The 112109-nt window shown below is 66.2% G+C and carries 103 protein-coding genes, 1 tRNA gene and 2 pseudogenes (2 of these 106 cut by a window edge); 54 read left to right on the top strand and 52 right to left on the bottom strand.

What is annotated here, in order from left to right; all coding sequences use genetic code 11:
- The 5 genes from D5041_RS03270 to D5041_RS03250 form a co-directional block, all read left to right on the top strand.
- A protein-coding gene (locus D5041_RS03270) for a tripartite tricarboxylate transporter substrate-binding protein (protein WP_029554620.1) crosses the window boundary here: on the top strand, positions 1–471 show its 3' portion. Its footprint begins 510 nt before the window's first position; the window shows 471 of its 981 coding nt (coding positions 511–981); its start codon lies off the left edge, out of view; it ends in the stop codon at positions 469–471.
- Positions 472–553: 82 nt separating this feature from the next.
- Positions 554–1267, top strand: a complete 714-nt coding sequence (locus D5041_RS03265; protein WP_265258310.1) for a CoA pyrophosphatase — start codon at positions 554–556, stop codon at positions 1265–1267.
- Between the two features lie 37 nt (positions 1268–1304).
- Positions 1305–2252 (top strand): dihydrodipicolinate synthase family protein, encoded by a 948-nt coding sequence (locus D5041_RS03260; RefSeq protein ID WP_265282262.1) that lies wholly within the window; start codon positions 1305–1307, stop codon positions 2250–2252.
- An 89-nt stretch (positions 2253–2341) separates the two neighbouring features.
- Positions 2342–2662 carry a hypothetical protein gene (locus D5041_RS03255; RefSeq protein ID WP_265282260.1) on the top strand — a complete coding sequence of 107 codons (321 nt, stop codon included), beginning with the start codon at positions 2342–2344 and terminating at the stop codon, positions 2660–2662.
- A gap of 89 nt (positions 2663–2751) precedes the next feature.
- Positions 2752–3072, top strand: a complete 321-nt coding sequence (locus tag D5041_RS03250) for a hypothetical protein (RefSeq protein WP_265282260.1) — start codon at positions 2752–2754, stop codon at positions 3070–3072.
- Here D5041_RS03250 and D5041_RS03245 read toward each other — a convergent pair.
- A complete protein-coding gene (locus D5041_RS03245) occupies positions 3027–4046 on the bottom strand; it encodes a LacI family DNA-binding transcriptional regulator (protein WP_265258313.1) in 1020 nt (339 codons plus the stop codon). The genes D5041_RS03250 and D5041_RS03245 overlap by 46 nt on opposite strands.
- A 151-nt stretch (positions 4047–4197) precedes the next feature.
- On the opposite strand from D5041_RS03245, the gene D5041_RS03240 reads away from it, so the two are divergent.
- The 15 genes from D5041_RS03240 to D5041_RS03170 all read left to right on the top strand — a co-directional run bounded on the left by D5041_RS03240 (position 4198) and on the right by D5041_RS03170 (position 21584).
- Complete coding sequence (locus D5041_RS03240) at positions 4198–5220, top strand: tripartite tricarboxylate transporter substrate binding protein (protein WP_265258314.1); 1023 nt, start codon at positions 4198–4200, stop codon at positions 5218–5220.
- The gene (locus D5041_RS03235; protein WP_265283873.1) at positions 5217–5567 is read left to right on the top strand and encodes a hypothetical protein; all 351 of its coding nucleotides are present in this window, start codon (positions 5217–5219) and stop codon (positions 5565–5567) included. Before D5041_RS03240 ends, D5041_RS03235 begins: the two co-directional genes overlap by 4 nt.
- The gene (locus tag D5041_RS03230; protein ID WP_265283871.1) at positions 5564–7156 is read left to right on the top strand and encodes an AMP-binding protein; all 1593 of its coding nucleotides are present in this window, start codon (positions 5564–5566) and stop codon (positions 7154–7156) included. The genes D5041_RS03235 and D5041_RS03230 overlap by 4 nt, the downstream gene beginning before the upstream one ends.
- Before the next feature lie 15 nt (positions 7157–7171).
- Positions 7172–7978 (top strand): SDR family NAD(P)-dependent oxidoreductase, encoded by an 807-nt coding sequence (locus D5041_RS03225; protein ID WP_010110441.1) that lies wholly within the window; start codon positions 7172–7174, stop codon positions 7976–7978.
- A 22-nt stretch (positions 7979–8000) separates the two neighbouring features.
- Complete coding sequence (locus D5041_RS03220) at positions 8001–8981, top strand: Bug family tripartite tricarboxylate transporter substrate binding protein (protein ID WP_265283870.1); 981 nt, start codon at positions 8001–8003, stop codon at positions 8979–8981.
- A gap of 52 nt (positions 8982–9033) precedes the next feature.
- Complete coding sequence (locus D5041_RS03215) at positions 9034–9807, top strand: citryl-CoA lyase (protein ID WP_010110444.1); 774 nt, start codon at positions 9034–9036, stop codon at positions 9805–9807.
- A 265-nt stretch (positions 9808–10072) separates the two neighbouring features.
- Positions 10073–10987, top strand: a complete 915-nt coding sequence (locus tag D5041_RS03210) for a TadE/TadG family type IV pilus assembly protein (protein WP_321162198.1) — start codon at positions 10073–10075, stop codon at positions 10985–10987.
- Positions 10984–16377, top strand: coding sequence for an RHS repeat-associated core domain-containing protein (locus tag D5041_RS03205; protein ID WP_265283868.1), 5394 nt, complete (start codon positions 10984–10986; stop codon positions 16375–16377). Before D5041_RS03210 ends, D5041_RS03205 begins: the two co-directional genes overlap by 4 nt.
- Positions 16378–16461: 84 nt before the next feature.
- Positions 16462–17199: a hypothetical protein gene (locus D5041_RS03200; protein ID WP_265258318.1), complete on the top strand. Its 738-nt coding sequence runs from the start codon at positions 16462–16464 to the stop codon at positions 17197–17199.
- A complete protein-coding gene (locus D5041_RS03195; protein WP_138928001.1) occupies positions 17200–17940 on the top strand; it encodes a hypothetical protein in 741 nt (246 codons plus the stop codon).
- Positions 17941–18711, top strand: coding sequence for a hypothetical protein (locus D5041_RS03190; RefSeq protein ID WP_265283867.1), 771 nt, complete (start codon positions 17941–17943; stop codon positions 18709–18711).
- Positions 18712–18740: 29 nt separating this feature from the next.
- A protein-coding gene (locus D5041_RS03185) for an IS5 family transposase (protein WP_407702210.1) occupies positions 18741–19510 on the top strand; the annotation gives its coding sequence in 2 pieces (ribosomal slippage) (positions 18741–19091 and positions 19094–19510; 768 coding nt in all).
- Positions 19511–19758: 248 nt separating this feature from the next.
- A complete protein-coding gene (locus D5041_RS03180; protein WP_265283866.1) occupies positions 19759–20127 on the top strand; it encodes a hypothetical protein in 369 nt (122 codons plus the stop codon).
- Positions 20124–20612: a hypothetical protein gene (locus D5041_RS03175; protein WP_265283865.1), complete on the top strand. Its 489-nt coding sequence runs from the start codon at positions 20124–20126 to the stop codon at positions 20610–20612. Before D5041_RS03180 ends, D5041_RS03175 begins: the two co-directional genes overlap by 4 nt.
- A 69-nt stretch (positions 20613–20681) precedes the next feature.
- Positions 20682–21584, top strand: coding sequence for a hypothetical protein (locus D5041_RS03170; protein ID WP_265258322.1), 903 nt, complete (start codon positions 20682–20684; stop codon positions 21582–21584).
- 74 nt (positions 21585–21658) lie between these two features.
- Here D5041_RS03170 and D5041_RS03165 read toward each other — a convergent pair whose 3' ends face one another.
- Positions 21659–22555: a LysR family transcriptional regulator gene (locus tag D5041_RS03165; protein WP_236610783.1), complete on the bottom strand. Its 897-nt coding sequence runs from the start codon at positions 22553–22555 to the stop codon at positions 21659–21661.
- A gap of 108 nt (positions 22556–22663) precedes the next feature.
- On the opposite strand from D5041_RS03165, the pseudogene D5041_RS03160 reads away from it, so the two are divergent.
- Both D5041_RS03160 and D5041_RS03155 read left to right on the top strand, forming a co-directional pair.
- Positions 22664–23992, top strand: a pseudogene (locus D5041_RS03160) (arylsulfatase); the annotation flags it as partial.
- Positions 23993–24022: 30 nt separating this feature from the next.
- Positions 24023–24988, top strand: a complete 966-nt coding sequence (locus tag D5041_RS03155) for a Bug family tripartite tricarboxylate transporter substrate binding protein (protein WP_010106730.1) — start codon at positions 24023–24025, stop codon at positions 24986–24988.
- Positions 24989–25187: 199 nt separating this feature from the next.
- On the opposite strand, the gene D5041_RS03150 is transcribed toward D5041_RS03155, so the two are convergent.
- Both D5041_RS03150 and D5041_RS03145 read right to left on the bottom strand, forming a co-directional pair.
- The gene (locus D5041_RS03150) at positions 25188–25820 is read right to left on the bottom strand and encodes a glutathione S-transferase family protein (RefSeq protein WP_265283864.1); all 633 of its coding nucleotides are present in this window, start codon (positions 25818–25820) and stop codon (positions 25188–25190) included.
- Positions 25821–25949: 129 nt separating this feature from the next.
- Entirely contained in the window at positions 25950–26867 is a 918-nt protein-coding gene (locus D5041_RS03145) for a dihydrodipicolinate synthase family protein (RefSeq protein ID WP_029554532.1), read from the bottom strand.
- Between the two features lie 112 nt (positions 26868–26979).
- Between D5041_RS03145 and D5041_RS03140 the strand changes: the two genes are divergently transcribed.
- The gene (locus D5041_RS03140; RefSeq protein ID WP_265258327.1) at positions 26980–27849 is read left to right on the top strand and encodes a LysR family transcriptional regulator; all 870 of its coding nucleotides are present in this window, start codon (positions 26980–26982) and stop codon (positions 27847–27849) included.
- Here the strand turns inward: D5041_RS03140 and D5041_RS03135 are convergent.
- From D5041_RS03135 to D5041_RS03125, 3 genes are all read right to left on the bottom strand, one after another.
- On the bottom strand, positions 27846–29600 hold the full coding sequence (locus D5041_RS03135; RefSeq protein WP_265283863.1) for an IlvD/Edd family dehydratase: 1755 nt from the start codon (positions 29598–29600) through the stop codon (positions 27846–27848). The two genes, D5041_RS03140 and D5041_RS03135, sit on opposite strands and share 4 nt — an antisense overlap.
- Positions 29601–29613: 13 nt before the next feature.
- Positions 29614–30621 carry a tripartite tricarboxylate transporter substrate binding protein gene (locus D5041_RS03130; RefSeq protein WP_265283862.1) on the bottom strand — a complete coding sequence of 336 codons (1008 nt, stop codon included), beginning with the start codon at positions 30619–30621 and terminating at the stop codon, positions 29614–29616.
- 388 nt (positions 30622–31009) lie between these two features.
- Positions 31010–31085 (bottom strand) — tRNA-Asn (locus D5041_RS03125).
- A 171-nt stretch (positions 31086–31256) separates the two neighbouring features.
- Here D5041_RS03125 and D5041_RS03120 point away from each other — a divergent pair.
- Positions 31257–32075, top strand: coding sequence for a FadR/GntR family transcriptional regulator (locus D5041_RS03120; protein WP_265283861.1), 819 nt, complete (start codon positions 31257–31259; stop codon positions 32073–32075).
- A gap of 16 nt (positions 32076–32091) precedes the next feature.
- Here D5041_RS03120 and D5041_RS03115 read toward each other — a convergent pair whose 3' ends face one another.
- From D5041_RS03115 to D5041_RS03085, 7 genes are all read right to left on the bottom strand, one after another.
- On the bottom strand, positions 32092–33321 hold the full coding sequence (locus tag D5041_RS03115; RefSeq protein WP_265258341.1) for a Zn-dependent hydrolase: 1230 nt from the start codon (positions 33319–33321) through the stop codon (positions 32092–32094).
- 65 nt (positions 33322–33386) lie between these two features.
- Positions 33387–34553, bottom strand: coding sequence for an enolase C-terminal domain-like protein (locus D5041_RS03110; RefSeq protein WP_010101147.1), 1167 nt, complete (start codon positions 34551–34553; stop codon positions 33387–33389).
- 24 nt (positions 34554–34577) lie between these two features.
- Positions 34578–35936, bottom strand: a complete 1359-nt coding sequence (locus D5041_RS03105) for an aminotransferase family protein (protein ID WP_265258342.1) — start codon at positions 35934–35936, stop codon at positions 34578–34580.
- A gap of 48 nt (positions 35937–35984) precedes the next feature.
- Positions 35985–37520, bottom strand: coding sequence for an aldehyde dehydrogenase (locus tag D5041_RS03100; protein WP_265282245.1), 1536 nt, complete (start codon positions 37518–37520; stop codon positions 35985–35987).
- Between the two features lie 25 nt (positions 37521–37545).
- Positions 37546–38865 (bottom strand): MFS transporter, encoded by a 1320-nt coding sequence (locus D5041_RS03095; RefSeq protein WP_265283860.1) that lies wholly within the window; start codon positions 38863–38865, stop codon positions 37546–37548.
- Positions 38866–39415: 550 nt separating this feature from the next.
- Positions 39416–39721: a c-type cytochrome gene (locus D5041_RS03090; RefSeq protein ID WP_010100812.1), complete on the bottom strand. Its 306-nt coding sequence runs from the start codon at positions 39719–39721 to the stop codon at positions 39416–39418.
- A 96-nt stretch (positions 39722–39817) separates the two neighbouring features.
- Positions 39818–40587 (bottom strand): IS5 family transposase gene (locus D5041_RS03085; RefSeq protein WP_407702210.1). Its coding sequence is split into 2 segments (ribosomal slippage): positions 39818–40234 and positions 40237–40587, totalling 768 coding nucleotides; the frame shifts between segments, so codons are not numbered across the junction.
- A 147-nt stretch (positions 40588–40734) separates the two neighbouring features.
- Between D5041_RS03085 and D5041_RS03080 the strand changes: the two genes are divergently transcribed.
- Positions 40735–40989 (top strand): TIGR04438 family Trp-rich protein, encoded by a 255-nt coding sequence (locus tag D5041_RS03080; RefSeq protein ID WP_265282244.1) that lies wholly within the window; start codon positions 40735–40737, stop codon positions 40987–40989.
- Between the two features lie 7 nt (positions 40990–40996).
- Here D5041_RS03080 and ilvD read toward each other — a convergent pair whose 3' ends face one another.
- From ilvD to D5041_RS03060, 4 genes are all read right to left on the bottom strand, one after another.
- Positions 40997–42703: a dihydroxy-acid dehydratase gene (gene ilvD, locus D5041_RS03075; RefSeq protein ID WP_010100810.1), complete on the bottom strand. Its 1707-nt coding sequence runs from the start codon at positions 42701–42703 to the stop codon at positions 40997–40999.
- A gap of 114 nt (positions 42704–42817) precedes the next feature.
- Positions 42818–43375 carry a sugar transferase gene (locus D5041_RS03070; protein WP_265282242.1) on the bottom strand — a complete coding sequence of 186 codons (558 nt, stop codon included), beginning with the start codon at positions 43373–43375 and terminating at the stop codon, positions 42818–42820.
- Positions 43372–44178 carry an aldolase/citrate lyase family protein gene (locus tag D5041_RS03065; RefSeq protein WP_010101890.1) on the bottom strand — a complete coding sequence of 269 codons (807 nt, stop codon included), beginning with the start codon at positions 44176–44178 and terminating at the stop codon, positions 43372–43374. The genes D5041_RS03070 and D5041_RS03065 overlap by 4 nt, the downstream gene beginning before the upstream one ends.
- A gap of 22 nt (positions 44179–44200) precedes the next feature.
- Positions 44201–45730 carry a lipid II flippase MurJ gene (locus tag D5041_RS03060; protein ID WP_265283859.1) on the bottom strand — a complete coding sequence of 510 codons (1530 nt, stop codon included), beginning with the start codon at positions 45728–45730 and terminating at the stop codon, positions 44201–44203.
- 137 nt (positions 45731–45867) lie between these two features.
- Between D5041_RS03060 and lysS the strand changes: the two genes are divergently transcribed.
- Together lysS and D5041_RS03050 are read left to right on the top strand one after the other, a co-directional pair.
- Positions 45868–47415, top strand: coding sequence for a lysine--tRNA ligase (gene lysS, locus D5041_RS03055; protein WP_265283858.1), 1548 nt, complete (start codon positions 45868–45870; stop codon positions 47413–47415).
- Positions 47416–47476: 61 nt separating this feature from the next.
- A complete protein-coding gene (locus D5041_RS03050) occupies positions 47477–48073 on the top strand; it encodes a mechanosensitive ion channel family protein (RefSeq protein ID WP_265258349.1) in 597 nt (198 codons plus the stop codon).
- A gap of 34 nt (positions 48074–48107) precedes the next feature.
- On the opposite strand, the gene D5041_RS03045 is transcribed toward D5041_RS03050, so the two are convergent.
- The 3 genes from D5041_RS03045 to folE are packed head-to-tail and all read right to left on the bottom strand — an operon-like array spanning position 48108 to position 50239.
- Complete coding sequence (locus D5041_RS03045; protein ID WP_265283857.1) at positions 48108–49076, bottom strand: phosphotransferase family protein; 969 nt, start codon at positions 49074–49076, stop codon at positions 48108–48110.
- Positions 49077–49112: 36 nt separating this feature from the next.
- On the bottom strand, positions 49113–49535 hold the full coding sequence (locus D5041_RS03040) for a BLUF domain-containing protein (protein ID WP_010101101.1): 423 nt from the start codon (positions 49533–49535) through the stop codon (positions 49113–49115).
- A 2-nt stretch (positions 49536–49537) separates the two neighbouring features.
- Positions 49538–50239, bottom strand: coding sequence for a GTP cyclohydrolase I (folE, locus tag D5041_RS03035; protein ID WP_265282238.1), 702 nt, complete (start codon positions 50237–50239; stop codon positions 49538–49540).
- 122 nt (positions 50240–50361) lie between these two features.
- On the opposite strand from folE, the gene D5041_RS03030 reads away from it, so the two are divergent.
- Both D5041_RS03030 and D5041_RS03025 read left to right on the top strand, forming a co-directional pair.
- The gene (locus D5041_RS03030) at positions 50362–50790 is read left to right on the top strand and encodes a CopD family protein (protein WP_265258352.1); all 429 of its coding nucleotides are present in this window, start codon (positions 50362–50364) and stop codon (positions 50788–50790) included.
- 42 nt (positions 50791–50832) lie between these two features.
- Positions 50833–51948 (top strand): VanZ family protein, encoded by a 1116-nt coding sequence (locus D5041_RS03025; protein WP_265258353.1) that lies wholly within the window; start codon positions 50833–50835, stop codon positions 51946–51948.
- Positions 51949–52031: 83 nt separating this feature from the next.
- Here D5041_RS03025 and D5041_RS03020 read toward each other — a convergent pair whose 3' ends face one another.
- The 8 genes from D5041_RS03020 to relB form a co-directional block, all read right to left on the bottom strand.
- The gene (locus tag D5041_RS03020) at positions 52032–52949 is read right to left on the bottom strand and encodes a ParB/RepB/Spo0J family partition protein (RefSeq protein ID WP_265258354.1); all 918 of its coding nucleotides are present in this window, start codon (positions 52947–52949) and stop codon (positions 52032–52034) included.
- A 59-nt stretch (positions 52950–53008) separates the two neighbouring features.
- Entirely contained in the window at positions 53009–53554 is a 546-nt protein-coding gene (locus tag D5041_RS03015) for an RBBP9/YdeN family alpha/beta hydrolase (RefSeq protein WP_010105620.1), read from the bottom strand.
- A complete protein-coding gene (locus D5041_RS03010) occupies positions 53551–54363 on the bottom strand; it encodes a ParA family protein (protein ID WP_265283856.1) in 813 nt (270 codons plus the stop codon). Before D5041_RS03010 ends, D5041_RS03015 begins: the two co-directional genes overlap by 4 nt.
- A gap of 205 nt (positions 54364–54568) precedes the next feature.
- Positions 54569–55267 carry a 16S rRNA (guanine(527)-N(7))-methyltransferase RsmG gene (gene rsmG, locus D5041_RS03005; RefSeq protein ID WP_265283855.1) on the bottom strand — a complete coding sequence of 233 codons (699 nt, stop codon included), beginning with the start codon at positions 55265–55267 and terminating at the stop codon, positions 54569–54571.
- A complete protein-coding gene (gene mnmG / locus D5041_RS03000; protein ID WP_265283854.1) occupies positions 55264–57228 on the bottom strand; it encodes a tRNA uridine-5-carboxymethylaminomethyl(34) synthesis enzyme MnmG in 1965 nt (654 codons plus the stop codon). Before mnmG ends, rsmG begins: the two co-directional genes overlap by 4 nt.
- A gap of 173 nt (positions 57229–57401) precedes the next feature.
- Positions 57402–58574, bottom strand: a complete 1173-nt coding sequence (gene tgt / locus D5041_RS02995; RefSeq protein WP_265283853.1) for a tRNA guanosine(34) transglycosylase Tgt — start codon at positions 58572–58574, stop codon at positions 57402–57404.
- Positions 58575–58653: 79 nt separating this feature from the next.
- Positions 58654–58923 carry a type II toxin-antitoxin system RelE family toxin gene (locus D5041_RS02990; RefSeq protein ID WP_010106007.1) on the bottom strand — a complete coding sequence of 90 codons (270 nt, stop codon included), beginning with the start codon at positions 58921–58923 and terminating at the stop codon, positions 58654–58656.
- Positions 58907–59134, bottom strand: a complete 228-nt coding sequence (relB, locus tag D5041_RS02985; protein ID WP_029554475.1) for a type II toxin-antitoxin system RelB family antitoxin — start codon at positions 59132–59134, stop codon at positions 58907–58909. The genes D5041_RS02990 and relB overlap by 17 nt, the downstream gene beginning before the upstream one ends.
- Positions 59135–59300: 166 nt before the next feature.
- Here relB and D5041_RS02980 point away from each other — a divergent pair, with 166 nt between their 5' ends.
- Both D5041_RS02980 and arfB read left to right on the top strand, forming a co-directional pair.
- On the top strand, positions 59301–59756 hold the full coding sequence (locus tag D5041_RS02980; RefSeq protein WP_010106004.1) for a type II 3-dehydroquinate dehydratase: 456 nt from the start codon (positions 59301–59303) through the stop codon (positions 59754–59756).
- Positions 59757–59792: 36 nt separating this feature from the next.
- Entirely contained in the window at positions 59793–60215 is a 423-nt protein-coding gene (arfB, locus tag D5041_RS02975) for an alternative ribosome rescue aminoacyl-tRNA hydrolase ArfB (RefSeq protein ID WP_010106002.1), read from the top strand.
- Here arfB and D5041_RS02970 read toward each other — a convergent pair whose 3' ends face one another.
- Positions 60216–61916 carry an electron transfer flavoprotein-ubiquinone oxidoreductase gene (locus tag D5041_RS02970; protein WP_010106000.1) on the bottom strand — a complete coding sequence of 567 codons (1701 nt, stop codon included), beginning with the start codon at positions 61914–61916 and terminating at the stop codon, positions 60216–60218.
- Positions 61917–62064: 148 nt separating this feature from the next.
- On the opposite strand from D5041_RS02970, the gene D5041_RS02965 reads away from it, so the two are divergent.
- Positions 62065–62847: an SDR family oxidoreductase gene (locus D5041_RS02965; protein ID WP_010105999.1), complete on the top strand. Its 783-nt coding sequence runs from the start codon at positions 62065–62067 to the stop codon at positions 62845–62847.
- A 156-nt stretch (positions 62848–63003) separates the two neighbouring features.
- Here the strand turns inward: D5041_RS02965 and D5041_RS02960 are convergent, their stop codons facing one another.
- The 5 genes from D5041_RS02960 to D5041_RS02940 all read right to left on the bottom strand — a co-directional run bounded on the left by D5041_RS02960 (position 63004) and on the right by D5041_RS02940 (position 69335).
- On the bottom strand, positions 63004–64569 hold the full coding sequence (locus D5041_RS02960) for a methyl-accepting chemotaxis protein (protein ID WP_265282233.1): 1566 nt from the start codon (positions 64567–64569) through the stop codon (positions 63004–63006).
- A gap of 147 nt (positions 64570–64716) precedes the next feature.
- Positions 64717–65670 (bottom strand): recombination-associated protein RdgC, encoded by a 954-nt coding sequence (locus D5041_RS02955; protein WP_010105995.1) that lies wholly within the window; start codon positions 65668–65670, stop codon positions 64717–64719.
- 474 nt (positions 65671–66144) lie between these two features.
- Positions 66145–66627 carry a C40 family peptidase gene (locus D5041_RS02950; RefSeq protein WP_265283852.1) on the bottom strand — a complete coding sequence of 161 codons (483 nt, stop codon included), beginning with the start codon at positions 66625–66627 and terminating at the stop codon, positions 66145–66147.
- 34 nt (positions 66628–66661) lie between these two features.
- The gene (locus D5041_RS02945; protein ID WP_265283851.1) at positions 66662–68329 is read right to left on the bottom strand and encodes a 2-isopropylmalate synthase; all 1668 of its coding nucleotides are present in this window, start codon (positions 68327–68329) and stop codon (positions 66662–66664) included.
- A gap of 334 nt (positions 68330–68663) precedes the next feature.
- Positions 68664–69335, bottom strand: coding sequence for a TetR family transcriptional regulator C-terminal domain-containing protein (locus D5041_RS02940; RefSeq protein WP_010101728.1), 672 nt, complete (start codon positions 69333–69335; stop codon positions 68664–68666).
- 279 nt (positions 69336–69614) lie between these two features.
- Here D5041_RS02940 and D5041_RS02935 point away from each other — a divergent pair, with 279 nt between their 5' ends.
- The 5 genes from D5041_RS02935 to D5041_RS02915 all read left to right on the top strand — a co-directional run bounded on the left by D5041_RS02935 (position 69615) and on the right by D5041_RS02915 (position 76777).
- On the top strand, positions 69615–70967 hold the full coding sequence (locus D5041_RS02935; protein ID WP_265283850.1) for an NAD(P)-dependent oxidoreductase: 1353 nt from the start codon (positions 69615–69617) through the stop codon (positions 70965–70967).
- 49 nt (positions 70968–71016) lie between these two features.
- Positions 71017–72342: an NAD-dependent dihydropyrimidine dehydrogenase subunit PreA gene (gene preA / locus D5041_RS02930; protein ID WP_265283849.1), complete on the top strand. Its 1326-nt coding sequence runs from the start codon at positions 71017–71019 to the stop codon at positions 72340–72342.
- A 186-nt stretch (positions 72343–72528) separates the two neighbouring features.
- Complete coding sequence (locus tag D5041_RS02925) at positions 72529–73989, top strand: NCS1 family nucleobase:cation symporter-1 (RefSeq protein ID WP_010099934.1); 1461 nt, start codon at positions 72529–72531, stop codon at positions 73987–73989.
- A gap of 40 nt (positions 73990–74029) precedes the next feature.
- Positions 74030–75481, top strand: a complete 1452-nt coding sequence (gene hydA / locus D5041_RS02920) for a dihydropyrimidinase (protein ID WP_265258364.1) — start codon at positions 74030–74032, stop codon at positions 75479–75481.
- Positions 75482–75514: 33 nt separating this feature from the next.
- Entirely contained in the window at positions 75515–76777 is a 1263-nt protein-coding gene (locus D5041_RS02915; protein ID WP_265283848.1) for a Zn-dependent hydrolase, read from the top strand.
- 37 nt (positions 76778–76814) lie between these two features.
- Here D5041_RS02915 and D5041_RS02910 read toward each other — a convergent pair whose 3' ends face one another.
- From D5041_RS02910 to putA, 3 genes are all read right to left on the bottom strand, one after another.
- Positions 76815–77108 (bottom strand): addiction module antidote protein, encoded by a 294-nt coding sequence (locus D5041_RS02910; RefSeq protein WP_265258366.1) that lies wholly within the window; start codon positions 77106–77108, stop codon positions 76815–76817.
- A gap of 2 nt (positions 77109–77110) precedes the next feature.
- On the bottom strand, positions 77111–77407 hold the full coding sequence (locus D5041_RS02905) for a type II toxin-antitoxin system RelE/ParE family toxin (RefSeq protein WP_265283847.1): 297 nt from the start codon (positions 77405–77407) through the stop codon (positions 77111–77113).
- A 255-nt stretch (positions 77408–77662) separates the two neighbouring features.
- On the bottom strand, positions 77663–81415 hold the full coding sequence (gene putA, locus D5041_RS02900; protein ID WP_265283846.1) for a trifunctional transcriptional regulator/proline dehydrogenase/L-glutamate gamma-semialdehyde dehydrogenase: 3753 nt from the start codon (positions 81413–81415) through the stop codon (positions 77663–77665).
- Between the two features lie 117 nt (positions 81416–81532).
- Between putA and D5041_RS02895 the strand changes: the two genes are divergently transcribed.
- Both D5041_RS02895 and D5041_RS02890 read left to right on the top strand, forming a co-directional pair.
- A complete protein-coding gene (locus D5041_RS02895; protein WP_010099979.1) occupies positions 81533–82006 on the top strand; it encodes an Lrp/AsnC ligand binding domain-containing protein in 474 nt (157 codons plus the stop codon).
- 44 nt (positions 82007–82050) lie between these two features.
- On the top strand, positions 82051–82932 hold the full coding sequence (locus tag D5041_RS02890) for a LysR family transcriptional regulator (RefSeq protein ID WP_169315358.1): 882 nt from the start codon (positions 82051–82053) through the stop codon (positions 82930–82932).
- Here the strand turns inward: D5041_RS02890 and D5041_RS02885 are convergent.
- On the bottom strand, positions 82919–84127 hold the full coding sequence (locus D5041_RS02885) for a multidrug effflux MFS transporter (RefSeq protein ID WP_265283845.1): 1209 nt from the start codon (positions 84125–84127) through the stop codon (positions 82919–82921). The two genes, D5041_RS02890 and D5041_RS02885, sit on opposite strands and share 14 nt — an antisense overlap.
- 420 nt (positions 84128–84547) lie before the next feature.
- Between D5041_RS02885 and D5041_RS02880 the strand changes: the two genes are divergently transcribed.
- A complete protein-coding gene (locus D5041_RS02880; protein ID WP_265282226.1) occupies positions 84548–84694 on the top strand; it encodes a hypothetical protein in 147 nt (48 codons plus the stop codon).
- A gap of 288 nt (positions 84695–84982) precedes the next feature.
- Here D5041_RS02880 and D5041_RS02875 read toward each other — a convergent pair whose 3' ends face one another.
- From D5041_RS02875 to D5041_RS02850, 6 genes are all read right to left on the bottom strand, one after another.
- Positions 84983–85432 carry an XRE family transcriptional regulator gene (locus D5041_RS02875; protein ID WP_265258369.1) on the bottom strand — a complete coding sequence of 150 codons (450 nt, stop codon included), beginning with the start codon at positions 85430–85432 and terminating at the stop codon, positions 84983–84985.
- A 169-nt stretch (positions 85433–85601) separates the two neighbouring features.
- Positions 85602–85748 carry a hypothetical protein gene (locus tag D5041_RS02870; RefSeq protein ID WP_265282225.1) on the bottom strand — a complete coding sequence of 49 codons (147 nt, stop codon included), beginning with the start codon at positions 85746–85748 and terminating at the stop codon, positions 85602–85604.
- 570 nt (positions 85749–86318) lie between these two features.
- Positions 86319–87476: a BMP family ABC transporter substrate-binding protein gene (locus D5041_RS02865; RefSeq protein ID WP_265283844.1), complete on the bottom strand. Its 1158-nt coding sequence runs from the start codon at positions 87474–87476 to the stop codon at positions 86319–86321.
- Positions 87477–87536: 60 nt separating this feature from the next.
- A complete protein-coding gene (locus D5041_RS02860; RefSeq protein ID WP_265258372.1) occupies positions 87537–88457 on the bottom strand; it encodes an ABC transporter permease in 921 nt (306 codons plus the stop codon).
- A 66-nt stretch (positions 88458–88523) separates the two neighbouring features.
- Entirely contained in the window at positions 88524–89603 is a 1080-nt protein-coding gene (locus D5041_RS02855) for an ABC transporter permease (protein ID WP_265282222.1), read from the bottom strand.
- Positions 89596–91188, bottom strand: a complete 1593-nt coding sequence (locus tag D5041_RS02850) for an ABC transporter ATP-binding protein (RefSeq protein WP_265283843.1) — start codon at positions 91186–91188, stop codon at positions 89596–89598. The genes D5041_RS02855 and D5041_RS02850 overlap by 8 nt, the downstream gene beginning before the upstream one ends.
- Before the next feature lie 257 nt (positions 91189–91445).
- Between D5041_RS02850 and D5041_RS02845 the strand changes: the two genes are divergently transcribed.
- Complete coding sequence (locus D5041_RS02845) at positions 91446–92648, top strand: ABC transporter substrate-binding protein (protein ID WP_265283842.1); 1203 nt, start codon at positions 91446–91448, stop codon at positions 92646–92648.
- A 34-nt stretch (positions 92649–92682) separates the two neighbouring features.
- Here D5041_RS02845 and D5041_RS02840 read toward each other — a convergent pair whose 3' ends face one another.
- Positions 92683–93327 carry a DUF4124 domain-containing protein gene (locus tag D5041_RS02840; RefSeq protein ID WP_010106502.1) on the bottom strand — a complete coding sequence of 215 codons (645 nt, stop codon included), beginning with the start codon at positions 93325–93327 and terminating at the stop codon, positions 92683–92685.
- Positions 93328–93356: 29 nt separating this feature from the next.
- Entirely contained in the window at positions 93357–94055 is a 699-nt protein-coding gene (gene pyrE / locus D5041_RS02835; RefSeq protein ID WP_265283841.1) for an orotate phosphoribosyltransferase, read from the bottom strand.
- Between the two features lie 11 nt (positions 94056–94066).
- Between pyrE and D5041_RS02830 the strand changes: the two genes are divergently transcribed.
- The 3 genes from D5041_RS02830 (at position 94067) to D5041_RS02820 (ending at position 96597) form a co-directional block, all read left to right on the top strand.
- Positions 94067–94870, top strand: a complete 804-nt coding sequence (locus D5041_RS02830) for an exodeoxyribonuclease III (protein ID WP_265283840.1) — start codon at positions 94067–94069, stop codon at positions 94868–94870.
- A gap of 315 nt (positions 94871–95185) precedes the next feature.
- On the top strand, positions 95186–95338 hold the full coding sequence (locus D5041_RS02825; protein ID WP_265283839.1) for a hypothetical protein: 153 nt from the start codon (positions 95186–95188) through the stop codon (positions 95336–95338).
- A complete protein-coding gene (locus D5041_RS02820; RefSeq protein ID WP_265283837.1) occupies positions 95335–96597 on the top strand; it encodes an FRG domain-containing protein in 1263 nt (420 codons plus the stop codon). The genes D5041_RS02825 and D5041_RS02820 overlap by 4 nt, the downstream gene beginning before the upstream one ends.
- A gap of 69 nt (positions 96598–96666) precedes the next feature.
- Here D5041_RS02820 and D5041_RS02815 read toward each other — a convergent pair.
- Positions 96667–96915: pseudogene (locus D5041_RS02815) on the bottom strand (IS5/IS1182 family transposase); the annotation flags it as partial.
- A gap of 140 nt (positions 96916–97055) precedes the next feature.
- Between D5041_RS02815 and hpnC the strand changes: the two are divergent.
- From hpnC to mutY, 4 genes are all read left to right on the top strand, one after another.
- Positions 97056–97880, top strand: coding sequence for a squalene synthase HpnC (hpnC, locus tag D5041_RS02810; RefSeq protein WP_265283836.1), 825 nt, complete (start codon positions 97056–97058; stop codon positions 97878–97880).
- Positions 97881–98000: 120 nt separating this feature from the next.
- Positions 98001–98483 (top strand): helix-turn-helix domain-containing protein, encoded by a 483-nt coding sequence (locus D5041_RS02805; protein ID WP_010100053.1) that lies wholly within the window; start codon positions 98001–98003, stop codon positions 98481–98483.
- Between the two features lie 140 nt (positions 98484–98623).
- Positions 98624–100585 carry a dynamin family protein gene (locus tag D5041_RS02800; RefSeq protein WP_265283835.1) on the top strand — a complete coding sequence of 654 codons (1962 nt, stop codon included), beginning with the start codon at positions 98624–98626 and terminating at the stop codon, positions 100583–100585.
- Positions 100582–101658, top strand: a complete 1077-nt coding sequence (gene mutY / locus D5041_RS02795) for an A/G-specific adenine glycosylase (RefSeq protein ID WP_265283834.1) — start codon at positions 100582–100584, stop codon at positions 101656–101658. The genes D5041_RS02800 and mutY overlap by 4 nt, the downstream gene beginning before the upstream one ends.
- A 33-nt stretch (positions 101659–101691) precedes the next feature.
- On the opposite strand, the gene rapZ is transcribed toward mutY, so the two are convergent.
- From rapZ to D5041_RS02780, 3 genes are read right to left on the bottom strand one after another with little or no spacing between them, the layout of a single operon-like run.
- On the bottom strand, positions 101692–102555 hold the full coding sequence (rapZ, locus tag D5041_RS02790) for an RNase adapter RapZ (RefSeq protein ID WP_265258386.1): 864 nt from the start codon (positions 102553–102555) through the stop codon (positions 101692–101694).
- A gap of 13 nt (positions 102556–102568) precedes the next feature.
- Entirely contained in the window at positions 102569–104233 is a 1665-nt protein-coding gene (recN, locus tag D5041_RS02785; RefSeq protein ID WP_265283833.1) for a DNA repair protein RecN, read from the bottom strand.
- 2 nt (positions 104234–104235) lie between these two features.
- A complete protein-coding gene (locus tag D5041_RS02780) occupies positions 104236–105132 on the bottom strand; it encodes an NAD kinase (protein WP_265258388.1) in 897 nt (298 codons plus the stop codon).
- A gap of 28 nt (positions 105133–105160) precedes the next feature.
- Here D5041_RS02780 and hrcA point away from each other — a divergent pair, with 28 nt between their 5' ends.
- Positions 105161–106165, top strand: coding sequence for a heat-inducible transcriptional repressor HrcA (hrcA, locus tag D5041_RS02775; protein WP_010109575.1), 1005 nt, complete (start codon positions 105161–105163; stop codon positions 106163–106165).
- 460 nt (positions 106166–106625) lie between these two features.
- On the opposite strand, the gene D5041_RS02770 is transcribed toward hrcA, so the two are convergent.
- Positions 106626–107603 carry a S49 family peptidase gene (locus tag D5041_RS02770; protein WP_265258389.1) on the bottom strand — a complete coding sequence of 326 codons (978 nt, stop codon included), beginning with the start codon at positions 107601–107603 and terminating at the stop codon, positions 106626–106628.
- Between the two features lie 305 nt (positions 107604–107908).
- Here D5041_RS02770 and D5041_RS02765 point away from each other — a divergent pair, with 305 nt between their 5' ends.
- From D5041_RS02765 to D5041_RS02745, 5 genes are all read left to right on the top strand, one after another.
- On the top strand, positions 107909–109513 hold the full coding sequence (locus tag D5041_RS02765) for a flavin monoamine oxidase family protein (protein WP_265258390.1): 1605 nt from the start codon (positions 107909–107911) through the stop codon (positions 109511–109513).
- A 10-nt stretch (positions 109514–109523) separates the two neighbouring features.
- Positions 109524–109943, top strand: coding sequence for a c-type cytochrome (locus D5041_RS02760; RefSeq protein WP_029554660.1), 420 nt, complete (start codon positions 109524–109526; stop codon positions 109941–109943).
- A 4-nt stretch (positions 109944–109947) separates the two neighbouring features.
- Entirely contained in the window at positions 109948–110454 is a 507-nt protein-coding gene (locus D5041_RS02755; RefSeq protein WP_407702207.1) for a RidA family protein, read from the top strand.
- Between the two features lie 341 nt (positions 110455–110795).
- On the top strand, positions 110796–111824 hold the full coding sequence (locus D5041_RS02750; RefSeq protein ID WP_265258391.1) for a glycosyltransferase: 1029 nt from the start codon (positions 110796–110798) through the stop codon (positions 111822–111824).
- A protein-coding gene (locus tag D5041_RS02745) for an FAD-dependent oxidoreductase (protein ID WP_265283832.1) crosses the window boundary here: on the top strand, positions 111821–112109 show its 5' portion. 857 nt of this gene lie beyond the right edge of the window; the window shows 289 of its 1146 coding nt (coding positions 1–289); the start codon lies at positions 111821–111823; its stop codon lies off the right edge, out of view. The genes D5041_RS02750 and D5041_RS02745 overlap by 4 nt, the downstream gene beginning before the upstream one ends.

Raw genomic sequence — 112109 nt, 5'->3', positions numbered from 1 at the left:
CTGCGCCAGGCCGTGGGGACGGAACTGACGACGGTGCCGTACCAGGGCACGGGCCCGGCGCTCAATGCCCTGCTTGCGGGGCAGGTCGATCTGCTGTGCGACCAGACGACGGCCACGATCCCGTACATCAAGGCCCAGTCGGTCAAGCTCTACGGCGTGACCTCGTCCACGCGCCTGAAAGCCCTGCCGGACACGCCGACGCTGTCCGAGCAGGGCCTTGCCGGCTTCAACGTCGTGGTCTGGCACGGCATCTACGCGCCCAAAGGCACGCCCCGAGAGGCGCTGGAAAAGTTTGGCGCAGCCCTGAAGCTTGCGCTCAAGGACCCCAGCGCCACGCAGCGCCTGACCGATCTCGGGGCGCTGATTCCCGATGACGACAAGCTCTCGCCGGCAGGGCTTCAGACGTGGCTGCAACAGGAAACGCAGCGCTACACCCCGGTCATCAAGACCGCGGGGCAGTTCGCGGACTGAGCGGCTGCGCAGCCGATGCGTTGCGGCAGGCGCGCGCCCCGATAATGGCGTCCCGCGCCGATTCCTCGGACCCGCCGCTCCCGTGAACCCCGCTCCCGCCGTCCCGCCGGCCATTGCCTCGCTGTCGAACCTGCCCGGTTTCGACCCCCGCCTCGCGCCGGTGCTGGGCGTGGACGCGCACCTGCCCGCCGTGCCGCGCGCGGCGCAGACGCCCCAGGCGCTGCGCGCGCGCTTCGCCCATCCGCCGCACTGGGTTCCCGAGGTGGTGCTGGAAAAGCCGTCCATGGGCCGCGCGCCCACGCAGGCCTCGGTGCTGCTCGCCATCGTGCTGCGCGAGCAGCCCATGGTCTTGCTCACCGAACGCACGGCGCATCTGTCCACGCACTCGGGGCAGGTGGCTTTTCCCGGCGGCCGCGCGGATCCGCAGGACGCTTCGGCGGCCGACACGGCATTGCGCGAGGCGCAGGAAGAGGTCGGGCTCGAGCGCGCGTTCGTGGAACTGCTGGGCACCCTGCCCGCGTACGTGACCGGAACCTCCTTTCGCATCACCCCGGTGGTCGCCTTGGTGCAGCCGGACTGCCGGCTCCTGCCCAACCCCTGCGAAGTTGCGGACCTGTTCGAGGTGCCCCTGGCCTTCCTGCTCGACCCCGCCAACCACCGGCGCCATGTCTACGCGCGTGACGGCCTGCACCGGGAGTGGTTCTCCATGCCCTACCAGGACGGGGACAAGAACCGCTACATCTGGGGCGCCACCGCCGGCATGCTGCGCAATTTCTATCGCTTCATGCAGGCCTGAAGCGGCCCGACAACGGCAATATCCCGCGAGGCCATCCATGCAAAGGTTTCCACCCGAAGACTTGCACGGCATCCATGCCGTCGTCTATGCCTTGTTCGGCGCCGACGAGCAGCTGGACCGTGCGGCCATGCGCCAGCAGGTGCAGGCCTGCCTGGCATGCGGGGTCCACGGCATGGTGGCGCTCGGGCTCGCGACCGAGGTCTCCAAGCTCAGCGAAGCGGAACGCCGGACGGTGATGGACTGGGTCGCCGAGGACACTGCGGGCAAGGTGCCGCTGGCCTGCACCATCTTCGGCGCCTCGGTCGCCGAGCAGCTGGCGCAGGTGCGGCACGCGCAGGCGCTCGGCGCGGACTGGGTGATCCTGCAACCGCCCGCCGTCGGCACGTTCGGCGCTGCGGAGTACATCCGCTTCTTCGGCCGTGTCGCGCAAGCCACGCACCTGCCCGTGGCGATACAGAACGCGCCGGCTTTCCTCGGCCGCGGCCTCTCGGCGGACGAGATCCGGGAACTGCTGCTGCAGCATCCGAACATTCGCTGCATCAAGGGCGAAGGACCGGTGGTGGAGGTCGCCGCACTGATCGAGCGCACCGGGGGGCAGGTGCCGGTGTTCAACGGCCGCGGCGGCCTGGAGCTGATCGACAACCTGCGCGCGGGTTGCCGCGGCATGATCCTGGCGCCCGATTGCATCGACTACGCCGTGCGCGCCTACGCGGCCTGGCGCCGCGGCGACGCAGCGCAGGCGGAATACGAATACGCCCGGATGCTGCCGGCCGCCGTCTTCGTGATGCAAGGCCTGGAAAACCTGCTGTGCTACGGCAAGCGCCTGTTCGCTGCGCGGGCGGGAATCGGCGTGCACGACCGGTCTCCCGCCCTGCACCCGACGCCCGTCGGACAGGCCATGCTCGCACGCTTTGCGCAAGCCCTGGGGCCGTTGCCCGCTCAGCGCGCAGGCGGTCCGCAGGACGCGCGCATCTCCAGCTCGTAGGGCATCAGAACCTTGCGCGGCGGCGCCGCGCGCGCGCCGTTCAGCCGCTCGAGCAGCATGCATCGGACCTGCGCGCGGGTTGCCGCGGCATGACCCTGGCGCCCGATTGCATCGACTACGCCGTGCGCGCCTACGCGGCCTGGCGCCGCGGCGACGCAGCGCAGGCGGAATACGAATACGCCCGGATGCTGCCGGCCACCGTCTTCGTGATGCAGGGCCTGGAAAACCTGCTGTGCTACGGCAAGCGCCTGTTCGCTGCGCGGGCGGGAATCGGCGTGCACGACCGGTCTCCCGCCCTGCGCCCGACGCCCGTCGGACAGGCCATGCTCGCACGCTTTGCGCAAGCCCTGGGGCCGTTGCCCGCTCAGCGCGCAGGCGGTCCGCAGGACGCGCGCATCTCCAGCTCGTAGGGCATCAGGACCTTGCGCGGCGGCGCCGCGCGCGCGCCGTTCAGCCGCTCGAGCAGCATGCATCGGACCTGCGCGCGGGTTGCCGCGGCATGACCCTGGCGCCCGATTGCATCGACTACGCCGTGCGCGCCTACGCGGCCTGGCGCCGCGGCGACGCAGCGCAGGCGGAATACGAATACGCCCGGATGCTGCCGGCCACCGTCTTCGTGATGCAGGGCCTGGAAAACCTGCTGTGCTACGGCAAGCGCCTGTTCGCTGCGCGGGCGGGAATCGGCGTGCACGACCGGTCTCCCGCCCTGCGCCCGACGCCGGTCGGACAGGCCATGCTCGCACGCTTTGCGCAAGCCCTGGGGCCGTTGCCCGCTCAGCGCGCGGGCGGTCCGCAGGACGCGCGCATCTCCAGCTCGTAGGGCATCAGGACCTTGCGCGGCGGCGCCGCACGCGCGCCGTTCAGCCGCTCGAGCAGCATGCATCGGACCTGCGCGGCAACGTGCCCGGCGTTCGTGCGCAGCACGCTGATCGCCGGCACATGCGTCTGGGCGAAGTCGCTGTCGCCGATGCTGATGACCGAGAAGTCCTGCGGGACGCGAAGCCCCGCGTGCGCCAGCGCACGCAGCGCGCTGACCAGGGTATGCGTGCCCTGGGCGATGAGCGCGCTCGGTGGGTCGGGCGCGTTCAGCAGCCGCAGCAGGTCGTCGAAGACCGAACTCGTCGCCGTCGGCTGGCGCAGGATCAGCGCAGGGGGCTCCATTCCTGCGGCGCGGTAGGCCGCGCGGTAGCCCTCGGTGCGGCGCCGCACCGGGCGGCTGTCGGCGTCCCAGAGCGCGAGCGCGATGCGGCGGTGGCCGAGCGCGAACAGCTGCGTGCAGGCGCTGCGAACCCCGCTGACGTGGTCGAACAGCACCGCGTCCGTGCGCGCGGTCGGCATCTCGCGGTCGTACAGCACGACCGGCATGGACATGGCGTCGATCAAGCCGATCAGCTCCGGGTCGCGCTCGTTGCCCGGCGCGCAGACGACGCCGTCCATGCCGCGCAGCGCAAAGGTGCGCAGGCTCTCCCTCTCGCGCTCCAGGTCGTTCAGGCCGTTGGCCAGCAGCAGCATGTAGCCGTCTGCGCGAAAGCTTTCCTCGAGCGCGCGGAACGCGCGCGCGTAGAGGGGATTGGTGACGTCGGAGAACAGGCAGCCAATGGTCCTGCTGCTGCGCGAGCGCAGCGCACGCGCGGCGTGGCTGGGCTGGTAGCGCAGCGCGGCCACCGCCCGTTCGACCTGCTCGCGCACTTCGGCGGAGACATTCGCGGCGCGGTTGAGCACGCGCGAGACGCTGCCCACGGACACGCCGGCGAGCGCGGCAACGTCATGGATGCGGATTTTTCTGTCTTGCATGGGACGGATTGGTCATGGCGGCGGTTTCCGGGATTTCAGCACATGCGCACGCCGCCCCTGCGCGCTACGGACAAACCCGGGTCAAACGGATCGATCGACGGTGCTACGCTGCATGAATCGATTCACTGAGCAAGCAATCCTGGAGGCATCAATGCATGCGCAACGGCCTGTCGGCAGCCGATCGCACCGGGGCACGCCGGCCCCCTCACGGCGCGGCCTGTTGCTGGGCACGGCCCTGGGACTTTTGGGCAGCGGCGCTGCGGCGCAACCGGCGAGCTACCCGCAGCGCCCGCTGCGTCTGGTGCTGGGCTTTCCGCCCGGCGGCGCGACCGACCATTCGGCCCGCATGGTGGCGCTGAAGATGGCCGAGCTCGTGGGGCAGCCGATCGTCGTCGAGAACCGCCCGGGCGCGTCCGGGAACATTGCGGCCGAGCACGTCGCGCGCAGCGCGCCCGACGGGTACACACTGCTCTACACGACGAGCACCGTGCATGCGATCAACCCCAACGTCCACACCAAGCTGCCCTACGACCCGGTGGCCGACTTTGCGCCCGTGCTCTACGTGAGCCGCACGCAGCTCGCGCTGCTGGTGCACAACGCACTGGGCGTGGCGTCGGTGGCGCAGCTGCTGGCGCTGGCGCGCTCCCGGCCGGGCCGGCTGGGCTACGCATCGGCCGGATCGGGCAGCACCCAGCATCTGGCGGGCGCGCTGTTTTGCCGCCAAGCCGGCATCGAGGCGCTGCACGTTCCGTACAAGGGCAGTTCGCCGGCGCTCACGGACCTGATTTCGGGGCAGGTGGATTTCATGATCGATACCCTGTCCGCGTCCCTGCCCTTCATGCGCGGGGGCCGACTGCGCGCGCTTGCGGTCAGCGGACGCACGCGCGCACCGGCGGCTGCGCAGCTGCCGACCATCGACGCCTCGGGCGTCAAGGGCTACGAGGTGATGGCCTGGGGCGGCATCGTGGTGCCCCGGGGGACGCCGGCGGACGTGGTGCGCACGCTGAATGCCGCGGGCAATGAGGCGCTGCGCTCGGCCGATATCGTCTCGCGGGCGGCCGACTCGGGCAGCGAGCTGCAGGGCGGGACGCCCGAGCGCTTTGGCGCCTGGATCGGCGAGGAGCTCGCGCGCTGGAAGCTTGCGGTGGCCGCCGCAGGGGTCGTGGCGCAATGAGCGGGCCGCCGCCGCACGACCCTTGCACGCTCGCGGTGCAGGCGCACGCGGGCGGCAGCATCGGCGAGATGATCATCCACGCCATCCAGCGCTTTCCGGAGCGGGTGGCCTTTGTTGACGCGGATCGTTCCATCGACCATGCGACGCTGGGCCACCGCATCGGGCAGGCGCTGGCCGCCCTGCGCAGCCTCGGACTGCGGCGCGGAGACTGCGTGATGCAGCTGTCCGGCAACCGCTCCGAGGGCGAGCTGCAAAGCGGGACGCCCGAGCGCTTTGACGCCTGGATCGGCGAGGAGCTCGCGCGCTGGAAGCTTGCGGTGGCCGCCGCAGGGGTCGTGGCGCAATGAACGGGCAGCAGCACGACCCTTGCGCGCTCGCGGTGCAGGCGCACGCGGGCGGCAGCATCGGCGAGATGATCATCCACGCCATCCAGCGCTTTCCGGAGCGGGTGGCCTTCGTCGAAGCGGATCGTTCCATCGACTATGCGACGCTGGGCCGCCGCATCGGGCAGGCGCTGGCCGCCCTGCGCAGCCTCGGACTGCGGCGCGGAGACTGCGTGATGCAGCTGTCCGGCAACCGCTCCGAGGTCTTCGCCGTGATGGCCGCGGCCTACCTCATGGGGCTGCGCTCGGTGACCCTGCACGCGCTCGGCGGACACGAGGACCACGCCTACATCGTGGGCGACGCCGAGCCCTCGGTGTTCCTCGCCGAAGCCGCGCACCGGGAGCGCGCGCTGGCCCTGCGCGCAGCCTGCCCCGGGGTAGCGCACTGGTTCGCGCACGACGCCTGCGCCGATCTGGCGGACTTCTGGGCGCTGGCGCTGTCCCTGGAGCCCGCGCCGCTGCGGTCCGAGGCGCGGCCCGAGGACATCATCCGGCTGGCCTATACCGGCGGGACGACCGGCCGACCCAAGGGCGTGATGCTGGCCAACCGCTCGGTCTGGATGCAGGCCGTGCTGCTCATGGCGGCGCGCGGCATGCGCGCCGGGATGCGGGTTCTGTGCCCGACGCCGATCTCGCACGGCGCCGGCGCCATGATCGTTCCCACCCTGGCGTCGGGGGGGCGCATCATCTTGCAGCGCGGCTTCGACCCCGACCGGTTCATCGACGCCTTGCAAGCGCAGCGCGCGCATGCGGCCTTTCTGGTGCCGACCATGATCTACCGGCTGCTCGACCATCCGCGCTGCGCCGGCGCGGACTTTTCGTCGCTCGAACTCCTGTCCTACGGCGCCGCGCCGATGGCGCCGGCGCGCATCCGCGAGGCGCTGGCGCGTTTCGGGCCGATTCTCGCGCAGAGCTACGGCCAGTCGGAATGTCCGAGCAACATCCTGCATCTGACGCCCGAAGACCATCGCCGCACCGACATCGACGTGCTGGCCTCCGCCGGAATGCCCTACCCCGGCGTCACGGTCGCGCTGTTCGACGCCGAGGACCGGCCGGTTGCCGACGGCGCGGTGGGCGAGCTGTGCGTGCGCAGCCCGCTGGTGATGGACGGCTACTGGAAGCAGCCGGAGCTCACGCGCCAGACGCTGCGCGGCGGCTGGCTGCATACCGGCGACCTGGCGCGCCGCGACGCCAACGGCTACTACCACCTCGTCGATCGGCGCAAGGACATGCTCATCTCCGGCGGCTTCAACGTCTACCCCCGGGAGGTCGAGGACGTGATCGCGCAGCATCCGGCGGTCGCCGCCGTCGCGGTGATCGGCGTGCCCGACGAACGCTGGGGCGAGGCCGTGAAGGCGGTGGTCGTGAGGCACCCGGGAGCACAGGTCGAAGGCGAAGCGCTGCGGGCCCTGGTGCGCCAGGCCAAGGGGGCGGTCTGCACCCCGAAAACCGTCGATTTCGTCGACGCCCTGCCGCTGACCCCGCTGGGCAAGCCGGACAAGAAGCAGCTGCGCGCGCATTACTGGCAAGGGCAGGCGCGCGCGATTCATTGATCCACAGGAACGCACATGGACCAGGAAGCCAGAACCTTCGACCGCTCGCTGCAGGGGCGCGTCGCGCTCGTCACCGGCGCCGGTTCGCGCGCCGACGGCGTCGGCAACGGGCGCGCGACGGCGCTCCTCCTGGCGCGCGACGGCGCGCGCGTGCTGCTGCTCGACAGCGTTGCCGAATGGGCGCAGGCGACGCAGGAAATGATCGCCCGCGAGGGGGGCCAGGCGCAGCTGCAGGTGTGCGACGTGAGCCGCGACGCGGACTGCCGCGAGGCCGTGGAGCAGGCCGTACGGACCTGGGGCCGCATCGACATTCTGGTGAACAACGTGGGCATCGCCGGTCCCGCGGGGACGGCGGTGGACCTGGACCTGCAGGACTGGGACATGGCGCTGCGCGTCAACGTCACCTCCATGATGCTCATGGCACGCCACTGCATCCCGCACATGGCGGCGCAGCGCAGGGGCGCGATCGTGAACATCGCATCCGTCGCCGGACTCATCGGCGGGCACCCCAGCCTGCTCTATCCGACGTCCAAGGGCGCCGTGGTGAACATGACGCGCGCGATGGCGGCGCACCACGGCGCGCAAGGCATCCGCGTCAATTGCGTGGCGCCGGGAATGGTGCATACGCCCATGGTCTACGCACGCGGAATGAGCGACGCAATCCGCGAGACCCGCCGCAAGCGCTCCTTCCTGCAAACCGAGGGCAGCGGCTGGGACGTAGGGCACGCGGTCCGCTACCTGGCAAGCGACGAGTCCGGCTGGGTCACCGGCGCCGTGCTCCCGGTGGACGCCGGCGCCACGGCGGGCCGGCATTCCTATTGAACCTGCGCAGCAGGAGGCGCCCATGATCCACGTGAAAACCCATTCAACCCATTTCGCCGGCCTGGCAGCGGGCCTGCTGCTCAGCGCTGGCGGCGCATTCGCGGGCGCCTGGCCGGAGCGCCCCATCACTCTGGTGGTCCCCTTTGCGGGCGGCAATATCGCCGACAACCAGGGGCGGCTGATCGCGCGCCAGCTGGCCCAGGCGCTGGGGCAGCCGGTCGTCGTCGAGAACCGGCCCGGCGCCAGCGGCATGATCGGCGCGGAGTACGTCGCGCGGGCGCCGGCCGACGGCTACACCCTGCTCTACGGCACGCATGGCACGCAGGCCGCGAATCTGGCCCTGCAACCGGCCGCGCGCACCGATCCGTCGCGCGATCTGCGCGCCGTGCATTCGCTGTTTCGCCAATCGACCGTGCTGGTGACCCACTCCATGACGCCCTGGCACAGCGTGGCGCAACTGGTCGAAGCGGCGCGCAAGGCGCCGGGGCGCGTCAGCTACGCATCCTCGGGAATGGGCACCCAGACGCACCTGGCCGCGGCGCGCTTTCAGGACGCGGCCCGGGTGGAGTTCATGCACGTGCCGTACAACAACCGCTCCTCCCTGAGCGACCTGCTCGGCGGCAGCGTCGACATCAGCTTCAACTATGCGGAAAGCGTGCTCCAGCACATCGCGTCTGGCCGGCTGCGCGCACTGGCGATCAACGGCGGCGCGCGGCTCGAAGCGCTGCCGGACGTGCCCACGGTCGGCGAGGCCGGTTTCCCCGACGCCGCGCTGGAGGGCTGGTCGGGAATTTTCGCGCCCAGGGGGACGCCCGACGCCGTCGTCGAGCGCCTTGCGCGCGCGATCGGGCGCGCCACGCAAGCGCCCGACGTGCGGGCGGCGCTGGCGCGGATCGGCAGCTTTGCAATGGACCTTTCGGACGCGGCGTTCCAGACGTTCGCCGAAACCGAGGTCGCGCGCTGGCGGGAAATCGTGCTCCGCGCAAACGCGCAGACACGGTGAGCGGCGGCGCCAGGCAAGCCATCGAAAGCCGCTTGAACAGGAAGGACCGGAAATGCGCAAGAGCCACATCGGCAGCGGCGACGCCGACCATATCTGCATCCGCGGCCATGATCTCGCGGACGACTTGCTCGACAAGCACGACTTCGTGGACGTCCTCTGCCTGGCCATCCTGGGCCATTTCCCGGACCCGCGCCTGCGGCGGATGATCAACAACGCGCTGGTCGCGTCCATAGACCATGGCCTGACGCCCAGCGCGCTGGCAACCCGGCTGACCCTGCACGGCGCGCCGGAATCGCTCCAGGGGGCCGTGGCGGCGGGGCTGTTGGGCGCGGGCACGCGTTTTCTGGGAAGCGCCGAAGCGAGCGCGCACTTTCTGCGCACGGCGCTCGACGGCGTCGAACGGCCCGAGGCGCTCTCCGACGCCGAACTCGGCGCGCACGCGCACGCCGTGGTCGCGCGCTGCCGCGCGCAAGGCCAGAAGATCCCGGGCCTGGGCCATCCGATCCACGTTCACGCCGACCCGCGCACCGAGCGCGCGCTGCGCATCGCGCGCGAGGATGGCTATTTCGGCGTGCACTGCCGGTTCGCGCTGCAGTTGGCCGCAGCCCTTGCGCACGCGCTCGGGCGCCCCATGCCCCTGAACGCCGCGGGCTGCAAGGGCGCCGTGCTGCTCGATCTGGGTTTGACGCCCGAGTTCGGCAAGGGACTCGCGCTCATCGGCCGCGTTGCCGGGCTGGTGGCGCACGCCATCGAGGAGCGCAGCCGGCCCCTGGGCCAGGATCTGTGGAACATGGCGTCCGCGGCCTCGCAGGCCGGTGAGGAATGAGCCGCGCGGGGTCGTTCACCCGCGTCCTGCTCCAGAATCAGTGCATCCCTCTGGGCGAGCGTGCCGACCACGGCAGGAAACCGAATGCTTATCATTCGTGATCCATGGAATACACTGACGTGACCAGTGCATGCTGGCCGGGACTCGGTGTAACCGCCCTTCCTTCCCTGTAGCCCCGGCCACTGCACAGAGGGAACTCCGTATCGGGTTCCCGCCCCATTTTGGGTCATTGCCAAGCCAGAAAACCTTGTCGATCCAATTCATCATGCGGCAACACAGCACGCCACGATCCGCTGCGCCACGCCAGCGCGGCAGCGCCATGATCGAGTTCACCGTGGTCGGCCCCATCATCACGCTGCTGGGGCTGGCCATGCTGCAGTACGGCCTGGTGTTCTTCTCCAAAAACCAGATTAACCACGCGAGCTTTATGGCCGCGCGTGCGGGCAGCATGGCCCACGCCAAACTCCCGGACATCCGCGAAAGCTATCTGCGCGCGCTGGTGCCGCTGTACGGCGGGGGCCGCGACAGCGCCGAACTGACGCAGGCCAAGGCCAAGGCGGCGGCCGACCTGCAGGGCAATCTGCGCATCGACCTGCTCAACCCCACACGCGCGAGCTTTGACGACTGGAGCGATCCCCGGCTGGAGCAAAAGTACAACGCGCGCGCAATACCCAACGCCGGCCTGGCATACCGCGACAGAAACGTCGGCAGCCAATCGGGCCAGAGCGTGCAGGACGCGAACCTGCTCAAGATCAAGGTGACGCACGGCTACGAGCTCAAGATTCCGTTGGTCAGCACCATCTACAAGCACTACCTGAAGTGGTTCGACAACGGCGGCGACAGCTTCCACAGCCAACTCATCGAACAGGGCCGGCTGCCGGTCGTCACGCACGTCACGCTGCATATGCAAAGCGACGCCGTCGAGGGCGAGAGCACGATTTCCAACAATCCGGGCGGCCCAGGCAGTCCGGGTGGCAAATCCCCGGCACCCGACTGCATCACCATGGGTTGCACGGTGCTCGATCCGGGTGGAGGCGACTCGGGTGCAGGCGGTGGTATCGGCGACGGTGCTGACCCGGGCCCAGGTGGCGGCACCGGTGGCGCTGACAACCCGGGTGCCGGCGGGGGAGACACGGACTGTGTCGGTACGCATTGCCCATCCTGTGGAGCCACCAAATGAACCCGAAGCAACTGCTGCACGCAGCCTGCCTTGTATGGGCGATCTTGCTCGGCCAAAGCGCATCGGCCGGTCCGCTCGACGGTCTGCCCGGAGGCAAGACGCCGGGGACCTGCGACCCGAAGCGCCAAAGCTGCATGCCCGGCACAGAAAAGCCCGATACCGCCGGACCGGGCGGCGGGGTCTGCAGCCCCACGCCAGGCGGTGCAACCTGCGGCAGCCCGGGCCCCGCGAGCCAGGGCAACACCAGCGGCACGAACCAGGGCGCGGGCAACCCGATCCACGTCATCAGCGGCAACAAATACCAGCGCGAGGAAGACATGCCCGCGCTGCCCGGCCTGCTCGGACTGGAAATCGTGCGCCACTACAACAGCCAGTACGGCCGCAGCAACGTGCCCCCGGGAATCCTGGGGCGCGGCTGGAAGCTCAGCTACGAAACCGATCTGTACGACATCGGGAACACCGTGCAAATCGTGCAGGCCGACGGCACACGCATCATCTTCAAAAAGACCGCGCAAGACCCCAGCCAGTGCGCGAGCGAGCAGCCGGACAACGGCGTGGTGAGCATCCGCAACGCGGGCAGAACGCCGCGGACCCAGCAATACCTGTGGCGCTGGACCGATGGGCGCGAACTGCTCTTCAACCACCGGGGCCGGCTCATGCGCATCAGCCTGCCCAGTGGCGAAAGCGTGCAACTGCAATACGGCGCCCAAGGCCGCTTGCAACAAGTCACCGACCCGCAAGGGCGCAAACTGCGGCTGAACTACCGGGAGGCCCGCCTGGAGCGCTACGAGGAATCGTCCCGGGCAATCGCCAAACCGCCGCGCTACGACGGCGTGCAAAGCATGGACAGCCCCGCAGGACGCTTCGAATACAGCTATGGCAGCGCCTTGCCGCAAGGCAGTGAACAGGCCAAGGTCCAGGAACCCCGAGAGCAGCAGGAACTCCAGGTGAGCGCGAACTTGGTGCAGGTGCGCCACCCCGCAGAACAGGGCAAGGGAATCACCCGGCACTACCACTACGAAGACGCGCGCTTCCCGACCCTGCTCACGGGCATTAGCGTCAGCGGCCAAGGCAGCGACGGCCGGCCGATGAACGAACGCATCGCCAGCTATGGCTACGACGCCAACGCGCTGGCGATCAGCAGCGTGCGCGGCGCACCCGACAGCGACACCGAGAAGGTCACGCTCGACACCCGCACACCCAGACAAACCGTGCTGACGAATAGCCAGGGACAAAAAACCACCTACCGGCACGGAATCATTGCCATGCAATGGCGCCTGCTGGAGGTGCGCGGTGCAGGCTGCGCCAGCTGCGGACCGAGCAACGAGCGCTACCAATACGACGCCATGGGCCGGATAACCGAAGTGACCCAGCTGGACCCGCAAGGCCAACCGGTCAGCGGCAAGCGCACCGAGCTCGACGTCTACGGCCGCCCGGTAAAAATCAGCACCGTGGCCTACGCGAAGGGGCGCGCGCAGCCCGCGCAATGGCAGCTGCGCTACGGCTACGCAAGCGCGCAATACGCGCCCGAACTGATCGCACGGCCCAGCGTGGTGCCCGGAAGGGAACAGCAAACGCGCATCCGCTACAACGCCGCAGGCCAGCCGACCGAGGTGACCGAAAGCGGATTCAGCCCGCTCGACACCCAGGGGCGACCCATTGCCAACGCGGAGCAGGCCACGCCGATCAACCGCACGACGCACTACCGCTACGCCATGGTCGGCGGCAAGAGCGTGCTGGTAGAAATAGACGGCCCCCCGAAAACCCCGCAGGACAGCGACGTCACGCGCCTGGAATGGGACCGGGGTGGCAGCTTCATCACCCGCATCGAGCAGCCCGGCGGACGGCGCAGCCAGATCGAACACGACCCGCGCACGGGCCTGATCACCCAGGTGAGCAACGAACAAAACCAGCAAACCCGATTCCGCTACAACAGCGCCACCCAACTCATCAGCACCCGCAGCACGGGCCCGGGCAGAAGCCGACCCCAGGAACAAAGCTACCGCTACGACGCACTGGGCCAGCTCAGCGAAACCGGGCAAGGCAGCCTGGACGCAGACAAGGACAGGGCCGAAGAAGCCTACCGCCCCCAGACCCGCCTGAGCGTGGACGCGCAGGGGCGTTTGCAATGGCAGGCCAACGCCCACGGCGTGATCGTGCACAACCGCTACGACAGCGAAAGCCGGCTGCTCGAAACCGGCCGCTACAGCGCGGGCATGGCGCAACAACAGCACTACCGCTACGACGCACAAGGCCAACTGCTGGCGACCTGGGACAACACCGGAGCAGTGCTGCACATTGGCTACGACGCCCGGGGGCAGATACAGGACCTGACCGACGGCGCAGGCCGCAACCGGCTGCTGCCCCAAGCCGGCACAGCGGATGCACAGCCCATGCGCGACGATTTTGGCCGCATCGTGCGCACCAGCAACCCCGACGCAGGAGCCAGCATTTGGGAATACGACGCAGCAGACCGCCTGATAGCCAACCGCGACGCCGCCGGCAACCAGGCGCACTACGCGTATGACATCAGCGGCCGCATCCTGCGCCAAGACATCAGCGACGCGGCCGACCCGAAGAAAACCACCACGACCACCTGGCACTACACAGGCAGCCAGCTCACTGCCCTCGAACACCCCACGCAAAGCGAGCACTACCAGCACGACGCGCAGGGCCTGCGAACCGAGCGGCGCACCATCCGGCACCAGGCCGACGGCAGCACCCGAAACAGCCTCACGCGCTACACCTACGACGAACAAGGCAACGTGCTCAGCACCAGCCTGCCCGACGGCAGCCGCCTGATCTATCAGCGCGACCCGCAGGGCCAAATCGTCGCCCTGCAGCGCAGCCGCATCCAGACCCGCTGGCTGCAATGGCTCAGCCCGCCGCAAACCATCGTGCAAGACCTCAAACGCGACTTGGTGGGATTGAGCCAGCTACGCACGGGCAACGGAATCGAGGCGCACTACCAGCGCAGCCAAGAAGGCGTACTGGCGCGCGTCGTGTACCGCCGGACGCAGCCAACGCGAACGGCGCGGCACGCGGCCGCAGCAGAACTGCTGGGCCAGACCAGCCAACTGCTGCTGGGAGTCCGCAGCGCACACGCCCAGTCCGCACCGACCAAGCCCACGGACCACGAGACCGACACCGAAGCCCTGCCCGGCGCGCTGGGATTGGCAGCGGACCCGCAGGCGCTAATGGACCAACGCTACCTGTGGGATACGCGCGGCAACCTGCTGCACCGCGAGGACCGCGCGGGAGAATCCGGGCGCAGCAGCTACGCCTACGACGCACGCAACCGCCTGGTCGCCGGAGTGCAGGCACAAGGAGAGAGGGCACAAGTCAACCGCTACCACTACGACCCCAACGAGCGGCGCGTGCTGAGCCAGCAGGGCGTAGAAACGCAGGACGAACTGGAAAAAGCCACGCAGCAAACCCGCTACCCCGCGCAAAGCCACCGCTGGAGCGAAGAACAAGCGCAAGGGGCGACCGCCGTGCTCGCGCGCTACGACGCCAACGGCCAGCCCACACAAATCGGGCAACGCGAATACCAATGGGACGCGCTGGGCAAACTGACAGAAGTGCGCGAAAAAGGCACAAGCCTGGCCCGCTACCACTACAACCACCGGGGCGAGCGCATCAGCAAAACCACGGCCAGCAGCAGCACAGCCTACCTGTACGAGGATCGCCAACTCAGCGCCGAACTCGACGCACAGGGCCGGATCACGCGCCAATACATCTACTTGGCCAACAGACCCATAGCCACCATCGACACCCCCGCAGGCCGCCCACTGGCCGACGCTCCCCGCAGCGTGCTGGCCGATCTGAAAATCATCGTGCAAAGCTGGTTTGACCAAGCAGAAAAAATCGTATGGCTGCACGCCAACCCCCTCGGGGCCATTGAAGCCGCAACCGACGCGCAAGGGCAACTGGCATGGCAGGCCAGCTACGCGCCCTTTGGGCAAGCAAGCATCCGCACAGTGCGGCTGGATGCACAAGCCGCGCAAACGGACTTCACACTAAACCTGCGCCTGCCAGGCCAATACGCCGACAGCGAAACCGGGCTGTACTACAACGGCCAACGCTACTACGACCCCGAACGCGGTCAGTACCTGACCCCCGACCCCCTGGGCACGCCCGATGGACCCAATCCCTATAGCTATGTGCGCTACAACCCGCTTAAATACATTGATCCAGATGGGTTGGTGCTGTTTGCGTTTGATGGGACGGGGAATAGTACAAATGCGTCTGATCTGAATTCAGGGAGTAACATGACAAATGTTATTTCCTTCCAAAGATACTACGACGAATCAAATGGAGCAAAACGCTATATCAGTGGTGTTGGAACGGTCGATGTGAGCGATCCCTCGCGCCCAATTAAACCAAGGAGATGTTTTTCGCCTGCCCTTCCTGATCCTTCTGATACTCCTCCTAAGCTTTCTGGTAATCTTCCTGATCCTTATCGTCCTTTTCTTGAGTATATTTCTTCCCTTATTTCTCCTGCCGATCAAGACAAAGGTTTGAATTGTACGGGGCCAGATCGTATTGAACGCATGATTGAGTATTTCAATGCGGAAGCCAGCAAGAAGAAAGAAGATGAGATCATGCAGGTAGATATCATTGGATTTAGTCGGGGCGCTGCGCAGGCACGTGATTTTGCCAACAGAGTTGCAGCAAAAACGGATTCGAAAGGCTGGTATAGCTATAAAGACCAGGAGACAAAAGAGCAAGTCTGCAGAAAGGTCAACTTCCGTTTTATGGGCTTGTGGGATACGGTGTTGAGCACCAATCATTCGTTGTACAAATATAAATTAGCCATACCCGCTCAGTTTTCCTATGTCGCCCATGCAGTGGCCCTGAATGAGCATCGTAGTAATATCTTGCCTGGAGATCGGCCAAAATCGACTGGGGAGAGCGCATTGGGCGCATTTCCATTGGAGTCCATCATGGGAACTGAAATCCCCAAGGATAAAACTCGGATGGAACGTGGATTTATTGGCTCACACGCGGATGTTGGTGGCGGTTATAAGGACGATTCCTTGTCCAACGTTGCATTGGCATGGATGGTTGAGCAAGCCCGAAGCGCCGGGGTCGAAATGACCAAAGAGCCGATCAAGGTGTCACCCAATCCCGTATTGCACGACAAGAGTGAAAATATAAACAATGGCGAAGCCACCGGCAACCTTGAAGATCGGGATGTTCGCTATGCCGATGGCAAAATAGTGAAACAGATTGAGATGAGCAATACAGGATTGACTCATGATAAAATCAAAAAACACGGCTTTATAAATTATACACCACGTGATCTGATGCCTCGTATCCCATATCATGTACCCGTCGGCCCGAATCCCGCCCTGGTGACGGAAGAAAAGTATATATACAAGCAATGAAACGGGCACGGTGAATATGAAAAAATACCAGGATTGGTTGTTGAAAAATGGTTATGATCTCGGAAATCTGAGGATTAAATAATCATGAAAAAACCCAGTTTTTTGAGCACGCTCGCCACGCTGGTATCCTCGAGTCACCAGCGCCAATTGCTGTCAATGATGTTGTCAGGGTTCTTTCTGATAGGTGGCGCTTACATCCTTTTGAAGCCCAAAGCTCTTCCAGAGAAAGTGATCAATTTGACCCCCGAAGACAAAATGCTGATCCATAAATATCGAGGAATTCATGGTGGGGCGCTGTACATCAGTGCGATAGGTGAGAAAAAAAATAAGATCACTATGCTTAATCAAAATGGCGCAGTGTGGGATTTTCAACTTTCTCTCGGTCAAAGAGGGCCCAGTTATTCAACCTTTACCGACGCCATGTCCATTCCCAGAACATTGCATGTGACATGGAGAACTGAGGATGCAGAGGCTCGAGAAAACAGTTATGGACTGCCTGATATTTCCCATGGCTTTGAAGGTGGAACCATTCTTGGAGACTATACCGTCCAGGTTGCCTCACGGATTCCCGATGAGGTCTTGGACTTTATTCGTAAAAATGGCAATTCGTTGTTGCGTCTCAAAATCCGCCTGGCGGATCATGCTGTGTTGGTTGGCTGGGATGTGGAAGAGTGGTACAACGCCATAGGTGGACGAACTTATCGTTATGTAATGCCAGGCGGGGATTTCAAGGAACCGAAGATAAAGTATGGAAAAGTCATTGAGCGTGGTTGGATGATCACCCCCGATGGGAAGAAGGTTGAGATGGATTGGACTGACTAGATGAAATATAAAAATACCTCCCAAAGCAAGCTCGCCACGCTGGTATCCACGAGTCACCAGCGCCAATTGCTGTCAATGATGTTGTCGGGGTTCTTTCTGATAGGTGGCGCTTACATCCTTTTGAAGCCTAAATCTCCTCCAGAGAAAGTGATCAATTTGACCCCCGAAGACAAAATGCTGATCCATAAATATCGAGGAATTCATGGGGGGGCGTTGTACATCAGTGTGGTAGGTGAAGATAAAAATCGCGTAACGATGCTTAATCAAAATGGTGTGGTGTGGTATTCTGCATCATCTCTTGGCGAAGGAGGTGATCGCCATTCCACCTTTACTGACGCCATGTACATTCCAAGAACATTACATGTGACATGGAGAACTGAGGATGCAGAGGCTCGAGAAAACAGTTATGGACTGCCTGATATTTCCCATGGCTTTGAAGGTGGAACCATTCTTGGAGACTACACCGTCCAGGTTGCCTCGCGGATCCCCGATGAGGTTTTCGACTTTATCCGTAAAAATGGCAGTTCGTTGTTGCGTCTCAAAATCCGCCTGGCGGATCATGCTGTGTTGGTTGGCTGGGATGTGGAAGAATGGTACAACGCCATAGGTGGACGAACTTTTCGCTATGTAATGCCCGGTGGAGATTTCAAGGAACCGAAGATAAAGTATGGAAAAGTCGTTGAGCGTGGTTGGATGATCACTCCCGATGGGAAGAAGGTTGAGATGGATTGGACTGACTAGATGAAGCATGAAAATACCTCCCGAAGCAAGCTCGCCACGCTGGTATCCTCGAATCACCAGCGCCAATTGCTGTCAATGATGTTGTCGGGGTTCTTTCTGATAGGTGGCGCTTACATCCTTTTGAAGACCAAAGTTCCTCCAGAGAAAGTGATCAATTTGACTCCCGAAGACAAAATGCTGATCCATAAATATAGAGGAATTCATGGAGGAGCATCGTATATTAGTGCAGTAGGTGAAGATAAAAAGAATGTCACGATGCTTGATCAAAATGGCAGGGTGTGGCACTCTGACTTTTCTATGGGTGGCGGACGTGGTATTCATTCAACCTATCCCGAGGCCATGTCCATTCCCAGAATATTGCACGTGACATGGAGAACTGCTGATGCAGAACAGCGAAAGAATCGTAATGGGGTGCGTAATGTTCTTGCTGGCTTTGAAGGTGGAACCATTCTTGGAGACTACACCGTCCAGGTTGCCTCGCGGATTCCCGATGAGGTTTTGGACTTTATCCGTAAAAATGGTAGTTCGTTGTTGCGTCTCAAAATCCGCTTGGCGGATCATGCTGTGTTGGTTGGCTGGGATGTGGAAGAATGGTACACCGCCAAAGGTGGACGAACTTTTCGCTATGTAATGCCCGGTGGGGATTTCAGGGAGCCGCAGATAAAGTATGGAGAAATCATTGAGCGTGGTTGGATGATCATGCCCGATGGAAAGAAGGTTGAGATGGATTGGACTAGGGCCTGTCATCAATTGAAGTCACTCCGGCGCTAAACTCGGAACACGATGACAAAGGAAGGCTGATGAACCACAGGTACGCGCTGAGGCAAGACCAATGGGAGCGCATCAAAGACATGCTGCCGGGGCGCGAGGGGCACGTTGGGGCGACGGCACGCGATAACCGCTTGTTCGTTGAGGCGGTGTTGTACCGATACCGTGCGGGCATCCCGTGGCGCGACCTGCCCGAGCGGTTCGGAGATTTTCGGGTAGTACATCTGCGCCATTCGCGATGGAGCAAAACGGATGTCTGGCAGCGCATCTTCAAGACTTTGTCGCAAGACCGGGACAACGAGTACGTGATGATCGATTCGACCATTGTTAGAGCCCATCAGCACAGCGCAGGGGCAAAAAAAAAAGAGGGAGGACGCCAGAAAACCAAGCCATAGGTCGCAGTCGTGGGGGAGCAAGTACCAAGATCCACGCCACGGTCGATGCGCTTGGCAATCCCACAGGCTTTCTCCTGACGCCTGGCCAGGCGCACGACCTCCAAGGAGCTGACGTTTTGCTCAAAGACATACAAGCAGATGCAATCTTGGCCGATAAGGCCTATGACGCCCAGGATCGGGTGATCGAGCCACTGCTCAAGGCAGGCAAGACCGTCGTGATCCCGCCACGCAGTAAGCGCAACGACCAACGTGACTACGACCGGCATTTGTACAAAGCACGCCATCTGATCGAGAACTTCTTTGCCAAGCTCAAGCAATACCGCTGCATCGCCACTCGCTATGACAAAACTGCACGCAATTTCCTCGGCGCTGTTCATCTCGCCGCTTCGGTCGTCTGGCTCAATTGATGACAGGCCCTAGATAAACCATGAAAAATATCCCTCAAATCCAGCCCGGCGTACTCCCCCCACCATTTGCCAGCGGCCAGCCTGCCTGGACACCCACACACCCAGACAAACCGTGCTGACAAATAGCCAGGGACAAAAAACCACCTACCGGCACGGAATCATTGCCATGCAATGGCGCCTGCTGGAGGTGCGCGGCGCAGGCTGCGCCAGCTACGGACCGAGCAACGAGCGCTACCCAATACGACGCCATGGGCCGGATGACCGAAGTGACCCAGTTGGACCCGCAAGGCCAGCCGGTCAGCGGCAAGCGCACCGAGCTCGACGTCTACGGCCGCCCGGTAAAAATCAGCACCGTGACCTACACGAAGGGGCGCGCGCAACCCGCGCAATGGCAGCTGCGCTACGGCTACGCAAGCGCGCGATACGCACCCGAACTGATCGCACGGCCCAGCGTGGTGCCCGGAAGGGAACAGCAAACGCGCATCCGCTACAACGCCGCAGGCCAGCCAACCGAGGTGACCGAAAGCGGATTCAGCCCGCTCGACACCCACGACCCATTGCCAACGCGGAGCAGGCCACCCCAATCAGCCGCACGACGCACTACCGCTACGCCATGATCGGCGGCAAGAGCGTGCTGGTAGAAATAGACGGCCCCCTGAAAACCCCGCAGGACAGCGACGTCACGCGCCTGGAATGGGACCGGGGCGGTGGCTTCATCACCCGCATCGAGCAGCCCGGCGGGCGGCGCAGCCAGATCGAACACAACCCGCGCACGGGCCTGATCACCCAGGTGAGCAACGAACAAAACGGGCAAACCCGGTTCCGCTACAACAGCGCCACCCAACTCATCAGCACCCGCAGCACCGGCCCAGGCAGAAGCCGGCCCCAGGAACAAAGCTACCACTACGACGCGCTGGGCCAGCCGCTCGAACACCCCACGCAAAGCGGGCACTACCAGCACGACCCGCAGGGCCTGCGAACCGACCGGCGCACCATCCGGCACCAAGCCGACAGCAGCACCCGAAACAGCCTGACGCGCTACACCTACGTGTGTTACCCGCTGCACACAGGGACTCTCGATTTATGCAACAACGTCAGTTGACTGACGACACGAAGCGATTCATCTCCGAGCTTTGGCTTCGCGCTTTTGCGAGATAGGGGAGTTCCAGCGATGAGCGATCTCTCTGGGCAAGAAACTATGCTGCTGGCGTTTGTTTCGTCGCTTGGCAGAGCAGGCATCAATATTGTCGATCGGTACCAGATTGGCCTGCGACGACTTTCGATACTAAATTTGAACCTTTGGAATAATGTTGTCCCGGCCGTTGCAATGTATTGCGCGATGGCGCTGTTCTTCAATGCCGGATCGGAGTTGATTCACATGGTGTTCGATTGGCGAACGGCGGCGTTCAGTGGTCTGGCTCAGTTGGTGGCGTACAGCTTTTCCTATGCCTTCCGGAACCTGAGTGTGAATCAGGTGACGGTCGCCGGGAAGTTCGCAGACGTATTTATTCCGCTTGGGATATTTTGGGCAACGAACCACTGGAGTTGGGGAACCTACGCGTTCGCGGTCGCAACGACGTTTGTCTGTTTGCCAATGCTTTGGCTGAGCGGACCGAATAGGAAAGGTGGGAAGCTGCTGGCGAGCGGCGGCGTCATTTGTGTGGCGCTGACACTGCAAGCGAGCCTCTCGCCTACCCTGTTCGGGGCTACCTCCACCTCCTCTGCCTCCGCGACGCTCGTTTTTGCCACAGCTGTCATGATGTGGCGCGCCCTCTGGTCTCTCGTTCCCATTCTAGTTACTCGACCGGCGAGCGGCGATGCTCCGTCAGTCAGGTTATTGCTCAATCCACTCTTTTTTGTTCGCGCGCTACTCACGGTAACGACACAGGTCACCTTTATTTTTGCCGTTGGCAGTCCCGCGTCTGCAATCGCGTGGCCCATACTGAACGCAACCGGGATAATCTCGATGGTGCTTTCCGCGCTCTTTCTGAGAGAGAGAGGTGCACGTTCGGAGTACGTTGTCGTGTGCGCGCTCGGAGCTATTACGCTGCTACGCTTTCTAACGTTATCCTGAATCCATGGCTCTGGCACCGTCGGCGGCCCCCGTGACGCCCCCTCAACTAAAAAAGGGAAGCGCAGCGTTTCCCCTCAAGTCGTGGCGCCATGCGCCCGCGCCAGCAGCCCGTCGCGCAGCGCCTGCATCAACGGCGACCAGTTCGAACCCGGGCGCGACAGCAGCACGACGGCGCGCGGAACGCACAGCGCGGCGATCGGCAGCACGCGGAATTGCCGGCTCTCGACGTGCTGCATGAAGGAGCGCGGAACCAGCGTGACGAGATCCGTCGCGGCCAGGACCGCGAGGTTGAAATCCGAAGCGAACGACACTTCCATGACGACCCGCGGAGGCGCCAGCCCGTGGCGCGCAAGGACCTTCGTGAGCGCCATGCAGACCGCTGAATTCGCGGCCCCGGTGATCCAGCCATACGCCGCGACGTCGGCCAGGCCCGGCTGCGCCTGTTGCACCAAGGGGTGGGCGGAGCGCACCACGGGCAGCATCGGGTCGTTGTCGATCTTGGTCCGCTCCGCGTCCAGCGGCTGGCCTTCGTAGGCGGGAACCAGCGCGAGGTCCAGAGCGCCCTCGTGCAGCAGCGCCGCCAGCGTATCCGAGCGGTCCACGCGCAGCCGCACGCGCAATCCCGGTCGCTGGGCGAGCAAGGAACCCAGCGCCGCGGCGATGCGGTTGCCCGCCGTGGTGTCCGTCACGCCCACGCGCAAGAGGCCCGACTGCCGCGCGCGCATCTCGTTGGCCAGCAGGACCGTGTCCGCGTACTCGGCCTGCAAGCGAAACGCCTGCTCGACCATGCGCTGACCCGCCGAAGTCAGCGCCATGCCCCGCGCGCTGCGCTCGAACAATGGCAGGCCGAACTCGGACTCCACCCGCCGCACGGCCTTCGTGAGCGCCGACTGGGTCACGCCCTGCTGGTCGGCCGCCACCGAGAGCAGCCCGGTCTTGGCAACGGCAAGAAAGTATTCGATATCGCGCATCGACAAGGGCATTCCCGCAGTTTATGGATTTCCCCGGGTCGGGGAATGGGGCAGCGCGGTTGCGGCGCTTAAGTTATGGGCACCTGCAACTCCCGCCACACCCACGCCATGCGCACATCCACTGCTTCCCCGAACATCGTTCTCATCGTGGCCGACAACCTCGGCTGGGGGGAACTCGGCTGCTACGGCGGCGGTGCGCTGCGCGGCGCGCCCACGCCGAACATCGACGCCCTTGCCGGACAGGGTCTGCTGCTGCAGAACTTCAACGTCGAAAGCGACTGCGTTCCGACGCGCTCGGCGCTGATGAGCGGCCGCCACCCGATCCGCACCGGCTGCATCCAATCGGTTCCCATGGGTCTGCCCCAGGGGCTGACGCGGCGCGAGATCACGCTCGCGCAAATTCTGTCGGCGCAGGGCTACGCCACCGCGCATTACGGCAAATGGCATCTGGGCGACATACCCGGGCGCTTCCCTTCGGACCGCGGCTTCGACGCGTGGTACGGGATTCCGCGCACCACCGACGAGAGCCAGTTCACCGCAGCCATCGGCTTTGACCCGGCCGTGCTCGACCTGCCCTGGATCATGCGCGGCCGCAGCGGCGAGCCCTCGGAAAACGTCAAGGTCTACGACCTGGACAGCCGCCGGCAGATCGACGCCGAGTTGGTGGATGAGTCCATCGCCTTCATGCAGCGCAATGCGCGCGCCGGCAGGCCGTTCTTTCTCTACCTGCCGCTGGTCCACCTGCATTTCCCCACGCTGCCGCACCCGGACTTTGCCGGACGGACTGGCGCGGGCGATTTCGCCGACTCGATGGTGGAGCTGGACCACCGTGTCGGGCAGGTGGTGCGGGCGCTCGACGAACTGGATGGCGCCGGGAACACCCTGCTGATTTTCTGCAGCGACAACGGGCCCGAGTTCCGCATTCCCTACCGCGGCACGGCCGGCCCCTGGAGCGGCACCTACCACACCGCGATGGAAGGCAGCCTGCGCGTGCCCTGCATCGCGCGCTGGCCAGGGCAGATACCCGGCGGGCGGGTGAGCAACGAGATCGTTCACGTCACCGACCTGTTCACCACGCTGGCCGGTGTGGCCGGCGCCAGCGTCCCGCAGGACCGTCCCATCGATGGCGTCGATCAACTGCCCTTGCTGTTGGGCCGGCAGCAGAAGTCGGCGCGCGAGGGCTTTCCGTTCTACATCCGCAATGAATTGCGCGCTGTCAAGTGGCGCGACTGGAAGCTGCATTTCCACTGGGAGCCGGAGGTCAACGAAAGCAAGGGCCGGCTGGAGTCGCCCTACCTGTTCAACATCACCCGCGACCCCAAGGAACAGATGGACGTGATGGCCAGCAACACCTGGGTGCGCGGGCCGGTGCTCAAGCTGGTCAAGGCTTTTCAGGACAGCTTCTTGCAGTACCCCAACACCCCCCCGGCCAGCCCGATTGAGCACCCCCCCCTGGAGCGCAACGCCATGAACACGACCCATCTCTCCCGTCGGTGCGCACTGGCCGCCCTCGGCGCTACGGCATTCCCCCGGCTCCGGGCCCAAGGCGCGCGCCAGCGCCGCCCCATCACCTGGCTGGTCGGGCAACCGGCCGGCGGAACCACCGACGTGCTGACCCGGCTGGTCGCGCGCGAATTGGCGCTCCAGCTCGAACAAAGCATGCTGATCGAAAACCGGCCCGGTGCCGCAGGCGCGATCGCGCTGCAGGCCACGGCCAAGGCGGCCCCGGACGGACTGACCCTGGTGACCGTCTCCGGCCCGTCCCTGGCGAGCATTCCCCGGCCGCAGATCGCCCGGGAGTTGACCGCGGTCGCCATCCTCGCCAGGGGCCCGATGGTGCTCGTGGGAACCATGGCCACGGCCTTGCCGCCGACGCTGGACGGTCTGCTGGCAGCGGCCAGGGAAAATCCCGGGGCCTTCAGCTACGCCACTTCCGGCACCGGGAGCAGCCAGCATCTGACCGGCGAGCTGCTGAACCAGATCGCCCGGACGCGGATCGTGCACGTGCCCTACAAGGGCGGCAGCCAGGCGGTCACGGATGTCGTCGGCGGCCAGGTGCCGCTGGGAATGCTCGGAATCACCCCGGTGCTGCCGCACATCAAGGCGGGCAAACTGCGCGCCTACGGCGTATCCACCGCCACGCGCTCGCCGCTGTTGCCCGAGGTGCCGAGCTTGCACGAAGCCGGCCTGTCGGACTTCGATGCCGACCAATGGTTCGTCGTGGCCATGCCCGCCGGTGCGCCCACGGATCGGGTCCAGGCGCTGAATGCCGCCATCAACAGGGCCCTGCACGCGCCCGAAGTCCAGGCCGGCTACACCAGCGCAGGGGTCGTTCTCACGCCGGCCACGGCGCAGCAGACGACGGCCTTCGTGGCCCGGGAAACACAGCGCTGGCAGACCCTGGCGAAGAACGCGAATCTGCAATTGGACTGAGGCGCGCGTCCGCACCGAAGCGGCTCACGCAAATTTCAAAGCAGCGTTTCCACCCATGAATCGGCCATAGCCCAGATGCTCGATCGCGCGGCGCACGCCGACCAGGCCCTGGCCGAAGACCCGGCTCGGCCCCAGCCCCTGGCGGGCCAACGCGAGGCGTCTCCAGCGCTGGAGCGTCAGGGTTTGCGTCCACTTCCCTTCAGGCGAGAAAGGGCCGGATGATGTCTTCGGCGAACGCCTTCCTCGCCGCGGGCCGCGAGAGGTTCTTCCGGACGCAGCGCTGAACCGCCGGGAACTGGTCCAGGGGCACGCCCGTGTGGACGAGGTTGGTGATGACTTCGGTGACGATCAGGTCGGCCACCGTGAAGCGCTCGGCCACGAGGTATCCGGTGGGCTCGAGCGCCCGGGCCAGGATCGTGAGGCAGCGCGCCACCCTGACCTGCCCGCTCGCGGCCTTGTCGGCGCTGCGCGCGGCCGGCGGCAACCAAGTGACGTGCAGCGATGCGGTCTCGATGTGCTTTTCCAGTTCGGTGATCGCCCACACCGACCATTGCAGCAACCGACCCTCGTCCGGCTCGCTCTGCACATGCAACTCGGTGGGCAAATACTTCTTCGCGACATAGAGGCTGATCGGCACCGACTCGAACAGCACCAGGCCGCCGTCGTCGATCACCGGCACATGACCGTTGGGATTGATCTCCAGAAAGCGCGCCGAACGCGTCCCGCCGGCCCCCAGGGCCACGGTCTCCTCCTCGTAGGCCGCGCCGGACTCCTCCAGCGCCCAGCGCACGCGATTGGCTCGGGAGTAGGGGTTGCCGTATAGCTTGATCATTGCCGTTGCTCCTGTTTTCCGTTTCCCCGGGGAGCCTACTCCAGGAAGCAGGAAGCGCGGCGGCGCAACACCACGCCCTTCCCTGAAGGCCGCACGAGCAGCCGCACCTCCTGGTTCTGATGCCCGTCGTCAGCGGGGATAGCCGGGCATGTCGAAGCCGGCTGCATCCAGTTGTGCCAGCACATCGCGGCCCGCGGCATCGTCGAGCGCAACCAGCGGCGGGCGAACCCTTCGCCACGGCGCATGGCAGGAGAAGTGCGACACCACATGCTTCATCGCTGGAATCATCGGTGTCGCCTGGAAGATCTTGCGGACCGTGTCGGCCCTTGCCTGCAGCGCTGGCCCTTCGGCGCTCTGCCAGCCCTCGAACACCCGCTGAATGCCCGCAGGGTTCATGTTCACCGTCGCGCTGATGCAGCCCGCGCCGCCGATCGGCAGCGCCTGCAACAGCAGCGATTCGCTGGCCGGGAAAACATCGAAGCCCGAGGCAGCGAAGTTGTCGATCATTGCTTTCGCGTTGTTCCAGTCGCCCGATGAGTCCTTGGCGCCCGCGATCGTGCGCGGATAACGCTTCAGCAATCGCTCGATCAACCCGAGCGTGATGGGCACCTGGCTCATCTGCGGGATGTGATACAGGTAGAGCGGCGCGCAGCCGCTGCCGACCCGTTCGATGATCTGCGCGTAGTACGCGAACACACCGTCGTCGGACACGCCCTTGAAATAGAAGGGCGGCAGCACCAGCACGCCCGCGGCACCGATCCGGCTCGCGTGGCGCGTGAGTTCCACCGCGTCGGGCAACGCGCAGGCGCCCGTGCCGGGCATCAGCTTCGCGGCCGGCACGCCGCCTTCCACCAGGGCCTCGGTCAGCGACAGGCGCTCGCCCACCGACAGCGATGCGGCCTCCGAATTGGTGCCGAAGATCGCGAGGCCCGCGTGGTTCTCCACCAGCCAGCGGCTGTGCGCGATGAAGCGGCCCACGTCGGGTTCGAGGCTGTCGTCGAAGGGTGTGAGCACCGGTGCGATCACGCCACGAAGTCTGTTCGTCATGCAGGCAGTGTCGAAGAAGGGCCACGCCCGAGGGCGAGAAGACGGCATCGTCAGAACAAAGAATTTTTTGGGTCCGGTGGGGAGCCAGCGAGGCGCGCGTACATTCGCGCGCATGGATACGCGATACCTGCAAAGCTTCGTCGCCGTGGTCGAACTGGGCTCGATGGCTGAGGCGGCGCGCCGGCTCGACCTCACGCCGGCCGCGATCGCAGCGCGGGTCAGGGCCCTCGAAGACGACGTCGGCGTGCCGCTGGTGCAGCGCGCCGGCCGTTCCGTGCGCCCCACCGAAGCAGGCTTGAAGATGCTCGAGCGCGCGCGCAACGTGCTGCGCGACGTGCGCGACCTTCGCGCGGCAACCAGCGGCGGCGTCTCGCTCGGCGAGCTGCGGCTGGGCGTGTTCATCTCGGCGCTGACCGGTGTGCTGCCGCCGGTGCTCGAACGCCTCTACGCGCGCTTTCCTGAGCTCTCGGTGTTCGTGGCGCCCGGCGGTTCGGTGGAGCTGTGCCGGCAGGTCGCGGGCGGCGCGCTCGATGCGGCCATCGTCGTCGAGCCGCAGTTCGCCGTCGGCAAGGGCTGCCGCTTCGAGACGCTGCTCGAAGAGCCACTGGTGGTGGTGGCGTCCGAGGCCCTGGCGCATCGCGATGCGCACGAACTGCTGGCGACCGAACCGTTCATCCGCTACGACCGCTCGGTGCTCGGCGGTCAGCTCGCCGATCGCTATCTGCGCGACCACGGCATCCGCGTGCGGCAGCGACTGGAGATCGACAGCCTCATGGCCGTCGCAGCGCTCGTGGGGCGGAATCTCGGCGTGGCCCTGTTGCCGGACTGGGCCCCGATGTGGCGCGCCGGGATGAAGATCGCGCGCGTGCCGTTGCCCGCGCGCGCGCCGGTGCGGCGCGTGGGGCTGGTCTGGGCGGCGCAGGGGCCGCGCGTGGCGCTCGCGCAGGCGCTGCTGGCCGAGGCGCAAGCCGTCCTCAGCTAGCGCGGCACCTTGCCGACCGTGTTCGGTGCGCGCAGGAAGTCGAAGTCCACGCCCTTGTCCGCCTGCGTCACCGTCTGCAGGAACAGCTTCCTGTAGCCACGCTCGGCCGTCGGTTCGGGCACCACCGTTTCCCTCGCGCGGCGCGCGAGTTCGTCGTCGGACACCAGCAGCGCGATCTCGCGATTCGCCACGCTGAGCCGGATGCGGTCGCCACTGCGCACATGGGCCAGCGGCCCGCCGATGGCGGACTCCGGCGTGACGTGCAGCACGATGGTGCCGAAGGCCGTGCCGCTCATGCGGCCGTCGGAGATGCGCACGATGTCCTTCACCCCCGCGCGTGCGAGCTTGCGCGGAATCGGGATGTAGCCAGCCTCGGGCATGCCCGGCGCGCCCTTCGGGCCGATGTTCCTGAGCACCAGCACGTCCTCGGCCGTCACGTCGAGTGCGTCGCTGTCGATGCGGGCCACCAGGTCCTCGGCGTTCTCGAAGACCACCGCGCGGCCTTCGTGTTCCATGAGCTGCGCATCGGCAGCCGACTGCTTGATGATCGCGCCGCCCGGCGCGAGATTGCCCCACAGCACCGCGATGCCACCCTGCGGATAGATCGGCCGGGCTGCGGGCCGCACCACGTCCTGTTTGAAACCGGGCCCGGCGCGTTCGATCTCCTCGCCGAGCGTGCGGCCCGTGACCGTGAGGGCGTCCAGGTGCAGCAACGGCTTCAGCTCGCGCAGCAGCGTCGCCATGCCGCCCGCGGCGTGGAAGTCTTCCATGTAGTGCTGGCCCGAGGGCTTCAGGTCGAGCAACACCGGCGTCTCGCGGCCCATGCGGTCGAGCGCGTGCAGGTCGACGTCCAGGCCCATGCGCCCCGCGATGGCCGCGAGGTGCACGATGCCGTTGGTCGAGCCGCCGATGGCCAGCAGCACGCGCATCGCGTTCTCGAACGCGGCCGGAGTCAGTACCTTGTCGATGCTGAGCCGGTCGCGCGCGATCCGCACGGCCTGCGCGCCGGTCTGCTCGGCGATGCGGATGCGGTCGGCCGTCACGGCCGGTGGCGCGGCGCCGCCCGGCATCGTCATGCCCAGCGCCTCGGCAATGCAGGCCATGGTGCTGGCCGTGCCCATCACCGAGCAGGTGCCCACGCTCGCCACGAGCTGGTTGTTGACGTCGGCGGTTTCCTCGGCGTCGATCTCGCCCGCGCGGTACTTGCCCCAGTAGCGGCGGCAGTCGGTGCAGGCGCCCACGCGCTCGCCGCGGTGGCTGCCGGTGAGCATCGAGCCGGTGATGAGCTGGATCGCCGGCAGGCCGGCCGAAGCGGCCCCCATCAGCTGCGCGGGAACGGTCTTGTCGCAGCCGCCGATGAGCACCACCGCGTCCATGGGCTGCGCGCGGACCATCTCCTCGGTGTCCATCGACATCAGGTTGCGCAAGTACATGCTGGTCGGCGCGGCGAAGCTCTCGTGCACCGAGATGGTCGGAAAGTCCATCGCGAGGCCGCCCGCGAGCATCACGCCGCGCTTGACCGCCTCGATGAGCTGCGGTGTATTGCCGTGGCACGGGTTGTAGGCGCTGCCGGTGTTGGCGATGCCGACCACGGGTCGCTCGAGTGCCGCGTCGGTGTAGCCCGCGCCCTTGATGAAGGCCTTGCGCAGGAAGAGCGAGAAGCCGCGGTCGCCGTAGCTGGTCAGGCCCTTGCGCATGCCCGCGTTGTTGTCCGTGGCGCTGTCGTCGGGCTCGAAGGGGGAATCGGACATGGGTGTCGGCTGGTTATTCGTCGGACTTGATATGGGACTCGGTGATGACTTTCCTCCAGCGCACCACCTCGGCCCGAATCTGCTCGGCCGATTGCGCGGGCGTGGTGGGCGGCGCCGCGTACACACCCTGCTTGAGCAGCATCTCCTTCGCCTCGGGCGACTGCACGACCTTCGCGAGCGCTTCGTTGAGCCGCGCCACGATGGCCGCGGGCGTGCCCGCCGGCGCCAGCACGCCGAAGGTCGAGCTGACCTCCAGATTCGGCACGCCGGCCTCGGCCGCCGAAGGGACGTCGGGCAGCATCGAGATGCGCTGCGGCGTGGCGACCGCGAGCGCGCGCAGCTTGTTCGCGGTGATGAAGGGCAGCGCGGCCGGCGCGGTCTCGACCATCGCGTTGACCTGTCCGGCGACCACGTCGGTCATCGCGGGGCCGCTGCCCTTGTAGGCGACGTGCGTCATCCTGATGCCGGTCTCGCGCTGTAAGAGTTCGGCGGCCATGCGCTGCGGCGAGCCCGCGCCCGACGACGCGTAGTTGAGCTTGTCGGGGTTGGCCTTGGCGTAGGCGATGAATTCCTTCAGCGTCGCTGCGGGCACCTGCGGGTTGACCACGATCACCAGCGGCACGGAGCCGACGACCATCACCGGGGCGAAGTCCTTCGCCAGGTCATAGCGCAAGCGGCCTTTCTCCAGCGTCGCCATCGTGGCATGCGAGGTCAGCGCGCCCATCAACAGCGTGTAGCCATCGGCCGGCGCCCGGGCCACGGCCTCGGCGCCGATGTTGCCGCCCGCGCCGCTGCGGTTGTCCACCACGACCTGCTGGCCGAGTTGTTCGCCGAGCTTGAGCGCAACGATGCGCCCGATCACGTCGGTGGCGCCGCCGGGCGGGTAGGGAATCACGAGCTTCACGGGCTTGTCGGGATAGGCGGCGAGCACGGCCGGGGCAGCTGCCACGGCGGCCGCGACGAGGGCCGCAGCCAAGCAGGCCGGCAACGCCCGGCGGCGCGGGAATCGGGGGGCTTTCATCTCGTGTTGTCTCCAGTTCGCTCTCGGTGCGCAGTGTTGCCCGCAGGACGCGGGCGTTGAAGCGGCTGGGGCAAGGACACAAGATAAAGATTCTTGCGTTTGTGCTGCGGGAGGCTGGCCCGTCCCCCTCGCCGCGGGCATGCTGCGCCTGGACGCGGTGCAGCGCGGCGTCAGGCCGGCATGTCACTCCGGTCCTTGCGGTGGAAGTCGTGGCGCCCCATGCGCGGAACATACCCTCTGGCACCCGCTCGACGCGGGTCTGCCATGGAACCGAAGCAGGGTCAGGGAAAACCACTCGGACGGGACGCCGCGGAAATGCTCTCCGGGATCGCCGACGTGGGGCGCTATCCATGCCAAGAGTGCAACGGCGTTGGCCGTTGCGTGAAATTGGCTCCTCGACCTGGGCTCGAACCAGGGACCTACGGATTAACAGTCCGGCGCTCTACCGACTGAGCTATCGAGGAATGAGAGGCGAAATTATATACGTGTCCCACAGCGCGGCGGCGCCGCTCGCGCGCGAACGCGCATGCCGCTTGGCGAACCGTCCGGGCGCACGCCGCCGCTGCGGGATGGGACGGCGCCATGGGCCGATAGAATGCGGGGCCAATTTCCACGCCAAATCATCCCTTGGGAACATGAAGGCTCTGACAACTCACGCTCACGCAAGCGATGGCGTCGCCGCCACGGATGCCGAAGGGAACCACGGGGGTGGCGCGGATCCTGCGCTGCATTGGTATTTCCACCCGATCACCAACAGCCGCGCCCACATGGAGGCCGTGGAGCAAATCGTGTACGCCATCCTCTCGGGGGCGTATTCGGTCGGTGAACGCCTGCCGGGTATCGAACAGTTGGCGCAGGCGATGAACGTCAGCAAGCCCGTGATCGGCGAAGCGCTGAAGGTGCTCACCCGCTCGAAGACGCTGCGGGTGCAGCGCGGCAGCAGCGGCGGCCTGTTTGTCCTGACGGACCGGATCAAGGAGAGTCTTGTCGCATTGAGCGGGCAGATGAACCGCCTGAGCCTGAGCGAAATCGTCGAAGCGCGGCAACCGATCGAGTTGCAACTCGCGCTGCTCGCGGGCGAACGCGCGACGCCCGCCGATTTCGCCGCCATGCAGGCGTGCGTCGACAACCTGCGCAAACACAGCGACGGCGACCTGATGCTGCGCATGCGCTTCGACCATCTGTTTCACTACAGCGTCGGCCGCGCCGCCCGCAGCCGCGCCCTGGCGTACTACCAGTACCAGATTCTCGAGCAGCTGTTCGCGCTGCTGCAGGATTACTTCCTGTACCGCGAGGACCCGAACCTGGTCGTCGAACTGCACGAGCGCACGCTGGCGGCCATCCGCAGCCGCGAGCCTGCGACCATCCGCAGGGCCATCGCGGAACATATGCGGCCGCTCGAGGAGGCGGTCGCGGCGATGTCCGCCCCGCTGCCGCAAACGGCCCCGGCCTGAATCCGCTGCGTCCGCGTCATTGCGTGGCCGCCGCGAGCGTGGCTGCGAGCAGGACGTCGGCGCCGGCGGCGATGTCCTCGTCGCTTGCGTATTCGCTTTCGTTGTGGCTGATTCCCTTCAGGCAGGGGATGAAGATCATCGCCGTGGGCGCCACCCTGGCGATGTTCAGCGCGTCGTGCCCGGCGCGGCTGGGCAGGTCCAGGCAGGGGTAGCCGTGCATCCTGGCGGCCGCGCGAATATGTTCGCGCAGCGTGGGGGCAAAGACGATGGGCGCATAGCTCCAGTACGGCTCGAACTGCACCGACAGCCCGAGCCTGGTGGCGATCTGCGCAAAGCGCTCCTGGAGTTGCGCCTGCAGGGCGTCCAGACTGGCTGCGTCGGGGTGGCGCAGGTCCAGCACCAGGTCCACCCGGCCGGGAACGATGCTGTGCGAATCCGATGGCACGGACAGCCGGCCGACGGTCACGCGCGCATCGGGAGACTGCGCGAGGCCGACCTCCTGCGCGGCAAGCACCATCTGCGCGGCGCCCACCAGCGCGTCGCGGCGCAGTTGCATGGGCAGCGGGCCGGCGTGCACGTTCTCGCCAAGGACGCTGACGCGCGTGTCCCGGATCCCGACAAAGCCGCTGACCACGCCAATGGTGGCGCGGGCCTGCTCGAGAACGACGCCCTGCTCGATATGCAACTCGATATAGCTGCTGATCGGAAAGCCCGCCGCGTGCGCACCGGCGTAGCCGATGCGCTCGAGTTCGCTGGCGACGCTCAGCCCCGCGCTGTCCTGCCGGGACAGCGCGTACTCGAGGGCATGCGCGCCGGCAAAGACACCCGAGGCAAGCAGGGGCGGCTGGAAGCGCGCGCCCTCTTCATTCGTCCAGTTCACCAAGTCGATCGGGAGATGCGTCGCGATTCCATGGTCGTCCAGGGTCCGCATCACCTCCAGCGCGGCGACCACGCCGACCGCGCCGTCAAAGCGCCCGGCCATGGGCTGGCTGTCGAGATGGCTGCCGATCAGCACGGGGGGATCGCCCTCGCTGCGGCCGGCGCGGCGCGCGTACATGCTGCCGATGCGGTCCACCCGCACCGGGTAGCCGGCCTGCGTGCACCAGGCGCACAGCAGATCCCTCGCTTGTTTGTCCGCGTCGCCGAGCGCGAGCCGGTGGAGCCCCCCGCGCGGGGTCGCACCGACTGCGGAAATCGTCTCCATCGCCTGCTTCAGGCGCGCACGATTGACTTGGATGGCCTGCATGGGGTCTCTCTCCTGAAGTTTCCGGAAAATGCCCGCGTTGTCACCTTGGCCTGCCCTGCGTTCTTTCAGGTGCGCAGCAGGTCGGTGATGTGCGGCAGCAGCTGCGGCCCTTCTTCCAGCCCGAAACCGGGGGCCTGGGTCGGCGCTACGCATCCGTCGGCGACGCGGCACCCGGGGGCATAGCCGCCGAACGGCGCGAACACGCCGGGGTAGGCTTCCGAGCCACCGAGCCCGAGGCCGACGACGACGTGCAAGGCGAGCATGTGGCCGCCGTGTGGGTGCAGTTCCTTGCGCGAATAGCCGTGCTTCTCCAGCGCGCCAATCATGCGCACGAATTCGCTCAGCCCGTAGCCCAGGCCGGGGTCCATCTGGAAGTAGTCCAGTCCCCTGCGCATGCCGCCGAAGCGCGCCAGGTTTTCCACGTCGGGCGCAGAGAACAGGTTTTCTCCGGTCGCCAGGCGGTGCGGGTAGGCCGCAGCGAGTTCGCTCATCAGGGCATAGTCGAGCGGGTCACCGGGCTCCTCGTACCAGCGCAGCCCGAAATCCTGCATGGCGCGGCCGTAGGCGATGGCGCTTGCGGTATCGAAGCGGCCGTTGGCGTCCACCGCCAGATGCGCGGGCTCGCGCACCACCTTCAGAACGGCTTCGATCCGCGCCATGTCCTGCGCCAGCGGGGCGCCGCCGATTTTCATCTTGAAGCGCACGTAGCCCAGATCCTGGTAGCGCCGCATCTCGTCCTGCAGGCGGTCGATCCCATCCTCCGGATAGTAGTAGCCCCCGGCCGCGTAGACCGGCATCGCCGCCACGGGCTGCACGCCGAAATGCTGTGCGATGAGCTGCCAGGCGGGGATTCCGAGCAGCTTGGCGTTCAGATCCCAGACCGCCAGTTCGATCGCCGCGGCCGCGTGCGCCCGATCGCCATGTCCCCCGGGCTTTTCGTTGCGCAAGATGCTGGCCAACACCTTTTCGGGAGCAAACAGGCGGCCATCGTCGCTCAGCAGGCTGCCGGGCGCGGCCGCCTGCAGGCGCGGGATGAAGCGGCTGCGCAGCAGGCCGCTTTGGTCAAAGCGGCCAATGGAGTCGAATGCCAGTCCGGTGACCGGCTTGCCCTCGCGCACGACGTCGCTCACGAGGGCCACCAGGGAAACCGTGTGTTCGGCGAAATTGACCACCGCATTTTTTATGTTTGCCTGTAGCGGGATGGCCCGCTCGCGAACTTCGACGATGCGCATTTCCGGTCCTCTCCATCAGATGGCTCAGATCGCCTCGAGCGCCTGTCCCAGCGCCTTCACCCCGGAGACGATGTCCGCCTCGCTGACTACCAGCGGCGGGTAGAAATGCGCGCCGAGCAGCGCGCCATCGCGCGAGATGCGCACGAGCAGGCCGTGGTCGTAGGCCAGCTTGCGTACCTTGCGCACCGTGGCGTCGGGGTCGGCCTGGTCGGAGATGTCGGCCAACGTGCTGGACAGCAGGCCGATCACGCACAGGTGGCGCACGCGCGGCACGCCAGCCTGCATGCGCTCGAGTTCGCGGCGCAGCACGGCCTGCATGCGCGCGGCGTGCGCGACCAAGCCGTCGCGCTCCGTGATGTCGAGGACTGCCATCGCCGCCTCGCAGGCCACGGGATGGCCGGCGTAGGTGTTCAGATGCAGCAGCGGCGAGTCCTTGAAGACCTCCTCGACGCGCCGCGAAACCGCCACCGCGCCCATGGGCACGTAGCCCGACGTGAGGCCCTTGGCGTAGGTGACGATATCGCCGCGCACGCCGAAATGCTCGGCGCCGAACATCTTGCCGGTGCGCCCGAAGCCGCAGACCACCTCGTCGATGATGAGCAGGATTCCGTGGTGGTCGCAGAACTTGCGCAGCCGGGTGAAGTATTCCGGATGCGGCACCTTCACCGCCTGCGGGATCGCCACCGGCTCGGCAATGATTGCCGCCACCGTGGCGGGCCCCTCGTTTTCCACCGTGCGGCTGAATGCGTCGAAACAGGCCATGGAGCAGGCATCGCTCGGGCCGCACTGTCCGCAGCGCCCCGGCGAGGGCTGCGCTCCCTGGATGAAGCCCTCGGGCAGGGGGCCGAAGCCCTCCTTGAAAGCGGCCACGCCGGTCGCAGCCGCCGCAGCGTATGTGGATCCATGGTACGAGCCGACGCGCGACAGAATCTTCACCCGCTGCGGCTGACCGCGGCGGCGATGGTACTGGCGCGCGATCTTGAACGCGAGCTCGTTCGATTCGCTGCCGCTGTTGGTGAACGAGAAGATCGGGTCGTCGCAGAGGACCATGCCGGCCAGCCGCTGCGCGAGCGCCACGGCGTAGGGGTGCGAGATGCCGCCGTCGAGCGCGATGAACTCGAGCCGCTTGACTTGGCGGGCGATGCGCTCGGCCACCTCGGCGCTGCCGTGGCCGATCTGGCAGGCGCCCAGGTGCGTTCCCGCGTCCAGCAGCCTGTGCCCGGCCTCGTCGTACACATAGGCGCCTTCCGCGCGCAGGATGCTTTTCGGGTAGGTGTGCGGGTATTCGCGTTCGAGCTGGGTGAAGTCGGCCAGGAAATGCCGCAGGCTGTGCCTGGCGCGGTCCCGGAGGCTGGGCTGGCAGTCGGTGGCGGGGGTTTTCATCGGGGGGTTTCCTTTGCTGTTTTTCGGATGTTGGCGCGCCGGCGAGCGTCACGCGCGCATGACGAAGGGGTCCTGGACCTCGTCGCTGAGCTCGCACCAAACGCTCTTGGTCTGCAGGTAGGCGTCCAGCGCCTCGATGCCGTTCTGGCGCCCGATGCCGCTCGCCTTGTAGCCGCCGAACGGCGAGTTGAAGGCCATTGCGCGGTACATGTTCACCCAGACCGTTCCCGCCTCCAGGCGATGGGCGACGCGGTGCGCGCGCCGGATGTTCAGCGACCACACCCCGGCAGCGAGGCCGAAGCCGGTGCCGTTGGCCAGCGCGATGGCCTCTTCCTCGTCGTCGAAGGGGATCACCGACAGCACCGGGCCGAAGACTTCGTTCTGCGCGATGAAGCTCTGTGGCTTCACGCCGCTCAGGATGGTCGGCGTGTAGAAGTAGCCGCCGGGCAGGCCGGGCACCGCGGCGCGGCAGCCCCCGTGAACCACGCAGGCGCCCTCCTCGATCGCACGGCGCACCATGGACTCGTTCTTCGCCAATTGCGCGCGGGTGGCCACCGGCCCCATTTGCGTGTCCGCCTCCAGCGGGTTGCCGATGCGGATGCCGCGCGCGCGTTCGGCCAGTTCGTTCAGCATCCGGTCGTGCAGACTGCGGTGGATGAAGGCGCGCGATCCGGCGACGCAGGTCTGTCCCGCAGCGGCAAAGATTCCGGCCAGCAGGCCGGCGCGGGCCTGCTGCGGATCGGCATCGTCGAAGACGATGTTCGCCGACTTGCCGCCGAGTTCCAGGGTGACGTGGGCCAGCCGCCTGGCCGCACGCACGCCGACCTCGCGGCCGGCCTCGACCCCGCCGGTGAAGGCGATCTTGGCAATGTCGGGATGCTCGACCAGCGCCTGCGCGGTGGCGCGGCCGCCCGTGACCACATTCAGCACCCCGGGCGGGAAGCCGACCTTTTCCGCCAGCTTGACCGCTTCGATGATCGACGCCGAGGTCACTTCCGAAGGTTTGATCACCACGCAGTTGCCGGCCGCAAGGGCGGGAGCGACCGCCATGACGGTAAGAAACAGGGGCGAGTTCCACGGCATGATGGCGCCGACGACGCCCAAGGGCTCGCGCCGGGTGTAGTTGAGCACCGAGGCCCGTTCGAGCGGAATCACCCGGCCCTCGATCTTGTCGGCCAGCCCGCCGTAGTAGTACAGCCAGTCCGGCACGATGCGCGCCTGCAGCACCATCTCGTTGAGCAGCTTGCCGTTTTGCGTGGTCTCGATCCGGCCGATGCGCTCGGCGCTCTGCCCGATGGCGTCGGCCCACAGCATCATCAGCCGCCCGCGCCGGGTCGCTGACAGACTGCGCCAAGCCGGCCCTTCGAAAGCCGCTTTCGCGGCCGTGGCAGCCTGCGCGACGGCGGCTGCGTCACCTTCGGCAAACCGGGCCCAGGGCTCGCCCGTGGTCGGGTTGCAGGACGTGAACCGGGCGCCCGAGGGCGCGCACTGCACGCTCTCGCCGGCGATCCAGTGGCCGTATTCGATCATCTGTCCGGTGGTGCTGGCGTTCATGTTTTTGGCTGGGAATTGGTTCATGTTCATGGAGAGGGGGGTGGGAGATGGGGCGTCAGTCGCGGCGCAGCGCGGCGCGGTGGCCCGCCTTGTCGCAGGGGGCCAGAGAGAGCGTGATGGCCGCGCCGGCGGCCGCCGCCATGAGGTAGAAACTCGGTGCCAGCGGGTTTTGCGTGCTGTCGATCAGGTAGGTGGCGATGTAGGGCGCCGTGCCACCGAACAGCATGACCGAGGCGTTGTAGCCAATGGAAATCGAACTGGCCCGCACGCTCGTCGGGAACATCTCTGCCATGTACGCGAACAGGGGCGCCGCGCCTGCCGCGATGCTCACCGAGAGAACCGCGCCGCTGAGCATGGCCGTCGCGAGGCTGCCGCTTTCGGCAATCAGGCGAAACGCCGGGTAGGTCAGGCAGACCAGTGCAAGGCTTGCGCCGATGATCACGGGACGGCGGCCGATGCGGTCCGACAGCGCCCCCCAGATCGGCAACGCGACGATGTGCGCAATCAGGATCACCGCCGTAACGGAGAACACCTCGTCCGACTTGAACCCGACCACGGTCCTGAGGTAGGACGGCATATAGCTCAGCACCGTGTAGAAGCCGACGCCGTACGTCAGGGTGGCGCCAAAGGCCACCGCAATCCAGCGCGACTGCTTTTGCAGGCTGGACCTGAGCGGCGACGGATCGGCCCCCTTTTTCTCCAGCAGTTCACGAAACAGCGGCGTGTCCTCGACCCGGGTGCGCAAATACAGACCGGTCATTCCCAGGGGCAGGGCGATGAGAAAGGGAATCCGCCAACCCCAGTTGCCCATGAATTCCCTGGAGTAATTCGCGTTCAGGCACAGCATCAGCACGGAGCCAAACAGCAGCCCGCAGGCAGAGGCCGCCGGCAGAAGGCTGGACAGCAGTCCACGCCTGCCATCGGGGGCGTACTCGTTGATGAACGAGGAAGCCCCCGCGATCTCGCCGCCCGCGGACAATCCCTGGAGGACCCGGCAGAGCAAAAGCAGCGCCGGAGCCAGCACACCAATCTGCGCAAAGGTCGGCAGGACCCCGATGGCAAAGGTCGCCAGGGACATCAGCACGACCACGGCGGCAAGGCAGCGCTGCCGGCCAACGCGGTCCCCGATATAGCCAAACACCAGACCGCCAAAGGGACGGGCGAAGAATGCCACCGCAAAGGTGGCAAATACCGGCAACAGGCTGGAGTCGGCAAAGAAAGCGCTCGCGAGATAGGTTGCCACGTAGGCGTAGACGCCGTAGTCGTACCACTCGACGAAATGGCCTATCACCCCGGCGGCGATGGCCCGTTTCAAGGGGGAGGGTGGAACTTTCTCCGTTCCCGGAATCGCCAAGGCCGGTGCAGTGTCTTGCATGAAATGACTCCTTCGGTGGTTGGGGCATGGAATCGACGTCATGGCGGGCAGACACGATTCGGCTTGCCGACCACTCGGAGGAATCGCGCGAAAGAGACCGCGTTCATCCCCTATTGATCAATTGTTATTTCTTTTGTTGTTTGAAGTCAAGACGGATCACTCCCTGGTGTTTTGCCCCGCAAATAGCAGCACAAGATAAAACGGCTGTATCTCGCGCCATGGCAGGGCGCAAGCCGCAGCGATACCCTCAGCTATCGCGGGGATTTGCAACGCCTTCATGGGCGCGAAGGCGCGGCTTTATGTGCGAGTATTTGCGGGGCAGTGCGCTACTGCGGCGCCTCGCGCAAGCGGTTCCGTGCGGATGCGCGGGCGTCAGATCGCTGCGTGCGGGGAGGGCGATGGCGCACTGCGTCGGCCCGGGGCTTGCGACACCCGGGTCGTCAAGCCGGCATGCAACGATGGAAATTGCGGGGCATTCCGGGCGCCGAATTGCCGGAGGCACCCCGGCATGCGGCCCCTCGCAGTCGCCGCAGCGGGGGCGGCGCGCGCATCACTTCTGCGTCAGAACCCAGGCTGCCAATTTCTTGGCGTCGGCCTCGCTGACCTGCGCGTTCGCAGGCATCGGGACGGGACCCCAGACGCCGGAGCCGCCCATGATGATCTTGGCCGCCAGCTTGGCCACGGCGTCCTTCTGGCCCGCATATTTGGCGGCAACGTCCTTGTACGCGGGGCCGACCAGTTTCTTGTCCACCGCGTGGCAGGCCATGCAGTTCTTGGCCGTCGCCAAGGCCATGTCGGCCATCGCGGGTGTCGCAGCGGACCAGGTCATGGCGAGAGCGATCAGGGTGCGTTTCATCGGGGGGTTTCCTTACGGGTAAGTCATGATGGATACAAAGCATCTACTTCGAGTCACAATACGCGCTTTGTTCGCTTCCGATTCTAGGGCCTGTCATCAATTGAGCCAGACGACCGAAGCGGCGAGATGAACAGCGCCGAGGAAATTGCGTGCAGTTTTGTCATAGCGAGTGGCGATGCAGCGGTATTGCTTGAGCTTGGCAAAGAAGTTCTCGATCAGATGGCGTGCTTTGTACAAATGCCGGTCGTAGTCACGTTGGTCGTTGCGCTTACTGCGTGGCGGGATCACGACGGTCTTGCCTGCCTTGAGCAGTGGCTCGATCACCCGATCCTGGGCGTCATAGGCCTTATCGGCCAAGATTGCATCTGCTTGTATGTCTTTGAGCAAAACGTCAGCTCCTTGGAGGTCGTGCGCCTGGCCAGGCGTCAGGAGAAAGCCTGTGGGATTGCCAAGCGCATCGACCGTGGCGTGGATCTTGGTACTTGCTCCCCCACGACTGCGACCTATGGCTTGGTTTTCTGGCGTCCTCCCTCTTTTTTTTTTGCCCCTGCGCTGTGCTGATGGGCTCTAACAATGGTCGAATCGATCATCACGTACTCGTTGTCCCGGTCTTGCGACAAAGTCTTGAAGATGCGCTGCCAGACATCCGTTTTGCTCCATCGCGAATGGCGCAGATGTACTACCCGAAAATCTCCGAACCGCTCGGGCAGGTCGCGCCACGGGATGCCCGCACGGTATCGGTACAACACCGCCTCAACGAACAAGCGGTTATCGCGTGCCGTCGCCCCAACGTGCCCCTCGCGCCCCGGCAGCATGTCTTTGATGCGCTCCCATTGGTCTTGCCTCAGCGCGTACCTGTGGTTCATCAGCCTTCCTTTGTCATCGTGTTCCGAGTTTAGCGCCGGAGTGACTTCAATTGATGACAGGCCCTAGTGACTCAGGTCGCCGCTGGCGATTGACCTGAGTCAATCAAGCGCCTGCCCACAACCCCTTTCTCCTGGAGAACACGATCCATGCCTCTGCTGGGATTTTCCCTTCTCGTGCTGGTACTGAAGTATTTCGAGATCGGCCCCCTGGCCGCCATGTCCTGGTGGTGGGTGCTGCTCCCCTTTGCGATCACCGCGCTGTGGTGGTTCTGGGCCGATTCGACGGATGGCGGCAAGCGCAGGATCGAGGAAAGGATAGGGCAGCGCAAGCAGGACCGCATCGACAAGCGCAAGCAGGCCCTGGGCATTCGCCCAGGCAGCCGGCCGCCGCCCCGGCGCTGAGCGCTCGTCAATACGCGTCGAGCACCGCGCCCCGGCTGGCGCTGGACACATTGAACGCGAACTTGGCCTGCACGCCGCGCGTGTAGCGCGCAGCGGGGGCGGTCCACGCGGCGCGGCGCCGGGCGATTTCCGCGTCGTCCACATTCAGTTGCAGCAGCAGCTGGCGCGCGTCGATGGTCACGCTGTCGCCCTCGTGCACCAAGGCGATGGTGCCGCCGGCTGCGGCCTCGGGCGCCACATGGCCGACGACCATGCCCCAGGTGCCGCCGGAAAAGCGCCCGTCGGTGACCAGGCCCACGCTCTCGCCCAGGCCGGCGCCGATCAGCGCACCGGTGGGGGCCAGCATTTCGGGCATTCCGGGGCCGCCCTTGGGGCCCAGGTAGCGCAGCACCATCACGTCGCCCGCCCGGATCTTGCCGTCGAGGATCGCTTGCAGCGCCGATTGCTCGTCGTCGAACACGCGTGCGGGGCCGGTGATGACGGGGTTCTTCAGTCCGGTGATCTTGGCCACGGCGCCTTCGGGGCTGAGGTTGCCCTTGAGGATCGCGAGGTGGCCCTGCGCGTACAGCGGGCGGTCGATGGGGCGGATGACGTCCTGGTCGGCGCGGGGTTGGGCGGGCACGTCCGCGAGCACTTCGGCGAGCGTTTTGCCGCTGATGGTGATGCAGTCGCCGTGCAGCAGTCCGGCGTCGAGCAGCAGCTTCATCACCTGCGGGATGCCTCCGGCGCGGTGCAGGTCCACGGCCAGGTACTTGCCGCTGGGCTTGAGGTCGCACAGCACGGGCGTGCGCTGGCGGATGCGCTCGAAGTCGTCGATGCTCCACGGCACGCCCGCGGCGTGGGCGATGGCCAGGAAATGCAGCACGGCGTTGGTCGATCCGCCGGTGGCCATGATCACCGCGACGGCGTTCTCGATGGCCTTGCGGGTGACGATGTCGCGCGGCCTGAGGTCGCGCCGGATGGCTTCGATCAGCACCTTGGCCGATTCCCTGGCCGATTCCCGCTTCTCGTCGTGCGGGTTGGCCATGGTCGACGAGTAGGGCAGGCTGATTCCCAGCGCCTCGAACGCGCTCGACATGGTGTTCGCGGTGTACATGCCCCCGCACGAGCCGGTTCCGGGGATGGCGCGCTTTTCGATCTCTTTGAGGTCATGGTCGCTGAGCTTGCCTGCGGCGTTTTCGCCCACGGCCTCGAACACGCTGACGATGTTCAGGTCCCGGCCCTGGTAGCGGCCGGGCAGGATGGTTCCGCCGTACACGTAGATCGCGGGAACGTTGGCACGCAGCATGCCCATCAGGCCGCCGGGCATGTTCTTGTCGCAGCCGCCGACCACGAGCACGCCGTCCATCCACTGGCCGCCGACGCAGGTTTCGATGCAGTCGCTGATCACTTCCCGGCTCACCAGGCTGTACTTCATGCCCTCGGTGCCCATGGCCATGCCGTCCGAGATGGTCGGCGTGCCGAACACCTGCGCGTTGCCGCCCGCCTGCCCGATGCCTTCGATGGCCGCGTCGACCAGCTTTTGCAGGCCGCTGTTGCAGGGCGTGATGGTGCTGTGGCCGTTCGCCACGCCGACCATGGGCTTGGCGAAATCGCCTTCCACGTAGCCCATGGCGTAGTACATGGAGCGGTTGGGCGCGCGCGACTTGCCTTGCGTGATGTTGGCGCTGCGGCGGTTGATGGGCTGGATCGGGGGAGTCTTGTCGTCTGCCATGGTTTTTTTCCTTCGTGGAGCGGTGTCTTTGGTCCGCCGCATTGTGTTGCAAAAACGGGCGCAGTTTCCGCGCCAGGACCCTGCGGAGGGAAGGCGACCCCGGGGTGTTTCAGGTCAGTTTGCCGCCCGGCCCCCGAGCCGCCCGAGGGTCCGGACCATGATCCACAGGTCCAGACCCAGGCTGGCTTCGCGGGCGTAGCGCAGGTCCGCCGCGAGCCGCTGCGCGTGCGTCGCCTCGGAGCGGAACAGCACCTGCGCGAGCCCGGTGATTCCCGGCCGCACGCTGCAGCGCTCGGTCCATTCGGCCTCGGCGTAGAGCGCGCGCTGAACGGGCAGGTCGGGGCGCGGGCCGACCAAGCTCATCTCGCCGCGCAGCACGTTCAGCAGCTGCGGCAGTTCGTCGATGCTCGAGCGGCGCAGCCAGCGCCCGACCCGCGTGATGCGCGGGTCCTCGCTGCCCCCGGTGCAATGGGGCCCGACGGCGCTCGCGTCACGCACCATGCTGCGGAACTTGTACATCCGGAATTCGCGCCCATGCAGACCCACACGCTGCTGTCTGAAGAGCACCGGGAACCCGTCGCCGAGGGCGCAGGCCAGCGCTGCGGCGAACAGCACGGGGCTGAGCAGAACCAGCGCCGCCAGCGACAGCACGGCGTCCAGCAGGCGCTTCACGCGCTCCGCCCCATGCGCGCTGCGATCGCCTCGATGTCCGCCCGGATGCGCAAGCGGTCGCCCTCCACCTGCTGCGCAGCGCGCTCGCGCAGCGCGCGTTCCGCCTGCCGCAGCGCCTGCACCCGGTCCTCGAATGATTCGGCGTCCGCGCCCCCATGGAAGCTGCGCGACAGGATCACCGCAGCCGAGCCCAGCCGCAGGTGTTCCGCAAGCACGCTGCGCCCCGGCAGCAGCCCCTCGTCGAGCCGCGCGATGCCGCCGAAACCAAAGCGCAGGCCGCGCGCGTGCACGCACGCGGCGACGCGATCCAGCAGGCCCTGCGCCAAGGGCTCGAACATGAACCGGCAGCCGAGTGCCAGGTGCAGATCGTTCAAGCCCACGAACACCTCGCTCAGGCCGGGGGTGTCGATCCAGGCGGCGAGCGTCTGGAGCGCGCCCGCCGTTTCGAGCAGCGCGACGATGGGCGCGCGCCCCGCGACCAGGGCGCTGAAGCTGCGCAATTCGTCCGGCGCATGGAACATGGGCAGCATCAGCGAATCCGCGCCCTGCGCGAGCACGCTGTCCAGCTCCCCCGGCGTGCCCGCGTGCAAGGGATTGAGCCGCACCATCAGGCGCGCGCGCCGAAGCTGCGCCCTGACGCGGCCCACGTCCCCGATGCCATGGCTGCTGATGAAGGTGTTGCGCCCGGCCTGGCGCTGCGCCTTGCCGTGGATTTCCAGATCGACGAACAGGCGCATCCCGGGCAGCAGGTCGCAGCGGCGCGCCAGCCCGGGGTCGTTCGTGATTTGCAGGAAGTCGATCATGGTGTGTGCTGTGGGGGAGCCATCATGCGCGCAGCGCCTGGCGCAGCTGCGGGCCCGAGAACCAGCCGGCTGCGGCAACGGCGAGCGCGGCCAGGGCGCACGAAACCAGCTCCCGGACCTGTTGCGGACCCAGGGTCCGCGCCGGGGTGGCCTGGCCGCCCCCGGCCGGGCCGATCCAGCGCGCCAGCAAGGCCACGGCGAGCAGCACGAGCAGCGGGGCCAGCAGCTCGCGCAGCGGTATCCAGCGCCGCACGGCGCGCGCGCCGAGCGCGCTCCAGGCCAGCCAGGCGGCGAGCGCGAAACCGGCGTTCAGGGCCCACATGAGTTCCTGCCCCGCGGTCAGACCCAGCGCCCCCGCCAGCAGCAGCAGCGCCAGCGCCAGCGCGTAGGCGAGCACGGCAAAGCGCATGCGCCCCAGCGTCGCGAGCAGCGTTACCGCGAGCGCGAGCAGCGCCTGCGGCAACAGCCCCCAGGCGCCCGCGCGGCCCCAGTCGGCAATCTGCCCGAGCGCCGGCGTCTGCATGCGCCCCCAGCCGAACAGCAGTGTGGCGATCACCGGCGCGCCCACCAGCAGCGCCGCCGCCGCCGCGCAGGCCAGCGTCCAGGCCAGGACCAGGGCGCTGCGCACCGCCGTCGCCAGCGCGTCCGGGCCCGGGCCCGGCCCGGCAGCGTCCGCGGTCTGCGCATGGGCCTGCGCGATCGCCGGAAAGGCCAGCGCGGCGACGAGTTGCACGGCCAGCACCAGCGGCAGCTCGACCAGCTTCCAGGCGTAGTTGAAGCTTGCCAAGGCCCCTTCGCCGGCCCCGGAGGCCAGCGTCCGGGCGACAAAGGGCAGCGCCAGGGGCAGGCCCGCGCCCAGGGCGGCCCAGGTCCAGATGCGCCAGCCCGGCAGCGGCGCGGGCGCCGCTGCCGGCGCAGGCTCGGGCGGCCCGGCGCGCGCGCGCAGGCGCCAGCCCTGCCAAAGCAGCCTCAGGAGCACCGCGGCCACCAGGGCGGCGCCCAGCGTCTGCCCGGCGGCCTGGTCCGCCGCGCGCCCGGCGAGGAAAACCAGCGCGCCGATGAGCACGCCGTTGACGACGAGGTTCGCGCCGTAGAGGCCGACGAAATCGCGCTCATGCTGCAAGCGTGCCGCCCAGAGGCCCGCGAGCATGGCGGCGGGCAGCGCCAGGGCGCTCCAGACCAGCGCCGCGCTGACCGCACCCTGTAGCGCAGGCGCCACTCCCGGCAGCAGCAGCGCGCCGAGCGGAATCCGCGCAGCGCACATCAGCACGGCGAGCACGAGCGCCCCCCACAGCAGGCGCCAGGCGACCCGGTTCTGCGTTGCCTGCTGCTGCCCCGCGGTCTCTTGCGCCCAGCGCGGCAGGAGCACATAGGCCAAGGCCCCGCTCGCCAGCACGCCGGACAACCAATCGGGCAGGGTCAGCATGACGATGAGCACGTCGGCCATTGCAGAGCTGCCGAATGCGGCGGCCAGCGCCGTCTCGCGCAACACGCCGAGCACCCGGCTGGCGAGCAGCAGCGTCAACGAGAGCAGGCCGGCTTGGAGAAACATGCGGCAAGATTATCGAGGCTCGGTGAAGGACGAACTCCGCGCGCGCATGCGGCGGCCGCAAAAAACTAGAATCGCAGGCTTCGGTCCGAAACCACGCATTCCAACGCCCATCGCCCACTATCTGCCGGCGGCCCTCCATGCCAGACAACGCCAACACCCCCGCCGCCCTCCAGGACGAAAACCAGCTCATCGCCGAGCGCCGTGAGAAGCTCCGCGCCCTGCGCGCCGTGCAGGCCGGCGGCGGCGGCGTGGCCTTTCCGAACCATTTCAAACCCGCGCACCAGGCCGCGCAACTGCACCTGGCGCACGGCGCGGCCACGGCCGAGGCCCTGCAGGCGGAACCCGTGGACGTCAGCGTCGCGGGCCGCGTGATGCTCAAGCGCGTCATGGGCAAGGCCAGCTTCGTCACCCTGCAAGATGGCTCGCTGGGCGAGGCCGGCGGGCGCATCCAGCTGTACGTCACGCGCGACGCCGTGGGCGATGATTTGTACGCCGCCTTCAAGCACTGGGATCTGGGCGACATCGTGGGCGCGCAGGGCACGCTGATGAAGACCCGCACGGGCGAGCTGTCCGTCAAGACGACCCAGCTGCGTCTGCTGACCAAGAGCCTGCGCCCCCTGCCCGACAAATTCCATGGCCTGGCGAACCAGGAGCAGAAATACCGCCAGCGCTATGTGGACCTGATCACCGACGAGCAGGCGCGCACGCGTTTCACCGCGCGCAGCAAGACCGTGAGCGGCCTGCGCGAATTCATGGTGCGCCACGGCTTTCTGGAAGTCGAGACGCCGATGCTGCACCCGATCCCCGGCGGGGCCAACGCCAGGCCCTTCGTGACGCAGCACAACGCGCTCGAACAGCAGATGTACCTGCGCATTGCGCCCGAGCTATACCTCAAGCGCCTGATCGTGGGCGGCTTCGAGCGCGTGTTCGAGATCAACCGCAGCTTTCGCAACGAAGGCATCTCGGTGCGCCACAACCCCGAGTTCACCATGCTCGAGTTCTACGCGGCGTACTGGAACTACCTGGACGTGATGGACTTCACCGAAACGCTGGTCCGGGAAATGGCGCTCCAGGCCACGGGCGCGCTGCAACTGAACTACCAGGGCCGCGCCGTGGATCTGGCGCAGCCGTTCGCGCGCCTGAGCATCCGCGAGGCCATCTTCCAGTACACCGAGGCCGGCGCGCACGTGGACGACGCCGCCTGGCTCGTCAGCGCGCTCAAGAAGCTCGGCCTGACGCAGGAAAAAGACCGGCTGTCTGCGCGCAGCCTCGCCAGCCTGCAGGTGCTGTACTTCCAGGAAACGGTGGAAGACAAGCTGTGGCAGCCAACCTTCATCGTCGAGCACCCCACCGAGATCTCGCCGCTGGCGCGCGCCAACGACGCGCGCCCCGAGGTCACGGAGCGGTTCGAGCTCTACATCACCGGCCGCGAATTGAGCAACGGCTTCAGCGAACTCAACGACGCCGAAGACCAGGCCGCACGCTTTCACGCCCAGGTCGCCGCGAAGGACGGCGGCGACGACGAGGCCATGTTTTTTGACCATGACTTCGTGCGCGCGCTGGAATACGGAATGCCCCCCACGGGGGGTTGCGGCGTGGGCATCGACCGCCTCGTGATGCTGCTCACCGACAGCCCCGCGATCCGCGACGTGATCCTGTTCCCCGCGCTGCGCAGGGAGTCCTGAGAGCCCTCCGGTCCCGACCGCCCCAGACCGCGAGCCATCCCCCTTCATGGTCACTTCCCGCATGCAACTCTGGCAAACCCACCTGCCCGATTGGGTGCAGGACTGGCTCGAAGTCATCGTCCCCGGTGCGCAGATCCTGCTGATCCTGTTCATCGCCTGGCTGCTGCAATACCTGTTGCGCCGCCTGGTCCGCCGCGCGGGCACGCGCTGGCAGTTGCCCGGCGAACTGCTGTCCCCGATCAATGGCCTGATCCGCTGGATCATCGTTGCCGGCGCGATGGTGCTCGTGCTCGAGCGCATGGGCGTGTCGGCCACGGCGCTGTGGACGGCGCTCACCGGCTTTGCCACCGTGGGCGCGGTGGCGTTCTTTGCCGCGTGGAGCGTGCTGTCGAACCTGTTTTGCGCGCTGCTGATCTTCACCATGCGGCCGTACCGCGTGGGCGACTACATCGAGGTGCTGGACACCGCCGAAAAGGTCGGCGCCATCGGGCGCGTGGTGGACATCAATCTGCTCTACACCATACTGGAAGAGCACGCGCCTCCGCACAGCGGCGCCTGGCTGCAAATCCCGAACTCGCTGATCTTCCAGCGTGTGGTGCGCCGCTTCCGGGGAATTCCTCCGCCCCCCGCGGCCGCCGCGGCAAACGCTGGCGGCTAGCCTGGGAGCCAGCGGCCAATACGGCTGCGCGCGTTCATTGCAGCCATTGCGCGAGCACGCCCAAACTCCAGCGGCGCACGGCCTGCCCCGCTGCATCATCGAGATGGCCGGTCCACACCGTGCGACTGGGTCCTGCGAGGCGGTAGAGCGTCTGGAACGCGGTATGCACCCGGAATCGTCGCTGCGCCGAGGAGTCCGCCGGGGCCGCGCAGGCGCCGCAGTACGCATTCCAGGCGCTGTGGATGGACGCTTCGGGATCGGTCCCGGCGCGCAGGTCGCGGATGACGTACTCGCTGAGCAGATAGGCCACGTCGTAGAGCCCCTCTCCGAAATGTCCCTGCTCAAAGTCGATCACCGACACCCCGTTCGCGGCAACCAGCACATTGCGCGAGTTCAGATCCCCGTGTACCGCTTGCGCGTCCGCTCGCAGGTACTCCCCGATGAACCCCTGCGCAGACGCATGCAGGGACGCCGGCATTTCTGCGAGCAAGCGCGTGTATTGCAGATCGACCTTGAACGCCTTGAACGGAGCACTCGCTTCCAGCAGCAAGCCGCGAGGCTCCAGCGGCAACGCATGAAGCACCGCCAGCCAGGCCATGACGCGAGGAAGCGGACCTTCGGCCCCGCGGCTACCGACGCGCAGCATGTCGTACAGCGGATCGCCCTGCGCCTGGTCCATCGCGATCAGGTCGTCGTCGGCCAGCACGGCCAGCAATGCGGGCACGCCCACCGCCGATTCGCGCGCGCTGGCGCGCAGCGCGAGGTCATGCCAACGCGATGCGACCAGGCAGCGCTGCGCCGCGCTGGTGGGCAGCGGCGGAAAGCCGTCCGAGCTCGCGGTGTCCGTCAAGCGCTTCAGGTACTTGGTACCCAGCGAGGACTCCACCCGCACCACCCGGTTGAACAGACCGCCCGTGGCGTTCTCGAGCCTCAGCGGCTGCCGGGGCCACAGCGCACGCGCGGCGCGCTCCATGCGCGGATCGATCGCAGAGGGTTCGGACATTTCCATCTGCGCACTGCCGACCGCGCCCAAGCCTGTTCAGGCGCGGCCGATGATCGACGCCGTGGCCATGAGCTCTTCGAGCAGCGCAAACGACATCCTGCCCGACATCGCATAGGGGTCGAGCTCCGGCTTCTCGGAATATTTGAGCAAGATGGAATAGTTGATCTTGGAGAGGTTCACCTGCCCCATGGTCCAGCCGCCGAAGCGGCGCTCGGTGATCTCTTCGTAATGCAGCAGTTCCACGTCCTTGTGGCGCGGGTCGCGCTGGATATGACCGTACAGATCGCTCACTGCACAGCGACCGCCCTCGATGGCTTGCAGAAAGACCCCGCCGCCGTAGCAGAGCACCCCGGTGATTCCGCAGCCCGGGTTGTGCTGTCGTGACTGGGTGAGGATGGCTTCGATGGCTGCGGGCGAGGTATCGACCGCGCGGCTGGCGTAGAGCAGGCGGACCAACATGGTCAGTTCCTTCCAGGAATGAGCGAGAGGAATTCACGGCGCAGCGCGCTGTCCTTGAGGAACACGCCGCGCATCACCGAGTTGATCATCTTGCTGTCCATGTCGCGCACACCGCGCCAGGACATGCAAAAGTGGCTGGCCTCCATCACGATGGCCAGGCCGTCGGGCTGGGTTTTCTCCATGATCAGGTCGGCCAGCTGCACCACGGCCTCTTCCTGGATCTGGGGCCGGCCCATGATCCAGTCCACGAGCCGCGCGTACTTGGACAGGCCGATCACGTTGGTGTGCTCGTTGGGCATCACGCCGATCCAGATCTTGCCGATCACGGGGCAGAAGTGGTGGCTGCAGGTGCTGCGCACGGCCAGCGGCCCCACGATCATGAGCTCGTTGAGGTGCTCGGCGTTCGGGAACTCGGTGATGCGCGGCTGCACCACGTAGCGGCCCTTGAACACCTCGTTGAGGTACATCCGGGCCATGCGGCGCGCGGTGTTGCGCGTGTTGTGGTCGTCCCGGGTGTTGATGACCATGCTGTCGAGCACGCCCTCCATCTTGCGCTCGACCTCGTCGAGCAGGCGCTCCAACTCACCGGGCTCGATGAACTCGGCAATATTGTCGTTGGCGTGAAAGCGCTTGCGCGCCGCAACGAGCCGCTCACGGATCTTCACGGAAACAGGCGTGCCTTGGTCCGGCGGGGGAGGGAGCATATTGGCTGGGGAAGGTTGACTCGACAGGGGCCCGGGCATCGTACCAGCGAACGGCGCCCACGGACCGCAGGGCGTCAGCTCTTCGGGAGGGTCGCCGGCTGCAAGGCACGTAAACTGCGGCCATGCTCTGGATCAAAGCCTTGCACATCGTCTTCGTGGCCAGCTGGTTTGCCGGCCTCTTCTACCTGCCCCGCATCTTCGTGAATCTGGCGCTGGTCGCCCCGGGATCGGTCGCCGAGCGCGCGCGTCTGCTGCTGATGGCGCGCAAACTCCTGCGCTTTACCACGCTGCTGTCCATTCCCGCGCTGGCGCTGGGGGCCTGGCTTTGGCTGGGCTACGGCATCGGCCGGGGCCCGGGCAATGGCTGGATGCACGCCAAGCTTGCCGTGGTGCTGCTGGTGATCGGCTACCACCACGCCTGCGGCGTCCTCTTGCGCAAACTGGCCGACGGCAGCAGCCGCCGCAGCCCCCGGTGGTTGCGCTGCTTCAACGAAGTGCCCGTGCTGCTGCTGCTCGCCGCGGTGCTGCTCGCGGTGGTGAAACCGTTCTGACACTGCGCGCTGCCTGTACGCTACCTGTGCGCAGGAAGACCCATGCACAAGACCTCCGCCTGGCCGCTGGCGCTGATCTACGCAGCGCTCATCGTTTTTGCCAGCCTCTACCCCTTTGAGGGCTGGCGTGCGCAGGGCATAGACCCTCTGGTGTTCCTGCTGGCTCCGCTGCCCCCGGCGTACTGGACGGGGTTCGACCTGGCGATCAACGTCGCGGGCTATGCCCCGCTGGGCTTTTTGTTGGTGCTGGCGCTGCTGCGTTCGGGCCGGGGGCGTGCGGCGGTGCGCTGGTCCGCGCTCGCGGGCGCGCTGCTGTCGCTGAGCATGGAGTTCCTGCAGATCTACCTGCCGCAGCGCGTCCCGTCGAACCTCGATCTGGCGCTGAATGCCTTCGGCACGCTCGCGGGGGCCCTGAGCGCGGCGCTGCTCGAGCGCCTGGGTGCCATCGACCGCTGGAGCGACGTGCGCCAACGCTGGTTCGTCCCCGACGCCAGCGGCGGCCTGGTGCTGCTGGCGCTCTGGCCACCGGCACTGCTGTTTCCGGCAGCCGTTCCCTTTGGTCTGGGCCAGGTGCTCGAGCGGCTCGAGACGGCGCTCGCCACGCTGCTCGACGACACGCCGTTTTCGGGCTGGCTGCCGCTGCACGGAGCCGCTCTGGAGCCGCTCTCCCTCGGCAGTGAGTTGCTGTGCGTCACGCTGGGCCTGCTCATCCCCTGCCTGCTGGGCTACTGCGTGATCCACCGCCAGGCCGGACGCCGCGCGCTGTTTGCGCTCGGGGTGATCGCGCTGGGCGCAGTGCTCACCGCCCTGTCGGCGGCGCTGAGCTGGGGCCCGGCACACGCCTGGGGATGGCTGGATCTGCCCGCGCGCTTCGGCGTGGGGGCTGCGCTGGCGCTGGCCTGGCTCCTGCTCGCCCTGCCGCGCAGAACCTGCGCGGCCATGCTGCTGCTGGCGCTGGCCTGGCATCTGGCACTGCTCAACCAGGCGCCCACCAGCGCTTACTTTGCCCAGACCCAACAGGTCTGGGAACAGGGCCGTTTCATCCGCTTCTACGGCCTGAGTCAGTGGCTGGGCTGGCTGTGGCCCTATGCCACGCTGCTGTACGTGCTGCTGCTGGTGTCGCGGCGCGTGGGATCAACCTTCGCTATCAATCAATAACCGTCGATTGATTTTTCAACAGCACCCGGCTTCATCTGCTGCATCGGCCAGCGCCTGTTTTGCGTATCTGAACCGCATGCACATCAAGCCCTCCGGAGCCGCTCGATCAAGCCGTTGAGCGCCTCCAGCGAGCCGAACCGGATCACCAACTCGCCCATCTCCGCGGCGTGGTCGCCGCCCTTCTGGCGCTTTTTCACGCGCAGTTCGACCTCGGCCATGAGCAGGTCGGACAGTTCCTCCTCCACCCGGCGCAGGTCGCGCGACTTTTCCGATTTGGGCTTTTGCGCGAGTTGGCTGGAAGCACCGATTTTCTTGACCAGCGCCTCGGCCTGGCGCACCGAGAGCTTCCTGGCCGCGATCTGGTTGCCGGCGGTGATCTGTGCGGCGCGCTCGAGCGCCAGCAGCGCACGCGCATGGCCCATGTCGATGTCGCCAGCCATGAGCATGGTCTGCACGGGATCGGCCAGGTTCAGCAGCCGCAGCAGATTGCTGGCCGCGCTGCGCGAGCGACCCACGGCCTGGGCGGCCTGCTCGTGCGTGAGGCCAAAATCCTTGACGAGCCGCTGCAGGCCCTGCGCTTCTTCGAGCGGGTTGAGGTCCTCGCGCTGGATGTTCTCGATGAGCGCCATGGCGGCAGCGGCCTCGTCGGGCACGTCGCGCACGAGCACGGGCACGCTGTCCAGGCCGGCCAGCCGGGCCGCGCGAAAACGCCGCTCGCCGGCGATGATTTCGTATTTGCCCGCGTGCTCGCCCTCGCTCAGGCGGCGCACCAGAATGGGCTGCATGACGCCCTGGGCCTTGATGGACTCGGCCAACTCGTACAGGGCCCCCTCGTCCATGCGCGTACGCGGCTGGTATATGCCCGGGACCAGCACGCTCAGGGACAGCGTGCCGGGCTGCCCGGCGTCGGCCGCCCGGGCCTGTTCCACCCCTTCGGCGACCTTGGGGCCCAACAGGGCTTCGAGGCCGCGACCCAGGCCCTTGGGTTTTTTGCTCACCATGTCGTGCGTGCTTTCTTCGGTGTTTTTCTGATTTCTGGCGGCCGGTCGTGGACGGGCGCTTATGCCCTGGCGGCGAGCCGCTGCAACCAGCCATGGCCCTCGTCCCAGTCGCCCAGGCCGGACTCGGTATTGATGTGCCCCCGCTCGCCGCAGTCGACGAAGTCCGCGCCCCAGGCCTGCGCCAAGCTCCGGGCGCGCTCGAAGCTGCAGTACGGGTCGTTGCGGCTGCCCACCAGCACCGAGGCAAAGGGCAGCGCCTGGAGGGCAATCGGCGCCCAACCGGGGAGCTGTGCGCCGAGGAGGTCGGGGCGTTCAACGTCGCCGGGCGCCACCAGCAGCGCGCCCTGCACGCGGCAGGCGTTCGCGGAATGCGCCGCCCACCATGCGCTGAGGATGCAGCCGAGGCTGTGCGCCACGAGCAACACGGGGCCGCCGGCGTCCACCACGGTTTCCTCGAGCCGCGCCGTCCAGTCGCCGCGCAGGGGATGTATCCAGTCGTGCTGCTCCACACGGCGGTAGCCATGCCGGGTCTCCCAGAGGCTCTGCCAGTGGCCGGGGCCCGAATTCTGCCAACCGGGCAGCAGCAGGACGTCGGACGGCTTCATGCGCTGGCGGCTGCTTTGGCGATGGACGGTGCGGTGCCGTGCAGGCTGCGCACGCGCACGACCATCTCCTGCGCAAATTCTTCAAAGGCCAGGCTGCCCTTGGCGGCCGGGTCGAACACCACGCCGGGCAGGCCGTAGCTGGGCGCCTCGGCCAGGCGCACGTTGCGCGGGATCACGGCGTCGAACACCTTGTCGCCAAAATGGCCCTTGAGCTGGTCGCTGACCTGCTGCTGCAACGTAATGCGCGGATCGAACATCACGCGCAACAGGCCGATGATCTGCAGGTCGGTGTTCAGATTCGCGTGCACCTGCCGGATGGTGTTCACCAGGTCCGTCAGTCCTTCGAGCGCAAAGTATTCGCACTGCATGGGAACGATCACACCGTGGGCGCTGCACAGCCCGTTGAGCGTGAGCATGGAGAGCGAGGGCGGGCAGTCGATGAGGACGAAATCGTAGTCCGCGTCCGCCGGGGCCAGCGCGGCCTTGAGCCGCCTCTCGCGCTGCTCGAGCGCCACCAGTTCCACCTCGGCGCCGGCCAGTTCGCGGTTCGCCCCGAGCACGTGGTAGCCGCATTTTTCCGAAAACACCGCCGCCTCTTGCACGGACGCGGATTCGAGCAGCACGTCGTACACCGTCAGCTCCAGCTGGCGCTTGTCCACGCCCGAGCCCATGGTGGCGTTGCCCTGGGGGTCCAGATCGACCATCAGCACGCGCTGGCCGATCCTGGCCAGACCCGCAGCCAGGTTGACGGTGGTGGTGGTCTTGCCAACGCCACCCTTTTGGTTGGCAACGCAAAAAATCTTGGCCATGTGGACGCCGCGGTTATTGTCTTATTCGGAGATGAGCAACTGCCGATCAGAAACACGCCCGTGATTCTTCGCGCATGCGGGGTTGGCGCGCATGCATTCGAATGGTTTTCCCGGAACGACCGCTGTGGCAGGAAGCGCAGCAAAAAAACGAGATGCCGAGTTTACGCTAGCCCGCCTTGTCGGAATCCGTTCCCGTCATCAAACATCAAACGGCGGGTCGCATCCAGACGATGCAGCGCTCGGCATCAAGGCCGGGCACCGCCAGCGGTTCCACGTGAAACACCTGCACGTCGGCGGGCAGGGCCGCGATTTCATCCGCCGGGTGCCGGCCCTTCATGGCCAGCCAAACGCCGTGGGGCTCGGCCAGTGCCGTGCGCGACCAGCGCACGAAGTCGGGCAGCGAGGCAAAAGCGCGGCAGCTGACGAGGTCGAACCGTGCGTTCAGAGCCTCGACCCGCGCGTGCACGCCGTGCACGTTGCGCAGCCCCAGCGTCAGCGCCGCCTGCTGGACAAAGGCCGCCTTCTTGCCCACCGCGTCAACACAGTGCACGGCCACCTCGGGGCAGCAGATGGCGAACACCACGCCGGGCAAGCCGCCGCCGGAGCCCACGTCGAGCAGCCGAACGGTCTCGGGCCGCATGCCCCCCCCTGCCCCGAGACCAGCCGCGTGGACCTGGCGGCGCAGCGGCGCCACCGCCGCCAGGCTGTCGAGCAGATGCTGCGTGAGCATCTCCCCGGGGTCGCGCACCGCCGTCAGGTTGTAGACCGCGTTCCACTTCTGCAGCAGGGCCAGAAAATCCATCAACTGAGCGCGCTGCGCAGCGCTCAGATCCAGCGCCAAGGCCTGGGCGCCCGATTCCAGCCGGGCGCTGAGCGCGTCGCGGCCGGTGTCGGTGGCCGTCATGCCGGCACGTCACTTTTCACCTGGGCGGAGGCCAGTCCGCCGCCCTTCTTCAAATGCACCATCAGCAGGGAGATCGCGGCCGGGGTGACCCCGGTGATGCGTGACGCCTGGCCCAGGGTTTCGGGGCGATGGCGGTTGAGCGCCTGGCGCGCCTCGATGCTCAGCGCCGTGACCAGCATGTAATCCAGATCCGCTGGCAGGCGCAGTTTCTCGAAGTGCGCGGCGCGTTCCACCTCGCCCTTCTGGCGGTCGATATAGCCCGCGTACTTGGCGGCGATCTCCACCTGCTCGAGAACGACTGCGCTCAGCGCGCCCAAGGTTTCACGTGAAACGTCGGCGCAGGCGTACCTGCCACCGTCGAGCGACATGAGGTCGGAGTAGCCCACTCCCGAGCGGCGCAGCAGTTCGAACAGGCTGTATTCATGCCCGATGTGTTTGCCCAAAACCCGTTCGGATTCGGTGGCCGGAAGATTGCGCGGGTTCACCCAGGTGCTCTTGAGGCGTTCCGTTTCGCGCAAAACCGCATCGCGCTTGCGGCCAAACGCGTCCCAGCGCGCATCGTCAACCAGGCCCATGCGGCGCCCGGCCTCGGTCAGCCGCAGGTCGGCATTGTCTTCGCGCAGTTGCAGGCGAAACTCGGCGCGGCTCGTGAACATGCGGTAGGGCTCGCTCACCCCTTTGGTGATCAGGTCGTCGACGAGAACGCCCAGGTAGGCTTGCTCGCGGCCAGGGAGCCAGGCAGCCTCGCCCCGGCATTGCAGCGCGGCGTTGATTCCCGCGAAAAGGCCCTGCGCCGCAGCCTCTTCATAGCCCGTGGTGCCGTTGATCTGCCCGGCAAAGAACAGGCCCCGGATTTGCCTCGTCTCGAAGTTGCTCCTGAGCGCGCACGGGTCAAAGTAGTCGTACTCGATGGCGTAGCCGGGGCGCAGGATATGCGCGTTCTCCAGCCCCGGCAGGCTGCGCACCAGATCGTATTGAACGTCGAACGGCAGGCTGGTGCTGATTCCGTTGGGGTAGACCTCGTGCGTACTCAGGCCCTCGGGCTCAAGGAAGATCTGGTGGCTGTCCTTGTCGGCGAAGCGCTGGACCTTGTCCTCCACGCTGGGGCAGTAGCGCGGGCCCACGCCCTCGATCGTTCCCGTGAACAGGGGGCTGCGGTCGAAGCCGCTGCGAATGATTGCGTGCGTGCGTGCGTTCGTATGGGTGATCCAGCACGGAACCTGCCTGGGATGCATTCGGGCGCTGCCCATGAAGCTGAACACGGGCAGCACGCCCTCGTTCACGCCGCCGGGCATGCCGTCGCCAGGCTGTTCCTCGCATTTGGAAAAATCGATGCTGCGCCCGTCGATGCGCGGGGGCGTTCCCGTCTTCAACCGGCCCTGCGGCAGCTGGAGCTCCTTCAGGCGCGCGCTCAGCGACACGGCGGGCGGGTCCCCGGCCCGGCCCGCGGGGTAGTGCTTCAGGCCCACATGGATCCGGCCGTCGAGAAAAGTGCCGGCCGTGAGCACCACGCTGCGGCTGCGAAAGCGGATTCCCAGCTGCGTCACGGCGCCCACCACCCGGTCGCCCTCGAGCAGCAAATCGTCCACCGCCTGCTGGAACAGCCACAGCTGCGGCTGGTTTTCCAGCATGCGGCGGATCGCGGCCTTGTACAGAACGCGGTCGGCCTGCGCGCGCGTGGCCCGCACGGCGGGACCCTTGGACGCATTCAGGATGCGGAACTGGATTCCGCCCTCGTCCGTGGCCAGCGCCATCGCGCCGCCGAGCGCGTCCACCTCTTTCACCAAATGGCCCTTGCCGATGCCGCCGATGGAGGGGTTGCAGCTCATCTGCCCCAGGGTTTCGATGTTGTGCGTCAGCAGCAGCGTTCCTTGCCCCATGCGCGCAGCGGCCAGCGCGGCCTCGGTGCCGGCGTGGCCGCCGCCGACGACGATCACGTCAAATTCCTGGGGGTACAGCATGCAAACGCTCCGGGGCCGAGGCCGATCAAGAAAAACACCCGGTGTGGGCAGGGCCCCCTACCGGTCCGCCAAGCGGCCTGCGATTTTCCCACTTTGCGCAAGCCCTGTCTGTTCCAGCAGACCGGCGCGATGTTTCACGTGGAACCGAACCCGGCGCAGCGCGCGGCTTCGGCTCACACGCCGCGCGCCCGCTCCGCCCTCAGGTGTTCGCGCAGCTGCGCGAACTCCCCGGCGTCCAGCGCATCGCGCACTTCGCGCATGAGGTTCAGGTAGTAATGCAGGTTGTGCACGGTGGTGAGCATGGGGCCGAGCATTTCGCCGCAGCGGTCCAGGTGGTGCAGGTAGGCACGGCTGAAACCCTCGCGCCCCCCCTGGTCCCAGGACACGCCGGACGGGCCCGCGCAGGCATAGCAGCTGCAACTGCTGTCCAGCGGCTGCTGGTCGGCCCTGTGGCGGGCGTTGCGGATCTTCAGGTCGCCAAAGCGCGTGAACAGCGTGCCGTTGCGTGCATTGCGCGTGGGCATCACGCAGTCGAACATGTCCACGCCCTGGGCCACACCCTCGAGCAGATCCTCGGGCGTTCCCACTCCCATCAGGTAGCGCGGCTTGTGCGCGGGCAGCCGGTGCGGCGTGTGCGCCATGACGCGCAGCATCTCCTCCTTGGGCTCGCCCACGCTCACACCGCCGATGGCGTAGCCGGGAAAGTCCATGGCTACCAGGGCTGCGAGCGATTCGGCGCGCAGGTTCTCGTACATGCCGCCCTGCACGATGCCAAAGAGCGCATTCGGGTTGTTCAGGCGCTGGAACTCCGCCTGGCTGCGCCTGGCCCAGCGCAGGCTCATTTCCATGGACTGGCGCGCCTCGCCCTCGGTCGTCAGCTGCCCCCGGGTCTCGTAGGGGGTGCATTCGTCGAGCTGCATCACGACGTCGCTGCCGAGCACGGTCTGGATCTGCATGCTCAGCTCGGGCGACAGGAAGAGCTTGTCGCCGTTCACCGGACTGGCGAAATGCACGCCCTCCTCGGTGATCCTGCGCATGGCGCCCAGGCTCCACACCTGAAAGCCGCCGGAATCGGTGAGGATGGGTTTGTCCCACTTTTCAAAGCCGTGCAGGCCGCCAAAGCCTTGCAACACGTCGAGCCCGGGGCGCATCCACAGGTGAAAGGTATTTCCCAGAATGATCTGCGCGCCCATTTCATGCAGGCTGCGCGGCGTCACGCCCTTGACGGTGCCATAGGTTCCCACGGGCATGAAGAGCGGCGTCTGCACCACACCATGGCCCAGCGTGAGCGCGCCGCGGCGCGCGTGGCTGGTGGGGTCGGTCTTGAGAAGGTCAAATTGCAGCATGGGGCGCATTCTCCCATTCAGCATGCGGCCCGGATCTGCGCAAGCAGCCTGCCCGTCCGCCGCGCCCCCCGATCTCGTATCAGCGATACACCTCGCGCCGGTTACCGATCCTGACGATCAGGATTCGCAAAGCGCCGTCCTCAATGTGAGCAATTACGCGATAGTCCCCTGCGCGGTACTTCCAGAACTCACCCAAGCGCGAACCCTTAAGGGCTTCCCCCAGACTGCGCGGATTGTCCAGAGGGGCCACGCGCTTACGCAGAAAGGACAGGATGCGCCGGGCAATTTGTGGGTCAAGTTGATCAAGGTTCTTCCGCGCCAGCGCCGAAAGCTCAATCTTCCATGCCATAGCGTTTCATCACTTCCTCGAGCGGTACGGTTTGCGACTTGTCCGCACGAATTGCTTCCAACTCGCGCTCGGCCAAGTACAAGTCCTCCAAGTCGTCGATGTGTTCGCAAATCGCCTCGGTGGCGTAATAGGTCTTGCTGCGCCCGGTCAGCGCGGCCAATTTCTTCAACCGGGCTTCAACGTCATCGGGCAATCGGATTGAGATGGGCATGGCGCGCTTGCGTGGTTTTTAGCGATACAACTATCGCAAACTCCGGGCAAGGATGCAAGCAGTTTGTCCAAACCGCCAGAGGGAGCTGCTGCTCTCCTCGGTGCACCGCATAATCCCCCCTCTGGCCCGCCAGAGTGGCAGGCGCAGCGTCCCGGAGTGCCTGTTTGTGAAAACCGTTTTTGTGCTGAATGGCCCGAACCTGAACCTGCTGGGCCAGCGCGAGCCCGCCGTGTACGGCATGCACACGCTGGCCGACGTGGAAAAGCTGTGCAGCGCCGCCTGCGCGCGCCATGGCTTTGCGCTGCGCTTTCACCAAAGCAACCATGAGGGCGCGCTGCTGGACTGGATCCACGAAGCCGGCCGCGTGCACGCCGCGGGCGATCTCGCCGGCGTGGTGATGAACGCCGGCGCCTACACCCATACCAGCGTGGCGCTGCACGATGCCATAAAGGGCACGGGCGTGACGCTGATCGAACTGCACATCAGCAACGTGCATGCGCGCGAGTCGTTCCGCCAGCATTCCTGCATGGCTGCGGCGGCCCGGGCCGTGATGTGCGGCTTTGGTGTGCCGGGCTACGGCCTGGCCATCGACGGCCTGGCGCAGTTGCAGCCTGCGGCCTGACGCGCCGGCCCCGCTTCCCGCGGGCAGAAAGCAGCCATGACCCCGTTGCCGCCCCTGCAGGTGTCCGAGGAAGAAGTCGAAATCAGCGCCATGCGCGCGCAGGGCGCGGGTGGGCAGAACGTCAACAAGGTCTCCAGCGCGGTGCATCTGCGCTTCGACGTGGCCGCGTCTTCGTTGCCGGACGACGTGAAGCAACGCCTGCTGGCCCTGCGCGACACGCGCATCACGCAAGAGGGCGTAGTCGTCATCAAGGCCCAGCGGTACCGCAGCCAGGAGCAAAACCGCGCCGATGCGCTGGAGCGCCTGAACGCACTGGTCGGCCGCGTGGCCCGCCCCCCGCGCGTGCGCCGCGCCACCCGGCCCAGCTACGAATCCAGGCGGCGGCGGCTGGAGCGCAAAACGCAGCGCGGCGAGACCAAGGCGCTGCGGGGCAGGGTGCGCGACGGGTCGGCAGGCTGATTACATGCCCGCGTAGTTCGGACCGCCGCCGCCCTCGGGCGCCACCCAGACGATGTTCTGCGTGGGGTCCTTGATGTCGCAGGTCTTGCAGTGCACGCAATTTTGCGCGTTGATTTGCAGGCGCTGCGCGTCGCCGCCCCGGGCCGTGTCGGGGACGAACTCGTAGACCCCCGCGGGACAGTAGCGCGCCTCGGGGCCGGCGTATTCCGCCAGGTTGACACGGACCGGAACGCTCGCGTCCTTGAGCGTCAGGTGCACGGGCTGGTTCTCTTCGTGGTGGGTGTTGCTGATGAACACGCTCGAGAGGCGGTCGAAGGTCAGCTTGCCGTCGGGCTTGGGGTAGGCGATGGGCTGGCATTCGGCGGCGGGCCTGAGGCAGGCGTGGTCGGGCTTGTCGCGGTGCAGCGTCCAGGGGATATGGCCGCGCAGCACGAACTGCTCGAAGCCGTTCATCAGCGTGGCCGTGGTCAGGCCGTACTTGAACCAGTTTTTGAAATTGCGGTCCTTGTTCAGCTCGGTGTGCAACCAGCTCTTCCCGAAGGCCTCGGGGTAGGCGCCGAGCTCGTCGTGTTGGCGGCCCGCTGCGATGGCGTCGTACGCGGCCTGCGCGGCCAGCATGCCGGTCTTGATCGCGGCGTGGCTGCCCTTGATGCGCCCGACGTTCAGATAACCGGCGTCGCAGCCCACGAGCGCGCCGCCCGGGAAGATGGTCTTGGGCAGGGCGTCGATTCCGCTGGCGTTGATGGCGCGCGCGCCGTATGCCAAACGCTTGGCCGTGATCTCGCCGTTTTCGTTTTCAAAGTAGTAGCGGATGCTGGGATGCGTCTTCCAGCGCTGGAATTCCTCGAACGGGTCGAGGTAGGGGTTGCGGTAGCCCAGGCCGGTGACGAAACCGACGGCCAGCTTGCGCTCTGGCAGGTGGTAGAGGAAGGCGCCGCCGTAGGTGTCGCTCTTCAGGGGCCAGCCGGCGGTGTGCATCACGAAGCCGGGTTGGTGGCGCCCGGGGTCGATCTCCCACAGCTCCTTGACGCCAATGCCGAAGCTCTGCGGGTCACGCCCCTGGTCGAGCCCGTAGCGCGCGATCAGCTGGCGGCCCAGGTGGCCGCGCGCGCCCTCGGCGAACACGGTGTACTTGCCCAGCAGTTCCATGCCGAGCTGGAAGTTCGCTCCGGGCACGCCGTCCCTGCCCAGCCCCAGGTTGCCGGTGGCAACGCCCTTGACGCAGCCGTCGTCGCCGTAGAGCACTTCGGCGGCAGCGAAGCCGGGGAAGATTTCCACGCCCAGGGCCTCGGCCTGCGCGGCGAGCCAGCGCGTGACCGCGCCCAGACTCACGACGAAGTTGCCATGGTTGCGCGCAAACGGCGGCAGGAACATGTTCGGAACGCGAAAGCCCGATGTCTCGCCCAGGAAGACGTAGGCGTCGTCGGTCACGGGCTGGTCCAAGGGGGCGCCGCGTTCTTTCCAGTCGGGGATCAACTCGGTCAGCGCCCGGGGATCCATGACCGCGCCCGAGAGGACGTGCGCACCGGGCTCGGAGCCCTTTTCCAGCACCACCACCGAGACGTCCTGCGCTTTTTCGGCGGCCAGCTGCTTGAGCCGGATGGCCGTGGAAAGGCCGGCCGGGCCGCCGCCCACGACCACCACGTCGTATTCCATCGATTCGCGGGGACCATGCTGGGCGAGGATTTCATCGGGGGTCATGGGCTTGTACTCGGGCGTCTGATAATCGGTTGATTTTCCGCGGCGTGGGGCGCAATGCCCTGTCCGGCTGGCGACCGATTGTATTCATGGAGGACGGGTAATCGAACGACCGTTCTATTTTCATCAGCAGGGGGAAGGGAGAACTTCAATGGCATACAGCATCGACTTGTCCGGCCGCGTGGCCTTCATCACGGGCGCCTCCGGCGGACTGGGCGCGCAGTTTGCCCGCACGCTGGCCCGCGCGGGTGCGGGTGTGGTGCTGGCCAGCCGCCGCGTGGACAAGCTCAAGGAGTTGCGCGCGCGCATCGAGGGCGACGGCGGTGACGCGCATGCGATCGAACTCGACGTGACCGACCTTGATTCCATCCGGTCCGCCGTGGCGCACGCCGAAACCGAGATGGGGTCGATCGACATCCTGGTGAACAACTCGGGAGTGGGCATCACCCAGCGCATACAGGACCTGACCCCCGAGGACTACGACTTCATTTTCGACACCAACGTCAAGGGCGCGTTCTTCGTCGCGCAAGAGGTGGGCAAGCGCATGCTCGCGCGCTCCTGCGGGGCTGCGCCGGGCAGCTTCACGGGCGGGCGCATCATCAACATCGCGTCCATGGCGGGCCTGAAGGTGCTGCCGCAGATCGGCGCCTACTGCATGAGCAAGGCGGCGGTGGTGCAGATGACCCGGGCCATGGCCATCGAGTGGGGCCGCTTCGGAATCAACGTCAACGCCATCTGCCCCGGCTACATCGATACGGAAATCAACCACCACCACTGGCAGACGGAGCAGGGCCGCAAGCTGATGGCGATGCTGCCGCGCAAGCGCGTGGGCAGCCCCGAGGACCTGGATGCGCTGCTGATCATGCTCGCCAGCGACCAGAGCCATTTCATCAACGGCGCCGTGATCGCGGCGGATGACGGCTTCGCCGTCTGAGCGCGCAGCCGCCAAGGCCGACGAACAGGGTCTGCGCCAGCGAGCCTACACCGACACCCCGCCAGGCCGGGCCAGCATGCTGCCCGGCCGCGGGTGCGAGTGCAGGTGGCCGGGCGCCGCCGCAGGGCCTGGCGCATGCTGGCCCGGGCGCAGCGCCTACGCTGCCAGGCGAAACTGCCGCACCACCTGCGCCAGGCGGGCCGCCTGTTCGCGCAGGGACTCGGCCGCGGCGGCCGACTCCTGCACCAAGGCGGCGTTCTGCTGGGTCATGCGGTCGATTTCGCCCACCGACTGATTCACCTGGCCTATGCCGGCGGACTGCGCGGACGCCGCCGCCGTGATCTGGCCAATGATTTCGTTGACCCGCTGCACGCTGGCCACGATCTCCTGCATCGCTGTGCCCGCGTCTTCCACATGGCGCACGCCGCCGTCCACGGCGCTCACGCTGCGACCGATGAGGGCCTTGATGTCGTTCGCGGCAGTGGCCGAGCGCTGCGCCAGGCTGCGCACCTCGCTCGCCACCACGGCGAAGCCACGCCCCTGCTCGCCGGCGCGCGCGGCCTCCACCGCGGCGTTGAGCGCCAGGATGTTGGTCTGGAAAGCGATCGAGTCGATCAGGCCGATGATGTCGCCGATCTCGCGGCTCGACGCCGAGATCTCGCGCATGCTGACCACGGCCTGCGCTATCACCGCGCCGCCGCGCGTGGCCGTATCCGACGCCGAAGTCGCCAGCTGGTGCGCCATGCGCGACGAGGACGCGGTCTGCTGCACGGTGGACGTGAGCTGCGACAGCGAGGTCGCCGCCTCCTGCGCATGGCCGGCCGTCTGTTCCGTGCGCTGCGACAGATCCTGGTTTCCTGCGGCGATCTCCTGGCTGGCGCTGGCAACGCTGCCGCTGGCGTCGCGCACCTGCGCCACCAGCGTCCCCAGGCCCTGCTGCATGTCGCGCAGGGCGCGCTGCAGGTCGGCCACCTCATCGCGCTCATCGGCCGCGATGCGCTGCGCAAGGTTCCCGCCGGCAATGGCCTGCGCCATCGCGCACGCGTCCTCCAGCGGACGGCAGATGGAGCGCATGTTCATCAGCGTGGTGGGCACCACCATCACCACCGTGACCAAGACCAAGAGCGCGAAAAGCCAGTTCGTCTGGCTCGATACCGCGCCCTGCTGCTGCACCGACCTGGCGACCTCGCTGCGCAGCACGGCGTCGAGCTCGCCCATCGACCGGCCCGCCAGATCGAACTCGGCCACCGCCTTGGTGCTCATGTGGTTCGCAATGGTCGCCGTGTCGTAGCCGCTGGCCTCGAGCTGGCGGATCACGGGAGCAAACAGGTCGCGGTAGCTGTCGAGCCTGGTGATGATGCTGCGCAGCACGGGATTGTCCGAATCTTCTTCGCCCTCCAGGAACTTGTCGGCAATCTTGCGCGCCTGCTCCAGGCTGGCCTGCCACTTGGCGTGCGCGGCCTTCACGGCCTCGGGCTTTTCGTAGCCGATGATCATGTCCTTCTCGTGCTGGCGGATCGCTCCCATCTCGCCCTGCAGCGCGGCCATGTCGGCCATTTTGGCAATGGTGTGCGCCATGAAATCTTCGCTCATGGCGTGGATGCGGAACATTCCCAGCATGCCTGCGCCACCCAGCAGGCTCAGCAGGCCCAGAACCACGGCAATGGCCCCGAGCATGCGCAACCGAATCGTGAACCGCCGCATGAACGAGAAGAGATTCATGGTTCGTCTTCCTTGAAAACAGGGGGTGCGCCGACGCCGTGCACGCCGCGGCCGCCCTGCCCCAACCCTCCCTGGTTTTCAGCAAGGCGCCGCAGTTTGCCAGACAACACCGGCCGCCCTGTACGCATTTGTCACATGCGCCGCGGCTCAGAACGGGGCCGAATCCGGGCTCCCGTCCACCGGCGCGGGCCCGGCCGCCGCCTCGGCCACGCCCGCCTGCGCTTCGCCGCCCAAGGCCTCGATCAGATCGGGGATCAGCTGCGCCAGCTCGCCCGTGGCAAGCGCCACGTCGGTGTCAAAACCGCGATCGTCGGCCTTGCCGCCATCGAACACCGGGTCCAGGAACTCCAGCTTCCTGAGCTGCAAGCCTTCGGTGAGCAGGAAGGAGACGCGGTCGTTCCACGTGAGCGCAAGCCGGGTCGGCAGCTTGCCGGCGGCGATATGCGCCTGCACCTCTTCGATATCGAGCCGATGGCGGGCGTAGCGCACCACGGAATTCTCCTCGTCGGCGCTCTTGAGCTCGCATTCGCGGTCCACGCTGAAACCCGCGGGCGGCTCCTGCGCTCCGAGCCAGTGCGACATCGCGGCCTGCGGGCTGGTCCGGGTGTCGAGCAACGCCACCGACAGGCCGGGAAGCGATTCGACCAGCAGGGTCACGACCTCGTCGGCGCAGCTCTGGCTGGAGGTGTCGAGCAGCAACAGGCGGGACGCGGTATCCATCCACACCCACACCGCCGTCTGCTTGGTGAACGCCATGGGCAGCAAATCCAGCCGGGTCTCGTCCTTGAGATCCCGGCTCTCCCTCTTGCCCGGCTTGCGGCCGGTTTCGCGCTCGATGCGCTCGGCCTTTTCCTTCACCTTGCGGGCCAGCACCGGGCCCGGAACGGCCTTGGCCTCGAGCATGCAGCGCACGATCCACTGCCCCGCGACCGATTCCGCCAACGGCCCATGCGCCTCGCCCCGGGGCGCAACCCAGCCCAGGGACTTCTCCTGCGTGGCGCCGCACTCCATGAACGGCGCCTTCGCCAGGGCCTCTTCCAGCTGCGTCCATTCCACCTGCGATTGCGGCGCAATGCGGTACAGGAGCACGTTCTTGAACATGAAAAAACCTTTCCTTTTGTTGGGGGCCTCGTCGCTTGCCCGACGGACACGAAACCCGCGATTGTCGACGCAGGCCAGCAGATGCCCGAAACCCGGGAGCGCTTTCTTTTTGCTGGCTGATGGCGCATCCAGCGCCGCGCGACGCTTTCCGTCTCCGCCAGCGTGGCCGCAGCCCTGCGGCAGGCGAGCGTGGACAAACCTGGGAATAGTTCTGGCACAACTCGGTGGTTATCCACAGAAAAAGACCCGGCGCCCAAGTTGTTGTCTCTGCACTTCGCCCATTGCGCGCGTCACCCCACAGGCTTTGGCGCTGCGCAAACCCGCACCAGCACTGGGGAAACAAGGCTTGTCCACAGAAAACGGCAGGGCCTACTACTACTGCTATTTATAAATAAAGAAAGTAGAAGAACAAGCAAAACCCGAAAACCGGGGCGTCGGGATGACGGCGCGGAGGATGGGCATGGGCGGGCTCGCTCAGGGCCGCCGGAACGACGCGTTCTGCCGCGCCCAGTAACGCGCTTGCAGGAGGTCCAGGCGCACCCTGCCGCCGCTGGACGGCGCGTGCACGAAGCGCCCCTGGCCCACGTAGATGCCGGCATGCGAGGGCACGGGTCCGGTGCCGAACAGCACCAGGTCCCCCGCGCGCAGTTCGCTGCCGGAGACGGGTTCGCCCCAGCCGCTGAGTTGCGCCACGGTGCGCGGTGGCGCCGTGCCCATGCGGCTGCGGTACACGTAGCCAATCAGCCCGCTGCAATCAAAGCCTGAATCGGGCGTGTTGCCGCCATGGCGGTAGGGCGTTCCCACGAGGCCCAGCGCGTGGATGGCGATGTCGCTCGCCTGCGCCTGCGACAACGGCGTGTAAACCGGGGCCCGGTGCACCGAGGGGGGCGCCGGGGTGCTGCAGCCGCCCAATGCCAGCAGGGCCGCCGCGCAGGTCAGGCAGTGGAATGCGCGCATGGTCCCCGAGGGTAGCGCATGGGCGGCAGCGGCCTCATGCCGCCCTGGCCGCTGGTGCAGACCGGCGCCGCTGCATGAGCCGGTTGGCCGCGTTCACGAGGGCCTGCACCGAGGCCGTCACGCTGCAATGGCTGGCGCCAGCGCCAAAGGTGGATCCGGCCACGCCCTCCAGGGCGGCCTCCACGATGACCATGGTCTGGACGCCGGCGGCACGCTCCTCGCAGTGGTCCACGCGCAGCGGCAGGCCCAGCGCGTCCACCGTGGCGGCGACGGGGCCGCAGCCCTGGCCGCGCAGGCGTTCGCGGGCGCCGCCGATGCTGACGTCGAGCTCCATGCCCTGCCCGTCTGCGCCCGGCCGGTGGCTATGGCAAACGATGGCCGGTTGCGCGGGGGCCTGCAGGTAAGTGGCCCGGAAGAGCTCCCACAGCGCGTCGCCGCCCATCTCGGTCTCGCTCGCGTCGGTCTGGCGCTGCACCAGCGCGCTGAACTCCACTTGCATGCGCCGGGGCATCACCACGCCGTACCCGCGCTCGAGCAGGAACGCGATGCCGCCCTTGCCCGACTGGCTGTTCACCCGGATCACGCCGTCATACGTGCGCCCCAGGTCGGCGGGGTCTATGGGCAGGTAGGGCACGGCCCACGCGGCGTCCGGGTCCTGCGCGGCAAGGCCCTTCCTGATCGCGTCCTGGTGCGACCCGGAAAAGGCCGTGAACACCAGATCGCCGGCGTAGGGGTGGCGCGGGTGCACGGGCAACGCGGTACATTCCTCGGCCACGCGGGCCACGGCGGTGATGTCCGAAAAGTCCAGGCCCGGAGACACACCCTGGGTGTACAGGTTCAGCGCCAGCGTCACGATGTCCACATTGCCGCAGCGCTCGCCGTTGCCGAACAGGCAGCCTTCGATGCGCTGTGCGCCGGCCATCATGGCCAGCTCGGCCGCGGCCACACCCGTCCCGCGGTCGTTGTGCGGGTGCACCGAGAGCAGCACGTGCTCGCGCGGCGAAAGGCGCCGGTGCATCCACTCGATCTGGTCGGCAAACACGTTGGGCGTGGCGTTCTCCACGGTGCTGGGCAGGTTGATGATGATGTGCCGGTCGGGCCCCGTGCCCCAGGCGGAGATGGCCGTCTGACAGGCGCGCAGCGAGACGTCGGGCTCGGTGGCGCTGAAGGTCTCGGGCGAGTATTGCAGCGTCCACCGGGTCGCAGGCTGCGCGTCGGTGAGCTGTCTGAGGTAGCCCACGTGGTGGCGGATGAGCTGCAGCATCTGCGCCACGTTCATGCCGAACACGGTGCGCCGCCACGCGGGTGCGGTGGCGTTGTACAGGTGCACGATGGCGTGGCGCGCACCCCGCACGGCTTGCACGGTGCGCGCAATCAGGTCCTCGCGCAGCTGGGTGATGACCATGATGCGCACGTCGTCGGGGATCAGGTCGTCATCGACGAGGTGGCGCACGCAGTCGAAATCGGTCTGCGACGCGGCCGGAAAGCCGACCTCGATCTCCTTGAAACCGATGCGCACCAGTTCATGAAAAAGGCGCAGCTTGCGCTCGCAGTTCATCGGCTCGAACAACGCCTGGTTGCCGTCGCGCAGGTCGGTGGAGAGCCACACGGGCGCGCGGCTGATGCTGCGCGACGGCCATTGGCGATCGGTCAATGCCACGGGGGCGATGGGCTGGTATTTGGTAGCGGGGTTGGCAATCATGAGGGGCTCCACGAACGGTGTGTGCGTCGCGCGTTGCGCTGTGCACCGGGCTGGTCAAACGAAAAACGGATGACGTCCCCTGCAGCCCTTTGCTGGTGTGCAAAGGCTGGTTCGTGGGCCGGGGTCAGGGGGATGTCAGGTGTTGCGCCGAACGGCAACACGGGAGGGCGCAGGCAGACCCCGGCCGGGTACTAGACCTGGCCGTAGGGTGGACGGGAGCATGCTGCGCAACATGCCCTGAAATCTAGCACAGGAGCGCAGAAAGAAGAAAGCCCCAGCCGCGTCCACCGTGGTATTTCCAACGAGGCAGGTCCCGCTGTCTGCGCCGCACAACTCACGCAGCTGGTTTTCCGCTGGCGGAGCCGCTGCCCGTTGCGGGCAACGCGAGCGCGCCAAGCACCATGCGCACGATCAGTTCCTCGGCCTTTTCGTAGTCTCTTCCGGTCAGCGCCGGTTTGCCCAGCAGGGGCGCGAACTGCGCTTCCTGCTCGGCGTAGGCCTGCGTCACGGACCAGATGATGAACATCAGGTGCCTGAAGTCCACCTTCGCGATGCGCTGCGCACGTGCCCAGCGCTCAAAGTGGCGGACTCCCGAATCGAGCAGCGGCGCGACGCGCCCGGTGATCGCCTTGGCGTAGCGTGGCGCGCCGGCAATCATCTCCTTGCTGAATACCTTGACCCCCTGGGGGCGCGTGCGCGAGTAATGCAGCTTGGCGCGGATGTAGCGGCGCAGCGCCTGCTGCGGGTCGTCGCTGTGCGCGAGCTCCTGCATTCCGGCCAGCCACTCGGTGAGCACGTCGTCGAGCACGCGCTGGTAGAGCGCCTCCTTGCCGGGAAAGTAGTACAGCAGGTTGTGCCGGCTGATGCCGATGGCCGCCGCAATGCTCTCCAGCGACGCGCCCTCGAAGCCGAATTGTGCGAAGTGGTTCTCCGCCTCGGCGAGGATTGCCTGCTCCTTGAGCAGGCGGGAGGCCGTCGGGGCTCGGGCTGGGTGCGCATCTTTCATGGTGCAACCATAGTGGAATAAGCCGGGCGCGAAAACCGGCGCACAAGGGGTTCGCAGGCGGCGCGGGAGCGCGAATCGGCTGATTGGGGTTTTCCCTAGGGATTTTACCAATTGGTAAATTTTTTCAGCCGGGTAGACTGCCCGGCTCGCTATGGTGAGGACCACGATGAAACCTCCAAAACAGAAGGGCGCAGGCAGCACCCGGGCGGGCATTTGTGCGCGTGCAGATGCGCCCCCGCTGGCCCGGTGCCCCACTTTGAACCCCGCTGAGGAAACCCGATGGACGCGCCCGCAAGCCGCGCCTGCGGAATTCGTTCCGGGCGCCTGAGTCCGGCCGACTGCGCCGCCAACTTCGGCGACGTCCACGCGCCGCTGACCCGGCCGCAGGCGCTGATCGAGGCCGAGCGCTGCTACTACTGCCACGACGCGCCGTGCACCACGGCGTGCCCCACGGGGATCGACGTTCCCTCGTTCATCCAGCGCATTGCGCAGGGCAATGAGCGCGGCGCGGCGCGCGCCATTTTGCAGGCCAATCCGCTGGGCGGAATCTGCGCCCGGGTATGCCCGACCGAGGTGCTGTGCGAGCAGGTCTGTGTGCGCAACACCCACGGGGACAAGCCGGTGGAGATCGGCGCCCTGCAGCGCTACGCCACCGACGCCTTGTTCGCCAAGCCGGGCGCGCCCCTGTTTCAGCGCGCGGCGTCCACGGGCCGGCGCGTGGCGGTGGTGGGCGCCGGGCCCGCGGGGCTGGCCTGCGCGCATGGTCTGGCCCTGCGCGGCCATGCGGTGGTGCTGTTCGAGGCGCGTCCCAAGCTGGGCGGCCTGAATGAGTATGGCCTGGCCCGCTACAAGACGCCGCATGACTTCGCGCAAAAGGAGGTTGCGTGGCTGCTGTCGGTCGGTGGCATCGCGGTGCGCACCGGCCAGCAGCTGGGGCGCGACATCGCGCTCGACGGTCTGCTGGGCGCGTACGACGCGGTGTTCCTGGGGCTCGGGCTGTCGGGCGTGAACGCGCTGGGGATTGCCGAGCCCACGGCCACGGGACTGCGCAATGCGGTGGACTTCATCGCCGAGTTGCGCCAGAGCAGCGACCTGGCCAGCCTGCCGGTGGGGCGCCGGGTGGTGGTGGTTGGCGGCGGCATGACGGCGGTGGACGCCGCCGTGCAGTCGCGCAAGCTCGGCGCGCAGGAGGTGAGCATCGTCTATCGCCGCGGCGCCGAAGGCATGTCGGCGTCGCGCGTGGAGCAGGACTGGGCGCAGACCCATGGCGTGAAAATCCACCACTGGGCGGCCCCCAAGGAATTGCTCTGCGCGGACGGTGCGGTCAAGGGCATGCGCTTCGCCGCCACGGCGCTCGATGCTGCGGGCCAGCTGGTGGAGACCGGCGAGTGCTTCACGCTCGACGCCGACATGCTCCTCAAGGCCATTGGCCAGACCTATGTGGCCGAGCCAGCGGGCCAGGCGATTGCGCTGGCGGGCGGGCGCATCGCCACGGACGCGATGGGCCGCACCAGCCTGGCCCGTGTCTGGGCCGGCGGCGACTGCCGCGCGGGCGGGCGCGACCTGACCGTGGAAGCCGTGGAGCACGGCAAGCGGGCCGCGGTCTCCATGCACGAGGCGCTCCTGGCCTGAGCGGCGCCAGCCGCCGCAGCGCATTCACGGCAATTCACGGGAGCATCGCATGGCCGATATCCGCAGCAATTTTCTGGGCATCAGAAGCCCCAACCCCTTCTGGCTCGCGTCCGCACCGCCGACCGACAAGGAGATCAACGTCACGCGCGCCTTCGAGGCGGGCTGGGGCGGCGTGGTCTGGAAGACGCTGGGCGAGGACCCGCCCATCGTCAACGTCAACGGCCCGCGCTACGCGACGCTCATGGCGCAGGACCGGCGCGTGATCGGCCTGAACAACATCGAGCTCATCACCGACCGGCCGCTGCACACCAACCTGCAAGAGATCCGGCGCGTCAAACGCAGCTGGCCCGACCGCGCGCTGCTCGTTTCCTTGATGGTTCCGTGCGAGGAGCAGAGCTGGAGGCGCATCCTGGCGCAGGTCGAGGACACGGGCGCCGACGGCGTCGAGCTCAACTTCGGCTGCCCGCACGGCATGAGCGAGCGCGGCATGGGTTCCGCCGTGGGCCAAGTGCCGGAGTACATCCGGATGGTCACGGCCTGGTGCAAGCACCACAGCCGGCTGCCCGTGGTCGTCAAGCTCACGCCGAACGTCACCGACGTGCGCCTGCCCGCGCGCGCTGCCCGGGCGGGCGGGGCCGACGCGGTGTCGCTCATCAACACCATCAACTCCGTGATGGGGGTGGACCTGGATCGCATGGTGATGCTCCCGAGTACCGCTGGCCAGGGCTCGCACGGCGGCTACTGCGGCCCGGCCGTGAAGCCGATTGCGCTGAACATGGTGGCCGAGATCGCGCGCGACGCGCGGACCGCGGACCTGCCCCTGAGCGGCATTGGCGGCGTCGGCAACTGGCGCGACGCGGCCGAGTACATTGCGCTCGGCTGCGGCACGGTGCAGGTGTGCACTGCGGCCATGGTGTACGGCTTTCGGATCGTGCAGGACATGTGCGACGGGCTGTCGAACTTCATGGACGAGCAGGGCTACGCGACGCTGGACGACTTCCGGGGCCGGGCCCTTGCGTCCGTCCGGGACTGGCAGAGCCTGGACCTCGGGCACGTGGAAAAAGCGCTCATCGATCAGGACGCCTGCATCCGCTGTGGCCGCTGCCACGTGGTGTGCGAAGACACCGCACACCAGGCGATCACGGCCATGGTCGACGGGGTGCGCCGCTTCCAGGTGAAGGAAGAGGAATGCGTGGGCTGCAACCTGTGCGCGTCGATCTGCCCGGTGCCCGGGTGCATCAGCATGCGCGCGCTGCAACCGGGCGAAGTCGATGCGCGCACCGGAATCCGGGTCACGGGCGAATACGCGAACTGGACGACGCATCCGAACAACCCGCAGCGCCCGCCGCCCGCGGCCGCGCCGGCCATGGCCTGAGGCGCGCGCCGCACCGGAGATGCATGCAAACAGATCATGCCGAGGCACGCGCCGCGCCGCCGCAGCGCCTGCCGCACGGCATTTTCGGGTGCGATTCTTGCGCGCCCGCTCGTGTCCGCCGTCTGCCCAAGCGCCGGGGCGCCGGGCCAGACGGCACCCTACACTGTCTTTCACAGGAGTCGCAATATGACAAACAGTACCGGCAGCGCCGCCCACGTGGCGCGGCCCCTTCCCGGCGCGGCATCGGACGCGCTCGCGAACGATGATTTGCTCCCCACCACGCCCGCGCAGCGGCGCTGGGCCTGGAGAGACTTTGCCGCGCTCTGGGTGGGCATGGTGGTCTGCGTTCCCACCTACACCATGGCCAGCTCCATGCTCGACCAGGGCTTTACCTGGCAGATGGCGGTGTGGCTGGTGTTCCTGGCGAACTGCATCGTGCTCGTTCCCATGCTGCTCATCGGGAGCGTGGGGCCCCGGTACGGCGTGCCGTTTCCGGTGCTCGCGCGCGCGTCGTTTGGCGTCCAGGGTGCGAACCTGCCCGCGGTGCTGCGCGGCCTGGTGGCCTGCGGCTGGTTTTCCATCAACTGCTACTTCGGTGCGCTCGCGCTGCATGGCTTTTTGAACGTCCTGGGAATGGGCCTGGTGGGACCGACCGAGGGGCAGACCATCAGCAACTCGCAGTTCGCATGCTTTCTGGCGTTCTGGGCCGTGCATATCTGGTTCATCTGGAAGGGGCCGGAATCCATCCGCAAGCTCGAAGTGGTCGCCGCGCCGCTGATGATCGCTGCGTCCCTCGCTCTGGTGGTCGTGCTGCTGGTGCGGGTGCCTCCGGGCCAGCTCTTCAACCTGCCCCCGAAGGTGGTCGAGGGGGGCCCCAGAACCTGGGCCGCGCTCACCGGCCTGGTGGGCTTTTGGGCCACGCTGGCGCTGAATATCCCGGACTTCACGCGCTTTGCCCGGTCGCAAAAGGACCAGATTCTGGGCCAGGCCATCGGCTTGCCGATCCCCATGGCGCTGTTCTCCATGGTCGGCGTGATCGGGTTTTCGGCGTCGGCCATTTTGTACGGCAAGGCGCAGCTGTTCCCCGACGGCCTGCTGACGCAAATGGGCAGCTTCGCGGCGGGCCTGGGCCTGCTCGTGATCCTGCTGGCCAACCTGACCACCAACGTGGCCGCCAACCTGGTGTCGCCTTCGTATGACTTCAGCCAGGTGGCGCCCGCGAAGATCAGCTTTCGCGCCGGGGGCCTGATCGCTGCGTTCATCGGCCTGCTGTTCATGCCCTGGAAGCTGCTGGCCACCTCGGGTGACTACCTGTTTACTTGGCTCGGCGGTTATGGAACGCTGCTGGGCGCGATCGCCGGCATTTTGCTGGTGGACTATTACCTGGTGCGCAAAGGGGAGCTCAAGGTGGACGACCTCTACCGCCGCGGCGGCGAGTACGAGTACTGCGACGGCTGGAACCCGCGGGCGCTGGTCGCCTTCGGCCTGGGCGTGCTGCCCTGCCTGCCAGGCTATCTGGCGGTGTCGGGAGCCATCGACAAGGCGGCGCTGCCCGGTCTGCTGCTCGGCCTGTTCGACTTTGGCTGGTTCTTCAGCCTGGCCGTGGCCGGCACCTGCTATTACTACCTGAGCACCAGAAAGAAATGATTCCCCCATTCCCATATCCCCATCCCGGAAGGAGTCCCCCATGAGCCAGGCCCTTGTGATCCGCGGTGGCACCGTGGTCAACGCCGACCGCGAACAGCGCGCCGACGTGCTGTGCGTGGACGGCCGCATCGTGGCGGTTGGCGAAACCGCAGCGCAGCATGCTCCTGCCGGGGCGCAGACCCTGGACGCCGGCGGGCAGTACGTGCTGCCCGGGGGCATAGACCCCCATACCCATATGCAGCTGCCGTTCATGGGCACGGTGACCGCGGACGATTTCTTCAGCGGCACGGCAGCCGGCCTGGCCGGCGGCACGACGAGCATCATCGATTTCGTCATCCCCGACCCGCAGGAGCCGGTGCTGGACGCCTACCGCAAATGGCGCGGCTGGGCCGAGAAGTCTGCGGCCGACTACGGTTTCCACGTGGCCATCACCTGGTGGAGCGAGCAGGTGCACGCCGACATGGGAACACTGGTGCAGCAAGAGGGCGTGAACAGCTTCAAGCATTTCATGGCCTACAAGAACGCCATCATGTGCGACGACGAAACGCTGGTGCGCAGCTTCCTGCGCGCGCTGGAACTGGGCGCCATGCCCACGGTGCACGCGGAAAACGGCGAGCTGGTCTGCCTGTTGCAGCAGGAAGTGGCGCGCATGGGAATCACCGGCCCCGAGGGCCACCCGCTGTCGCGCCCGCCCATGGTCGAGGCCGAGGCGACGAACCGCGCGATCGCAATCGCCGACGTGCTGGGCGTTCCCGTCTACGTGGTGCACGTGAGCTGCATGGAGGCCGCCGAAGCCATTGCCCGCGCCCGTGCGCGCGGCCAGCGCGTGTACGGCGAGGTGCTGGCCGGGCATTTGCTGGTTGACGACAGCGTGTACCGCGACCCGGACTTCGCGCGGGCCGCCGCGCATGTGATGAGCCCGCCGTTTCGCCCCAAGATCCACCAGGAGGCGTTATGGCGCGGCCTGCAGTCGGGCCAGCTGCACACCACGGCGACGGACCATTGCGTCTTCTGCGCCGCGCAAAAGGCCATGGGCAAACAGAACTTCGCCCAGATTCCGAACGGCACCGGCGGCGTGGAGGAACGCATGGCCGTGATCTGGGATGCGGGCGTGAACACCGGGCGCCTCACGCCCAGCGAGTTCGTCGCCATCACCTCGGCGAACGCCGCGAGCCTGTTCAACATCTACCCGCGCAAGGGCTTTATCGGCGAGGGCGCCGACGCCGACCTGGTGCTATGGGACCCGCAAGGCAGCAAGACCTTCTCGGCCAAGACCCAGCGCAGCAAGGGCGACTTCAACCTCTTCGAAGGCCGCAGTGTGCGCGGCATTGCGAGCCACACCGTGAGCCAGGGGCGGGTGGTGTACGCCAACGGCGAGCTGCGCGCCGAGCCGGGCCGGGGCCGCTACGTCGAGCGCCCGGCGTTTGGCGCCCCCTTCCAGGCGCTGCAAAAACGTGCGCGGGACCTGGCCCCGACCGCGGTCGTGCGCTGATTCACGGATTCATTCATGTATCAGGAGAACGGCATGGACACCCCCACCACAACCGATATCGACAAGCTGCGCGTCAACGGCGAGCGCTTATGGGCATCGCTCATGGAACTGGCGCAGATCGGCGCCACGCCCAAGGGCGGCGTGTGCCGTCTGGCCCTCACCGACCTGGACCGGCAAGGACGCGACCTGGTCACGCGCTGGGCGCGCGAGGCCGGAATGGGCGTGACCATCGACAAGATCGGCAACGGCTTCATGCGCCGCGCGGGGCGCAACAACCAGCTGCCACCGATCATGACCGGCAGCCATATCGACACCCAACCCACGGGCGGCAAGTTCGATGGCAACTACGGCGTGCTCGCGGGGATCGAGGTGGTGCGCACGCTCAACGCGCATGGCATCGAGACCGAAGCCCCGATCGAAGTGGCTTTCTGGACCAACGAAGAGGGCTCGCGCTTCGTCCCGGTGATGATGGGCTCCGGCGTGTTCGCCAAGGCCTTCACGCTGGAGCACGCGTACGCGGCCACCGACACCGAGGGCAGGACCGTGCGCGGCGAACTGGAGCGCATCGGCTATATCGGCGAGCAGGAACCCGGCGAGCACCCGATCGGCGCTTATTTTGAAACGCACATCGAGCAGGGCCCGGTGCTGGAGGACAACGACAAAACCATTGGCGTGGTCAGCGGTGTGCTCGGAATCCGCTGGTACGACTGCACCGTGACCGGAATGGAAGCCCACGCCGGCCCCACGCCCATGGCGCTGCGCAAGGACGCGCTGCAAGTGGCCAGCCAGCTGATGCAGGAAGTGGTCGCCTGCGCCCGGCGCCACCGGCCGCATGGGCGCGGCACCGTGGGAATGGTGCAGGTGCACCCGAACAGCCGCAACGTGATACCGGGCCGGGTGAAGTTCAGCATCGACCTGCGCAACGCGACCTGCGCCGACTGCGACAGCATGGACCAGGACATCCGCGCCGTGGCCGCGAGACTCAGCACCGAGACCGGGCTGCCGATCTGCATCGACCTGGTGTCGAGCTATCCGGCGCAGTGCTTCCATTCCGATTGCGTGGACGCCGTGCGCCGCGCCGCCGCCAAGCTCGGCTACCCGCACATGCCCGTCGTCTCGGGCGCCGGGCACGACGCCGTGTACATGGCGCGCCTGGCGCCTGCGGGCATGGTGTTCATCCCCTGCAAGGACGGAATCAGCCACAACGAGATCGAGGACGCCAAGCCCGAGCACATCACGGCGGGCTGCAACGTGCTGCTGCACGCGATGCTCGAGCGTGCGCGGGTGGTTTGCTGAAAATGAGCGAGCGCGTTGCCGTGGATACCCGGGACGATCAATGAACCGCGACGGGCTTCGCGGACAGTTCGATCCCGAAGGCCTTCATCAAGGCCAGCGTCGTGCGCAGCGTCGGATCGCCGTCAGCACGCAACGATTGGCAGAGTTGTTCGCGCGATAGCCCTGTCTGGTTGGCGATCTGCGCCATGCCCTTGGCGCGGACGGCGACGCCGAGGGCGTGGGCGATGAAACCAGGGTCGTTCGTTTCGAACGCGCCGGCCATGAAGTCGGCAATGGCCTGGGCAGAGGTCAAATCTTCTGCAGGGTCGTAGAGGGTCAGTTCTTCGGTCATGCTCATTCGCTCCATTCACTGGCGAGGTGCTTGGCGGTCTTTATATCTTCGACCTGCGTGCTCTTGTTGCCGCCGCACAGCAGGACGATGATCGTGTTGCCGTGCCGCTGGAAATACACCCGATAGCCGGGGCCGTAGTCGATGCGCAGCTCGCTTATCCCCTGTCCTACTGGCTTCGCGTCGCCGGCGTGGCCGTAGGCCAGCCGAGCCAAGCGCAATGCAATAGCAACACGGACGCGCTCATCTTTGAGTTTCGTCCGCCACTTTCGGAATGTCTCCGTCTGTTTTAGCTCGATCATAGGGGAATGGCGTTTGCTCTGTAGCCCCGACGTGGTCATGCATCTGGATTTGCCGACGGGTGTTGGACTGATGCGTCGCTCGGCACCCAACAGCGAAAGCAAGTGCCATTTTGCCAAACGTGGGGCACCGGCGTTTTCCGCGCCGATGGAAAAGCCGACAACTCATCAGAAGCACCGGGAGGTTCTCCACCATGCGCAAGGGCACGGGATCTGCGCAGTCGTCATCACCGCCCTTGGGACATACCGGCCCGCGGCTCAGCCAATGGCCATCAGACTGGCGTTGCCCCCTGCGGCGGCCGTGTTTACGCTGAGCGTGCGTTCGCTCAGCAGGCGCTCCAGCGGCACGCCGCTGTCGCCCGGGGGCAGCGATATGAGCGCCACGATGGGGCCGGGGCGCCGTGCCAGCGCCTCGCACAGGTCGCGCAGCGCAGCGCTGTCGCCATGGTGCAGCAGCGCGGCAAGCTCCACGCGGGGGTCTTCGAGCGCGTCGTCGCGCAGCGTGATGCGCGCCTGTACCGCGGGCGGCAGCGCGGCCCTGGCGCCGGCCTGCCGGGTGGGCCACAGCGCCATGCCGCCGGCGGCCAGCACCGCGGCGAGCTGGGTCAGCCAGTCGCCCGCGTCGCAGGCCAGGCACAGCACGGGGGTGCGCGCACCCAGCGTGTAGAGGTTGCGCTCGCCCGTGGGGCCGGGCAGCGTGCGCGTGCTGCCGCTTTGCGTTTGCTGGCCAAAGCGGCGGCAGGTGGCGGCCAGGGCCTCGTGGCCCGCCGTTTGCGCCCAGCATTCCAGCGCGTGCAGCGGTGCGAGCAGGCGTTCGCGCGCGCCCACGTCGGCGGGGGCCACGTCGCCGGCAGGCGCCAGGGCCTGCGCCAGCGCGTCGGCCGGGCGCTGCGCGAGCAGCCGCAGCAGGTACAGCGGACCACCCGCCTTGGGGCCGGTGCCCGAAAGGCCCTCGCCGCCAAAGGGCTGTACGCCGACCACCGCGCCCACCATGTTGCGGTTCACGTAGATATTGCCCGCGTGCGCGCGCTGCACCACGCGGGCAATGGTCTCGTCGATGCGCGTGTGCAGGCCCTGCGTGAGGCCGTAGCCGGTGGCGTTGATCTGCGCGAGCAGTGCGTCCAGGTCCTTGCGCGCGTAGCGCAGCAGGTGCAGCACGGGGCCGAAGACCTCGCGCTGCAGCTCGCCGATGTGCTCGAGTTCGATCAGCGTGGGCGCAACGAAGCTGCCCCGGGTGCTGTCCTGCGCGCCGCTGCGGCAGGGCTGGAACACGCGGCGGCCCCGGGCCTGCATGGCCTCGATATGCGCCACGATGCCGGCCTGCGCCTCGGCGTCGATGACCGGGCCGATGTCCACCTGCAGCGCGCCGGGGTTTCCCATGCGCAGCTCGTCCATGGCGCCGCGCAGCATCTCCAGCACGCGCCCGGTGGCCTCCTCCTGCACGCACAGCACGCGCAGCGCGGAGCAGCGCTGGCCCGCGCTGTCGAACGCGGACGCGAGCACGTCGCCCACCACCTGTTCCACCAACGCGGACGAATCGACGATCAGCGCGTTCTGCCCGCCGGTCTCGGCGATCAGCGGGATCGGGTGGCGCGCCGCGCCCTGCCGCCCGGCGAGCGCGCGCTGCAGGGTGCGCGCCACCTCGATGGAGCCGGTGAACAGCACGCCCTGCACGCGCGCGTCGGCGACCAGGCGGGCGCCCACGGTCTCGCCCCGGCCGGGAAGCAACTGCAGCGCGCCGCGCGGCACGCCAGCCTGCCACAGGAGGCGCACGGCCTCGGCGGCGATCAGCGGCGTCTGCTCGGCGGGCTTGGCGAGCACCGGGTTGCCGGCCGCCAGCGCGGCCGCCGCCTGGCCCAGGAAGATGGCGAGCGGAAAGTTCCAGGGGCTGATGCAGGCCACGGGACCCAGCGGCAGGTGCGTGGCGTTGTCGAAGGTGGCGCGGACCTGCGCCGCGTAGTAGCGCAGAAAGTCCACCGCTTCGCGCACCTCGGCGAGCGCGTTGCCGCAGGTCTTGCCGGCCTCGCGCACCAGCAGGCCCAGCAGGGGCGCAGTGCGCTCTTCCAGCAGATCGGCGGCGCGCAGCAGACGCGCGGCGCGTTCGGCAGGCGGCGTCGCGGCCCAGGGGGCTGCCGCCTGCTGCGCGCAGCACAGCGCCCGATCGACGTCGGTGGCGCTGGCTTCGCGCACCTGGCCCACCAGGTCGCGCCGGTCGGCGGGGTTGTGCAGCGGCGTGTCGGCGCCGGGCGCCGTGTCCGCAACCGTGTCCACGCCAAGCATGGGCGCCGCCGTCCAGGCTTGGCCGGCGCTGGCCTGCAATGCGCTGCCCAGCCAGATCAAGGTGTTTTCGTCGGCCAGGTCGAGCCCGCGCGCGCCCGCGCGCTGGCTGCCGTACAGACCCCGCGGCGCGGCGATGCGGGGGTGCGGCAGGCCGGCCACGCCCTCGGCGGCGGCGGCCCGATCGACCAGCTGCACGGGGCTGCACACCAGGTCTTCCAGCGCCATGCCCGCGTCGGCGATGCGGTTCACGAAGGAGGTATTCGCACCGTTCTCCAGCAGGCGGCGCACCAGGTAGGCGAGCAGCGTTTCGTGCGGGCCCACGGGCGCGTAGATGCGGCAGGGGCGGTCCAGCCGGCCCGCGGCGCTGCTGCCCACCACCTGCTCGTACAGCGCCTCGCCCATGCCGTACAGGCACTGGAACTCGTACTGCCCGGCGTGGTAGTCCGGGCCCGCGAGCTGGTAGACGCTGGCCAGGGTTTGCGCGTTGTGCGTGGCAAATTGCGGGTAGACGGCGTCGGGCGCGGCGAGCAGCCTGCGCGCGCAGGCGATGTACGAGATATCGGTGTGCGCCTTGCGCGTGTAGACCGGGTAGTCGTCGAGCCCATCGACCTGGGCGCGCTTGATCTCGCTGTCCCAGTAAGCGCCCTTGACCAGCCGCAGCATCAGGCGGCGGCGCGTGCGGCGGGCCAGGGCGATGAGCCAGTCGATGACGAACGGGCAGCGCTTCTGGTACGCCTGGACCACAAAGCCGACGCCGTCCCAGCCCGCGAGGTCGGGCGCGTGGCACAGGCGTTCGAGCAGGTCGAGCGAGAGATCCAGCCGGTCGGCCTCTTCGGCGTCGATGTTCAGGCCGATGTCGTAGCCGCGCGCCAGCGTGCCCAGGCGCAGCAGCCGCGGGTACAGCTCGTCCATCACCCGGGCCCACTGCGCGCGGCCGTAGCGCGGGTGCAGGGCCGAGAGCTTGATCGAGATTCCCGGGCCCGCGTGGATTCCGCGCCCCGCAGCGCTCTTGCCGATGGCGTGGATCGCCTGCTCGTACAGGGCGCAGTAGCGCGCGGCGTCTGCGGCGGTGAGCGCGGCCTCGCCGAGCATGTCGTAGGAATGGCGAAAGCCCTTGCCCTGCATCGCGCGGGAGTTGAGCAGGGCCTGCTCGATGGTCTCGCCGGTCACGAACTGCTCGCCCATCATGCGCACGCTCAGGTCCACGCCCTTGCGGATCAGGGGTTCGCCGCCCCGGGCGATCAGGCGGCCCAGCGCCGCGCTCAGCGTGCCTTCGCTGTGCGTGGCCACCAGCCGGCCGGTGAGCAGCAGGCCCCAGGTCGCAGCGTTCACGAACAGCGAGGGGCTCTTGCCCAGATGCGACTCCCACTGGCCGTGGCTGATCTTGTCGCGGATCAGCGCGTCGCGCGTGGCCCGGTCGGGGATGCGCAGCAGCGCCTCGGCCAGGCACATCAGCGCCACGCCCTCCTGCGAGGACAGTGAAAACTCCTGCAGCAGCCCCTGCACGACGCCACCGCCGGCGCGCTGGCGCAGCGCGCCCGCAAGGCGCAGCGCCAGCTGCCCGGCCGCTTGCGCGAGATCCTCGGGCAGGCGCGCCTGCTCCAGCAGCGGGGCCAGGGCCTCGGGCTCCGGGCGGCGGCAGGCGGCGCCGATGGCGGCGCGCAGCGGGTCGTCCAGTGGCGCGCGCGCGGCGAAATCGGCAAAGGGCAAGGGGGCTGCGGGCTGCGTCATGGCGGTGTCCTTCTGCGGCGCCGGGTCTGTCGGGCCCGGCGCATGCGATGATCGCCGGACTCGGGGCGAATGAATATCCAAAAATCACCCGCTGCACAGAGAAATTCACCAGCGTCCATGGCAAACGACACCGATCTGGACCGGATCGACCGCAAGATCCTGTCGATCCTGCAGCAAGACGGCCGCATCGCCAACCTCAAACTGGCCGAGGCGGTGGCGCTGTCGCCCACGGCCGTGCTGGCGCGCGTGCAGCGCCTCACACGCGAGGGCTTCATCCGGGGCTACGAGGCGCGGCTCGACCCCTTGAAGCTGGGCGCGGGCATGCTGGTCTTCGTCGAGGTGCTGCTCGACCGCACCACGCCGAATGTGTTCGAGCAATTCAAGGCCGCCGTGCAGGCGCACCCCGAGATCATGGAATGCCATATGGTCGCGGGCGGCTTCGACTACCTGCTCAAAACGCGCTCCGCCGACATGAACGCCTACCGCTTGTTCGCGGGCAATGTGCTGTGGCAACTGCCCGGCGTGCGCGAGACGCGCACCTACGCGGTGATGGAGGAGGTCAAGCACAGCAACCACCTGCATCTGCGCTGAGAATCTGCTCGCATGCGCGCCGCAACCAATCCATTGCCATGGCCATGAACTGGAACAACATCCGATTCTTCATGGCCACCGCCCGCGCGGGTTCATTGACCCTGGCGGCCCGGCAAATGAACACCAGCCTGGCAACGCTGTCGCGCCGCCTGGCCGCGCTGGATGAGGAATGCGGCGTTGTCCTGTTCGCGCGCACGCACGCAGGCTACAGCCTGACCCGGGATGGCCAGGCGTTGTGGAAGCGTTGCTTGTCCATCGAGGATGCATTCACGGCATTGGAGCAATCCCTGCCCGCCGCCCAAGCGGACACGTTCGGTCTCGTCCAGGTTGCCACCAGCGCGAATCTCGCCAACCTTGTTTTGCTGCCTGCCTTGGCCCGGCTGTGGGCCACGCACCCCCGAATCGACGTTGAATTTTGCACCGGCGTGCAGCCGATGGCCCTGCACGGGCGCGAAGCGGATATGGCCGTTCGCCTCTCCACGCCAAGTACGGGGAATTTCAAGGTCCGGGTGGTCGGCAGACAGGCCCACGCGCTTTACGCAAGCCACGCGCTGGTGGCGGATGAAGCCAGCCACGCCGAGATCGGGATCGTGGGCTGGCCCACGGACTTTTCAGACCTGCCGATCGTCCGCGCCGCAGCGGCGCACCGCCATTGGCGCAAGCCACGCCTGCGGCTCAACACCTTGCAGGGGCATGTCGCGGCTGCGCGGGCCGGCCTTGGCTTGGCCTATCTGCCATGCTTCGTGGGCGACCTCTGCCCCGATCTTTCTCGCGTTGATGGGCCAGATGGCCTGCTCACGCAGAACATCTACCTGGTTCTGCACAATGACGCGACGCAGACGCGCCGCGTGCGCGTGGTTGCGGATTTCATTATCGACACACTCCGTGTCGCCGGGCCACGGCTTCTTGGTATCAGGGACGAATGAAACGCACCAGCGCAAAAACAGCGCCCATCAAAGCCAGTGTGAGCCATGCGAATGGAATCAGGGAGTGGACATCCAGCAGCGACGATATTCCCATGACGCCGGCGGAAATCAACATCAAGGAGAAGCCGAGCAGCGAACTGGCCAGCCCTGCAAGGTGTGGAAACGCCGAGACTCCCAGCGTCATGAGATTCGGGTACATCACACCGCTGAAAAATACGACGCACGCGAAGGGCAGCACCAACGCCCAGAGCCTGAGGTCAAAGCCGATGGCCAGCGTTACTTGAATCACAGCAGCCACCAATGCCAGTGCCGAAGCAAGCGCGAATTTGCGCGCGGTCGTGATGCTTCGGGCAAGCAGGCGGTTGGAAAAAACGCCCCCGAAATACACGGCGCCCAGAACCAGGGCCACGGCACCAAACCCCTGCGGACCGTATCCCATCACGGTCTGGACCATGAACGGCGCGACCAAGTTGAAAGACAAAAGTGCTCCGTAGCACAGCCCCATGGCCATGAAAATGAGAATGAAGCGCAGCGTGCCATATATTTCTACGACTCCGCGCGCGATGGCGCTGGCGCTCAACGGGAGCAGCCGTCGATTGGTCTCCTTCATTACCCCGACGACGAGGCCCAACAGAACGACTGCGTAGACCGCGAGAAAGACCAGCGAGTAACGCCAGCCGACGGAGGTCTGGAAGGTCGCGCCAAGCACGGGCGCAATGACCGGACCAACGCCCCAAGCAATCACCATATAGGTCAGCACCTGTGCCAGCTTCGGCCCCTGGAAACGGTCGGCAGCGATCGCCCGCATGAGCACAGAAGCTGCCGTGACGCCGATCCCCTGCACCACGCGCCCCACGACGAACCAGGTGATTGTTTGCGCGAGGATCGAGATCGCTGATCCGCAGAGGAACAGGAGAATCCCGGAAATCAACGCACGGCGGCGCCCGAAGCTGTCGGAAACCGGGCCGTAGATCAGCTGGCCCGCTGCAAATGCCACCAGGTAAAGCGTCACGCTCCATTGCACCGTCGTCCGATCCACGGCGAACTCCGACGCCATCAGCGGCAGTGACGGCACGAAGATATCAATCGCCATTTGTCCAATCGGCGCCAGAGCGACGATGAGAAACGCGAGGAAGTTTGCATACCAAGGTTTCTCGGCCTGGGGGCTGGATGGGGTCAAGGGGATTTCCGTCATCTGAGGATTCTCCGGTTGCGTGCCCGTGCGACGGCAACGAGCGATGGGTCATGGGGAACGACGCCGGGATAAGTGCATCACGGCGAATATGTTTTTTGACGCGATTAACGTCTCATCGACACCAAAGAACGCCACGACATGTCATGGTGAAATCTCCAGCAAGATGTTGGTCCACGATAATCCCGCACTGGCATCAGAAATTCAGAAAATGCAAGAAGACCGACAAGCTTGCAGCAACGAATGATACGCGTCAAATAGAGCGGAAGGTATGGAAGAAATCGGAAACCAGATTTTCAGAATTGATGGGCCTTTTTCTTGCACATCAATGGGTGATGCAGCCAGCCCGCGGATGGGTGGCGCACGTCAAGATAATGGACTCCTCATTCGCGCAGCCATTGGTTGAATGCCTTGCGCGCGAGCATGCTCGCACCCATTGCCAGCGCCAGCTGCGGCATTGGCGCCGCCACTGCGTCTCTGGCGGCAAGACAGGGCTGGGCGGTGGTCGTCAACTCCCGCGAGAACCGTGCGGCGGGGGAGCGCCTGCGCTGCCATGTTCCCGGCCGTTGACGAACGGCGGGGCTGCATCACGGCGCTGGTGAACGACGTGGGGGTTGTGGGCATGCCGGCGGCCCAGGGTGGACGCGATGCGCACGGCGCGCCTGCGCCGTGTGAGCCCGCGGCACAGGGGGGCGCATCGTCAACGTCTCAAGCGCCGCAGTTGGCGCAGGGCACCCCAGTTTGTCAACTACGTAGCGGCCAAGGGCGCCATCGACAACACGGGTCGCTGCAGCGTTTGCTGACCCTCTGCGCTTGGTCGGCCGGCAGGCGCGGACGGCCAGCAAACCCCGAGGCAACTCAGGTGCTGTCGCTATCGCCGTCGCTGCTGCCAGTGCTACGCACCGCATCATCGGCAGCGTGGGCGCGTGCGATTGCCAGGATCACGTCGCGCGCCAAGTGCCGCTTGGGTACGGGCAGGCGCAGATAGATCTCGAACAGCTCGCGGTCCTGGTAGCCCAGGCCGGAGTGCCATTGCACCGGCGGTCGCTCGCGCGTGCGCAGGGGCTGCCCTTCACCGTAGCTCAGCTGGTGCACGGGCACCTGTAACCATTCGGCGAGCGTGGCGAGCTTTCGGTGGTCCGGCATGGTTTCGCCCATCAACCATCGGCGCACGCCGTGCAAGGTCATGGGTTTTCCCCAGTACCGGGTATTGAATTCACGCTCCAGCACCGCTGGCCTGGGAACGTAGCCTGCATCGGCCATTGCTTTGCGCAAACGGTCCGAAAATTGTCTTTTTATGTCCTGCATCCAGATACACTAAAAAGACTGGAATAAGCGGTGGTAATTATCATGTGTAGTTACTTCAATAGTTTGTTTTTCGGTTACGTATCGGATTCCCGGTTCTTTCAGGGGCCGCCGTGCGCGTTGCAAGGGCAAGGGCGTCGAAACCAGGCTCCACAAGGGATTGCGGCACTTCTCAGGCGTTGCGCAGCAGCTCGTCTTGGCGCACCAGCTGGTCAGCCAAGCGCGCGAGCCACTTGGTCTTGGTTCGCTTGGCGAAACGGTACGCATGGAGCATGCCGAAGGACGGCGTGGCCAGTGCCCGGGCGCCGGATTCGGCCATGGTGGCCTGCTGCCATTCGGACTGCCGGTATCTGGAGCAACACCCTGGCCGGATGGAACGCGTGCCTGGCCCCGGGTTGCGCACGAAGTCGTCGGGGCGGCGTGCGGGGCATCGGTAAACGTTGGCCCGTGGCCTGGAGCCACTACCCCGGGCGCCAAGGCCTCGATTGTGCCGGCGACGTGGGCAACAAATGCGGGTTTTCCTTCGGATTTGGGGAACACCACGCCAAAGCCGTTTCCCGGAGCGCGATCAGGATGCGTCCCTGCGGGCGGGCCATGCCCCGGGGCGTAATGCACCCGCCAGGGCCCGCCTGCAGTAGCTGCTGCAGACCAAGGCGGCGTCATGCCCGCCGATGAAAAGTAGGGGGTTGTGCGCGGACGGCCAGCCGCATTTTGGGACGGTGATTCCTGGCGACAGAAGGCTGCAGGGCGCGGAACGGGCATGGCAGGCGACCCCTGATCGGGGGCAAGCGCACCCCGAATCATGGGTACCCAGCGTACTGCGAATGGCTCGGGCCTGATGTGCTCCAAAACCCGCAAAGCGGGCGGTTGCGCCGCAGCCGACCCGTTCCTACTTCTTGTCGCCGCCCGGAACCCGGCCTTCCACACCCTTGACGTAGAAGTTGATTGCACCCAGGAATGTGTCGTCGGCCACGGTGTCCTTTTCCAGCACCGGCTTGCCGTTCTGGCCCAGGATCGGGCCTTTCCAGATCTGGAAGCTGCCGTCGGCCAGGCCCTTTTTCACCTCCTCGACCCGGGCCTTGGTTTCGGCGGGAACGTCCTTGGCGATGGAGACGATGTCGATCGCGCCCTCCTTCACGCCCCACCAGCTTTGGCCCGTGGTCCAGCGGCCGTCGAGCGCATCCCGGGTGGCCCGGATGTAGTACGGACCCCAGTTGACCACGGCCGACGCCAGGTGGGCATCGGGGCCGTAGGCGCTCATGTCGGAATCCCAACCGAGCGCGCGCTTGCCCTTTTCTTGCGCGGTCTTGAGCACGGCGGCCGAGTCGGTGTTCTGGAACAGCACGTCCGCACCGCCGTGGATCAGCGTCGTCGCGGCCTCGGTCTCCTTGGGCGGGCTGAACCATTCGTTGACCCACACCACCCGGGTCTTGATCTTCGGGTTCACCGACTGCGCGCCCAGCGTGAAGCTGTTGATGTTGCGCAGCACCTCGGGGATCGGCACCGAGCCGACAACGCCCAGGGTGTTCGACCGGGTCATGGCGCCCGCGATCATGCCGGCCATGTACGCGCCTTCGTAGGTGCGGCCGTCGTAGGTGCGCATGTTCTCGGAGGTCTTGTAGCCCGTGGCATGCTCGAAGCGGACCTCCCTGTGGTCCTGCGCCACCTTGAGCATGGCCTCCATGTAGCCGAAGCTGGTGCCGAAGATCAGCTTGTTGCCCTGGCTGGCCAGGTCGCGCAGCACGCGCTCGGCGTCGGCCGACTCGGGAACGCTTTCCACGAAGCTGGTGCTGACCCGGTCGCCAAATTCCCTCTCGAGGGCCTGGCGCCCGTTGTCGTGCGCAAACGTCCAGCCGCCGTCGCCCACCGGGCCGACGTAGGCAAAGGCGATCTTCAGCGGCTCCGGCCCGGGCGCCGGGGCTTGTGCCGCAGGGGCCGGCGCGGCGGCCGGCGCCGGCGGCTCCTTGCCGCAGCCCGCGAGCGTGGCGGCAGCGACGGCAAAGAGCGCTGCCAACTTGGGCATGGAGCGTTTCTGCAGATCGGTCATGGGGGGGTTCTTTCTTGGGAACGTGGAAGCATCAAGGATGGAAACACGAAAAACCGGCGATTATGAGCCGGGATAAAACGGTTTTCCGAGGCTCGCGGGCAGGTTCGCGCGGATCCACGCCGGGTTGCGCGAGATCAGCGCCAGCACCACGATGGTGGCCACGTACGGCAGCATGCTCAGCAGCTGGCTGGCCGCTTGCACGCCGCTGGCCTGCAGATGAAACTGCAGCATGGTCACGCCGCCGAACAGGTACGCGCCGAGCAGCACCCGTGCCGGGCGCCAGGTGGCAAAGGTGGTCAGCGCCAGCGCAATCCAGCCCCGGCCGGCGACCAGGCCCTCGACCCACAGGGGGGTGTAGACGGTGGAGACGTAGGCGCCGGCCAGTCCGCACAGCGCGCCCCCGGCCGCCACGGCCGCGAGCCGGATGCGGCGCACGGGGTAGCCCAGGGCGTGCGCGGACGCGGGCGATTCCCCCACGCAGCGCAACACCAGCCCGGCGCGCGAGCGGTACAGGAACCAGATCAGCCCCAGCGTGAGCAGCATGCTCAGGTAGACCAGCGGGTGCTGTCGGAACAGCGCGGGCCCGAGCAGGGGGACGTCACCGAGCAGGGTCATGGCGTAGCGCGGCCGCTCGGGCAGCCGGGCCTGCACGTAGCCGGTGCCGGCAAACGCCGAAAAGCCCGCGCCGAACAGACTCAGCGCGAGCCCGGTGGCGTATTGGTTGGTGTTGAGCCAGATCACCAGCACGCCGAAGAGCGTGGCGAGCAAGGCGCCGGCGGCCATTCCTGCGGCAAAGCCCAGCCAGGCGCTGCCGGTATGCACCACCGTGGCAAAGCCCGCAAGGGCGGCGCAGAGCATCATGCCCTCGGCACCCAGGTTCACGACACCGGCCTTTTCGTTGATCAGCAAACCCAGCGCCGCAAGCGCCAGCACGGTGCCGGCGCTCAGCGTGGCGCCGATCAGGAGCGCATGGGATTCCATCTCAGGCGCCCCGCCGGGCTGCCCCACGGGCGGGCGGCGAATACACGCGGTGACGAGCGAGGCTTCTCATGTCGTTCCTTCTCTCCTGCGGGTGGCAACCCGGCGCACGCGGTACGCGATCAGCGTGTCGCAGGCCAGCAGCGTGAACAGCAGCAGCCCGAGAAACACGTTCGTGAGCGACTTGGGCAGGCCCAGGCGCGACTGCGCCAGCTCGCCGCCGATGTAGAACATGCTCATCAGGATTGCCGAGAGGATCATTCCCAGCGGGTGCAGGCGCCCGACAAAGGCCACGATGATGGCCGCAAAACCGTAGCCCGAGGGCACGTGCGGCGTGAGCTGGCCGATCGGACCGGCCACTTCCAGTGCCCCCGCCAGACCCGCCGTCGCCCCCGAGACCAGCAGCGCAGTCCACAGCGCCCGGCGTGGTGAAAAGCCCGCGTAGCGGGCCGCTGCGGGGGCCAGCCCACCGACCTGCTGCGCAAATCCCGCACGGGTGCGGAACAGGAACACCCAGAGCGCCCCGGCCCCGGCCAGCGCCAGCAACAGGCCGACGGTCATGCGCGAACCCGGAACCAGCCGCGGGATCTGCGTGGCCTGCGCAAAGGTCCTGGTCTGCGGAAAGTTGTAGCCCATGGGGTCTTTCCAGGGCCCATGGACCAGGTAGCCGAGCAATTGCACGGCGACGTAGACCAGCATCAGGCTGACCAGAATTTCGTTCGCGTGGAACCGGTCGCGCAGCAGCGCCGTGAGCCCCGCCCAGGCCATTCCGCCGAGCGCACCGGCGAGCAGGAGCGCGGGAACGATCCAGGGCCCCGTGCTCTTGTCGGCGAGCAGGGCCACGCCGCCGGCGGCGACGGCGCCGACGACGAACTGCCCCTCGGCGCCGATGTTCCAGACGTTGGAGCGAAAGCACAGCGCCAGCCCGAGCGCAATCAGCAGCAGCGGCGTCGCTTTGACCATGAGCTCGCCCAGGGCGTAGGGCGTCTTCACGGGCTCCCAGAAGAACATCTGCAGCCCGCGCACCGGGTCCTTGCCCAGCGCGGCAAACAGGGCCACGCCGACGAGCAGCGTCACGGCCAGCGCCAGCAGGGGCGAGCCGCAGGCCCAGAGCCTGGAGTCCCGGGAGCGCGGTTGCAGCTCAAGCATGTTGCCCCTGCTGCGTGTGCTGCGTGTGCCGTGGGGCCGCAGGGTCCTGCGTCCCGGCGTGCCACAGCCCGCTCATCCATTCGCCGATGCGCGCCGGCGTGGCCTGGGAGCGGGGCTGGCAGGGCGACAGCCGCCCCTGGGCCAGCACGTGCAGCCGGTCGCAGAGGGCAAACAATTCGTCCAGATCCTCGCTGAGCAGCAGCACGGCGCTGCCCGCGTCGCGCAGCGCCAGGATGGCGTTGTGGATCTGCGCGGCGGCCCCCACGTCCACGCCCCAGGTGGGCTGCGCGATGACCAGCAGCCGGGGCCTGGCGTCGATTTCGCGGCCGACGATGAACTTTTGCAGGTTGCCGCCCGACAGCGACCGGGCCAGCGTGTGCGGCCCGCTGGCCTTTACGTCGAAGCGCGCGATGACCGCCCGGGCCTGCGCGCGCAGCGCGCGCATCCGGATCCAGCCGCCACCCCCGAGCGCGTCACTGCGCGTGAGCAACAGGTTGTGCGCCAAATCCATGGCGGGGACGGCGCCGCGCCCCAGGCGCTCTTCGGGAACGAAGTGCAGCCCCAGGGCGCGGCGCTGGCCCGGGCCCATAGGGCCCGCGTCGCGGCCCGCGACCTGGACGCTCGCGGGCGCAGCGCGCCGGTCCTCGCCCGACAGGACCTGGAGCAGCTCTTTCTGCCCATTTCCCGAAACGCCGGCGATGCCCAGCACCTCGCCGGCGCGCACGTCGAACTGCAGCCCGCTCAGGTCCACGCCGAACGGGTCGGCGCGCGGCACGGACAGGTCCTGCACGCGCAGCAGCACGGCGCCGGCGCAGGCCGCGCGCTGCGCGAGCGCCGGTGGCTCGGCGCCGGTCATCAGGCGCGCGAGCGAGGCATTCGACTCCTCGGCCGGCTGGCATACGCCGCTGACCCGGCCGCCGCGCAGCACGGTGCAGGCCGTGCACAGCGCGCGGATCTCGTGCAGCTTGTGGCTGATGTAGAGGATGCTGCAGCCCTCGCGGGCAATGCGGCGCAGCACGAGGAAGAGTTTTTCCACCGCCTGCGGCGTGAGCACCGAGGTCGGCTCGTCGAGGATCAGCAGCCGGGGGCGCGTGAGCAGCGCGCGGATGAGCTCCACGCGCTGCATCTGGCCCACGCTGAGCGTGTGCACCGGGCGCAGGGGATCGACGTCGAGACCGTACTCGGCCGCCTTGGCCGCAATGCGGCCGCGCGTATCGGCCAGCGACAGGCCCTTGTCCAGCCCGAGCCACACGTTTTCGGCCACCGTGAGGCTGTCGAACAGGCTGAAATGCTGGAACACCATGGCAATTCCCAGCGCGCGCGCCTGCTGCGGATCGCGCAGCTGCACCGCGTGTCCGTCGAAGTGCACGTGGCCCGCGTCGGGCTGGAGCGCGCCGTAGATGATCTTCATCAGCGTGGACTTGCCCGCGCCGTTTTCGCCCAGCACCGCGTGGATTTCGCCCGGCTGCACCGTGAGCGAGACGCCGTTATTGGCCACGACCGCCGGGTAGCATTTGGTGATTCCCGTGAGCTGCAACCGGGGCGGCGCCGTGCCCGGAGCGGCGGAGGCGGGGGGTGGATTCATGCCCGGGATTGTCTCTTGGTTTGCTGCACCCGCTCAGCTGCCGTGGACGCTGCAGGGCCGGCAGACGGCGGGCCCGGGGCCTTGGCTACGGGGCCGTCAACGCCGGCTGTCTCGCACGGTGAGCAGCCCGGAAAACACAGGAAAACACCGGGACACACAGGGACACACAGCAACACAGGAAATACCGCGCGCAGCCGGAATAATGCCCCCATCCCCCACAGCCAATGCGCTGGTCCGGGCCACTCCAGGAGAGCCGCATGCCCAACGACCGCCTGCCCGCAGGCCCCGCCCAGCCCGCGTGTCGCCCCGCACCGCACACGCTCCATGCAGCGCGCATGGACCGGCGCCGCCTGCTCGCAGCCGCGGCCGTTGGCCTGCCCTGGATCGGCATGCGCAGCAGCCGGGCGCAGGAGGCGACGATCAGGATCGGACAGTCCGTGGCGCTCACCGGGGCGCAGGGTGAAAACGGCACGGCCCTCGCCCAGGGGGCCAAAGCCGCGTTTGCGGCCATCAACGCGCGTGGCGGCGTGCACGGCAGAAGCATCGAACTGCTGACGCAGGACGACGCCTACGAGGTGCCCAAGGCCGTGGCGAATATGGAGCGGTTTCTTGCCGACCGCGATACCTTTGCGCTCTTTACCTGCATGGGCACGCCGACGATCGGCGCCATGATGCCCAAGGTGATCGAGAGCGGAATCCCTTTCTTCGCCCCCTTCACCGGCGCGCAGCTGGCCCACCCGAAGAACGCGCGCAACGTGTTCAACATCCGCGCCAGCTATGCCGACGAGACCAGCAAGCTGATGCAGCACCTGGTCACCATCGGCATACAGCGCATCGGCGTGGCCTACATGAACAACTCGTTCGGCCAGGAGGTGCTCGACGCAGCCAAGCAGTTCCTGGACCGGCTCAAGCTGCCCGAGGCGATCGCCGTGCCGATGGAAACCAACGCCTCGGACGCGGGCGCTGCGGCCGCGAAACTGGCGGGCGGTCATTTCGGGGGCCTTGTGCTCGGCCTCGCAGGCCTGCCCATGCTGGAGTTCGTCAAGGCCCTGCGCGCCCTCGATCGCAGCGTGTCGCTGTACTCCCTGTCGGTGACCTCCGCCACCGTGAAGGCCATGGGCGCAAATGCCACGGGGCTGGTGATTACGCAAGTGGTCCCATTGCCCTCGAACGTGGTCACCCCGGTGGTGCGCGATTTTCAGGCGGCCTGGAAAGCGTCGGGCGTAGCGGCCGATCCGACGCACGCGGCGCTCGAGGGCTATATCAACGCGCGCGTGTTTGCCGAGGCGCTGCAACGCGCCGGCCGCAACCCCACGCGCGCCGCCTTCATCGAAGCCACCTGGAGCCTCAAGAAGTGGGACCTGGGCGGCTACGAGATCGACGCCAGCACGCCGGAGCGCAGCGCTTCGCGCTTTGTCGAAATCACGATGGTGGGGCCCACGGGACGGTTCGTCCGCTGAAAGCCCGAACCGCAGACGCGCGCAGCGGCCGCCATCAGCGCGCCACTTCTGCGGAAGACGCACCCTGCGCCGTCGGCTGCGCGTTCCACAGCCGGCGCAACTGCACCAGCTCGGCGTCAAAGCGCTGATGCACACGCTGCTTTTCCTGCTCCTGACCCGCAACGAAGCGCAGCTGCTCGGTCATGCCCTCTGCGTTCTCGGCGATCCTGCGGCGCAACGCCACGGGCGCCTTATCCGGGTTCTTCCTGTAAGAATCCATCTCTGCGTCCAGCGCCTGGCGCTGCTGTTTCAGCTCGGCAATGTGCTCCTCGGCCGTGGCGGTGACGTTGTCGAGCACTTGAATCGCCGCGGCGCGCTCCACGTCGTGCGCCGCCTTGTTCGGGTAGCGCGCGATCAGGCCATGCTCGCGGCGCCGCTCGTCGAGCGCGCGCGTGCGTGCTTCGGCCTCCTGGCGACGCTGGGTCTCCTGCGCTGCACGCTCTTGGTCCGAGAGCGACGGGCCAATCTGCCGCCGCACGATGCCGGAGGGCCCCAGTTCACGCTGCTCGCGGTCCAGGCAGTCGGCAATGAGCCGATCCGCGGTGAGCCGATTCCCGTTGCGATCCACGCAGGTGTAGATGCTCGCGCCCTGCGCCTGCGCGCAAGCGCTGCCCAGGGCAGCCAGCAGGGCCCCTCCCATGATGCATACCGATCTCGTATTCAAATCACTCACTCCCCGCTGACCCCATAGCGCTGTCGGTAGGCCAACATTTTTTCGTACGCGGGACGCGCCCCCCCGATCCCATCCTGGGCCAGATGCAGCAATAAATCTGCCAGCTGCGCAATGGAACAAACCTGCATGCCCAGTTGCCGGCGCACGTACTGAACGGCGCTGTACTCTGCGTCCCGGCCATTCTCGATCGTCTTCTCCTGCCGATCCAGCGCGATCGCCAGCGCGCAAGGCGTGGCACCGGCGGCGCGGATCAGGGCGATGGACTCGCGCACGGCGGTGCCTGCCGAGAGCACGTCGTCGATGATGAGCACCCGCCCCGCGAGCGGGGCGCCCACCAGGGTGCCGCCCTCCCCGTGGTCCTTGGCTTCCTTGCGGTTGTATGCAAATGGCACGTTGCGCCCCTGCCGGGCCAGTTCCACCGCCACCGTCGCGGCCAGGGGAATCCCCTTGTAGGCCGGGCCAAACACCATGTCGAACCCGATACCGCTGGCGCGCAGGGCTTGTGCATAGAATTGCGCGAGCCGGCCGAGCTTGCTGCCGTCGTCGAACAGGCCGGCATCGAAGAAGTAAGGGCTCAGGCGCCCCGCCTTGGTCTTGAACTCTCCGAAGCGCAGCACACCCGACGCGACGGAAAAACGCACGAAATCCTGCGCCAGCCGGCCCGATTCAGGGGGGGGCGCACCAACATCCACCATAGGGGAAATCCTTGTTCCGGTTAACCAGCCTCAATCTCAATGGCATCCGCTCGGCCACCAGCAAGGGCGTGGAAAATTGGATGGCAAGCGCGCAACCCGATTGTATTTGCGTGCAGGAAGTAAAGGCGCAGGCGGCCGACGTGGCGCACCGGCTCGAGCGCCTGGCGGGCTTGCAGGGGCACTTTCATTTCGCCGAGAAAAAGGGCTACTCGGGCGTCGGCGTCTACACCCGCCACGAGCCGTCGGACGTGCTCGTCGGCTACGGCTCCGCGGAATTCGACGCCGAGGGGCGCTACGTGGAACTGCGCTTCGACACGCCCGCGCGCAAGCTGTCGATCATCAGCGCCTACTTTCCCAGCGGCTCGTCGGGCGACGAGCGCCAGCAGGCCAAGTTCCGCTTTCTGGATGAGTTTCATCCGCACCTCATGCGCGTCAAGGGGGAGCGCGAATTCATCCTGTGCGCCGACGTAAACATTGCGCACCAGCCAATCGACCTGAAAAACTGGCGCAGCAACCAGAAAAACAGCGGTTTTTTGCCAGAGGAGCGCGCCTGGATGACAAAGTTGCTGCACAAATCGGACGCAGGGGGCGGAATCGTTGACGTTTACCGTCAGCTACGACCCGCCGCCACCGACAGCGCCTACACATGGTGGAGCAACCGAGGCCAAGCCTACGCAAACAACGTGGGTTGGCGGCTCGACTACCACCTGGCCACCCCCGCGCTTGCTGCGCTGGCGCGCACCGAGTCGATCTACAAGGACGAGAAGTTCTCTGACCATGCGCCCATCACGGTGGACTACGAATTGTCCCTGTAAGACCGGGCGGCACTGCCTGCGCCCTGTACAGGACCGTTGCCGAAAAGCGATGAATGCGTGCGATCCATGCGATCAACGACCGGCCCAACCCCGCCGGTCCGCCGTTGCGAGCGGGGTCAGTGGCGCCGACAACTGGTGCAAGGCCCGTCAGCCCCGCAATGCATAGCAACCGGAGCGCATGGTTGCGGCAATCGTGTCGCTCATGTAGCTAACAAGCATCCGCGCCGCAGACCATAATCCACCGCGCTTCGTGCATTAGTTTCCGGACCCAGGCCCCGAGCGCATGACCGAAGACCAACCAGACCCTGGCAAGCAATGAATTCCATCGAACAACAATTCTTCACCGACCTGGAAAAAAAGCGCTGGATTCAGGCCAAAATCCTCGTAACCCTCCGCGACACCTTTCTTTCCAAACTCCTCTCCGGCGAGTTATCGGTAGATGCCAATCACCATGAGGAGGATGTATGAGCGAAATCACTCCTTCAATTTCTGAGCTGATTGAGCGGGTTAGTAAAATTCCACTGTGGCAATCAACGAACACCAAGTGCTTTGAGATCGTGGACGATATTCACAGTGGCCATATCCCGGTTGCCCGGTTGGAATCATGGCAAGATTTCTCCGAGTTGCTGGAGCATAAATTTTTCAACCGTCCCGGCGTGGAATTGATATTTCGGGGGCATCGGCGGTTTGATTGGGATTTAACGCCTACATTGGGACGCATTTCAGGTACCAAAGGTAGCGTTCCCACGCTGTTAGCTTCAGCGCAGTACAAGCGTTTCTGGCGTGCCGCGCGTGGCCGTTTGGAACATCCGGTGGGGGCAGGGGACACAGTAGATTTAAATGGTAGGCTGTGGGATGGGCTGTGGGCCATTGGGCAGCACCATGGCTTGATGACACCATTGCTGGACTGGACTCATTCACCTTATGTGGCGCTATTCTTTGCCTTTCATGAAGAAGATAGGCAGGGAGATAATGATAACCAATACCGGGCGATATATGTGCTCAACAAGTCGTTCATTGGTGAAAACCAAAATAAAATTGGCACTCGCCTTGTGGAGCCGATCACGGATCATCATGGGCGCTTGGTGAATCAAGCGGGGTTGTTTACCTTTGCGCCTTATGAGAGCACCATTGAAGACGACCTGGAGTATGCATTTGCCAATAAAATAGGATCTGATGTCAAAGATTCACGCAATGCATCCGGAGAAGAGCAGTCAGTCATCTTGGCCCGCCACATATACAAAATTTACATCCCAAACAAGAAAGGAGAAAGAGACATTTGTTTGCGCCACCTGCGGCGCATGAATGTGCATTCCGCCAGTCTGTTCCCTGATTTGCTGGGTGCTTCGGAATACTGCAACATCATAACCGCAGAGGAAGAACGCCAAGCCGCAGAGGCCACGCCAGATCCCGTTGCAGACAGGTCAACCGAGCTAACGGTAGATGTAGAGAAGATTATAGGGATCTTGCACGAGTCGTCTTGTAATGAATATAATAAACAATTTAAGCAGCGCGATCGCTGTGAGCCGATGGCGCAGGAATTGGTCCAATTTCTCGCGAAAAATAAAAACGAAATAGCGGATTATTTTAATAATAATAATCAAGGCGTGCGTATCTGTCTGTGTAACATGATGAGTGTCATTTTCCGCAAATATGGCTACACAAACGGTGGCGAACTTAATCGGATTATAGAGATGGCCAAGCCGTCGGAAGAACCTTCAGCATGACGTCTTCACTCATGAGGGCGTTGTTGCATAAATCGACCTTCCAAGATGCATCTCCCCAAGAACACCCATTCAGGGGATACGCACGGACTGCGGGCGATCCAGAGACGCCATGCAATGGAGCATCGCCCGCACGGATGGCGACCTCGGGGGCCTGCGAACCCAACGTACGTGCTCACAGGAAATGGCTGGTAAGTGTCTTGGGACAGGTGCATCAGGTTCTCCGCCAGTGAGCGCTTGTGGTAGCCGCTGGCTTGTTCCCACACGCGTCGGCCACTCTTTGCGATCCTGTCAGGCCGCATTGCGCCAAGTTGCCCCCGGGTTGAAGTTGCCAAGGTCATGGGCGCGCAATAAAGCCCCCGCGCCGAAGCGACAATCCGGGTGTGAAAGACCGTTCCAACCCCTCTTGCCGCGCAGCCTCCACGCAACACCCCCCGGGCACCGCCACCCAGGTCGCAGCGGTGACGCACTACGAAAATTTTCCAGTCGCGTCGCTGCTCTGCCCTGCGCGCTTGCGCGGGCCCATTGCGGCGATTTATGCGTTCGCGCGCACCGCTGACGATATTGCCGACGAAGGCGATGCCCCCGCTGCCGCGCGCCTCGCGGACCTGGCTGCGTACCACGGTGACCTGCAAGCCATTGCGCAGGGGCGGCAGCCTTCGTCCCGGTGGCCGGAAGTGTTCGTTCCTTTGCAGGCCGTGCTGCGCAGCCAGGGTCTGCCCGTGGCGCTGCTGGCAGACCTGCTGAGCGCGTTTGTCCAGGATGTGGAGAAAACCCGCGCGGCCCAAGGCTACGCCGACCGCGCCGAATTGCTGGACTACTGCCGCCGCTCCGCCAACCCCGTGGGTCGGCTGCTGCTGCACCTGTATGGCGTGACGCACGCCAGCGCGATGCAAGAGAGCGACGCCATCTGTACCGCGCTGCAACTGATCAACTTTTGGCAGGACCTGAGCGTGGACATTCCGCGCGGGCGCTACTACTTGCCGCGCGCCGACTGCGCCGCCCACGGCGTTTGCGAGTCGGAGTTGCTGGCGCTGCAAGGCACGCGCGCGAACGCCCGGCTGATCGCCGACTGCGTCCTCTGGGCGCGCAGCACCATGCAAAGCGGCGCCCCCCTGGTGCACCGCCTGCCCGGCCGTGCGGGTTGGGAGCTGCGCCTGGTCGTGCAAGGCGGCCTGCGCGTCCTGGACAAGGTGCAGGCCCTCGCGGGCGGCAGCCTGCACACCCGTCCCCGCCTGCACGCCCGGGACTGGTGCGTGATGCTCGGGCGCGCACTGGTGATGTAAGAGTCCAGCCGTCCGGCCTGGACGCGCCCGGTCTGCGCAAGGCGGAGTCGCTTATCCGGACTTCACAAACCGTCTGCACGCATCGACAATCGTTCCGAAGGATATGAACGAGGAACAAGAATGCGGGGACCGAAATGCAAGCTGACGGTGAGTGCGGAGGATCAACTGGCCCTCAAGCGCTTGAGCCGGTCTTCGAACCGGCAGGAAGCCGACCGGGCGCGGGCCATTCTCTGGAGTCTGGAGGGGCAGACCGGCGTGATGATTGGCGCTGCGATCGGAATGCACGCCGATGGGGTGCGCCGCTTGCGGCACCTGTTTTCCTTGGGCGGAGTGGATGCGCTTCGGGCCCGGCCCCGGACCGGCCGGCCGGCGACCAGGGGCGAAACGGTGCTGGCCTGCGCCAGGGTGATCCTGTGCGAGCCGGGACAGCCGCGCTGGACCTTGCCGCTCCTGGGGGCGGAAATTGAACGCCGCTGCGGCGTACGCATTTCGATGGCATGGCTGAGCACCCTGCTGCGCAAGGCTTCGCTGGGCGTAGTCCCCGAAGCACGCGCGCCGGGCGCGAAAGCAAACAAGCGCCCGAACGCACGGGCGGGCGGCTGAAATTGCTGCGCCGGCGCGCGCCCGGGCGCGCGCTCGTGACAGCGATTCATTACAGTCGGCGGACCATCGGTGCTATATATTGGATCGTGCGTGTCTGCCGCGCGGGCCAATCCATACGTAGATAGATTTCCGGGAGCAAAGTGGCGCTTTCATTTAACGAGCAATTCGACCAGCATGGCGTCTGGCGGCGGGATTTCGCCCAGCAGCTCAGGCGGCTGGCCGAATGGATGTCCCAGCACGAGCTCATGGATGCCGCGGCGCACAAGCGCTTGCAGCGGCTGGAGGAGCAGGTGCGTGGCGACAAGGTGATGGTGGCATTCGTCGCCGAGTTCTCGCGCGGCAAATCCGAACTGATCAATGCGATCTTCTTTGCCGACTATGGGCGCCGCCTCATGCCCGCGAGCGCGGGGCGCACCACCATGTGCCCAACCGAGTTGGGGTACGACGCGAATACGGCTCCCAGCCTGCGCTTGCTGCCCATCGAGACCCGTCTGCAGGTGCACAGCCTGGGCGAATGGCGCGCCAAGACCGACCGGTGGCTGGAAATCCCTCTGGACGTCGGCAACGCGGATCAGATTGCCAAGGCGCTGGAGAAGGTCGCCGAGGTCCGCAAGCTCAGCCCGGACGATGCCCGCGCGCTCGGCTTCTGGCACGACGAGCTGCCCGAAGAGAACCCCGTTCCCGACGCCCAGGGCCTGGTGGAGGTGCCCATGTGGCGCCACGCCATCATCAATATTCCGCATCCGCTGCTCGAGCAGGGTTTGGTCATTCTGGATACCCCCGGCCTGAATGCGGTGGGGGTGGAGCCTGAATTGACCGTGAACCTGATTCCGCAAGCGCATGCGGTGGTCTTCATTCTGAGTGCGGATGCCGGGGTCACCCGGTCCGACCTGTCGATCTGGCGGGCGCATCTGGCGCTGCCCGCGGACAACATGGACGCCCGTCTGGTGGTGTTGAACAAGATCGATACCCTGTGGGACAGGCTCAGTTCCGCAGCGCAGGTGCAGGCCCAGATGGAGCGCCAGTGCCGCGTGTCCGCGGAAATGCTCGGCGTCCCACCGGACAAGGTGCTTCCCGTATCCGCGCAGAAGGGCCTGCTGGCGAAGATCATGTCGGACGATGGTTTGCTTGAAGCCAGCAGGCTGCCCCTGCTGGAGGAGGCCCTGGCCAAGGGCATCATGGGCCAGCGCCAGTCGATCCTGCGGGCGGCCGTGGCCACGGGGGTTGCCGACCTGCGCAGCGAGACCTCGCGGGGCATCAACATCCGGCGCCGCGACCTGGACGATCAGATGGCCGAGTTGCGCAACCTGCGCGGCAAGAACGCGTCGGTGATCGAGTCCATGCGCCAGCGCGTCGAGCGGGAGCAGCGGGAGTTCAATCTGAGCGTCACCCGGGTGCAGGCGGTGCGCGCTGTGCACCGCAAGCTCTTGCAGGACGTGCAGGGGCAGCTGAGTGCCCAGGCCCTGCAGGCCGAACTGGCCGAACTGGCGCAGACCCTGCAGCAAAAGGGCATCAAGCTCGGGGTCAAAAAAATCTATGTCCAGACCTTCGACAGGCTGCGTGCTCCGCTGAACAAGGCGCAGAGCGCAGGCGCTGAAATTCAGGCCATGCTCGGCGGGACCTTCAAGCAGCTCAACGCCGAGTTCGGTTTTTCGCTGCGCGTGCCCCCGCCCCCGCAGCTGGGGCATTTCGTGCACGATCTGACGCAGATCGAGCAGAGCCATTTGCAGTATCTGGGAATGGGCAACGCCCTGAAGCTGGCGCAGCCCGAGTTCTCCGAACGCCTGGTGCGCGCTCTGGCGACGCGGCTGCATGCGGTGTACGAGGCCGCAGTGAATGACCTGGATTTGTGGAGCAAATCGGCAACGGTGCAACTCAATGCCCAGCTGCGGGAACGGCGCCGGAGCTTTACCCGCCGCATCGAAGGGCTGGACCGCATACAGCAGGCGGCCAGCGGGTTGGGGGAGCGCATTGCGGAGATCGAGGCGGGCGAGAAGGACTTGCTGGGGCTCGAGCACGAGCTGCAGGAGCTCACCGACAAACTCATTGCCTTGCCGGAAGTCGAATCGGCCGCGCCCGACGTGTGTCTCGTATCGGCATGAATCTGCCCAAGGACGAGGGGGGCGTCGCGCAGCGCGTGATGGCCTGGCAGGCCGTGCACGGCCGCATGCATTTGCCCTGGCAGCAAACCCGCGATCCCTATCGGGTGTGGTTGTCGGAGATCATGCTGCAGCAGACCCAGGTCGCGACAGTGCTCGGCTACTACGCACGGTTCCTGGAGCGCTTCCCCGACGTTCGCGCGCTGGCGCAAGCGCCCTGCGATGAGGTCATGGGGCTTTGGAGCGGCCTGGGCTACTACAGCCGCGCGCGCAATCTGCACCGCTGCGCGCAGCAGGTCGTGGCGGAGCACGGCGGCGCGTTTCCTGGCAGCGCAGAGGCGCTGGCGCGGCTGCCGGGCATCGGCCGCTCGACGGCGGGGGCCATCGCGGCGTTTTGTTTCTCCGAGCGGGTGCCCATCCTGGACGCGAACGTGCGGCGGGTGCTGACGCGTTTGCTGGGGTTTGAGAAGGACCCCGCGTCGGCCGGGAGCGCGCGCTTGCTCTGGACCTTCGCCGGGTCGTTGCTGCCGACGCAGGACCTCGGGAATGCGATGCCCCGGTACACCCAGGGCCTCATGGACCTGGGGGCGTCGGTCTGCACCCCGCGCGCGCCGGCTTGCGGCGCGTGCCCGTTGGACGCCTCCTGCGTGGCGTTCAGGAACGGAGCGCCCGAGCGCTACCCCGTGCCGGCGCGCCGGCCGTCCCGGCGCTCCGAGTCCTGGCAATTGCTGGTTCTGCGCGACGCGCAAGGGCGCGTGTGGCTGGAGCGGCGCCCCGGCACCGGCATATGGGCCGGAATGCACTGCGTTCCGGTGTTTCGGGATAGCGCTTCTCTCGGGGCCTATGTGTCGTCGCTCGGGGACGCAGCGCAGTTGGCGCGGCAGGAGCTGCAAGCCTTTCTCCATGTGCTGACGCACAGGGATCTCCATCTCCATCCGGTCGTGATCAGTGGAGACATCGCGGACCGCCCGTCCGACGCAGGCCAGTGGCTGGGGGCCGATGGATGGCCCGGTGTCGGCCTGCCCGCCCCGATCCGCAAGTTGCTCGACGCCACGCAGTTGCCGCTGCCGGGGTGAGCGCGCGCGGGCCGCGGGGGGGGGGGAAGGGGGTTAGCGCCCGTCGAGCTCCCGATGCCGCCGCAGCGCGGTCCAGCGCCGGCCGAAAGTTTCTGCCAGCCGCTCCACCAGATAGACGGAGCGGTGCTGCCCCCCGGTGCAGCCGATGGCGACCGTGACGTAGCTGCGGTGGTTGCGGTCGAGCATCTCCAGCCAGTGCCCCAGGAATTGCTCGATGTGCGTGCGCATGAGCGCGGCGTCCGGCTGCTGGCGCAGAAATTCCGCGACCGGTTCGTCCAGCCCCGTGAGATCGCGCAGCGTGGGCTCGTAATGGGGGTTGGGCAGCATGCGCACGTCGAAGACGTAGTCCGAATCCATGGGAATGCCGCGCTTGAAGGCGAAGGACTGAAACACCAGCGTCAGCTGCCCCTGCGCGCCGGGTATCAGACCCTTGACGTAGCTTTGCAGCTGCGACGCCCGCAGCGCGCTCGTGTCGATGACGTGCGCCTGCTCCCTCAGGTCGGCCAGAAGCCCGCGCTCCAGTTCGATGGTCTGCACCAGGGCCTTGCGTCCCTGCTGAGGATCGTCGTGCGACAGGGGGTGGCGCCGGCGCGTCTCGGAAAAGCGCCGCACCAGCGTATCGACGCTGGCATCCAGAAAAATCGATTGCACCGCTGCCCCCTGGCGGCGCAGGCGGTCCAATTCCCGGGGCACCTGGTGCAGTGACGTGGCGCTGCGCACGTCCATGGCAATCGCGACCCGATTGCCATGATGGCGTGGCTCCAGCGCGACGAAGGCCGGCAGAAGCTCTGGCGGCAGGTTGTCCACGCAGTAATAGCCTGCGTCCTCCAGCGCATGCAGGGCCACGGATTTTCCGGAGCCCGACATTCCCGTGATCAGGACGATTTTGGGTGCCATTCCCGCTCCCCGGCTAGGTGGTGGGGGCGCTTGCGCCGGCGAGCAGCTCACGCGCATGCGCCAGCGTGGTCTCGGTCGCGCGTTCTCCGCCGAGCATGCGTGCGATCTCTGCAACGCGCTGCTCGCCCTGCACCACCTGGACGGTGCTGCTGGTGCCGTCCGGGCTCTTGTGCTTGGCAACCTGGAGGTGGTGGTGCGCGCAGGCCGCCACCTGGGGCAGGTGGGTGACGGCGAGCACCTGGCGCGCGCTGCCGAGCCGTTGCATCAGCCGCCCCACGGTTTCGGCGACGGCGCCGCCGACGCCCGAATCGACTTCGTCAAAGATCAGGGTGGGGGCCATTCCGAGCGCGCTCGTCGTGACCGAGATCGCAAGCGCGATGCGCGACAGCTCCCCGCCGGAAGCCACCTTGCCAATGGGTTTCGGCGTCATGCCGGGGTGACCGGCGACGAGAAACACCACGTCGTCGATGCCATGCGACGCCGCCTCCTGGGCCTTCGTCACCGACACCTCGAACTTTCCGCCCGCCATTCCCAGATCCTGCATCGCCTGGGTGATGGCCTGCGACAGCCTGGGTGCGGCCCTGGCGCGTGCCGCGGACAGCGCCTGCGCTGCCGCCTGGTAGGCCGCGGCGCTCGTGGCCTGCGCGGCGGCAAGCTGTTCCAGATCCGTGGCGGCGTCGAGTTCGTGCAGCTGGGCCTTCCAGTCCTCGAGCAGCGCCGGCAATTCTCCGGGAGCGCGCTTGTACCTGCGTGCCAGCGCCATCCACAGCGCCAACCGGGCGTCGAGCTGCGCCAGCCGCTCGGGATCGACCTGCGCGTGCCCCAGGTACGACTGGAGCGAATGCACGACGTCGCTGGCCTGCGCCAGGCTGGAGGAAAGAATATTCGCGAGGCTGGCAAACTCCGGCTCGATATGCTCCTGGGCTTGCAGCAGTGCCTGCGCGCGCGCGAGTCCGGCCAGCGCGCCGGCCTCGTCCTCCTGCAGGGTCTGGAGCGCGCCACCCGCGCCGTCGAGCAGCGCCTGCGCGTGCGAGAGCCGCTTGTGCTGCGCCTCCAGCTCGTCCCATTCGCCCTGCGCCGGAGCCAATTTGTCCAGTTCGCCGATTTGCCATTGGAGGCGTTCGCGCTCTTGCTGCAAGCTGGTCTGCGCCTGGCGGGCCTGCTGCAGCGCTTTCTGGTCGCAGCGCCACTGCGTCCAGAGGGCAGCGGTCTCTGCGGCGCCGATCCCGGCAAAGGCGTCGAGCAGCCCGCGTACCGATTCGGGGCGGGTGAGGCTCTGCCATGCATGCTGGCCGTGGATGTCGAGCAGCAGATCGCCGAGGGCGCGCAGCTGCGTGGCCGTGGCCGGTGTGCCATTCACCCAGGCCCGGCTCTTGCCCTGCGTGTCCACCGTGCGCCGCAGCAGCAACAGATCGTCGGCGTCAAACCCGGCTTCCTCCAGCCAGGGCCGGACGTGCGCCGGGCAGTCGAATTCCGCGCAGATGTCGGTCCGCAGGGCCCCCTCGCGCACCACGCCGGCGTCCGAGCGCGCGCCCAGCGCCAACTGCAGCGCGTCGATCAGAATCGACTTGCCGGCGCCGGTCTCGCCGGTCAGCACCGTGAAGCCGGACTCGAGCTCCACAGGCTCGAGCGCCTGAACGATCACAAAATCGCGCAGCGTGATCCGTCTGAGCGCCATGGTCAGGAGCCTCCTTCGTTCCAGCGCAGCTTCTTGCGCAAAGTGGCAAAGTAATTCCAGCCCAGCGGATGCAGAAAGCGCACGCAATGCTCCGATCGCTTGACCAGAATGCGGTCGCCATGGAGCAGCGAGGCGAGCGACTGCATGTCGAAGTTGGCACTGACGTCCCGACCGGACACCACTTCGACGGCGACCTCTGCGGCGTCCGAGAGCACGATGGGGCGGTTGGACAGGGTGTGCGGCGCAATCGGAACCAGAACCCAACCCGGAATCGACGGATGCAGCATCGGCCCCCCGGCGGACAGCGCGTAGGCCGTCGATCCCGTGGGGGAGGCAATGATGAGCCCGTCGGCACGCTGGTTGGCGACGAAGTGTCCGCCCACCTCGACGCGCAACTCCACCATGCCCGAGGTTGCCCCCCTGTTCACGACGACGTCGTTCATCGCAAGGGCCTCGAAAAGCACCCGCTCGGCGCGCACCACGGCCGCGCGCATGAGCGGCCTCGAATCCTCCGCGTACTCTCCTTCGAGCATGGGGGGCAGGGTCGTCTGGTAAGTGTCGAAAGGAATGTCCGTGATGAAGCCCAGCCGCCCCTGGTTGATGCCGATCAGCGGCGTCCCGAATCGGGCGAGCCGGCGACCGATGCCAAGCATCGTCCCGTCCCCCCCCACCACCAGGCCCAGATCGCACCGCGCCCCGATATCGTCCACGGACAGCGCGGGGTAATGCGTCAACCCGGTGTTGCTCGCCGTCTCCACCTCGAGCGCAACCTCGCAACCCTGGCATTGCAGAAAATGCGCGATGTCTTCCAGCGCCTGGCACGAGCTGTCACCCGAGTAACCCGCAGATGAAACTTGGTACTTGCCTATGAGCGCAACATGGCGGAAATTGGACGTCATCGTGAAATTACATCATTAAAATCGCCCAATGCTCGATGATCGTGCCAAGTTGTTGCTCAAAGCCCTGGTCGAGCGCTATATCGCCGACGGGCAGCCCGTCGGGTCCTGGACCCTGTCGCGGGCGTCCGGAATCGACCTCTCGCCCGCGACGGTGCGCAACGTCATGGCCGATCTCGAAGAACTGGGCCTGATCGCCAGCCCGCATGTTTCTGCGGGCCGCATCCCCACGGCACGAGGCTACAGACTGTTTGTTGACACGATGCTGACGGTGCAGCGCGATCCGCTGACACCGCCGCAGCTTGCGCCCGAGCAGCCGCAAAAAGTGATTGCCAACGCGGCCCAACTGCTCTCCAACCTCTCCCAGTTCGTGGGCGTCGTGATGGCGCCGCGGCGGACATCCGTTTTCCGCCACATCGAGTTTCTGAGGCTTTCGGAGCGCAGATTTCTGGTGATCATCGTCTCGCCCGAAGGCGACGTTCAGAACCGGGTCATCTTCACCGACGTGGACTATTCCCAATCGCAACTCATCGAAGCTTTCAATTTCCTGAATGAACATTACGCGGGCCTTGCCATGGAACAGGTGAGGGAGCGTTTGAAATCGGAGGTGGACCTGCTGCGCGGCGAGATCGTCACGCTCATGCAGGCCGCGGTGAACGCCGGCTCGCAGGCCCTGTCCGAAGCGCAGGACGAGGTCGTGATCTCCGGCGAGCGCAACCTGCTGGCGGTGAGTGATTTTTCCAACGACATGGGCAACCTGCGGCGCGCTTTTGACCTGTTCGAACAGAAGACGCAAATTCTGCGGCTGCTCGACATCTCCAGCCAGGCCGAAGGCGTGCGCATCTACATCGGGGGGGAAAGCCACGCCATGCCTTTCGAGGAGTTTTCCGTGGTCAGCTCGTCCTACGAAATCGACGGCAAGATCGTCGGCACCCTGGGGGTCATCGGGCCCACGCGCATGCCCTACGACCGGATGATCCAAATCGTGGACATCACCTCCAGACTGCTCTCCAACGCGCTCAGCCTGCGCGGGTGAACAGCCCCTACAATACGGCGCGCGGGTTCGTGCGGGAGACCGCAGGGGCCTTGGCTGGTAATAGGGCGTTTTGGGCCGTTAGCTCAGTTGGTCAGAGCAGAGGACTCATCGAAGTGGTGACCCTGCCGTGAAAGCGGCAGCGGAAAAACCGGGTGAACTCAGGGAAACCGTCAGTCAACCCGTTGACCCGGCAATCCTGAGCCAAGCTCACTGAAGGCAGATCGAAAGATCGGTAAGTGAGAAGGTGCAGAGACTAGGATGTGAGGAGCCAATCCAATAAGCATCCCTGGAGCGCCCGGCACCCGAACGCACGGAGCAATCCGTGGCGCGGGTGATGAGATAGTCCGGGGAACAGGGAAACCTGTGCAAACCTGAATCCTTTGGTCGTTGGTTCAAGTCCAACACGGCCTACCAAAACGCAAACCGCGCAACCGCCACCGGGGCGGTTGCCATGCGCAAATCAGCGCAATTGCAGTGCGGACGCGCCGAGCGATTTGGCGACCCCCCCGCCCACGGCAGCGCCAAAACGCTTGACCAGCCGCTCGGCCACGTTTTCCCGGCGCGTGTAATCGATGATGTCCTCGGCCTGGACCACTTCGCGGGCCACGTAATCGAGGCTGCCCAGCTTGTCGGCCAAGCCCATTTCCACCGCCTGCTGGCCCGTCCAGAACAGGCCGCTGAAGGTCTCGGGCGCGGCCGTCTTGAGGCGCTTCCCGCGCCCCGCCTGCACCACGGTGATGAACTGCTGGTGGATCTGGTCGAGCATGGTCTGCGCGTAGGCGCGCTGCGTTTCAGTTTGCGGGCTGAAGGGGTCGAGAAAGCCCTTGTTCTCGCCGGCGATGAGCAGGCGGCGCTCCACGCCGAGCTTTTCCATGGCGCCGGTGAAGCCAAAACCATCCATCAGCACACCAATGCTGCCCACGATGCTGGCCTTGTCCACGTAGATGCTGTCGGCCGCGACGGCAATGTAGTACGCCGCCGAAGCGCAGCTCTCTTCCACCACGGCGTAGATCGGCTTGTGGTGCTTGGCCTTCAGGCGCACGATCTCGTCGTTGATGATTCCGGCCTGCACCGGGCTTCCGCCAGGCGAATTGATGAGCAGCACCAGGGCCTTGGAGCCATCGTCTTCCAGCGCGCTACGCATGGACGCCACGACGAACTCGGCGCTGGCATCGGCGCCCGAGGCGATCTCGCCCTTGATGACGACCACGGCCGTGTGCGGCGCGCTCTTGCTCGTGCCGGGCGCTGCCTGGCGCATGGCGGCAAGCGCCACGGCGGCAATCAGCACCAGCCAGGCAAGGCGAAAGAAGATTTTCCAGCGGCGGGTGCTGCGTTGCTCGCCCAGGGCCGCAAAGGCCAGCTTTTCCAGCGTGGCGCGCTCCCAGCCGGGTTCACGCGATGAATCGTTCACAAAAATACTCCTGAATTCTGGTCCCATCAGAGACCTTGAAAGGGCTGGCGTTCCGCGGGCCGCAAGCTGCGCGCAGTATGCCAGTGCAAGCATCTACCGGTGGCACTGGTCGCGAGAAATCCCCATTGGAACAGCACCACTGTCGCGTAGTTTACGCCGACGCACCAAGCCGATGCAGCAGGGGCGTCCGGAACGCACGCCAGAGTGCGGATTTTCCGTAAACGATTCGGCGCTGCCCGTGGCGCCGGGCGGATTCTTTGCATGGCATGTGTCTTGCTAGGTTGCACTCGCAGGCTTTTTCAAAAATTCTTGAATATTCGTGAGGTGGTGCAATGGTGCAGATGGCAACGAAATTCTCCAAACGGCAGCTTCTTCTTGCGCTCGGAAAGACTGCCGGCGCAGCGACGATGTACCAGGCCATGACGACATTGGGGTTTGCTGCGCAGTCCAATTACAAAGGCGCGCCCAACTTGGCGGGTGCTCCCAAGGGAACCCGCGTTCTCATTCTGGGAGCCGGTCTTGCAGGCATGGTGGCCGCGTATGAATTGCGCAAAGCGGGGTATACGGTCAAAATCCTTGAATACAACCAGAGGGCCGGAGGCCGCTGCTGGACGATTCGTGGGGGGGACAGCTACACGGAACTCGGCGGGGCGACGCAGAAATGCAAATTTGATCCCGGGCTATACATCAACCCCGGGCCTTGGCGGATACCCTATCACCACCATGCGGTGCTCGGCTACTGCAAGCAGTTCGGTATCCGGCTCGAACCCTTCATCCAGGTCAACTACAACGCCCTGGTGCATTCCACCAAGGCATTTGGTGGCAAGCCGCAAAAATACCGGGACATTCAGGCCGATTTTCAAGGCCATACGGCAGAGCTGCTCAGCAAGGCGGTGAATTCCGGGGCGCTCGACCAGCAATTTTCGGCGCAGGACAGGGAAAAATTGCTCGACGCAATGCAGCACTGGGGCGGGCTGACGCAGGAGAGAGCCTACCGGCCGTCGCTGGAATCCAGCCTGCGCCGTGGTTTCAAGGTCGAACCGGGGGGCGGACTGATGCCGACCCATGAATTTTCAACACCGATGGACCATCAGGAGTTGGTCGATTCAAAGTTGTGGAAAAGAATAGTCGATGGCCAGGAGCTTGAATTCCAGAGCAGCATTTTTCAGCCGGCAGGCGGCATGGACATGATTGCCAAGGCATTTGAGCGCGAGACAAAAGGACTTGTCCGCTACAACGCGAAAGTCGTGCGCATTCACCAGGACGATAAAAAAGTCCAGGTCAGCTTCAGGAACAGCGACGGGACGGGGGCCGAGCAGGTTGAAACGGCCGACTGGTGCGTCTGCACCCTGCCGCTGTCGATTCTGAGCCAGATTCCGCTGACGGCAAGCTCCAGCATGCTCGCCGCGATCAACGCCGTGCCCTATGAGGGCTCGGTGAAGATCGGGTTGCAGTTCAAGCGCCGCTTCTGGGAGCAGGACGAACATATCTACGGCGGAATCAGCTATACGGATACCCCCATTCAGAAAATAGCCTATCCAAATACGGATTATGGCAAGCCCGGGAAAGGCGTCTTGCTCGGGGCCTACGTGTGGGGGGCCAATGCCTTCGAGTTCACTGCCATGTCTCCGGCGCAACGGATTCGCAAGGCGGTGGAATACGGCGGTCATTTGCACAAGCAATACGCCGAGGAATTTGACAACGGCGTTGCCGTTGGCTGGCACCGGGTTCCCTGGGTCCATGGTTGTTATGGCAAGTGGAGCGACGAGGCGCGTGAAAGGCATTACAAGAATCTGTGCCAGATCGATAACCGCATCGTTCTTGCCGGTGAGCACGCATCCTTCATTCCGGCCTGGATGGAGGGCGCCGTCCTGTCGTCGCTCGATGCCATCGAGCGTCTGCACACCATGGTCGTTGCCACGACGAAATCAGCATAAGGAGCATCTCATGTCATATCGATCCATGCGCCGGGCCCTTGCGGCCATTGCTTCCTTCCTGAGCGTTGCAGCCATCGCCCCGGACGCGGCGTCTCAGGAAGCGCCCCCGTTTTCTTCAGGAAAAGAATTCATTGCGCAAACGGGGCAGCAGCTCTACCAGACGAGCTGTCAGGGCTGTCATATGGCCGATGGCAAGGGGGCCCGTGGTGCGGGTACCTACCCTGCATTGGCGAATAATGGAAATCTCCAGGTTGCCGAGTTCATTGCAATCGTCGTGATGCATGGAAAAAACGGCATGCCCGGCTTTCGTGAATACATGAGCGACGCGCAGCTTGCGGACGTCATGAACCATGTGCGCAGCAGTTTCGGAAATAATTACGATACGGGCATCACCGCGGATTTCGTCAAAAAGCTTTCATCCCACAAGTAAAGGAGTGTATATCGTGCATAAATTGTTTGCGGTCCTCGCCGTCACCGGGGCGGTATTTTCCACGGGCGCCCATGCGCAGGGCGTCATCCGCCACAAAATCCCGGGGTCGGACTTTCCGATATCTCTGGCCATCGAGGTCCCTCCGGGACTGACTCTGGTGAATCTGAGCGGCGCCGTCCCGGACGTCGTCGATGCCAAGGCGGATGCCAACAGCGTTGCCGCTTTTGGTGACACGCAAGCCCAGGCCATCAGCGTGCTCAAAAAGATCGAGGGAACCCTGAAGTCATTGAATTTGGGCATGTCCGACGTCATCAAGATGCAGGTTTTTCTGGTGAAGGACCCGGCGCTGGGCAAAGTGGATCTTGCCGGATTCATGAAAGGGTACAAACAATATTTTGGTACTGCCCAGCAGCCCAACTTGCCGACGCGCTCGGCCTTCGAGATTGCCGGGCTCGCCAATCCCGGTTGGCTCCTCGAGATCGAGGTGAGCGCGGTCCGTCCCCCAAAATAAATTAGCGCGTCTTGGTGTCCTCCGCCTCGGCGGAACCAAGGCGCTGGGGGTTCACTGCCCCGATGGGTGGCCCGTTGGCCGCAGCGCCTTGCCAGCGAGCCGGGTCGAGCGCGCGAGGCCGTTGCCGCCGCCCGGCGCGGCACGTCATCCAGCGGCGTGCGCTGCGACCCAAACGCACCCCGTCGCGCCGCCGCTATCCATGAACCCGGTTTGCCCGCGAGCCGCATGCACGGTGGTGTATGATCCGCGCCGTGCCTCTGCTCATGATCCGACAGGCCGCCGGTGGGCGCATGCAATAACAAGATTCCAATAGGTAATGAATAAAAAATCCGAGGAGCCAAATGGACTATTTCCCGGTTTTTCTTTCCGTTGTATACGTCATACGCAACCACGAAAAGCACCTCGAAGGGATTTTGAAAAATGCAACAATGCAACTGGCTCCACTGGTCAGCGACTATGAACTCATCGTCATTGACAATGCCTCTGATGATCAGAGTCTCATCATTCTCAAGGAGCTTGCCAATCAGACAGGTCTGCCCAACCTGCAGGTGTACGCCCTGACCAAGGAAGTCGACAATGGCACGGCATCCTGGGTCGGCCTGGAAAATTCCCTTGGTGATTTCATTGCAGTGATTGATCCTTTGACGGACGATATCTCTTTTCTCCCGCAAATGCTGGACAAGGCAGCGAGCGGCGTCGAAGTGGTTTTTGCCAGAAACACACAAAAATCAAGGCAAAACTTCCTGTACGAAGCAGCCCACACCGTGTTCAACGGATTCTACAAGGTGTTCAGTGGAGTTCATTTGGAAAAGGAAGCTCCACAGTACAGGATGTTGAGCAAGCGCGTGGTGAATTTCATTCTCCAGCACCCGCAACCTGCCATTACCTATCGGCATCTGCCTGCCACCGGCGGGTTCACCCGCTCCAATATGGAATACTGCAGCCCGCCGCTTGCCCCGCAGGCAAAGAGGATAGGCGAGAGTATTGACCGTGGAATACGCCTGCTCATTTCTACGACCGGCGCGCCCATGCGGCTGGTCACCGTCCTCTCACTATTTGGTGCCGCTGCGAATTTGGTTTATTCGCTCTACGTCGTGGCAATCGGCATCTTCAAAACCAATGTCGCGCCTGGCTGGGTCAGCCTTTCCCTGCAACAGTCCGGAATGTTTTTCCTTATTTCTCTGGTATTGCTGGTCCTCGGAGAATACATGCTCCACATGACCAGCCTTTCAAACGAAGGGCCGCTCTATCACGTAGGACAGGAATTCACGAGCGTCCGGATGACGCGCCGTGGAAAACTGAACGTCGAAGAAGTCACTTCGTCGCAATTTCCGTCCCCGGAGATGGCCGCGAAGCAGTTGGTTCAATGATGCATGCGACGGGGAAATTTGACGCGGCGATCATCGGCGGCGGCTTTTATGGTTCGACAATAGCGATATATCTGGCCCGGCAACGGGGCTTCAAGCGCGTCATCCTGATTGAAAAAGAGCCGCAGCTCCTGGCCCGTGCGTCGTATCACAATCAGGCACGCGTGCACAATGGCTACCATTATCCCCGGAGCTTTACCACGGCTTTCAGGAGTCGGGTCAACTTGCCGCGATTCGTGCAGGACTGGTCCCCGGCCATCAAACGGGACTTCACGAAGCTCTACGCCA

The organism is Verminephrobacter aporrectodeae subsp. tuberculatae, from assembly GCF_026127385.1.
In the GTDB taxonomy this organism is placed as follows: Bacteria; Pseudomonadota; Gammaproteobacteria; order Burkholderiales; family Burkholderiaceae_C; genus Acidovorax; species Acidovorax aporrectodeae.
This window is presented reverse-complemented; position numbering and strand designations above follow the sequence as displayed.

What these genes read in the sequence shown, in the direction of transcription:
- D5041_RS02905 (WP_265283847.1), bottom strand. Translation starts at nt 77,407, where the DNA reads ATGATCGAGCTAAAACAGACGGAGACATTCCGAAAGTGGCGGACGAAA.
- folE (WP_265282238.1), bottom strand. Translation starts at nt 50,239, where the DNA reads ATGCTCCCTCCCCCGCCGGACCAAGGCACGCCTGTTTCCGTGAAGATC.
- D5041_RS02940 (WP_010101728.1), bottom strand. Translation starts at nt 69,335, where the DNA reads ATGAAAGATGCGCACCCAGCCCGAGCCCCGACGGCCTCCCGCCTGCTC.
- D5041_RS03245 (WP_265258313.1), bottom strand. Translation starts at nt 4,046, where the DNA reads ATGCAAGACAGAAAAATCCGCATCCATGACGTTGCCGCGCTCGCCGGC.
- pyrE (WP_265283841.1), bottom strand. Translation starts at nt 94,055, where the DNA reads ATGGTGGATGTTGGTGCGCCCCCCCCTGAATCGGGCCGGCTGGCGCAG.
- D5041_RS03015 (WP_010105620.1), bottom strand. Translation starts at nt 53,554, where the DNA reads ATGAAGCCGTCCGACGTCCTGCTGCTGCCCGGTTGGCAGAATTCGGGC.
- D5041_RS03110 (WP_010101147.1), bottom strand. Translation starts at nt 34,553, where the DNA reads ATGCGCATCGTCGAAGTTCGCGAGCGGGCCATCCCGCTACAGGCAAAC.
- D5041_RS02805 (WP_010100053.1), top strand. Translation starts at nt 98,001, where the DNA reads ATGCGGGGACCGAAATGCAAGCTGACGGTGAGTGCGGAGGATCAACTG.
- lysS (WP_265283858.1), top strand. Translation starts at nt 45,868, where the DNA reads ATGCCAGACAACGCCAACACCCCCGCCGCCCTCCAGGACGAAAACCAG.
- D5041_RS02825 (WP_265283839.1), top strand. Translation starts at nt 95,186, where the DNA reads ATGAATTCCATCGAACAACAATTCTTCACCGACCTGGAAAAAAAGCGC.
- D5041_RS02760 (WP_029554660.1), top strand. Translation starts at nt 109,524, where the DNA reads ATGTCATATCGATCCATGCGCCGGGCCCTTGCGGCCATTGCTTCCTTC.
- D5041_RS03095 (WP_265283860.1), bottom strand. Translation starts at nt 38,865, where the DNA reads ATGCAAGACACTGCACCGGCCTTGGCGATTCCGGGAACGGAGAAAGTT.
- D5041_RS02865 (WP_265283844.1), bottom strand. Translation starts at nt 87,476, where the DNA reads ATGACCGATCTGCAGAAACGCTCCATGCCCAAGTTGGCAGCGCTCTTT.
- D5041_RS03175 (WP_265283865.1), top strand. Translation starts at nt 20,124, where the DNA reads ATGATCGGCGGCAAGAGCGTGCTGGTAGAAATAGACGGCCCCCTGAAA.
- D5041_RS03170 (WP_265258322.1), top strand. Translation starts at nt 20,682, where the DNA reads ATGAGCGATCTCTCTGGGCAAGAAACTATGCTGCTGGCGTTTGTTTCG.
- D5041_RS03260 (WP_265282262.1), top strand. Translation starts at nt 1,305, where the DNA reads ATGCAAAGGTTTCCACCCGAAGACTTGCACGGCATCCATGCCGTCGTC.
- D5041_RS03065 (WP_010101890.1), bottom strand. Translation starts at nt 44,178, where the DNA reads ATGATCGACTTCCTGCAAATCACGAACGACCCCGGGCTGGCGCGCCGC.
- D5041_RS03250 (WP_265282260.1), top strand. Translation starts at nt 2,752, where the DNA reads ATGACCCTGGCGCCCGATTGCATCGACTACGCCGTGCGCGCCTACGCG.
- D5041_RS02875 (WP_265258369.1), bottom strand. Translation starts at nt 85,432, where the DNA reads ATGCAGGACATAAAAAGACAATTTTCGGACCGTTTGCGCAAAGCAATG.
- D5041_RS02990 (WP_010106007.1), bottom strand. Translation starts at nt 58,923, where the DNA reads ATGGCATGGAAGATTGAGCTTTCGGCGCTGGCGCGGAAGAACCTTGAT.
- D5041_RS02945 (WP_265283851.1), bottom strand. Translation starts at nt 68,329, where the DNA reads ATGATTGCCAACCCCGCTACCAAATACCAGCCCATCGCCCCCGTGGCA.
- D5041_RS02970 (WP_010106000.1), bottom strand. Translation starts at nt 61,916, where the DNA reads ATGACCCCCGATGAAATCCTCGCCCAGCATGGTCCCCGCGAATCGATG.
- hrcA (WP_010109575.1), top strand. Translation starts at nt 105,161, where the DNA reads ATGCTCGATGATCGTGCCAAGTTGTTGCTCAAAGCCCTGGTCGAGCGC.
- preA (WP_265283849.1), top strand. Translation starts at nt 71,017, where the DNA reads ATGGCCGATATCCGCAGCAATTTTCTGGGCATCAGAAGCCCCAACCCC.
- D5041_RS03145 (WP_029554532.1), bottom strand. Translation starts at nt 26,867, where the DNA reads ATGACGAACAGACTTCGTGGCGTGATCGCACCGGTGCTCACACCCTTC.
- D5041_RS02870 (WP_265282225.1), bottom strand. Translation starts at nt 85,748, where the DNA reads ATGGCCGAATCCGGCGCCCGGGCACTGGCCACGCCGTCCTTCGGCATG.
- D5041_RS03195 (WP_138928001.1), top strand. Translation starts at nt 17,200, where the DNA reads ATGAAATATAAAAATACCTCCCAAAGCAAGCTCGCCACGCTGGTATCC.
- D5041_RS03155 (WP_010106730.1), top strand. Translation starts at nt 24,023, where the DNA reads ATGAACACGACCCATCTCTCCCGTCGGTGCGCACTGGCCGCCCTCGGC.
- D5041_RS03100 (WP_265282245.1), bottom strand. Translation starts at nt 37,520, where the DNA reads ATGAACATGAACCAATTCCCAGCCAAAAACATGAACGCCAGCACCACC.
- D5041_RS03240 (WP_265258314.1), top strand. Translation starts at nt 4,198, where the DNA reads ATGCATGCGCAACGGCCTGTCGGCAGCCGATCGCACCGGGGCACGCCG.
- D5041_RS03115 (WP_265258341.1), bottom strand. Translation starts at nt 33,321, where the DNA reads ATGCAGGCCATCCAAGTCAATCGTGCGCGCCTGAAGCAGGCGATGGAG.
- mnmG (WP_265283854.1), bottom strand. Translation starts at nt 57,228, where the DNA reads ATGCTGTACCCCCAGGAATTTGACGTGATCGTCGTCGGCGGCGGCCAC.
- D5041_RS02935 (WP_265283850.1), top strand. Translation starts at nt 69,615, where the DNA reads ATGGACGCGCCCGCAAGCCGCGCCTGCGGAATTCGTTCCGGGCGCCTG.
- D5041_RS02890 (WP_169315358.1), top strand. Translation starts at nt 82,051, where the DNA reads ATGAACTGGAACAACATCCGATTCTTCATGGCCACCGCCCGCGCGGGT.
- D5041_RS02780 (WP_265258388.1), bottom strand. Translation starts at nt 105,132, where the DNA reads ATGACGTCCAATTTCCGCCATGTTGCGCTCATAGGCAAGTACCAAGTT.
- D5041_RS02860 (WP_265258372.1), bottom strand. Translation starts at nt 88,457, where the DNA reads ATGGAATCCCATGCGCTCCTGATCGGCGCCACGCTGAGCGCCGGCACC.
- D5041_RS03150 (WP_265283864.1), bottom strand. Translation starts at nt 25,820, where the DNA reads ATGATCAAGCTATACGGCAACCCCTACTCCCGAGCCAATCGCGTGCGC.
- D5041_RS03130 (WP_265283862.1), bottom strand. Translation starts at nt 30,621, where the DNA reads ATGAAAGCCCCCCGATTCCCGCGCCGCCGGGCGTTGCCGGCCTGCTTG.
- D5041_RS03025 (WP_265258353.1), top strand. Translation starts at nt 50,833, where the DNA reads ATGCACAAGACCTCCGCCTGGCCGCTGGCGCTGATCTACGCAGCGCTC.
- D5041_RS02750 (WP_265258391.1), top strand. Translation starts at nt 110,796, where the DNA reads ATGGACTATTTCCCGGTTTTTCTTTCCGTTGTATACGTCATACGCAAC.
- D5041_RS03045 (WP_265283857.1), bottom strand. Translation starts at nt 49,076, where the DNA reads ATGTCCGAACCCTCTGCGATCGATCCGCGCATGGAGCGCGCCGCGCGT.
- D5041_RS03180 (WP_265283866.1), top strand. Translation starts at nt 19,759, where the DNA reads ATGGGCCGGATGACCGAAGTGACCCAGTTGGACCCGCAAGGCCAGCCG.
- D5041_RS03165 (WP_236610783.1), bottom strand. Translation starts at nt 22,555, where the DNA reads ATGCGCGATATCGAATACTTTCTTGCCGTTGCCAAGACCGGGCTGCTC.
- D5041_RS03200 (WP_265258318.1), top strand. Translation starts at nt 16,462, where the DNA reads ATGAAAAAACCCAGTTTTTTGAGCACGCTCGCCACGCTGGTATCCTCG.
- D5041_RS03040 (WP_010101101.1), bottom strand. Translation starts at nt 49,535, where the DNA reads ATGTTGGTCCGCCTGCTCTACGCCAGCCGCGCGGTCGATACCTCGCCC.
- D5041_RS03220 (WP_265283870.1), top strand. Translation starts at nt 8,001, where the DNA reads ATGATCCACGTGAAAACCCATTCAACCCATTTCGCCGGCCTGGCAGCG.
- D5041_RS03030 (WP_265258352.1), top strand. Translation starts at nt 50,362, where the DNA reads ATGCTCTGGATCAAAGCCTTGCACATCGTCTTCGTGGCCAGCTGGTTT.
- D5041_RS02765 (WP_265258390.1), top strand. Translation starts at nt 107,909, where the DNA reads ATGGTGCAGATGGCAACGAAATTCTCCAAACGGCAGCTTCTTCTTGCG.
- D5041_RS02965 (WP_010105999.1), top strand. Translation starts at nt 62,065, where the DNA reads ATGGCATACAGCATCGACTTGTCCGGCCGCGTGGCCTTCATCACGGGC.
- putA (WP_265283846.1), bottom strand. Translation starts at nt 81,415, where the DNA reads ATGACGCAGCCCGCAGCCCCCTTGCCCTTTGCCGATTTCGCCGCGCGC.
- D5041_RS02910 (WP_265258366.1), bottom strand. Translation starts at nt 77,108, where the DNA reads ATGACCGAAGAACTGACCCTCTACGACCCTGCAGAAGATTTGACCTCT.
- D5041_RS03020 (WP_265258354.1), bottom strand. Translation starts at nt 52,949, where the DNA reads ATGGTGAGCAAAAAACCCAAGGGCCTGGGTCGCGGCCTCGAAGCCCTG.
- D5041_RS02850 (WP_265283843.1), bottom strand. Translation starts at nt 91,188, where the DNA reads ATGAATCCACCCCCCGCCTCCGCCGCTCCGGGCACGGCGCCGCCCCGG.
- hydA (WP_265258364.1), top strand. Translation starts at nt 74,030, where the DNA reads ATGAGCCAGGCCCTTGTGATCCGCGGTGGCACCGTGGTCAACGCCGAC.
- D5041_RS02955 (WP_010105995.1), bottom strand. Translation starts at nt 65,670, where the DNA reads ATGTTCAAGAACGTGCTCCTGTACCGCATTGCGCCGCAATCGCAGGTG.
- D5041_RS03235 (WP_265283873.1), top strand. Translation starts at nt 5,217, where the DNA reads ATGAGCGGGCCGCCGCCGCACGACCCTTGCACGCTCGCGGTGCAGGCG.
- D5041_RS03090 (WP_010100812.1), bottom strand. Translation starts at nt 39,721, where the DNA reads ATGAAACGCACCCTGATCGCTCTCGCCATGACCTGGTCCGCTGCGACA.
- arfB (WP_010106002.1), top strand. Translation starts at nt 59,793, where the DNA reads ATGACCCCGTTGCCGCCCCTGCAGGTGTCCGAGGAAGAAGTCGAAATC.
- tgt (WP_265283853.1), bottom strand. Translation starts at nt 58,574, where the DNA reads ATGCTGCAATTTGACCTTCTCAAGACCGACCCCACCAGCCACGCGCGC.
- D5041_RS02855 (WP_265282222.1), bottom strand. Translation starts at nt 89,603, where the DNA reads ATGCTTGAGCTGCAACCGCGCTCCCGGGACTCCAGGCTCTGGGCCTGC.
- D5041_RS02840 (WP_010106502.1), bottom strand. Translation starts at nt 93,327, where the DNA reads ATGGGAGGGGCCCTGCTGGCTGCCCTGGGCAGCGCTTGCGCGCAGGCG.
- D5041_RS03050 (WP_265258349.1), top strand. Translation starts at nt 47,477, where the DNA reads ATGCAACTCTGGCAAACCCACCTGCCCGATTGGGTGCAGGACTGGCTC.
- rsmG (WP_265283855.1), bottom strand. Translation starts at nt 55,267, where the DNA reads ATGACGGCCACCGACACCGGCCGCGACGCGCTCAGCGCCCGGCTGGAA.
- D5041_RS03210 (WP_321162198.1), top strand. Translation starts at nt 10,073, where the DNA reads ATGCGGCAACACAGCACGCCACGATCCGCTGCGCCACGCCAGCGCGGC.
- D5041_RS03225 (WP_010110441.1), top strand. Translation starts at nt 7,172, where the DNA reads ATGGACCAGGAAGCCAGAACCTTCGACCGCTCGCTGCAGGGGCGCGTC.
- D5041_RS02770 (WP_265258389.1), bottom strand. Translation starts at nt 107,603, where the DNA reads ATGGGACCAGAATTCAGGAGTATTTTTGTGAACGATTCATCGCGTGAA.
- D5041_RS03190 (WP_265283867.1), top strand. Translation starts at nt 17,941, where the DNA reads ATGAAGCATGAAAATACCTCCCGAAGCAAGCTCGCCACGCTGGTATCC.
- D5041_RS03255 (WP_265282260.1), top strand. Translation starts at nt 2,342, where the DNA reads ATGACCCTGGCGCCCGATTGCATCGACTACGCCGTGCGCGCCTACGCG.
- D5041_RS03010 (WP_265283856.1), bottom strand. Translation starts at nt 54,363, where the DNA reads ATGGCCAAGATTTTTTGCGTTGCCAACCAAAAGGGTGGCGTTGGCAAG.
- D5041_RS02915 (WP_265283848.1), top strand. Translation starts at nt 75,515, where the DNA reads ATGGACACCCCCACCACAACCGATATCGACAAGCTGCGCGTCAACGGC.
- D5041_RS02845 (WP_265283842.1), top strand. Translation starts at nt 91,446, where the DNA reads ATGCCCAACGACCGCCTGCCCGCAGGCCCCGCCCAGCCCGCGTGTCGC.
- D5041_RS03060 (WP_265283859.1), bottom strand. Translation starts at nt 45,730, where the DNA reads ATGTTTCTCCAAGCCGGCCTGCTCTCGTTGACGCTGCTGCTCGCCAGC.
- ilvD (WP_010100810.1), bottom strand. Translation starts at nt 42,703, where the DNA reads ATGGCAGACGACAAGACTCCCCCGATCCAGCCCATCAACCGCCGCAGC.
- D5041_RS02895 (WP_010099979.1), top strand. Translation starts at nt 81,533, where the DNA reads ATGGCAAACGACACCGATCTGGACCGGATCGACCGCAAGATCCTGTCG.
- D5041_RS03105 (WP_265258342.1), bottom strand. Translation starts at nt 35,936, where the DNA reads ATGAAAACCCCCGCCACCGACTGCCAGCCCAGCCTCCGGGACCGCGCC.
- mutY (WP_265283834.1), top strand. Translation starts at nt 100,582, where the DNA reads ATGAATCTGCCCAAGGACGAGGGGGGCGTCGCGCAGCGCGTGATGGCC.
- D5041_RS03205 (WP_265283868.1), top strand. Translation starts at nt 10,984, where the DNA reads ATGAACCCGAAGCAACTGCTGCACGCAGCCTGCCTTGTATGGGCGATC.
- recN (WP_265283833.1), bottom strand. Translation starts at nt 104,233, where the DNA reads ATGGCGCTCAGACGGATCACGCTGCGCGATTTTGTGATCGTTCAGGCG.
- D5041_RS03230 (WP_265283871.1), top strand. Translation starts at nt 5,564, where the DNA reads ATGAACGGGCAGCAGCACGACCCTTGCGCGCTCGCGGTGCAGGCGCAC.
- D5041_RS02950 (WP_265283852.1), bottom strand. Translation starts at nt 66,627, where the DNA reads ATGCGCGCATTCCACTGCCTGACCTGCGCGGCGGCCCTGCTGGCATTG.
- D5041_RS03120 (WP_265283861.1), top strand. Translation starts at nt 31,257, where the DNA reads ATGAAGGCTCTGACAACTCACGCTCACGCAAGCGATGGCGTCGCCGCC.
- rapZ (WP_265258386.1), bottom strand. Translation starts at nt 102,555, where the DNA reads ATGGCACCCAAAATCGTCCTGATCACGGGAATGTCGGGCTCCGGAAAA.
- D5041_RS02820 (WP_265283837.1), top strand. Translation starts at nt 95,335, where the DNA reads ATGAGCGAAATCACTCCTTCAATTTCTGAGCTGATTGAGCGGGTTAGT.
- D5041_RS03140 (WP_265258327.1), top strand. Translation starts at nt 26,980, where the DNA reads ATGGATACGCGATACCTGCAAAGCTTCGTCGCCGTGGTCGAACTGGGC.
- D5041_RS02925 (WP_010099934.1), top strand. Translation starts at nt 72,529, where the DNA reads ATGACAAACAGTACCGGCAGCGCCGCCCACGTGGCGCGGCCCCTTCCC.
- D5041_RS02960 (WP_265282233.1), bottom strand. Translation starts at nt 64,569, where the DNA reads ATGAATCTCTTCTCGTTCATGCGGCGGTTCACGATTCGGTTGCGCATG.
- D5041_RS03215 (WP_010110444.1), top strand. Translation starts at nt 9,034, where the DNA reads ATGCGCAAGAGCCACATCGGCAGCGGCGACGCCGACCATATCTGCATC.
- D5041_RS02880 (WP_265282226.1), top strand. Translation starts at nt 84,548, where the DNA reads ATGCTCGCACCCATTGCCAGCGCCAGCTGCGGCATTGGCGCCGCCACT.
- D5041_RS03135 (WP_265283863.1), bottom strand. Translation starts at nt 29,600, where the DNA reads ATGTCCGATTCCCCCTTCGAGCCCGACGACAGCGCCACGGACAACAAC.
- D5041_RS02885 (WP_265283845.1), bottom strand. Translation starts at nt 84,127, where the DNA reads ATGACGGAAATCCCCTTGACCCCATCCAGCCCCCAGGCCGAGAAACCT.
- relB (WP_029554475.1), bottom strand. Translation starts at nt 59,134, where the DNA reads ATGCCCATCTCAATCCGATTGCCCGATGACGTTGAAGCCCGGTTGAAG.
- D5041_RS03080 (WP_265282244.1), top strand. Translation starts at nt 40,735, where the DNA reads ATGCCTCTGCTGGGATTTTCCCTTCTCGTGCTGGTACTGAAGTATTTC.